Raw genomic sequence first — 114436 nt, forward strand, 5'->3', positions numbered from 1 at the left:
CGTTGCGGCCGACGCGCAGCGGGAAGCCAGGATCGACGTGACAGGTGGCGTTGTCCTGGATGTTGGAGCTCTCGCCGATCTCGATCCAGTCATTGTCGCCGCGGATCACCGCGCCGAACCAGACCGTGACCTCCTTGGCGAGCTTCACCCGGCCGATCACGGTGGCATTGTCGGCGATGTAGTAGTTGCCGTCCGCCGGCAGCTCGGGCGCCTGCCCGTCGAGTTCGTAGATGGCCATCGAGGTCTCCCGTTCGCAGGCGACTTTGGCACAGCCCCCAGAGCGATTTCAAGCAAGCGCCGCTGCGGCGCCCGGCGCGGGAACTAGGCCAGCACGCCCGCGGCGCGCAGCGTCATGACCACGAAGGTGCCGCACATCATGCTCCAGAAGCCGGCGATCACGGTCGCCAGCATCACGAACTCGAAGCGACGGCGCTCGATGCGGGCGCCGCGCAGCGTGTTGCGCATGATGATGAAGGGCGCGGCGAACACCAGGAATGGCACCGCGGCGAACCGCCGGGGCGTGACGCCCTCCTGCAGCAGCTCGAATCCCGGCGGACGTTCGGCATAGGCCTGGTAGCCGCTCGCCAAGGCGCCGGCCAAGGCGAAACCGATGAGGAGCGAGAACAGGGAATTGAACGCCTCTGCCGACATCGTACGCACTCACACACTTGCAGAACTGACCGATGCTGGTTTGGCAAAAAGCGACCGCGCCCGCCACATTATCCTTAAGGAAGGGTTAATGGCGGCCACGGCCGGTGCGCGGCTCCCTGCAGGTAAGTTTCTGCAGAATGCCGCATCGCCATGGCATAGTCGGCGCTGATTCGGTCCTTGAGATCCCCTGCCCGCCATGACGATGTTTTCGGTCCGCAGTGCCCGCCCTTCGAACGGACATGGCCATGCCGTGCCGATCATCCTGGGCTGCGTGCTGGCGGCAGCGGCAATCGCGCTGGTCGCCTACCTGCTCTGGCCGACCTGGCGCGCCAGCACCTTCAAGGGGCCCGAGCGCCTGCCGGTCAGCATCGGCGGCACCGTGTTCAACGTGCCGGCGGCCGCCATCCGGGTGAAGATCCAGCGCCATACGGGGCCGCAGGAGCGCGTCGATCTCGGCTTCGAATATCCCTCGCTCACGCCGCCCGAGGCGCCGCATCACGTCAGCGCCGACCAGATCGATCAGGCGCCGCACCCGATCGATCGCATCTTCGTCTCGATATCGGCGCATCACGACGCGATGTCGCCCGAGATGCGACTGAAGACGATCTATCCGCGCTATCTCAATCCGACGGCCGTGCCGGTGCAGGACGGATTGAGCATGCGAAGCTTCCGCGCGGGCACAGCGTACGACATGGAGGATCTGTTCACGGCCGAGCAGCCTTTGCTGGTCGCCCGCTGCACGCGTGATGCCGCCACGCCGGGCATGTGCCTCAGCGAGCGCCGCGTCGAGGGCGCGGATCTCGTGTTTCGCTACCCTCGCAGCTGGCTGTCGCAATGGCAGGACGTGGCGAGCGCGATGGAGCGGCTGACTGCGCAGATGCACGCGGTGAAGTAGGTCGTAGGCAATCGTTGAAATCGTGGGCCGGATGAGCGCAGCCCGCGCACGGACGTCAAATGTGAGAGCTGCCAAACTCTCTCCGATCGTCATTCCGGGGCACGCGAAGCGTGAGCCCGGAATCCATACTCACGAGCGGATGTTGGGGCGACCACATGCGCCACGGCCATCGCGCGTCTCACGCCGTCCTGGGGCTATGGATTCCGGGCTCGCGCTTCGCGCGCCCCGGAATAACGGCGTGGATGGAAGCCGGGCTCATCCGCGGACGGATTGCGTGCTGACAGCGTGTGCGTAAGCACACTGGAGCCGGTCTGCGGGAGCTGCTCTCTCAACCCGCGCGAGCGCGCCCCTGGGCGCGCCTGCACCACGATTCGTTCTGGCAACGCCGCCATCTTCGCAAGCGTCCCCGCATGCGCTTCGCGCTCATGCGGGCCGCTGCATCCGGCAACTACTCGACCAGATCGTCTTCCAGGATCGCCATCTGGAACTGGAACGAGCGGTCGTCGTCCTCGTCGTCGACGAACAGCACGCCGATGAACTCTTCGCCGATATAGACCTCGGCGGAGTCTTCCTTCTTCGGCCGCGGCACCACACGGATCTTGGGATTGCCGAACACGCGCTTCAGATACGCGTCGAGCTTCCTGACTTCCTGAACGTCCACGGTGATCTCCAATCGACAGCGAGGTTTGCAGATGATGCGGACGTTGCAGCGCGAACGTCCGTGTCCTTATGAGTTCGACATTCCAGCCCATCGATCGAGGCAAGACGAGCCGGCGATGTCGAACGACCTGAAAGGGACGCCGTGGATCTCACATTCACTCCGCCAAGACAAACGGCGGATCGTCAAATCCACAGACGCCAATGTGTTCGCACGAATTTCCCTGGATGAGAAGGTCTTGACTTCGCTGTCGCCGACGCGCTCGCGGCTCAGATCCCGATCGCGTTGATCATCTGATCCATGGTGCGCGACGGCTCCGCACAACCGGCCTCGCCGACGATCTTCGCCGGCACGCCTGCGACGGTGACGTTGTTCGGCACCGGCTTCACGACGACTGAACCGGCGGCAATGCGCGCGCAATGACCGACTTCGATGTTGCCGAGCACCTTGGCGCCGGCGCCGATCAGCACGCCGTGACGAATCTTGGGATGCCGATCCTCGTTCTCCTTGCCGGTGCCGCCGAGCGTCACGCCGTGCAGAATCGAGACGTTGTCCTCGATGATGGCCGTTTCGCCGCAGACGAAGCCGGTGGCGTGATCGAGGAAGATGCCGCGGCCGATGCGCGCCGCCGGATTGATGTCGGTCTGGAACACCGCCGAAGACCGGCTCTGCAGATAGAACGCGAAATCCTTGCGGCTCTTGCGGTACAGCCAATGCGCCAGCCGGTGCGTCTGCAGCGCGTGAAAGCCCTTGAAGTAGAGCAACGGATCGATGAAGCGCGTGGTGGCGGGATCGCGATCGTAGACGGCGACGAGATCGGCGCGAAACGCATGGCCGAGGTCCGGCTCGTCGCGCAGCGCGTCGTCGAAGGTCTGGCGGATCAGGTCGCCCGACAGCGCGGAATGATCGAGACGATCGGCAACCCGGTGCACGACCGAATCCTCGAGACGGCCGTGGTGCAGAACGGTTGAATAGATGAAGGTCGCAAGCTCGGGCTCGCGACGCACGATCTCTTCTGCCTCGTGGCGGATCCGATCCCATATCGGATCAAGCGTCGCCAGCTTGCTGCCCTGCTGCGGATTGGTCTGATGCATAGCCATGGCTGCTTCTCGCAGTTTCAGTGGGCGGGCCTTATAGCACGGCGCATGGAACGATGTCCTCAGCGGGCTGCGCGAGGCCGGGGATCCATTCCAGCCAGCCTGCCTCCCAGAGAACACGGGATTGAGACATTTCCGTTACGCCCCGCCGGTGACGTCCCGGTTGCGCCGCCATGCCATTCGGCACCGCGTCGGCTCAAGGTGGGCAGCAGGAACCCGAAATCAAGACGATCACCGGGGAAGCAATCGGTTCCCGCCCCTGGAGCACCCTGCGGGCGGATGGGGCGGATACCGGTGGCTGCGGCAAAAAGGAACCACCCGGGGGATCGAAGGCCGGCGGCCCCCGTTCGATCACGGGATCGGCTTTACCATCCATCGCTCTGCGTCTACTAGTGAATATCGCCCTGACCATACTTCGGCCACGGTGCTCCTGATCGGGGGGACACGGGTATCAGTAACACTCAGATCCTGGACGAACGCGCGACCGAGGCCGGATTGGCCTGGCTCCCCGTCATCGTCATCCCGCTCTTCCTGGTCGCGCCGGCGCTGTGGAACGGCTACCCGCTGCTGCAGTGGGACACCGGGGGCTATCTCGCGCGCTGGTACGAAGGCTATCTGGTGCCGAGCCGCTCGACCGTGTTCGGGCTCTATCTGCATTGGGGCGAGGGCTCGAGCTTCTGGCTCAATCTCGGCCTGCAGGCGCTGGCGACGCTGTGGATCCTGCAGCTCACCTTGCGCCTGCTGGGACTGGCCCAACCGCTGCGTCTGCTCTGGATCGGCCTGCTGCTGATCCTGACCACCGCCCTGCCCTGGCTCGCCAGCATGCTGCTGACCGACATCTTCGCCGGCCTGTCGGTGCTCGCGCTCTACATCATGGTCACCCAGGCGCGCCGGACCACCGTCCTGGAAAAGTGCGCGCTGTTCGGCTTCGTCGCCTTCGCCTCCGCCACCCACAGCGCCACGCTCGGCGTGCTGTTCGGCCTGTGCTGCGCCGGCTGGATCGCCTATCCCTGGCTGCGCCGGCAGATCGCGCTCTCCGGCCTGATCCAGGCCAGCATGACGATCGTCGCGGGTGCGGCGATGCTGCTCGCGGCCAACTTTGCCCTGTCCGGCCAGCTCGCGTGGACGCCGGGCGGTACCGGCGTCGCCTTCGGCCGCATGCTCCAGGACGGCATCGTGGCGCAATATCTGAAGGACCATTGCGCCCGCGAGAAGCTGAAGCTCTGCCCCTATCGCAACGAGCTGCCGCCCACCGCCGACGACTTCCTGTGGGGCAACAGCATGTTCAACAAGCTCGGCCGCTTCGAGGGCATGAACGACGAGATGGGCTTCATCGTGAAGCGGTCGCTCGCGGCCTACCCGCTGTGGCAGGCCAGGGCCGCCGCGGTCGCCACCGCCGAGCAGCTGGTGCATGTGGCGACCGGCGAGGGCACCAACGGCTGGCTACCGCACACCTATGGCATCATCGAGCGCTACATCCCCTCGCAGGTCAAGAAGATGCGCGCCGCACACCAGCAGCACTGGGAGATCAGTTTCGCCGTCATCAACTGGCTGCACGTGCCGGTCGCGCTGGCCTCGATGCTGGCGGCGGCGGCGATCGCGGCGCACGCGATCTGGCGCCGGCGACGCGACGACGTGGCCCTGCTCGCCATCACCGTGACCCTGGCACTGCTCGGCAATGCCGTGATCTGCGGCGTCATCTCCGGCCCGCATGACCGCTACGGCGCCCGGATGGTGTGGATCGCCACCTTCACCGCGCTGATCGCGGCGACGAGGTGGTTCAGCGGCGAGCGTGTGGACGGCTCCGCCGCATGACGCCTCCGTAGCCCGCATCAGCGACAGCCGGCGCCGCAAGGCGTCGGGATAGCGACATGCGGGATCTCGCGCGCTGTGCCGGAGACCCCGGGGGGGCGCTGCGCTCGCCCGGGCTACGGCTTCAGCGCCGTGACAGAAAGTCGATCACCCCGGCCTTGTAGACCTTGTCGCCGACCGCGCGCATGTGATCGCGATTGGGGATATCGAGCACTTCGGCACCGGGGATGAGCGCGCCGAGCGCCGGACCGGAGCCCGACACTTCGTCGGCCGTGCCGACCGCGACCAGCACCGGCACGGCGATACGGCGGGCGTCGTCGCGCGAGATCAGGCCGCGCGAGCCGCGCATGCAGGCGGCCAGCGCCAGGCGGTCCGAGCGGGTCTGGTCGGCGAAGGCGCGGAAGGTGCGGCCCACGGGATCGGTCACGTTATCGATCGAGGGCGCCTCGAGCGCGGCGGCGACGTTCTCGCCGGGACCGCCGCCTTCGATCATCGCCATGCCGATGCCGCCGAAGATCGCCGAACGCAGCCGCTCTGGCGCGGTCAGCGCGATATGCGCGGCGATGCGGCCGCCGAGCGAGTAGCCCATCACGTCGGCGCTGGCGAGGCCGAGATGATCCATCAGCGCCGTGACGTCGCTCGCCATCTCCGCGATCGAATACAGCGTGGGGTCGTACAGCTTGGCCGAATCGCCATGGCCGCGGTTGTCGAGCGCGATCACCCGGCGGCCATCCTTGCGCAATTCGGAGATCCAGGCCGGATAGACCCAGTTGACGTTCTTGCTCGAGGCAAAGCCATGGACGAGCACGATCGGATCGCCCTCCCCCTCGTCGATGAAGGCAATTTCAACGGCGCCGTTGTGAAAGCTCGGCATCGGTCGCGAATCCCGGAACGCTGGAGTGAAGCTGGTCGGACGAAGTCTAGATCATGATGCGATTCCACGGAATCGCATCATGATCTTATCCCTTTGTTTGAGCATGATCTTTTCGGAAAACCGGCTTCCACTTTTCCGGATCATGCTCTAGCCGCAGGACGCGGTTGCGGCCAGTTCGGGAGCGACGGCCGCGGCCTGCATCCGGCGCAGGCGGCGCCGCCGGCGCCGGTCGAGCCAGGCCTGGGTGGCCCGCTCGGTCATCGCCTTCAGCGATGCGACGAAGCTGAGCAGCGTCATCAGCGCGCCGAACAGCCAGAGCGCGAGATTGAATGCCCCCGCGGTCAGCAGCAGCGCGCCGCGGCCGAGCAGCTTCAGGATCGCCCGCGTCTGCCCGCCCTTGGCCTCCGCCAGGCGGGCCGCGCGGGCGATGTCCTTCGGTCCTTCGGCGAGCTTGAGCGAATCCAGTGCGCCGCGCGTGCCGGCCTTTTCGGTGATGCGGCCGACATCCTTGGCGAGCCGCACCAGCGCGCCGGCCTTCTCGGCGCGGAACGCCGCCCGGATCGCGGTCGCGGTCTGGCCCGGACGAAGCACCGAGCCCGAGGCCACCGCCTGCTGCAACAGCGGCGCATCGACCACCTCGCGCGCGGAGCGTCCCGCCCAGGCGGCGAGCCCCTCGCCGAGCCGGCCAACCTTTCGCGCATCCTTCACCAGCGTCAGCCCGGCCCGCACTGGCGCGGCGGTGCCGGCCGAGGCATAGGTTGCGGCGGTGACGGCAAGACCGGCCGTGGCCAGGCCCAGCACCAGGCGGTCGGTCTCCTCGCCCATCACCAGATGCTTGCCTTCGCGGACCGCGTCGCGGATGTCGCCGAACACGAAGAGATCGCCGGCTACCGTGCCGGACAGGCTCGCGACGTCGTCGGCCTGGCCGGTGACGAGCCCGGTCGCGAACCGCTTGGCAACGCTGGCCGGCGCCTTCTCGGCGGCCACCGCATCGCTCACGCGCTGCACCAGCCCCTCGTCGAGCACCACCTGCTGATCCCGCGCGAGCGCGACGAAGCTCTCCGCGAGATCTGGATCGCCGGCGGCGAGCGCGTCCTCGATATTGCTGATGATCCGCGCCGGATCGTTCTGCAGAACGGACGCGATCTGAAGCTCCGACAGCCTCGCCGGATCGTCCTGCGCCACGACGATGGCTCCGGCCCCATACGCGTGCGGCCATATCGCAGCGCCGACCGCGGCGCTCACGGCGAGCCCGGCCAGCGCCAGACCGAGTCCCAGCTTGATTCGCTTCGAGATCACGCCGCCTTCACGTTTTCGCGGGAACGATGCGGAGAGACATAATAATTTTTGTGCCTGACACAACGGCCCCGACGAAAGAAGGGCTTCTCGGCGGCCCTGAGTTTGTGTCGAATCCACAGGCCACAACATAACGGCGTGCGTTGCACCAAACGCGGGTTCCCAGCACTAGGAATTGGCCTTAAGGCTCAGTATGGTCGCGCCGTTTTCGACGCGCGCGGCCGTGCGACCTCAGTCCCGTCCTGCTCCGTCGTGCTGACCGCATACGCTCCCGTTGCCACGCGAGGTGATACCGATGGCCGATAACATCGTCCCGCATTTCAACAACGATGCCGGAGTCCCCGTCATCGAGATCGGCTCGCATGAGTTCATGTGCGTGGGCGCCAATCCGCCGTTCGATCATCCGCACGTGTTCCTCGATCTTGGCAACGACAAAGAGATCATCTGCCCGTACTGCTCGACGCTGTACCGCTATGCGCCGGACCTCGCCGCCGGCGAGGCGCGGCCGCCGGAATGCGTGCTGAAGGACGTCGCCTGATCGGCGTGTCGTGGCATCGCGTACCGTCTATGTGGCGGGGGCCGGAATTGGCGGCCTGACGGCTGCGCTCGCGCTCGCCACCAAGGGCTTCCGCGTCGTCGTGCTGGAGAAGGCCGAACGGCTCGAGGAGGTCGGCGCCGGCCTGCAGCTCTCGCCCAACGCCAGCCGTATCCTGCTCGATCTCGGCCTGGGGCCGCGGCTGACCGCGCGTGCCGTGGTGCCCGACGCCGTCAGCATCATGAGCGCGCGGGCCGGCGGCGAGATCGCCCGGCTGCCGCTCGGCGAGGCCGCGAGCCAGGCGGCTGGCGCGCCTTATTGGGTGATCCACCGCGCCGATCTGCAGGCGGCGCTGGCCGCGGAGGTGATGGCGCATCCGGACGTCGAACTGCGGCTCGGCTGCCAGTTCGAGGACGTCGCCGCCCACGCCAAGGGTCTGACCGTGGTGCATCGCCGCGGCAATGAGCGCCGCCAGGACGTGGCGCTGGCGCTGATCGGCGCCGACGGCGTGTGGTCGGCGGTCCGGCACCACCTGTTTCCGCAGGTCCGCGCCGCGTTCTCCGGCCTGATCGCCTGGCGTGGCACGCTCGACGCCCGGCAATTGCCACGCGAATTGACGGCAGCGCGGGTGCAGCTCTGGATGGGCCCCGAGGCCCATCTCGTCGCCTATCCGATTTCGGCCGGCCGCCAGGTCAACGTGGTCGCGGTGGTGCCGGGGACCTGGAACCGGCCGGGCTGGAGCACGGAGGGTGATCCGAGCGAGCTCAAGGCGGCGTTCGCGCCGCCGCGCTGGCCGGCGACGGCGCGGCTGCTGCTCAATGCGGTCGACGGCTGGCGCAAATGGGCGCTGTTCGGCGTCCCCGAAGGCATCGAATGGACCGAGGGCAGCGTCGCGCTGCTGGGCGACGCCGCGCACGCCATGCTGCCCTTTGCAGCGCAAGGCGCGGGAATGGCGATCGAGGACGCGGTGGTGCTCGCCAAGTGCCTGAGCGAGGCGCGCCCGGACGGTCCGGGCGCGATCCCGGCTGCGCTGAAACGCTACGCCAAGCTGCGCCGCCCGCGCGTCGGCCAGGTGCAGCGCACCGCACGCAATCAGGGCCGCCTCTATCACATGACCGGACCGCTGGCGCTGGCCCGCGACCTCAGCATCAAGGCGCTCGGCCCGCAGCGCCTGTCGGCGCGGCAGAGCTGGATCTACGACTGGCGGCCGTAGGCGAAGCGGCCCGGTCTCAGTAGACCGAGCCGTCCCGCGGCAGGGTCGACGGCGTGCCCGCACCGGAGGCCATCGGCCGCGCGGGACGCGCCGGCTTGACCGGCTTGCCGGATTTCGCAGCAGCCGGCTGCGGTGCCGGGGTCTCCTGGCACTTGTTGCGGCGCCAGGCCTCTTCGGCGAACTGGGTCTGGCCACGGATCGCGATATAGTCGTTGCGATAGGCGACCTCGGCCACCACCGCGCCGCCGGCTCCGGTCTCTGCCTTGGCCATCAGGCCCTGCAGCTCGGCTGCGCGCCCGGCCAGCGCCTTGCGCTCGGCCTCGAGCTGCTTGCAGTCATAGAGCTCATACTTGGCCGGATCCGCGAAGGCGGTCGACACGCTGTCGCTCATGCCGGCGCAGCCCGACAGCAACGATCCCAACCCCAGCAGTCCCGCGGCCAGCGCGACGCGAAGCCGATCGCTGGTCACGCAGCCTCGACCGTGCAGCGGCGTCGAGCCATGGGCTCGATCATCGGCTCGATCATGGGCCGATCGGCCGCGGACATCGGCCCGAACGGCGGCAGCATTCGTCTCTGCGATGGTCCTCGGATTCGTCACGCTCACCTCGCCCAACGACCGGCCCGCAAGGGATGCGGATCCGAATCGGATTCTCGTGATGGGTCCGTGCCTTACAACGGCCGCTTCGTCCATGTCTTGCACCACGTGATCCCAGACTTGGCAAAGCGCTTCAACGCGAAGGCATCTCAAAGCAGCTGGTGACGGCCGGATTGAGGCTTTACCAAGGCGCTCGCGCTGGCTTGAGCAGGAGCTTCGTCAGGCACGCCATTGCCGGACGCTTACGGTTTTTCACCTTGATCCGGTCCCTTTCACGGTGCGGGCGGTCAATCGGTTTCGACACCATCCCCTGTTATCCCTTGCTGCGGGCGGCGGGGACAGGTCGGCCCCGATCTCGCCGCGCCCAAGGAAGCGACGAGGAGGCCGCCCGAGCGAGAGAAACAAGTTTCGGGGCGGGACGGCGGCGCCGGCCACAGAGCGCCGCCGTTGGCGAGATCAGCGATCGGCATCACCGATGCGAATATAGATGCGCGATCCATTGCAGATCTGAGCGTACTGGTTGCCATCGGAACGGCTGACCAATTGGACGATCGGCGCGGGCTGGGCGAATGTGATGGTCCGCGCGCCCTCGCTGATCACCCCAGTCGCATCTGCAACGTCGGCGACTTGCGTCAGCCCGGCGATCGGGCCGGTCAGGATCGTGTGGCTGTACGTGCCCGGCACCGCCTTGAGCAACACTCTCTCATCGGAGGCGATCGTGTAGGTGAACTTGTATGAGGTAACGCCGGTCTCGCCTCCGCCGGTGTCCACCGAGAAGTCCTGGACATCCATCATCCCGGTGCCATCGGCGCGAAGCACCATGACGCCTTCGACGGTGAAGGAAAAGAGCTTCAGCGGGCCGCCCTTTGGCGTGAAGTTCGAATTGAATCCGACAGCGGCCGGATTCCGGATGCACAACGATTTGCCAGCTAACGCATAGGTTCCGCGTAGACTTGCATGATCATTCGCAGACGCGGCCGTGCTTGCCGTCGCAGCGGCGGCCAAAATAAGAAAGCGGTGCATATGGTTTCCTCCCCGATCAGAACAATGGCTCGCCCTTACATCAGCGGTCGTCGTCGCTGAGGCGGGTCATGATGAGAGATCCATTGCAGATCCGGGCAAACTGGGTGCCATTGGAACGACTGACCGTCAGGACGGTCGGCGCGGGCGGAGCGAGGACGATGGCCCGTGCTCCTTCGCCGATGAATCCGCTGGTGTCGGGAACATCGACGACTTGCGTCAACCCGGCGTTCGGTCCGGTCAGGGTCGTGGAGCTGTACGTACCTGGCACCGCCTTGACCGACAGCTTGCCACCGGGGTCAATCGAGTAGGTGATTTGGTACGAGATATCGCTGGTCGTCCCTTCGCCGGCGTCGACCGTGAAGGACCGGTTGTTCACCGTGCCGGTGCCGTCGGCGCGAAACACCATGACGCCGTCGACGGTGGTGGCGAAGAACACGACCGGACCCTTCGGCAAGAAGTTCGAGTCGAATCCGATCGACGCCGAGTTCTGGATACAGTCCGATGCGCCCGTCATCGCATAGGTCCCGTGAAGCCGACTGGGGTGATCATGAGCAAACGCCGCCGCGCTTGCAGTGATACCGACGAGGACCAGAATAGAAGAGCGATGCAAAATAGCCTCCCTGATCGAATGATCGCCCTTGCGTGGGCTGGAGGTACCATATGCCGCAAAGATGACGATTAGTCGTTGTTAGTAACAAAGCTGCAAAATAGCGCCACACCCGCAATAGTTGAATGCTCTGCGGCAATTTCTCATGCGAACAGCTCGACTCCAGCAGGCGCATCTTCACATCAGTCCCCGCTCCTCGTGCATCCACAACCAGCCGTGCCGGATCCGAGGTCGTGTCCCCGGTGGTGGTGTAGCTAGCGGTGGGGCAGCGCGTTCGCCGGGGAGAGCCGGGCAGGTCAGCTGGCGATTGCCGGAGGCGGGAGCCGGGCCGCCACGGCTCATCAAAGCCTTATTTCGTTATCATCCGCCTCGGTGGCGCGGTCGGTGTTGGTGCTGCCGGCGAGATGACAAACGTCACCCAGGCGTTCCAGCCGTCAGGCCGGTTTTCCGCAGCAAATTCCTTGTAGGCCTTGAAGTTGAGGTAGCCTTGCATGTCACCAACCGGGAAGATAAACCCGACCTGCGGGCCGACACCCGCGACCTGCGAGCGGAAGCAGCCGACGCGATCGCCGGAGCCGCTATCGCAGCCAAGTTGCTTGTAGACGTAGCCCACCAGCCCGATCTGGACCTGCTTGCTCAGGAATTGCGAAGCGCCCCAGTCGAAGTGCATGTCGACGCCGCTTTGATACTGCGTGTCAGGATTTGTGAAATTGTAGGTGAAGCCTAGCACGCCGGAGAGCTCATGTCCGCTCTGTGGATTGAAATAGGTGTAGCCGCCGCCCGCATCGATCGTCCCATGCCCGATCCCGATATTGGCGAGGCGCGTGGACTGGTAAGCGCCGACAGGGATATCACCCATCACGTAGGTCATGTAGTTGTTGACGCCCGCGTTCCAGCGCAGTGCGAACTGGGGGATCAAATCGCCGAAGCCAGTGATGGAATCGCTGACGGAATCAAAGCGCGAGAACGGAATTGAGCCGCCCGGTGTTGAAAGCGAGCCCGTCACCAATCCATTGAGCGAGGTTGTATTTGCGCCGTAGATTCCGATCAGGCTTGCAGACGCCTGACCACCGAGAACCGGTGTCGCGAAGACGTAGGTCGCGTTCAGCAGGCCAAGATCGACGTTCGCATTGACGTTTGCGTTCAAGGTAGCTGTCAGATTCGCAGGAATACGGCCGATCTGGATCTCACGAGCGCGCGCCACGTCCCTGCCGGCAGACACTGAGGTATGATAGTAAATTGACGCAGCCGACCAACCGGGCTGCTGAGGCGTGGCGGCAAGGCTACCGAATGTGCCCGGAATCCAAAAGCTGATGCCGCTCTCATCTGCCGAGACAATCGTCGGTACTGATGCAATGGTCGCAAATGCAATAGCGCCAAGCGCCCTCGTCATTCTCATGGCAATCTCCTGCCGAACCACGACCCTCGCTCATAGTGAGTGACGAGCATGATGCTGACAGTATGACAGGCCGTACTGCGCCGGGCGATAGCCGTCACGATGACAGGGAACAATTTGCAACCGGATGTTGCAAGTGGAGCACAGTGTCGCGCTGGTCCGCCGCTTAGCAAAGAATTGCTGTTTGTTCCTAGGGAAATTCACGCGGCGCTCTGAGAGACAGGACAGCCTCGCGCGTGATCATGAGAGAAACCAAGACAAACCTTGTCGCCGTTTGGGAAAGTGCCTTTTGGTTTCTCGTCTTTCAGGAGGCAGTTGCCAGCTACATCCATAGGGCCACGCGGCCTCCGCACAGCCATCTCCCAGGTCAAGACGATTGCCCTACTCGAGACGATCGCTCTTGATCGCAAGCCGATGCTTCGCAGAAAGCTTCTGCCAAGAAACCAACGAAACTGCTGCAACCAAGGTGATCGCGAGCGCGGCGCCGACGACGGGATGATTGAGCTTGTAAGCGAGCGTAGCGTATCGCTGTCGATCCAGGAAGACCAGGAAAGCTTGCCCTTGACGGTTTGAGACTCAGAAAATGTTCCCCATTGATTTCGCCCAAGGTCCGTTATTCGACTTGTTCGGTGCAGCACGATGCCGAGCGTGTGCGCGTGTCCTGCTCTTCAATATTTCTTCGATATTTGATGGCTCTTTGCAGATGCCTGACCGGCGTGAGACATCGGCAGGTCCATACAATAGATGAGCGCGCCCCGCTGGTTAGCACAGCCAGGCGATCGCATCTGCCCGTAGGCGCCTTCGCGCGTGGGTTGATCTGCGTCAACGTCGCTCCTTGCGCCGTCCTAGAGGATCACAAGCATCTGCGCGGTTGCGCGCACCTCTTGGGGAGGGCCTGCGATGAATTTTCGTGCGATTGCTTCCATATTGTTTTTGACGTCGGCGATATCCGCCCCCGCGTTTGCACAGCAAGCGCAACCGACTACGCCGCCGCTCGGCTCTCCGGCCGCGACCATCACCATTCCGGGCGACCAGCTTCCACCGCCACCGCCGAAATTCGGCGGCACGATCACGGAGGATGCGAAGACCTCGAAGCCGTGGTGGCCTCCGACGGTCGTGCCGCGTAAAGGTGCGCCGAACGTTCTCCTGATCATGACCGACGATTCCGGTTATGGCGTGCCGAGCACATTCGGCGGGGTGATCCCAACGCCAACGCTCGATCGCATCGCCAAGAATGGCCTGCGCTACACCCAATTCCACTCGACGGCGCTCTGCTCGCCGACGCGAGCGGCTCTGATCACCGGTCGCAACCATCACTCGGTCGGCTTCGGCCAGATCAGTGAACTGGCGACTGGATATCCGGGCTATGACTCGGTCATCGGTCCGGAGAACGCGACTATCGGCCGGATTCTGAGCGACAACGGATATGCCACATCGTGGTTCGGCAAGAACCACAACACGCCGTCCTTCCAATACAGCGCGGCCGGTCCGTTCGACCAATGGCCGAGCGGGATGGGCTTCCAGTACTTCTACGGCTTCATGGGTGGCGAGACCGACCAGTGGACGCCGTACCTGTTCCGCGACCACACCCCCGTTTACCCGTGGGTCGGGAAGAAGGGCTACAACCTGATCACCGACATGGCGGACGACGCGATCCGTTACATGAAGGAACTTGACGCCGCGGCGCCCGAGAAACCGTTCTTCGTCTACTACGTACCTGGCGCGACCCATGACCCGCACCAGCCAACCAAGGAATGGATCGACAAGATCAGCAAGATGCACCTGTTCGACCAGGGCTGGGAGAAGTTGCGAGACCAGATCTTCGCCAACCAGAAGCGATTGGGCGTGATTCCCGCAAACACGCAGCTCACGCCGTGGCCGGACGTCTTGCCGAAGTGGGATTCGCTCTCGGAGGTGAAGAAAAAGATCGTCATTCGCGAGGCCGACGTGTTCGCGGCCTATACCGCCTATGTCGACGATGAGATCGGCCGGGTGATCCAGGCCGTCGAAGACATGGGCAAGCTCGACAACACGCTGATCATCTACATCAACGGCGACAACGGCACGAGTTCGGAAGGCTCGATGATGGGTACGCCAAACTGGCTGACGGTCGCCAATGGCGTGCTCGATTTGCCGGAGGTCGAGTATCTTCGATATTACGAATCCTGGGGTTCGGACCAGACCTATCCGCACATGGCCGTGCCGTGGGCGTGGGCGTTCGACACGCCCTTCAAGTGGACCAAGCAGATCGCGTCGCATTTCGGTGGGACGCGGCAGGGTATGGCTATCTCGTGGCCCGGCCACATCAACGATGTCGGAGGCATTCGCCCCCAGTTTCATCACGTGATCGACATCGTGCCCACAATCCTTGAGGCGGCCGGCATCAAGGCGCCCGACATGGTCGACGGCATCAAGCAGAAGTCCATTGAAGGCGTTAGCATGGCGTACACGTTCGACAAGGCAAATGCCAACGCACCGTCGAAGCGCACGACCCAGTACTTCGAGATGTTCGCCAACCGCGGCATTTACCACGAAGGCTGGTACGCCGCGACCACACCACCCGAGCCGCCGTGGCTTGTCGGCACGAAGGCGCTGCCGCCGGTCGAGCAGTACAAGTGGGAGCTCTACAACCTTGCTGAGGACTTCTCGCAGGCGGACGACCTTGCGGCGACGAATCCCGAGAAGCTCAAGGAACTGCAGGCGGTGTTTGCGGCGGAGGCGAGCAGGTACCAGGTGTTTCCGCTGGATAACTCGGTGCTCCCGCGACTTCTCACGCCGCGGCCGAGTGGGACGGCAGGGCGAACGGAGTTCACCTATGTCGGTGAGAACGCTGACATTCCGATTGCCAATGCTCCCAGCCTCCTGAACAGGGACTACACGATCACAGCCGAGATCACCGTGCCCAGTGGCGGTGCCGAAGGGATGATCGCTACAATGGGCGGGAGGTTCGGTGGCTACGGCCTTTACCTGCTCAAGGGCAAACCGGTCTTCGTCTACAATCTTCTCAATCTCAAACGTTACCGCTGGGAGGGCGGCGTTGGAGCCGATGACTGGCTGGGCCAGGCGCTCAGTCCGGGTAAGCACAAGATCGTCTTCGACTTCAAATACGATGGACCCGGACTCGGCAAAGGCGGCAGCGGTGTCCTTTCGGTTGACGACCGAGTGCTGTCGCAACAAAAAATGGAACACACGATTCCATTCATGATGGCGATCGATGAATCCATGGACGTTGGGCTCGATACCCGCACCGCGGTCGATGATAGCTATACGCTGCCATTCCGATTCACAGGCACGATCGACAAACTGACCTACAACATCAAGCCGGAACAGTTGGCTGAGGAAGATCGCAAAGCCATGCAGAAGGCCGCGACCAAAGCAAACGACTAGCCTGGTCATTCCCAGCAAAGCAGTGGGGAGCAAAAGCTCCCCACTCTCAGAACCCGATATGTTCCGGGTCTCGCATCGGGGATAGTCGCTTATATGGACCTGCCATCTGCGTCATCTGCGGTGGCCTCCCTCTTCCACGGCTTGCGACCGAAAGACGGGACGTTTCGAGCTTAGGTCAAACATGGGTCGAGCGGCGCGCAAATGAAAAGGAGATCGCTCATGAATTCATCTGCTGGACAGGAAGGCATTTCGCTTCATCGCCGCTGCCTGCTCACGACCGCACTCGGTGCCGGGCTGGGCACAGCCTTGTCATCCACAAGAAGCGAGGCGGCCGGCCCGCTGCTGCGCGCACTCGGCGACCTGAAGGGCGATGTCGAGGAAGAACTGGCGTATGTTCTTGCGTTGGAATGCTATGTCTACGGCTTTCCGCTTGTCATGATGGACGCAACCCGAGCGGTGATGACGGCCACGTCGAAGTCCGAACAGTATAAAGCGCCTGTCAACCAGTTCGGCAGGATGCGGACTTATGTCGATCCGGATTTCAAAGACTGCGTCCGCATCAGCGTCAACTCCCTCTGGGCGTTTTCATTCATCGACCTGGACAAGGAGCCGTTCGTCTATTCTCAGCCCGACACTCAGGGGCGATACATCATCATGCAGGCGCTCAACATGTGGACCGACGATTTCGCCTCGGCGGGCAGTCGGACGACCGGAACTGGCGCCGGAAACTTCCTGATCGCCGGCCCCAAATGGAACGGTGTTGCGCCCAATGGCATCAAGCAAACGTTCCGATCGACGACGCGCTACGCATCTGTTCTGGTCCAGATCGCATGCGACAGCCCCAAGGAGTTCGTTACAATCAACAAGCTGCAGGATGAATTGCAACTGACGCCGCTCAGCGCCTGGGGCAAGTCCTACACGCCACCCTCCGATGTGCCAATCGACACCAGTGTCGATACAACGGCGACGCCGTACGATCAGGTGCGGCTCATGACCGGCGAGATGTTCTTCAAGCGCCTCGCCGCTGCGTTGAAGGACAACCCGCCTTACCCTGACGACGCCAAGACTATCGACAAGCTCAAGCGCATCGGGATCGAGGTCGGCAAGGACTTTGAACCGTCCAAGCTCGATCCGGCCGTTCTGCGGGGGATCAACCGGGCGCCGGCCGAGGTCTGGTACAAGCTGGAAACAGGCCCCTACACTGCGCCGACCGTGAACGGCTGGCAGGGCGCGCTGAATATCGGTCGCTTCGGTACCGACTACACCACGCGGGCATTCATCGCCTGGTTTGGATTGGGGGCGCTGACGTCGGACGATGCGGTCTATCCAACCGCCTTTGTCGATGGCGACGGCAACGTGCTGGACGGCGCGGCGAAGTATGTTCTCCATCTGGAGAAGGACGAGATATTCCCCTCCGAAGCTGGGGTCTGGTCGGTCTCGCCCTATCGCGAGAATTTCTATGTTCGGAACGCGATCAACCGCTACGGCATCACTTCGGCGATGCCGATCAAATACAATCCAGACGGCTCGCTCGATATCTACATCCAGGCGCAATCACCAGGCGGCGACAAGGAAACGAATTGGCTTCCGTGTCCGCCGAGCCTGCCATTCAATCTCAGCGTCAGGGTCTATCAGCCCAAGACTGCCCTTAAGGACGGGACGTTCAAGATCCCGCCCATCCGGCGCGTTCGCGACACCTGAAGAACTTGCAAGGACTGCGCGAGGAGATGGACAGTGTAATCCAGTTAGTGCCGGTAACGCCTTCAATCGACCAACTGGCACGGATCATCGGCAACGTGGCGGCCCCGGCTTTCCTGCTGGGAGCCGTCGCGTCCTTCATCTCGGTTCTTATTTCCCGCATCAACCGTGTGGTCGACCGGGCCCAGTTCCTTCACGGCATCACCGATGATGATGCTTCAAAGGCTTACCTCAAGACGGATATTCCCCGGCTGCGGCACCGGGCTTCGCTCCTGAACAGGTCGCTGTTCTGCTCCATCCTTTCTGCGATCCTCACCGCCCTCATCATCATCGTTGCCTTCATCAGCGCCCTGTTCAATGTTGCCCACGAATATGGCGTGGCGCTGCTATTCATGGCTGCGCTGCTGACGTTCTGCGCTTCTCTCATCGACCTCGCCCGCGAAACCCGAATTGCACTTCACGACAACGACCTGCGCGTGTAAGTCTTCCAGGGCAGTCGAGGGGTGATCGGATGTGACGAAGAGGTCTCGGAAGAGCCGCGGGCGTCAGAAGGCCACCGCGACGGCCCGGCCTGAACAAGCCCGACTCCTGCTCAACGCTCCGCGCCAACATTCCGCTTGCGGACTGCCGCGCTGTTGGCAATCGGGTCGGGTGCGCTGTTTCCTCTGCTTGCAAGCGGGCTGTCCTGGTTCAAGACGCCGGATACCTCGTCTCAGCCGACCAGCGTAGCAGAGCTGAGCTTTGTCGGCAGCCAAGCGTGCAGCGGCTGCCATCAGGCGGAGACAGGGCTATGGCAAAGCTCGCAACATCGCCACGCTATGGATCACGCGAACGACACGTCGGTCCGCGGCGACTTCAACGATACCGCGTTCGAATATGCCGGAACGCGCTCGCGCTCCTTCCGCAAAGACCGGAAATTCTTGGTCGAGAAGGCCCACAAGGCCGATCCCAACGCTAACCGCGAGTGGGAGCCAGAGGAGTGGCAATTCGCGCGCGAGAACGCTCCGCTCGAGATCAAGATTTGCCTGTTCCTCGCACGTTACAAGACGCGCAAGAACGACAAATTCGTGAACCTACCGGTGCTGCCCGAGTTGCAGGCCTTCATGGGCGAGCTGAAGGTGCAGCGGGCGAACAGGCTGATCGCTGTCCGCGACGACGGGACGGTGTGGCCGTCCGAGAAGGAGATGCAGACCCGGGTGAGCCACTGGCTGCGCGACCGGGAGCGCGCCGGCCACATTGGCGCCGGCACCACGCTGCGCGGTCAGCGCGTGTCCTACGCTGCTTGGTGGAGGCGCAACGGCGCCAACACCCGCGAGGTGGCCGATCTGATCGGCGACGAGCCGGAACGCATGGGCGCCCACTATACCCGGCACGTCGAGGCCGAGCAGAACATCATCCGAGCATTCAGCAGGATCAAAGACGGTCAGGACAAGGCGTGAACGGGTTTTGTAACCGAAATGGAAACGCAAGGGTTCGATTGGAAAACATTTGCCGGCCTGGAACGAAAAAGCTATGGAAATCAATAGGGCGGACGTGGCGGAATTGGTAGACGCAAGGGACTTAAAATCCCTCGATGGCAACGTCGTGTGGGTTCGAGTCCCACCGTCCGCACCAGCCCTGTGCACGCCCCGCTCGGCCGCCCTGCCCGGCTCAGTTCAACGCCGCCAGCCGCTCGAGCTCGGCGAGATCGGTGACCTCCAGCCTGCCCTCCGTGATCGTCAGGATCTTGCGATCGCGAAACAGCGCCAGCACGCGGCTGACATGGACCGAGGTCAGGCCGACGGCGTCGGCGATGTGCTGCTGCTTCAAGGGAAACGGATAGCGGTGGTGCTGGACCACACCGTCCACCGCGACGCGCCGCATCAGGCTGAGCAGCAGATGCGCGATCCGACGCTCGGCCGGGCGCTGGCCGAGCACGGTGATGAGCTCGTAGGAGGCCCCGGCCGTTGTCGCCGAGAGAGCGGAACACCTCCATCATGACCAGCTCGTCGGCGCGGCACTGCTTGCGGACCTCCTCGCCATCGAGCCGGCTGACCTGGACCTGGGTCAATGCCTTGGCCGAGAAGCTCATGCCTTTGGCGAAGATCGCCGCCGGCGAGAAGATGTCGCCCGGCAGCAGGAAGCGCAGGATCTGGCGGCCGCCATCCGACAACTGGATGTAACGGAATGCCCAGCCGCTGCAGAGCACGAGCACATCGTCGCGCGCCTCGCTCTGGCATTTGATCTGCTGGCCGGCCCGGACGGTGAAGAACTGCTGATTGAGCCGCGGCAGGGCCGCCTGCGCCCGGCAGGCCTTGAAAAGCGCGGCACAGAATCCGGAATCGACGTGGGTGCAGGAGACGCAGCAGCCGGGGAGATCGGGTTCTGATCGCAGCATCAAGGGGTGCGCGCGCTTGCGTCCAATCCGTCCCGCCGACCCGGCTTCGTCATTCGGTCATCGGGACGCTGTGGCGGTCGATCGGGGGCGGCGGATGCCGAGGCCCTTCGACCTACGTCGCAGCTAAAATGGAACCGGCCCGCCGCGATATAACCTGGATTAATCACGCGGCTGAAAGTCGCGTATCCATGCCGACGGCCGTCGCAGCGCGATCGCTCGCTTGGGCTTTGGATCTCACCCGAAGCATCATTGACGCCGCACGCGCCTACGCCGCCTGCGCTCGCGCCGTCAGCTCCGCCATGGTGGTGGACTTGAAGCTCGGTCGCGCCTCCAGCCGTTCGATCCAGGCGACGAGGTTGGGATGGCCGGCGGTCAGCTCCGCCCATTCCGGCGTCAACGACAGGAAGCTCGCCTGCGGCGCGGCCTGCAGATCGGCCAGCGACAGATGATCGCCGACCATGAACGGCTGCTCGCCGAGCAGCCGCGACAACTCGGCGATGACAGTTCTCGCCTGCGGCATCGCGCGTGCGATCGCGGCCTCATCGGTGGTCGTGCCGAAGAATTGCGGACCGACGATGCGCTGGAAGAGGATGACGTTGCACACGCCCTGGAACAGGTACCAGTCGCTGATGTTCATCACCTGGTCCATGCGCGCGGCCTGCCTGACATCCGCGGGCGTCAGGGCCGGCTCGGGCAGCACACGATCGAGATAGCGCAGGATCGCCTGGGTCTCGTACAACACGAAGCCGTCATGCGCGAGCACCGGCACGCGCCCGAAGGGATGACGCGCCAGATGCGCCGCGCCCTTGGAGTCGCCCGGCGCCAGCGCCGCGAGCCGATACGGCGCGCCTTTCTCCTCCAGTGCGATCAGCACGCTGCGCCCGAACGGGCTCCCCGGCACGGAATGGACGACGAACTCGGACATCACGATCTCCCCCACGCTGATGATGAACTGCTCACGATGACGCCGGCGGCCGCTCGGCCTCGGCCACGAAGCGCTGCAGCAGCCCCGGCCAGCCGCCGTCGACATCCCGCCGCATCGACGCGCCGGCCTCGCGGCCCATGGTTTCGAACTTGTGGTGCAGCAGCTCGACGCGGGTCACATCCGGGCCCTCGGCAACGAATTGCACATCGACCTCCGAGCGCATCGCCGCATCCGGCCTCCACTGCGCATCGACCTGCCACAGCATGACGAAGCGACGCGGCGGCTCCCACAGCGTGATGGTCGCGACCGTGGTCGCCGTGCCGTCCTCGGCGATCTCGAGCCAGTGGCCGCCGAGCTTCGGCTCCAGCAGCACCTTCTCGATCGGCTTGCGGCCGACCCCATGCGTATGCGGCCACCAGCGCGTCAAGCCGCGCGTGAACACGTCGAAGGCATGATCGATCGGCGTCCGGACATGGACGAGCTTCCGCACCGGCGCGATCACGACACCCTCACTCATCGATCCCCCCTTTCGTCTGTCGATGCGTGCGCTCCGCCTCGATCTTGAAGGCGAGCAGCGCGTCGTCCCAGAAGCTGTCGAGCCAGTCGCGCAGCTCGGCCAACCCCTCACGGCGCAACGCGTAGATGCGGCGCACGCCTTCGCTGCGTTCCTCGACCAGCCCGGCATCCTTCAGCACCTTCAGATGCTGCGAGACCGCCGGCCGCGACACCGGCATCCCGGCCGCGATCGCATGGACCGGCCGCGGTCCACCGCGCAGCCGTTCGAACACCTCCCGCCGCGTCGGGTCCGCCAGCACATTCAGTGTTGTTCCGTAAGCCATGACTTACTGTAAGCCACTACTTACATAAACGTCAAGGCGGCACGCCGGAGAACGCGAAAGCCCCGATCCCTGCAGATCTCGCCACCGCCGGTTGCAAGGAGAAACCCGCCATTAACCATAACCGAACCAGGGTGGAACCAACGGTTGCCGGCGTCCGGGCGGGTTGTGCGACGTCGCTCAGGCTGGCCGGGGCTCGCCATCAATGAGAGGCACGATGCTGGGATTCCGCCGAAAGAACGAACCATCGGACGCCCCGCTTGCGTCCGACACCTCCGCACACGACGCCTTCCAGGACGCGCTGGCGCAGTGCCTCGGTGACTGGGCGGACGGCAAGCTCAATCGCGATATCGGAGGCGTCGATGCTGCCGCGCTGCGCGCCCAGCTCAAGCCGCAACTGATCGAGGCCATCCATCGTCTCGGCACCGCGCTCGCGGCCCGCGCGTCCCAGGATCTCGATTCCGTCGTCGACATCTGCATCAACAGCAACGAAGCCTCGATCAGCGCGGCGCGCCTGATCGGCGCCTCCAACAATCAGTCCGAACGCTGTCAGAGTCTCGCTGCCGCATCGGTGGAGATGCAGGCCTCCGTGCACACCATCCGGTCGACGTCGACCGAAGCCGCCGCCGAGGCCGCCGCGACGCGCCAGGCCGTCGAGAACAGCGTGACCGCGGTACAACGGACGTTGCAGACCATGAACGGCATCGCCAGCTCCGTGCGCGACACCTCGGCGAAGATCGCCGATCTCAGCGCCGCCTCCGCCGAGATCGGATCCATCGTCGGCACCATCGACGCGATCGCCAACCAGACCAACCTGCTGGCACTCAATGCCACCATCGAGGCGGCGCGCGCCGGCGAATTCGGCAGGGGCTTCGCGGTGGTCGCCGCGGAGGTCAAGAACCTGTCGCAGCAGACGACCAAGGCGACGGAGGACATCAAGGGTCGTATCGAGCGGCTGCAAGCCGAGATGAGCGGCATCGTCGAGGCCATGGCCGGCGGCGCCAAGGCGGTCGAGGTCGGCATGTCCGAGATGAACGATCTGGCGCAGGCGATCGATCAGGCCGGCACCCGGACCGCGGTGGTCAGCACCAAGATGGACGAGATCTCCGGCATTCTCGCCGAGCAGTCCGCCGCAACCGACGAGGTCGCGCAGGGCATCACCATCATCGCCGATCTCGCGACCGCCAATGCCAACGAGGTGATGTCGCTCGCGGACACCATGGGCAAGACGGACGCGAAGGTCGGCAAGATGCTGGGCGAGATCGCCAAGCTCTCGCTCGACAACCAGGTGGTGAGATTGGCCAAGGCCGATCACGTGATCTGGAAGAAGCGGCTGGTGGACATGTCGGTCGGCCGGCTGCAACTTCGCGCCGACGAGCTCTCCGATCATCACACGTGCCGGCTCGGCAAATGGTACTATGGCGAAGGCGGCCAGCGTCTGGCCGGCGATCCGGCATTTCGCAACCTCGAACGCCCTCACGAGGCGGTGCACCGCCACGGCAAGGAAGCCGCGCGCCTGTTCAGCTCAGGGCGCATCGATGAAGCGCTCAACGAGATCGGCAGGGTCGAGGTCGCTTCCAGCGAGGTGTTGGCGGCGCTGGACGAGATCAGGGCCTCATAGCTACGAGGCTGCTGCCGACGTCACGTCACTCCATCCTCGCGTCATTCCGGGGCGTGCGCAGCACGAGCCCGGAATCCATAGCCACAGGACAGGGTGTGGTGTGAGATGGCAGTGGCGCTTGTCTTCGCCACATGACGGCGCGTGGATATGGATTCCGGGCTCATCGCTGCGCGATGCCCCGGAATGACGGCGAGAGAGCCGGCCCCGTCGGCAGTCGTGTAGCCCGGATGAGCGATAGCGACATCCGGGTCTCCTCCACAGCGCGTTTGAACCCGGATGTCGCTATCGCTCATCCGGGCTGCGGCTACGGGCCGCGGCCGACATCTCGTCACTCGCTCTTGTCGACGTTCCAGAACACCGGCACGGCCTGCCCTTCCAGGACGCCGGTGATCGATTTGCGCCAGGCGCTCGGCATGAACCATTGGCCGAGCGGCACGTAGATCACCTGGTCGTAGACCTCCTGCTGAATCTGGGCGGCGATCCGCTTCTGGTCCTCCGGCTTCGTGGCCTTGGCGAAGGCGTCGCGCAGCTCCTCCATCTTGGGATCGTCGGGCCAGCCGAACGGGCTCTTCTGGCCGCGTGCGCCGACGAAGGTGCTGCCGATCGGATTGCCGGAGTCGGCGATCACCGAGTTGGTGAAGAACATGTTCCAGCCGCCCTCCTTGGGCGGCTTCTGGCTGGCACGCCGCGTCACCACGGTCTGCCAGTCCGTCGTCTGCAGATCGACCTTGAAGCCGGCCTCGCGCAACAGCTGCGCGGCGACCACCGGCTGCGCCTTCAGGGTGATCGCATCGCCCGGCGCGAGGATCACGACGGGCGTACCGTCATAGCCGGCCTCGGCCAGCAGCTTCTTGGCCTGCTCCATGCCGTTGCCCTTCACCAGCGTCTCCGAGCCGATGTCGGATTCGAGCGGCGTGCCGCAGCCGAACACGGCGCCGCAGATCGTGTAGTACTTGGCGTTACCGACGAGCGCGTCGAGCACATCCTTCTGGTTCAGCGCCAGGAACGCCGCACGGCGGATCTTCACATTGTCGAACGGCGGAAACAGGAAGTTCATGCGTCCCAAGGTCTGGTAGCCGAACTTGTTCAGCACGTTCATCGAAAGATCGGGATTGGCTGATAGCACCGGCTCGAGATCGAGCGGCGGGAATTCCATGAAGTCGATGTCGCCGGCCTGCAGCGCGTTGACGGCCGTCTGCGCATCGGGCATCGAGACCCACTCGACGCGGTCGACCTTCACCACCTTGCCGCCGGCCGTCCAGCTCGGCGGCTCCTTGCGCGGCACGTAGTCGGTGTTCTTCTCATACACCGCCTTCACGCCCGGCTGGAATTCCGCCTTGACGAACTTGAACGGTCCGGAGCCGATCTGCTCCGAGATCTGCTGGTTCGCGGGCGTCTCGGCCAAACGCTTCGGCATCATGAACGGTACGTAGGAGGACGGCTTGCCGATCGACTCCAGCACCAGGCCGTACGGCTCCTTCAGCTTCAAGGTGATGGTCTTGGCATCGGTGGCCTCGAGCGAGGCCGTGGCCTCCATCAGCTTCTGGCCCATGCTGTCGTTGCGGCTCCAGCGCTTCAACGAGGCGACGCAATCTTCGGCGGTGACCGGCGCGCCGTCGTGCCACTTCAGGCCGTCGCGCAAGGTGAAGGTGTAGGTCAGCTTGTCGTCCGAGACCGTCCACTCTGCCATCTGCGGCTGGACCTGAAACTTGGCGTCGGTCCCGAGCAGGGTGTCGTATACCATGTAGCCGTGGTCGCGCGTGATGTAGGCCGGCGTGAACACGGGATCGATGACGCGCAGATCCGAATGCATCACCGCCGTAATCGTCTTCTTGCCGGCGGCGAGGGCCTGGGTCGTCACGCCCGCCATCGACACGGCCATGACCGAGGCGACGAACCATGAAACGAGCGCGGATGCGGTCCGGCGCGGAGTATGTGACATGCGATCTCTCTTGACGTGGGCTTCCATCCGAGGGCCCCGATACCGATCAAGGCCTGACGAGGCGTCCTGCGTCGCGTCTGCGAACGCTCAGCAAACAGTCTCGGCGAGGGAGACTTGCAGCAGTTCCATCGGAGGTCAATCGCCACGGACGCATGGGTCACCGCACCACGCGGCTGCACACATCGTGACTGCCGACGATGGCGTCCCGCCATCTGGAACTCGGCTGCGCCTCGTCCGTTATGCGCAGCAGCAAGGAGCCTGATGATGCCGAATGAAGTCACCAAGCCGCGGGACAGCCGACATCCGGCCATGCCGATCCGCACCGATAAGAACCCGTCCCAGGATCAGATCAGCCCACCCTTGATGGTCGAGGGTCTCGAAGCCGTGCGCGATCCGCACTGCTGAAGGGCGCTAACGCACGGGCGAATGCAGGAACAAAAAAGAGACGCGGCGAAGTCTCCACTTCGCCGCGTCTTTGTTTGCGTCACGAGTGCGTCCGCCGCCTACTCGCTCTTGTCGACATTCCAGAACACCGGCGTCGCCGGGCCGTCGAGCACGCCGGTCAGCGATTTGCGCCAGCCACTCGGCAGCAGATATTGTCCGAGCGGGATGTAGATCACCTTCTCGTAGTTCTGCTTCTGGATTTCGGTGGCGATCTTCTTCTGCTCGTCGAGCGAGGACGACCGCGCATAGGCGTCGCGCAGCTTCTCGATGTCGGCATCCTCGGCCCAGCCGAACCAGCCGCCCTTGGTGCCGCGGCCGCCGACCGAGACGTTCGCCACGGGATTGGCGACGTCGGCGCCGACCCAGTTGGTGAAGAACATGTTCCAGCCGCCCTCCTTCACGGGCTTCTGGCTGGCGCGCCGCGTCACCACCGTCTGCCAGTCGGTGGCCTGCAGGTCGACCTTGAAGCCGGCCTCGCGCAACAGCTGCGCCGCCACCACGGGCTGCGCCTTCAAGGTGGTGACGTCGCCCGGCGCCATGATCGCGATCGGCGTGCCGTCATAGCCGGACTCGGCAAGCGCCTTCTTGGCCTCGGCCATGCCGTTGCCCTTGATCAGCGTCTCGGCACCGACGTCGGTCTCGAGCGGCGTGCCGCACACGAACACGGCGCCGCAGACCTTCTGGTACTTCTCGTTGCCGACCAGCGCGTCGAGCACGTCCTTCTGGTTCAGGGCGAGGAAGGCCGCGCGGCGCACCTTCACGTTGTCGAACGGCGGGTTGAGGAAGTTCATGCGGCCGAGCGTCTGGTAGCCGAACTTGTTCAGCACGTCGATCTTGAGCTCGGAGTTCGACTCCAGCACCGGCAGCATGTCGTAGGGAAGGTTCTCCATGAAGTCGATGTCGCCGGACTGCAGCGCGTTCACAGCGGTCTGCGCGTCAGGCATCGTGATCCACTCGACGCGGTCGACCTTCACCACCTTGCCGCCGGACGTCCAGCTCGCCGGCTCCTTGCGCGGCACGTAGTCGGTGTTCTTCTCGTACACCGCCTTCACGCCCGGCTGGAATTCCGCCTTGACGAATTTGAATGGGCCCGAGCCGATCTGCTCGGGAATCTGCTGGCCCTGCGGCGTCTCGGCGAGACGCTTCGGCATCATGAACGGCACCAGCGAGGACGGCTTGGCGATCGACTCCAGGACGAGTCCGTAGGGCTCCTTCAACTTGAGCACGATGGTCTTGGCATCCGGCGCCTCCAGGCTCGCCGTGAAGTCCATCAGCTTCTGGCCCATGCCGTCATTGCGGCCCCAGCGCTTCAGCGAAGCGACGCAGTCCTCGGCGGTCACCGGCGTGCCGTCGTGCCATTTCAGGCCGTCGCGCAGGGTGAAGGTGTAGGTCAGCTTGTCGTCGGAGACCTTCCAGTCCGCCATCTGCGGCTGGACCTTGAAATTCGAATCGGTCGCCAGCAGCGTGTCATAAACCATGTAGCCATGATCGCGGGTGATGTAGGCCGTCGTGAATCCGGGATCGATGACGCGCAGATCCGAATGCATCACCGCCGTGATCGTCTTCTTGCCGGCTGCGATGGCCTGGGTGCTCAGCGCCGTCGAGAGCGAAAGCATGGAAACGGCGAGGCTCGTCGCGAGCGTCAGACGTTTCCAGCGCGGGCTGTGGAACATTACGAGGTCTCCTGAGTGGATGGCTTGACCTGAAACTCATCAGATCCAGACCATTCGTTGGGCGTGCAGATCAATCCTTGTGCGAACTAACATGCTGTAAGTCGCGAGCTTTCGACAGTTGCAGACGTCGCCTTTCGCGTCAATCCGCATTCAGCGCATGCGGCCCTGGGCTGAGAATGCCGTTAACGTCTGCGTAGCTTTCGCTTTACAAGACGTGCGCAACTCCGTCTCGTGTCATGAGATCGCGACAAAGCCTTGAGAGAGCACAAATGAATCCAGCCCATCTTCCCTTCGATACCGACATCATGCTGCAGGGCTTGCGGGACTGGGTCGAATGCGAAAGTCCGACCTGGGACGCCGCAGCGGTGGAGCGCATGCTGGATCTCGCCGCGCGCGACATGGCCATCATGGGTGCGACGATCGAGCGCATCGCCGGACGCCAGGGCTTCGCCGGCTGCGTGCGCGCCCGCTTCCCGCACCCGCGGCAGGGTGAGCCGGGCATCCTGATCGCCGGCCACATGGATACCGTTCACCCCGTCGGCACGCTGGCCAGGCTGCCTTGGCGCCGCGAGGGCAACAAATGCTACGGGCCCGGCATCTGCGACATGAAAGGCGGCAACTATCTCACGCTGGAAGCGATCCGCCAGCTGATCAAGGCTTCCATCGTGACGCCGCTGCCGATCACCATCCTGTTCACGCCGGACGAGGAGGTCGGCACGCCCTCGACCCGAGACATCATCGAAGCCGAGGCGCAGCGCAACAAATACGTGCTGGTGCCCGAGCCGGGCCGTCAGGACAATGGCGTGGTGACCGGCCGCTATGCCATCGCCCGCTTCAATCTCGAGGCGATCGGACGTCCGAGCCATGCCGGCGCGCGGCTCGGCGCGGGCCGTTCCGCGATCCGGGAAATGGCGCGACAGATCCTCGCCATCGACGGCATGACGACGGAGGACTGCACCTTCTCGGTCGGCATCGTGCATGCCGGCCAGTGGGTCAACTGCGTCGCCACCACCGCCACCGGCGAAGCCCTCAGCATGGCGAAGCGGCAGGCCGATCTCGACCACGGCGTGGAGCGGATGCTGGCGCTGTCCGGCACCACCGACGACGTGACATTCAAGGTGACGCGCGGCGTGACGCGGCCGGTGTGGGAGCCGGATTCCGGAACCATGGCGCTGTACGAGAAGGCGCGCGGCATCGCCGAACAGCTCGGCCTGTCGCTGCCGCACGGCTCGGCAGGCGGCGGCTCGGATGGCAACTTTACCGGCGCGCTCGGCATTCCGACCCTCGACGGCCTCGGGGTGCGCGGCACCGACATGCACACCCTGAACGAGCACATCGAGATCGACAGCCTTGCCGAGCGTGGCCGCCTGATGGCGGGACTGCTCGCGACCCTGGCGTAGGATTGCCTCCGGGCAAGATCTCGTAGCCCGCATGAGCGCAGCGACATGCGGGGTCATCGCCGCAGCGCGAGACCCCGGGGTCGCTTCGCTCTCCCGGCTACGCACCGCCTGCTGCGCAGCAGCACGGTTTCATTTTCCGGGACCAGGACGGTGAGTAGACAACGGCTCCACGGCGCGCGCATGATGGCATGCGGCTTGCAAAGTTTCGCGCAGGGTTCGCCGCAAAGTGCTGCGACATTGTTCGCAAATGCGACGGTTCGCGCGGATCACGAACACCGTGTCATCGCGCGTGCACGAGCGGACGAGCGAACACCGGAGACCTTGAAAGCGATGGATATCGGTGACATGCACACTCTCTCACGACGTTGCGCGCGTCGCCCCAGCACCATGAAGGTGGTTCTCTCAAGATGATCGGTTATCTGCTTCGCCGCATCCTCGCATCCATCCCCGTGATGGGCGTGGTGGCGCTGTTCGTCTTTCTCTTGCTGCGGCTGACGCCGGGCGATCCCGCCGCGATTCTCGCCGGCGACAACGCGACCCCTGAGCAGCTCGAGCGCATCCGCACCACGCTCGGACTGAACGAGCCGCTCTACATCCAGTTCATCACCTGGATCAATCAGCTGCTGCATGGCGATCTCGGCGTGTCGCTGATCTCGAAGGTGCCGGTGCTGCAGATGATCGGCCAGCGCATCGAGCCGTCGATCTCGGTCGCGATCTCGACCATCATCCTGTCGATTCTCGTCGCGGTCCCGCTCGGCGTCATCGCGGCCTGGAAGCACGGCACCTGGATCGATCGTTTCGTGATGGCGCTCTCGGTGATCGGCTTCTCGGTGCCGGTGTTCGTCATCGGCTACATCCTGATCCAGCTGTTCGCGATCAACCTGCGCTGGGTCCCCGTCCAGGGCTTCAAGAGTCTCAGCGCCGGCTTCGGCCCGTTCTTCGAGCGCATCATCCTGCCGACCTGCGCATTGTCCTTCATCTACGTCGCGCTGATCGCGCGCATGACGCGCGCCGCGATGCTCGACGTGCTCGGCGAGGACTTCGTGCGCACCGCGCGCGCCAAGGGCGTCAGCGAGATCGCGGTGCTGCTGCGCCACGCGTTGCGCAATGCGGCCGTGCCCGTCATCACGGTGATCGGCTCCGGCTTCGCGCTGTTGATCTCCGGCGTCGTGGTCACCGAGAGCGTGTTCAACCTGCCCGGCATCGGCCGCCTCACCGTCGACGCCGTGCTGGCGCGCGACTATCCGGTCATCCAGGGCATGATCCTTCTGACCTCCTTCATCTATCTCGCGGTCAATCTCCTGATCGACCTCGCCTACACCCTGCTCGATCCACGCATCCGCTACTGAGGCCCTTTCCGATGGCGATCGTCACCACCCCTGAGCCGTCGATCCCGGTCACCACGCGACTGGGGCCCCGGTTCGGCTTTCTCACCTCGACCCCGATCATCGCCGTGGCGACCGTCTGCCTGTCGCTCATCGTGCTGATATCGATCCTCGCACCGCTGCTGGCGCCGCACGATCCCGTGCTGCTCGCGCCGGCGCAGCGGCTCAAGCCGTCGAGCGCGCAACACCTGCTCGGCACCGACGCCTATGGCCGCGACCTGCTGTCGCGCACGATCTATGGCGGCCGCATCTCGCTTCTGGTCGGCGTCGGCGCCGCGATCATCTCGATCGCGATCGGACTCGTGATCGGCCTCGTCTCCGGCTTCTTCCGCTGGGTCGACGCCATCCTGATGCGCGTGATGGACGGCCTGATGGCGATCCCGAGCATCCTGCTCGCCATCGCCGTCGTCTCGCTGTCGGGCGCCAGCGTAGGCACCGTGATGATCGCGATCACCATCGTCGAGATCCCGCGCGTCGCGCGCCTGGTCCGCTCGGTCGTGCTGACGGCACGCGAGGAGCCCTATGTCGAAGCTGCGATTTCGCTGGGGACGTCGATGCCCAAGATCATGTGGCGGCATCTGATGCCGAACACGATCGCGCCGCTGATCGTCCAGGGCACCTACATCTGCGCCGCCGCGATCCTCACCGAGGCGATCCTGTCGTTCCTCGGCGCCGGCATCAGCCCGGAGACGCCGACCTGGGGCAACATCATGGCCGAGGGCCGTTCCTACTTCCAGATCAAGCCGTCGTTGATCTTCTGGCCGGGCCTGCTGCTGTCGATCGCCATCCTCTCGATCAACCTGATCGGCGATGCCGCGCGCGACGCGCTCGACCCGCGCATGAAGCAGCGCGAGGCCGGCAAGTGACGGCCTTTCGTAGCCCGGATGATCATCTCACTTTTCGTCATTGCGAGCGAAGCGAAGCAATCCAGGGCCACGCCCGGAACTCTGGATTGCTTCGTCGCTTCGCTCCTCGCAATGACGCTGGAGAAATGAACACATGACCGACACCATCCTCGACATCGACAATCTCGTCGTCACCGTCGGCAAGACGAAGAACCCGAACGGCCCGCGCATCATCGACGGCGTCTCGATCAAGGTCGAAAAGGGCGAGACGCTCTGCGTCGTCGGCGAAAGCGGCTCCGGCAAATCGGTGACCTCGCTGACCACGATGGGCCTGCTGCCGAAGAACGCGCTGCATGCCGTCGGCGGCAGCGTCAAGCTGGTCGGCGAAGAGCTGCTCACCGCGAGCGATCGCCGGCTGCGCGAGCTGCGCGCCACCCGGATGGCGATGATCTTCCAGGAGCCGATGACCGCGCTCAATCCGGTCGTGCCGGTGGGCCGCCAGATCGACGAGGTCCTGCGCGCGCATACGTCCCTCGATGCGCGGACGCGGCGCAAGCGCATCCTCGACATGATGGAGCAGGTCCACCTGCCCGACGTCGAGCGCATTTTCGGCTCCTATCCCCATCGCCTGTCCGGCGGCCAGCGCCAGCGCATCATGATCGCGATGGCGCTGGTGCTCGAGCCGAAACTCCTGATCGCCGACGAGCCGACGACCGCACTCGACGTCACCACGCAGAAGCAGATCCTCTCGCTGATCCGCGAGTTGCAGCGCGATCACGGCACCGCCGTGCTGTTCATCACCCACGACATGGGCGTCGTCGCCGAGATCGCCGACCGCGTCTCGGTGATGCGCCAGGGCCGCCTGGTCGAGACCGGCGCGCTCGACAAGATCCTGCGCAGCCCCGAGATGGACTACACGCGCAACCTGCTCGCCTCCGTCCCCAGCCTGATCCCACGCCCGCCGCGGCCCGAGAGCACCGAGCCGGTGGTGCTGGAGACCAACGAGCTCGGCAAGGTCTATCGCGAGCGCTCGTTCCTCGGCAAAGCGCGCGAAGTCGTCGCTGCGCAGAACGTCACGCTCACCCTGCGCAAGGGCCGCACGCTCGGCATCGTCGGCGAAAGCGGCTCCGGCAAATCGACCGTGGCCCGCTGCATCGTGCGGCTGATCGATCCGACCTCCGGCGGCGTCCGCCTCGCCGGCCACGAGATCTCGATCCTGACCCGCCGGCTGCTGCAGCCGCACCGCAAGCGCATCCAGATCGTGTTCCAGGATCCCTACCGCTCGCTCAACCCGCGGCTGACCGTCGGCGAGAGCATCGCCGAGGGACCGGTCAACTACGGCACCTCGCATGACAAGGCGATGGCGCGGGCGCGCGAGCTGCTCGAGCTGGTCGGCCTGCCCGCGGACGCGATCTCGCGCTACCCGCACCAGTTCTCCGGCGGCCAGCGCCAGCGCATCGCGATTGCGCGCGCGCTCGCGCTCGATCCCGACGTGCTGGTGGCGGATGAAGCGGTCTCCGCGCTCGACGTCTCGGTGCAGGCGCAGGTGCTGGAGCTGCTCGACGAGATCCAGCGCCGGCTCGGCATCGCGATCCTGTTCATCACGCATGACCTGCGCGTCGCCGCGCAGATCTGCGACGACGTCGTCGTGATGCAGAAGGGCCGCATCGTCGAGCAGGGCCCGGCCGGCGAGATCCTGACGCATCCGAAGGAGGCCTATACGAAATCCCTGCTCGAGGCCGCGCCGGGTCGGAACTGGGACTTCGCGAATTTCCGCCCGGTGTCGGAGGCGGTGGCGTAGCAGCGCCACCCACCGCTGTCATTCCGGGGCGTGCGCAGCACGAACCCGGAATCCATACCCTCAGGCGGGTGTGGTGATATCGGCTGGTCGACAGCCTGCTTCCCAACGACCGCCTGTGGGTATGGATTCCGGGCTCATCGCCGTGCGATGCCCCGGAATGACGCGCGGAGAGAGTCCGTGCAGGCCGGCGCGCCGTCATCGTGGCCCGCATGCAAAACGGCATCGCTCCTTCGCTTGCCTGCGCCGCGAGGGCCGGTCTAACGTCATGACACGTTCAACGGCCTGAGGCGAAGTCATGACGCGCGTCGCGATCGGCGGCTTCCTGCACGAGACCAATACATTTGCGCCGACGAAAGCGGACTACGACGCGTTCATGCACGGCGGCGGCCGCGCCTCGATCGCCGATGCGGCCTCCGTGCTCACGACGATGCGCGGCATCAATGCCGGCCAGGCCGGCTTCATGGCAGTCGCGGAAGCCAACGGTTGGGACGTCGTGCCCACCATCGCCTGCGCGGCGAGTCCCTCCGCGCATGTCACCAGGGATGCGTTCGAGCGCATCACGGGCGTGATGGTCGACCGCATCAAGGCCGCCGGCCCGCTCGACGGCGTCTATCTCGACCTGCATGGTGCGATGGTGACGGAGCATCTCGACGACGGCGAAGGCGAGATCCTGGCGCGCGTGCGCGAGGTGATCGGCCCGAACGTGCCGCTCGTCGCGAGCCTCGACCTGCATGCCAACGTCACCCCCGAGATGATGGCACATGCCGATGCGCTGATCGCCTACCGGAAATATCCGCACACCGACATGGCCGACACCGGCCGCGCCAGCGCCGAGCACCTCGCGCTGCTGCTGCGCGCAAAGACGCCGCTGGCGAAAGCCTTCCGGCAGTTGCCGTTCCTGATCCCGATCAGCTGGCAGTGCACCAATGACCAGCCGACCAAGGGCATCTACGAGAAGCTTGCGGCGCTGCAGAGCGAGGCGGTGCCGACGCTGTCGTTCGCGCCCGGCTTTCCCGCCGCCGATTTCGCGCATTGCGGCCCGAGCGTGTTCGCTTATGGCCGGACGCAGGCCGACGCGGACGCCGCGGCGGATGCGATCGCGGCGATCGTCGCGGGCCACGAGGATGATTTCGACGGCCGCATCTACACGCCCGATGACGGCGTGCGCCATGCGATGATGCTGGCGAAGACGGCGACGCGTCCGATCGTGATCGCCGACACCCAGGACAATCCCGGCGCGGGCGGCGATTCCGATACGACCGGCATGCTGCGCGCGCTGGTGCGCAATCGCGCCAGCCGCGCCGCGATCGGCATGATCTACGATCCGCAAGCGGCGATCGCCGCGCATGCGGCCGGCGAAGGGGCCACCGTGACGCTGTCGCTCGGCGGCAAGAGCGGCATTCCCGGCGATGCGCCGTTCGAGGAGAGCTTCATCGTCGAGAAGATCTCCGACGGCCGCTTCGTCGCACCCGGCCCGTTCTACGGCGGCCGCAAGATGGAAATGGGACCGTCAGCGTGTTTGCGCATTGGCGACGTCCGCGTCGTCGTGGCCTCGCACAAGTCCCAGCTTGCCGACCAGGAGATGTACCGCTTCGTCGGCATCGAGCCGACCGCGCAGGCGATCCTGGTCAACAAGAGCTCGGTGCATTTCCGCGCCGATTTCGAACCGATCGCCGAACATCTCCTGATCTGCGCCGCGCCCGGCGCGATGCCCGCCGATCCCTCCACCCTGCCCTGGACCAGCTTGCGTCCGGGCATCCGCCTCAAGCCGAACGGCCCGGCGTTCGAAGCTTAACCCGACAACGGAAACGCTCCATGCCCACCATCGATCGCATCCAGGCTTACGCCGACGAGCTCACCGCCATCCGCCGCGACCTGCACGCGCATCCGGAGATCGGCTTCGAGGAGACGCGCACCTCCGGCATCGTCGCCGAGAAGCTTGCCCAATGGGGCATCGAGGTGCATCGCGGCCTCGGCGGCACCGGGGTGATCGGCGTGCTCAAGGGCAAGAACGACAGCGGCAGGAAGATCGGCCTGCGCGCCGACATGGATGCGCTGCCGATGGAGGAGAACACGAACCTGCCGTGGCGCTCGACCATCCCCGGCCGTTTCCACGGCTGCGGCCATGACGGCCACACCACGATGCTGCTCGGCACCGCGCGCTATCTCGCCGAGACCCGCAACTTCGACGGCACCGTGCACTTCATCTTCCAGCCGGCGGAGGAAGGCCTCGGCGGCGCACGCGCGATGATCAAGGACGGCCTGTTCCAGAAGTTCCCCTGCGACGAATTGTACGGCTTGCACAACGCGCCGGACCTGGAGCACGGCGAGATCGCGATCCTGCCCGGTCCGGCAATGGCCGGCGCCGACTTCTTCGACATCCGGATTTCCGGCTACGGCGCTCATGGCGCCATGCCCGAGCGTTCCAAGGATGCGGTGGTGATCGCGACCAGCGTGGCGCAGGCGATCCAGACCATCGTCAGCCGCAATGTCGAGCCGCTGCAGGCCGCGGTCGTCTCGATCACGCAGATCCACGCCGGCTCGGCCTACAACGTCATTCCCGGCGATGCGTGGCTGTGCGGCACCGTGCGCGCGTTCTCGGATCCCGTGCGCGCGTTGGTCCGCGAGCGCATGCGCGCGATCTGCGCCGGCATGGCAGCCGCCTTCAATTGCGAGATCGATGTCGACATCCGCGACACGTTCAGCGTGCTGGTGAACCAGGAGGAGCAGTCCAAGGTCGTCGAGCAGGTCGCGCGCACCGTGGTCGATCCATCCAAGGTGCTGACGCGCTCGACGCCGAAGATGGGCAGCGAGGATTTCGCCGACATGCTGCAGACGATTCCGGGCGCCTATTTCTGGGTCGGCCATGACGGCTCGGTGCCGGTGCACAATCCCGGCTACGTGCTCGACGACAAGATCCTGCCGATCGGCGCCAGCATGTTCGCCCGCATCATCGAGACGCGGCTGCCGGCGGCCTAGCGCGACTGACATACTCAATGAGCGGGCGGCAGATCGAGATGAACTTCGGCGTGGGAGTACCAGCATGCACAAGCCCGTCTCGGATGACGTCACCTCGCTTCATGATCTCTCCGCCGTCGACCTGATCGCCGGCTATCGCGCGCGCCAGTTCTCGCCGTCCGAGGTGATGGACGAGGTCCTGGCGCACGTGGCGGCGTGGGAGCCGCACATCAAGGCGCTGTATCTGCTCGACGCCGACGCCGCGCGGGCCGCGGCCGAGGCGTCGACCGCGCGCTGGGCCAATGACGAGCCGGCCGGCGTGCTCGACGGCGTACCGGCGACGGTGAAGGACAATCTCGCCACCAAGGGCCAGCCGATGCCGCTCGGCGCAGCCAGCGTCACGCGCACGCCGCTCGCCGCCGATGCGCCGCCGGTGGCGCGGCTGCGCGAGGCCGGCGCGATCATCTTCGCCAAGACCACGATGCCCGACTACGGCATGCTGTCGTCGGGCCTGTCGAGCTTCCATCCGCTGACGCGCAATCCATGGGATCTCCGCATGAACCCCGGCGGTTCGAGCGCCGGTGCGGGTGCCGCAGCCGCCGCGGGCTACGGTCCGCTGCATGTCGGCACCGACATCGGCGGCTCGATCCGGCTGCCTGCGTCGTGGTGCGGCCTCGTCGGATTGAAGCCGAGCTTCGGCCGCGTGCCGATCGACCCGCCTTATGTCGGCCGCGTCGCCGGTCCGATGACGCGCATCGTCGACGATGCCGCGCTGATGATGAGCGTGCTGTCCAAGCCCGACCGCCGCGACGGCACCAGCCTGCCGCCGTCGGACCTGCACTGGAAGGTCACGGAGAAGCCGGTGCGCAAGCTACGCATCGGCCTGATGCTCGATCTCGGCGGCGTCGGCCAGCCACTGGAGGAGCCTGTGCGCGCGACGACCCTGGCTGCGGCGAAAGCGTTCGAGGACGCCGGCGCCGTGATCAGCGAGGTCAAGGGTTTCCTGACGCGCGAGATGCTCGATGGTCTCGACAATTTCTGGCGTGCACGGCTGTGGGACGATCTGGCGCGGCTGGCGCCCGAGGTGCGCGCGAAGACCCTGCCCTACATCCTGCACTGGGCCGAACGCGGCGCCGCGCTCTCCGGCGTCGAAGTCGTCAGAGGCTTCAACGTCACGATGGCGCTACGCGCCGCCGCAGCAAGACTGTTCTGCGACTACGACTACATCATCTCGCCGGTCTCGCCCGGCGTGAAATTCCCCGCCGAGCTCGCCTCGCCGGTCAACGATCCCGAGAGACCGTTCGAGCACATCACCTACACCGTGCCCTGGAACATGTCGGAGAACCCGGCAATCTCCGTCAATGCCGGCTACGACTCCGACGGCTTCCCGATCGGCCTGCAGATCGTCGGCCGCCGCTTCGATGATGTCGGCGTACTTGGGATGGCCAAGACGTTCGAGGGATTACGCGGCGAGCAGCGGCCATGGCCGATACCGCCGGCCTCCTGATTCGCGTCACGCCACTCCTTCCTCCGTCATTGCGAGCGAAGCGAAGCAAGAGTCCCGCCCACGCTCTGGATTGCTTCGCTTGCGCTCGCAATGACGGGGACAGAGCGTGGGCCACATCGCTGCCGGATCGCGTGCTGGGAGACCAATGAAAAGCGCGGCGCTTTGCCCGCCATGCGGAATGTCGTCACGATTTGACGCGGCCTCTCGCTGAACTATTGTACTCCCTATCGTCGATCCCAGTCGTCGTCATTCCGGGGCGTGCGAAGCACGAGCCCGGAATCCATACTCACGATGGTGGTTATGGATTCCGGGCCTGCGCCCAAGAGGGCGCATCCCGGAATGACGGCGGAGATTGTGGCACGAGCAAACAACTAATAAGCGCCACGACAACATCAGGAAGCGCCAATGGCTTATCAGACCATCCTCTACGACGTCGCCGACAAGATCCTTACCATCACGCTGAACCGCCCGGAAAAGCTCAACGCCTTCACCGGCACCATGATGGAGGAACTGATCGACGCCTTCGATCGCGCCGACAAGGACGACGGCGTCAGGGCGATCATCGTCACCGGATCGGGCCGCGCGTTCTGCGCGGGTGCTGACCTCTCCTCCGGGGCCGACACGTTCGATCGCGATGCCAAGCGCGGACCGGTGAAGCGCCACGCCGATGGCCGCGTCGACTATTCCGATCCGCAGGTGCGCGATGGCGGTGGCCAGGTCACCTTGCGCATCTTCAAGTCGCTGAAGCCGGTCATCGCCGCGGTCAACGGCCCCGCCGTCGGCATCGGCGTCACCATGCAGCTCGCGATGGACATCCGCATCGCCTCTGACGCGGCGCGGTTCGGCTTCGTGTTCTCCCAGCGCGGCATCGTGCCGGAGGCGGCGTCGAGCTGGTTCCTGCCGCGCATCGTCGGCATCTCGCAGGCGCTGGAATGGTGCTACACCGGCCGCGTGTTTCCGGCGCAGGAGGCGCTCGCCGGCCGCCTCGTCAGCAAGGTCGTGCCGCCGGATGATCTGCTGCCCACCGCCCGTGCGCTGGCCCGCGAGATCGCCGACAAGACCGCGCCGGTGTCGATCGCGCTGATCCGCCAGATGATGTGGCGCATGATGGGCGCCGACGATCCGATGGAGGCGCACAAGGTCGACAGCCGCGGCATCTACGCGCGCGGCCGCTCCGACGACGTCAAGGAAGGCGTGGTGTCGTTCCTGGAGAAGCGCCCTGCGCAATTCAAGAACACGGTGACGGCCGATATGCCCGACTATTTCCCGTGGTGGGATGAGCGGGAGTATAAGTAGCGCCACGGCCCCAGGACACCATTTGGCAAAGAACGGCGTCCAGAGCGCCACGCGATAGATGGCGCGGTATGGGTCCTGGCTCAAGGCCGGGACGACGCCGCGTGGGCGGCAACTGCAACGACTCCATCAGCAGCACCAGGATCGCAATCGACCCCGGCAGCCAATCACCGCGCCAATCACATCGCGTGCGATCGCTCACGCCGCCTTGATGCCGCGAATGAAGTCGTCGACATGGCGGCGCATGCTCTCGGACTGACGCAGCAGCTCCGCCGACGCCCCGAGCACCTGGCTGGCGGTGGCGCCGGATTCGTTTGCGGCGGCCGTGACCTGCTGGATGTTCTGCGAAATTTCGTCGGTCCCCTTGGCTGCGTGCTGGACGTTCCGCGCCATCTCGCGCGTCGCCGCGCCCTGCTCCTCGACGGCATTCGCGATCGACGACGCGATCTCGTTCAGCTCGCCGATGGTCGTGGTGATGCCGCGGATGGCCCGGACGGCCTCGCTCGACACCTCCTGCATTCCGGAGATCTGCGCGCGGATCTCGCCGGTCGCCTTGGCGGTCTGCTCGGCGAGCAGCTTCACCTCGCCGGCGACGACGGCAAAGCCGCGGCCGGCTTCACCCGCCCGCGCGGCCTCGATGGTCGCATTGAGCGCGAGAAGATTGGTCTGGCCGGCAATGTCGCTGATCAGCCGCACGATGTCGCCGATCCGCTCGGCCATGCTGGAAAGGCCCTGCACGGTCTCGTTGGTCCTCTGCCCCTCCGCGGCCGCCTTCTGCGCCATGTCGGCCGACTGCGTCACCTGACCGCCGATGCCCGCGACCGAGCTCGACAGCTGGTCCGTCGCAGCGGCCATCGTCTGCATGTTGCTCGACGCGGCCTCGGTCGCCTGCGCAACGCTGCTCGCTTCACTGCAGGTCCGGCTCGCCGTCCGATTCATCACGGCGGCCGTCGATTCGAGCTGTGCCGAGGCTGAGATCACGCTGTCGATCACGGCCGCGATGTCACCGCTGAAACGGTCGGTCAGTTCGCCGACGCGCTTGGCTTTTTCGGCGCGCTGGCTCATCGCCTCCGCATCCCTGGCAGCGAGCTCGGCGCCATGGATCATGTTCTCCTTGAAGACCTGCACTGCCCTCGCCATCAGGCCGACCTCGTCGCGCCGATCGACCGCGTCGATTGCAGTGCTCACATCGCCCTTCGCCAGCCGCGTCATCGTATCGGCAAGGGCGTTGATCGGCCTGGTGATGCTGCGCGCCAGCGCAACGACGATCGCGAGGCTCAGCGCCAAGGCGACCAGCAGCAGCGCGCCGACGGCGGCGAGGCTGGCCGTGGCCGCGGCCTGCTTGCCGGCCATCAGCTCGGACAGCTCGACGGCCAGAGCGTCTTCGACCTGCTTCAGCAGATCGATCCGCAGCGTGGCCGCATCGAACCAGGCCTTGCTCGCAAGCCCTTTGAAATCACCGCTGACGCCGCCCTGCTCCACCACCTTGCGCATGGCAACGACGCCGTCGATCGCCGATCCCGTCATCGCCGCATCGAACGCCGCACGTCCTTTCGCCGAGGCGGCGGCGCGAAATCCCGCGAAATAGCTATCCTGCGCCGCAGCCAGCCCTATGGCGCGCGCGTAGGCGGCCTGCTCGAAGCGACCGGCGGCAAGGCCTCCCGCCACGACCGCGCGCTCCAGGCCGGCGCGCTCCTTGCCTTCGGTCAGATTGCCATAGGCAATGATCGCCTTGGAGATATCGTCGTCGTCGCTGAGCCTCGATATGCCGCTGATCAGGCTGATCAGCCGGCTGACGATCTCGGTGAGCGAGCTGACCGCTGCCGCCGGCGTGACGGCTTGGGCATCGATGTCGCCGCGGCGGCGATCGAGCTGCGTCAACGCCTGTTCGCTCGCCTGCGCCGCCTCGGCCAGTGCGGCGCTCCGGCGCAGCCCGTCCAGCGCGGCAACCGCGTGCGCGCGCTCGCCATCGGTCAGCTTGCGCTGCTGATCCAGCTCGGCACGCATCTGCGTGCCCTTGCTGCTCAGAAATGCCGACGACATGCCGCGCTCACGCTGCAGCTCATGAACGAAGCGGCTGAGCCTGGCGACGGCGTCCGCCGCTGGCTGCATGCGCGTCATCTCGACACGCACCGCCCATTTCGTGGAAATCTCGTAGGCCGCCAACGCGGCCAGTGTGACGATGGGCAGCAATGCAGACAGGGCTATGCGGTGAAGTATCTTCGACGTCTTCAACATGATCGGCCTCGACCTGTCCGATCACTTTATGAATCCAGTGGTAAAAAAATACACGGCCCCATCCGCCGAATTTTTGGGCAGACGCCTGCCAACTAATCCATCACCAGCGCGACGCGTCCGATGGCCCTGCGCTCGATCAGAAGCCGCATCGCCGATGCGTAATTGTCGAACGGCACGCGGTGGGAGACGTTGGGCCGCAGCTTGCCTTGCTCCGCGAACGCGAGCAGTGCAGCCATCCGTCGCTCGCCCAGCTCGGGATCCTTCCGCACCGCCTCGCCGGCGCGAACGCCGAGCACGCTTGCGCCCTTCATGAGGATCAGATTGGTGCGTGCGAGCCCGATGCCGCCGGTGAAGCCGACCACCAGCAGCCGCGCGCCCCAGGCGATGCAGCGCACGCTGTTCTCGAACACCTCGCCGCCGACGGGATCGAACACGACGTCGACGCCGCGGCCATCGGTGATGTGTTTGACGGCGTCGCGGAACGGCCCGCGTGAATACAGAATGAGATGATCGGCGCCACGCGCGCGTGCCACCGCGAGCTTCTCCTCCGACGACGCCGCCGCGATCACCGCTGCGCCGAGCAGCTTGCCGATCTCGACGGCGGCGAGGCCAACGCCACCGCCGGCGCCGTGCACCAGCAGCGTCTCGCCGGGCTTGAGCTGGCCGCGATCGACCAGGGCGTGATGGGCGGTGCCGTGGCCGGCGAGATAGGTCGCGCCTTCCGCGTAGTCGAAAGTCGACGGCAGCGGCGTGAGCTGGCTGGCCGCAACCACCGCCTCCTCCGCATAGGCGCCGAAGCGCATGCGGACGATCACCTTGTCGCCGACGGCGCGGCCGGTCACGGCGGCCCCGGTTTCGACGACGTCACCGGCGGCCTCGACGCCGGGCGTGAACGGCAGCTCAGGCTTGAGCTGATACTCGCCGGCCGCCATCAGTATGTCCGGAAAGTTGATGCCGGCAGCGCGGATCTTCACCCGCACCTCGCCGTCACCGAGTGAGCGCGGCGGTAGGGCCTCCAGCCGCAGCGTCTCCGGCGGACCGAGCTCGCGGCAGACGATCGCACGCGGCATCAGGCGCGCCCCTTCGCCCGCGCCAGCGCCTCGCGGATCAGCGGCAGGCGATCATTGCCGAAATACATGTCGGTCACGTCGAGGAAGATCGTCGGCGAGCCGAAGCCGCCGCGCTTGACGACCTCCTCGGTGTTGATGCGCAGCTGGTCCTTGATGCCCTGCTGCGCGATCCCATCGAAGAACGCCTTCGGATCTATGCCGACGCGCCGGCACACCTCGGTCAGCACCGCATCCTGCGAGATGTCCTGGTCCTCGCCCCAATAGATCTCGAACACGGCCCGCGCGAACGGCACCATGTCCTGGCCCAGCCAGATGCAGCCGCGCATCGCCTTGACGCTGTTCACCGGAAACACCGATGGCGGCATCTTGATCTTGAGCCCGGCCGAGCGGGACCAGTCGTCGAGGTCCTTCAGCGTGTAGGCCGCCTTGGCCGGCACCGGCTTCTCGCGCTGCGCATAGACGCTGGGATTGACGGTGTTGAAGATGCCGCCGACCAGGATCGGCCGCCAGACGATGTCGACGCCGAATTCTTGCGCGAGCGGTTGGATGTTGTGGAAGGCGAGATAGGTCCAGGGGCTGGAGCAGTCGAAGAAGAATTCGATCATGTGTGTTTCCTCAAGGTCTTGATAAGTTCGCCTTTGCGCGCGCAAAAATCCGGAGTGTGGTCGTGGCCCTGGATTGCTTCGCTTCGCTCGCAATGACGGAGAGAGTTGGTGCAAACCACTCTTTCCGTCATTGCGAGGAGCGTAGCGACGAAGCAATCCAGGGGCTGCAACATACGGTCTGGATGGCTTATCCCCATGCTCCTCGCGATGCCGCGGAGCTCGCTCACGACCGCCCCGTCATCTCCTTCGCGCGCGCGCCGAACATCACATGACGCGACTGCTCGTTGAACGGCTCCTTGACGAACTTGCCGATCGCCAGCCCCGCCTGCAGCTTGGGCCGCGCGCGCAGGTCCGCGTACCAGCGCTGGATGTCGGGATAGTCGTCGAGCGTGAATCCCTGGGCCTTATGCGTCATCATCCAGGGAAAGCAGGCGATGTCCGCGATCGAATAGTCGTCGCCGGCGACATAGGCGCCGGTCTTGCCGAGCTGCACGTCGAGCACGTGGAACAGCCGTGCGACCTCGTCGCGGTAGCGCTGGATCGCGTAAGGGATCTTCTCAGCCGCATAGAGCGCGAAATGGCCGTGCTGCCCCATCATCGGTCCCAGTCCGGCCATCTGCCACATCACCCATTGGATGACACGCGAGCGCGCCTGCGTCTCCTGCGGCAGGAAACGGCCGGTCTTGTCGGCGAGATAGATCAGGATGGCACCGGTCTCGAACACCGGGAACGGCGCGCCGCCGTCGGCCGGCGCGTGATCGACGATCGCGGGAATCCGGTTGTTCGGGCTGATCGCCAGGAACTCCGGCTTGAACTGGTCGCCGGCGCGGATGTCGACGGGAATGACGGTATAGGGCAGCCCGAGTTCCTCGAGCATGATCGAGATCTTCCAGCCGTTCGGCGTCGGCGCATAATGGAGATCGATCATCCTTCCACGATTCCTTCCCCGGACCATTATGCCGCGCTGCGGAACACGCGAGGCGGCTTCGTTCTTCTGTACCTGAAGGGTAAGCCATGGCAGACAGGCGCTCAAGCCTGACCGCCTTTATGCTGGAGAGTTCGACCATGCTGTTTCCATCGACCATCGCAGGCTCGCTGCCGAAGCCGGAATGGCTGGCCGAGCCCAACGTGCTGTGGGCTCCGTGGAAGTCGAAGGGCGAGGAGCTGGCGCGTGCCAAGCGCGATGCGACGATCCTGGCGCTGAAGCTGCAGGAGGATTCCGGCATCGACATCCTCACCGAGGGCGAGCAGTCGCGCCAGCATTTCGTGCACGGTTTCCTGGAACGTGTCGAGGGCATCGACTTCGCCCACAAGGTCGAGATGGGCATCCGCAAGGACCGCTACAAGGCGATGGTACCGCAGGTGGTGGCGCCGCTGTCGCTGAAGGGCCGCGTCCATGGCGACGAGGCGCGGATCGCGCGCACGCACACCACGCGCGCGCTGAAGTTCACGCTGCCCGGACCGATGACCATCATCGACACCATCGCCGACAATTACTACGGCGACCGTGTGAAGATGGCGTTCGCCTTCGCCGAGCTGCTGAACCAGGAGGCCAAGGCGCTGCACGACGACGGCATCGACATGATCCAGTTCGACGAGCCCGCTTTCAACGTCTACATGGACGAGGTGCGCGACTGGGGCATCAAGGCGTTGGAGCGCGCCGCCGAAGGGCTGACCTGCCCGACTGCCGTGCACATCTGCTACGGCTACGGCATCAAGGCCAACACCGACTGGAAGGAGACGCTGGGCGGCGAGTGGCGGCAGTATGAGGAGACCTTCCCGGTCATCGACGCCAGCACCATCCAGCAGGTCGCCGTCGAATGCCGCAATTCGAAGGTGCCGATCGAGCTGCTCGGCCTGCTCAAGAACAAGATCGTGCAGGCCGGCGTCATCGACGTCGCCAGCGACGCGATCGAGACCGCCGAGGACGTCTGCAAGACCCTCGAGGACGTCATGAAGGTGGTGCCGAAGGAGAACATCATCGCCACCACCAATTGCGGCATGGCGCCGATGCGGCGCGAGATCGCCGAGGCCAAGCTGATGGCGCTCGGCACCGGCGCAAAGCTGGCACGGCAGAGGTTTGCCTGACTCAGATGTCAGGTCAGACCCGAAGCAAGGGCGTCGACGGCTCGCCGCCCCCCAGGCATCGCGCTCGGGGCCCTGGCTCAATCGCGATCGCGCCGGGAGGCGACACGCACACGGTCCTGGAATCAAAGTAAGAGCGCATCCGAGGTGAGCACGGTCTCACCACGCGCGATTCGCCGCAACAGCACGGCCGCGCCTTTGCTGCCCCTGCACGACCGCCGCGATGGCCACGTCAGCCTTTCATATGCACTGCTCTGTGTTTTGCGGCAGATCGCAGCGATCATCGATCACGGTCGCCGGACGGAAAAATCTATCCTTGGTAGCAAAATACCTGACGTACAACATTCCCGACGCTGTGTGTCTTTGCTGCGCTTGACAGTATGTGTCCTAACATTTCATTTCTTGGCCACAAGTGTGGCGTGAATTTTTTGCTGCTTAATCCAGTTCGTATCTGACCTCCGCTTTCATTATTGGGGAATGCAATGGCTTGCCTTGCGAGAACGATGTTTGCTGCGCCGAAGTCGCGGCGCTGGCTGACCCTCTCGGTTCTTCTTGCGGGCACCATGTTGAGCACCCAGGCCCTGGCGATCGATGTCGCCAACCAGACCGACTGGAATACGGCGGTGGCAGCGGTCGCGGCCGCCGGCGCCAACTCGACCGTCACCATCAACATCACCAGCGGCTTCACGCTGTCGAGCTCGCTTGCGCAACTGCAGGCCGCCAACAGCAACGTCACGGTGAACATCACCGGCAACGGCCAGACGGTCAACGGCGCCTCCTCGTTTCAGGGCATCGTCGTCAACGGTGCCAACGCGCCGACCGTGAACATCTCCAGCCTGGCGATCACCAACACGGCCGCGATCGGCGGCAACGGCCAGAACGGCCAGAACGGCTATTATAGCGGCGGCCTGGCCTATGGCTCCGGCGGCGGCGGCGGTGGCGGTCTCGGTGCCGGCGGCGGCCTGCTGGTCGGCAGCGGCGCCAACGTCACGATCGCCGCGGTGACCTTCACCAGCAACAGCGCCACCGGTGGCGCCGGCGGCAATGGCGGCAGCGCACAGAATGCGGCGGCCGACCCGGTGAATGGCGGCAACGGCGGCGCGGGCGGTGCCGCGAACAACGGCGGCGCCAGCGGCGGCGGCGGCGCGGGCGGCACGGGCGGACATACCGGCACGCAAGGCACGGCCGGCACCGCGGGCGCCGCGCTCGGTGACGGCGGCGGTGGCGGCGGCGGCTCCGGCACCACCAACAGCAACACCTACACCAACAACAATCCCGGCGGCAGCGGCAACGCCAATGGCGGCAACGGCGGCACCGGCGGCGACGGCGCCACCAACGCCAGCGGCGCGGGCGGTCCCGGACCCGGCTCCGACGGCGGCGCCGGCGGCAATGGCGGCGCCGGCAATGGCGGCGCCATCTACGTCGCCACCGGCGGTACGCTGACGATTCTCGACTCGCCGATTTCCGGCAACACCGTCACCGGTGGCGCCGCCGGCACCCCCGGCATCGGCATCGGGCCAAGCGCCATCAATGGATTTTCGGCAGCGGCCGGCGCAGCGCAGGGCGCCGGCATCTTCCTGAGCGGCGTGACGGCCAATATCGGCGTGTCCGGCGGCAGCGTGACCTATGGCGACACCATCGGCGGCACCGGCCTGACGACCGGCGGCGTCAACACGGCGATCAACAAGACCGGCATCGGTACGTTGGTGCTGTCGGCGACCAATACGTTCACCGGCAACGTCAACATCAGCGCCGGCACGCTCTCGGTCGGCGCCACCGCCAATCTCGGCAACGTCGCCAACGACGTGATCATTTCCAATGGCGGCACTTTGGCGGTCACCGGCACGACGACGTTCGCCAACGGCCGCGACTTCAAGATTGCCGGGCTGTCGACGATCGACGTAGCCGGCGCGACCACGACCACGTTGCAAGGCATCGTCGGCGACGGCGCCTCCGCCGGCACCCTGGTGAAGGCGGGCGGCGGCATCCTGCTGCTCTCGGGCACCAACACCTACACCGGCGCGACCAATGTCGACGCCGGTACGCTGCGCGCGGGCTCGGCCGGCGCGTTCGGCGCCAGCACGGTGTTCAGCGTGCTGTCCGGCGCCACGCTGGATCTCAACGGCTTCAACAAGACGTTCGGCACGCTGAGCGGAGATGGCACCGTCACCGGCGCCAACGCGACGATCTCAGGTTCGTTCGCGCCGGGCAACGGCACCCCGGCGTCCTCCATGGCTATCGTCGGCAACCTCGCGTTCCAGTCGGGCGCGCAATACCTGGTGCAGGTGAATCCGAGCACGGCGTCGTTCGCCACCGTCACCGGCACTGCGACGCTCGGGGGCGCCGCCGTCACCGCGACCTTCGCAAACGGCAGCTACATCTCCAAGCAATACACCATTCTCACCGCCACCGGCGGCGTCAGCGGCACCTTCGGCGGCGTCACCAACACCAACCTGCCGGCGGGCTTCAGCGCGACGTTGAGCTACGACGCCAACAACGCCTTCCTCAATCTGACGATGAGCTCGTCGGGGAACATCAACCAGCAGAACGTCAGCAACGCGCTCAGCAACTACTTCAACACGAACGGCAGCATTCCCGTCGTCTTCACCGGGCTGACGCCAGCGGGGCTGACGCAGATCTCGGGCGAGACCGCGACCGGCTCGCAGCAGACGACGTTCAATGCGATGACGCAATTCATGGGCGTCATGACCGATCCGTTCATCGGCGGCCGCGGCGACCAGGGCTCTGCGCCCAGCGGCGCGATCGGCTACGCGGAGGAGACGCTTGCTTTTGCGTCCAAGCGCAATCCGAACGACGCGCTGGCCGCGATCTACACCAAGGCGCCGGCCGCGCCCGTGGTCAGGCCGGGCTGGAGCGTGTGGGCAGCCGGCTTCGGCGGCTCGCAGACCACTGATGGCAACACCGCGCTCGGGTCCAACAATACCACCAGCAACATCTACGGCACGGCCGTCGGCGCCGACTACCGCTTCTCGCCGTCCACGATCGCCGGGTTCTCGATGGCCGGCGGCGGCACCACGTTCAGCGTCGCCAATGGCGGCAGCGGCCGGTCCGACCTGTTCCAGGCCGGCGCCTTCGTCCGGCACACTGTCGGCCCGGCCTATATCTCCGCGGCATTGGCCTATGGCTGGCAGAACATCACCACCAACCGCACCGTGACCGTGGCCGGCGTTGACCAGCTGCGCGCCAACTTCGACGCCAACACCTTTGCCGGCCGGGTCGAGGGCGGCTATCGCTTCGTGTCTCCCTGGATGGGGTTCGGGATCACGCCCTACGCCGCGGCGCAGTTCACGACGTTCAGCCTGCCGGGCTATGCGGAGAATGCGGTCTCCGGCGCCAATACCTTCGCGCTGCGCTTTGGATCGCAGAACGTCACCGATACGCGGTCGGAGCTGGGCCTGCGCACCGACAAGGCCTATGCGCTGGCTGACGGCGTTTTCACGCTGCGCAGCCGCTTCGCCTGGGCCTATGACTTCAACCCCAGCCGGTCGGCCGGGGCCACGTTCCAGACCCTTCCGGGCGCATCCTTCGTCGTCAACGGCGCGCGGCAGGCGCAGAATTCAGCGCTGACCACGGTCTCCGCTGAAATGAAGTGGCGGAATGGCTGGTCGGCCGCCGCGAGCTTCGAGGGCGAGTTCTCGGATGTGACCCGCAGCTACGCCGGCAAGGGCATCGTGCGCTACACGTGGTGACGCGCGGAGCTCCGCGCGGCACATCCGCACGGCGCCCCGATCACCCGACGGTCATCGCGCTCGGATGCAGCACCGGCGCGTAGCCCGCCTTGATCGCGCGCAGCGTCGAGGGCGGGGTCAACAGCAACGCGTCGGTGATCCCTGCGCGTGGCGCGTCATAGCCCGCCGCCGACCAGGGCAGCGCCCTGCCTTTTCGGATCAGAAAGCTCTCCTCGCCTGACTGCACCATGGCCCCGTCAGGCAAGGCGGCGAGCGGCGTCGGCAGCGGATGCAGGCGCTTGCGACCGCGATCGAGGCGCTCGCGATGGAGCACGCGATCAATCTCGGAGATGCGCAGTGCCCCGACGCCGTTGCCCTCCTCCCACGCCGCACGAAACCTCTTGGCGTCGTCGCGGCGGCAGTAGAAGCAGGGGCGATGACCGGCGGCGAGCGCGGTCGCCTCGTCAAGGAAGAACAGCTCGGTCCAGCTTTGCGTTGCCATGACCTTGCGGCGCTTGCCGCGAAACTCGCACAGGCAGACCAGCCAGGCGGGACTCGACCAGCGCCGGTTCAGCAGCGTCTTCGTCGCGGGGTCGTGGATGATGCCGCGATTTCCGGTGAAGAGGCCGCGATGCGGCGCGGCGACGATATCGCCCATCGGCGTGACGCGGTTCTGCAGCGGCATGGCGAGCCTTCGGCTGGCGAATAGCGAATGGGGAGTAGCGAATAGCGAACGCCTCGCCCACCCGAATTCCCTATTCGCTACTCCCTATTCGCCACTCTCCGGGCTTACGCCGCCCCGTCGCGCAGCGGCGGCGCGAACGACAGCGCGGTGTCCCAGGGGAAGAAGATCCAGGTGTCCTGCGACACCTCGGTGATGAAGGTGTCGACCAGCGGCCGGCCCTTCGGCTTGGCGTAGACGGTGGCGAAATGGGCGTCGGGGAGGATCTCGCGGACCATGCGTCCGGTCTTGCCGGTGTCGACGAGATCATCGACGATCAGGAGCCCCTTGCCGGTGCCGCCGCCGAGTTGCGCCGTGTCGGCCGAGATGCCCTTCAGGACCTGCAGCTCGCCCTGCTTGGTGTGGTCATAGCTCGCGATGCAGATCGTATCGATGACGCGCACGCCAAGCTCGCGCGCCACGATCGCCGCCGGCACCAGTCCGCCGCGGGTGATGGCCACGACGGCATGAAACGGCCCGATCTCGTTCAGCCGCCAGGTCAGCGCCCGGCAATCGCGATGAAACTGGTCCCAGGACACCGGGAAGGCCCGGCCCGCGCGCTCCTCTGCACTCAAAGTCTTGTCTGGCATCTCATCTCGTCCGTGAGTTCTCGACAGCTGCACCTGCTTTAGCGCGTCACGTTGAGCCCGGCGAGCATCTCCTTCACGGCCGCCATCGCGGCCGACAGCTTGTCCTGGTCGCGCGAGCGCACGACGAGATGCGTGTTCGGCTTCTGATCCTCGTCGATGAAGGGATAGCTGCCGATGATGGTCTCGGGGTGCGCCTTGGCGATCTCGCGCAGGGGGCCGCCGATATCGCCCTCGCGGGCATTGGCGCGCACGGTCTCCGACAGCATGCGCACGCCCGATTTCAGCTTCGGCGCGACGATGTCCATCATCGCCTGCATGATCGACGGCACGCCGGCCATGACGATGACGTTGCCGAGCTTGAAGCCGGGCGCCAGGATGGTGGCGCTCTGGATCAGCTCGGCGCCGTCGGGGATGCGCGCCATGCGCAGCCGCGCCTCGTTGAGCTCCTGCTCGCTCCAGCGCTCGCGGAAGCGCGCCACGACCTCGGGATGGTGGTCGATGCCGACGCCGAACGCCTTGGCGATCGCATCCGCGGTGATGTCGTCATGGGTCGGACCGATGCCGCCGGTGGTGAACACATAGGTGTAGCGATGCCGCAGCGCATCGAGCGCCGCGATGATGTCCGGCTCGTCGTCCGAGACCACCCGGACCTCCTTGAGGTCGATGCCGAGATTGGTGAGGTATTCGGCGATGAAGCCGATGTTCTTGTCCTTGGTGCGGCCGGACAGGATCTCGTCGCCGATGACCAGCAACCCCGCGGTGACGATCTCGCTCATGGTTTCTCCTCGCATCTGTCGTCTCTTTTGGCCCGCCACGGCGCCAATGTCATCCGGAACGTCGCAGTCTATGCCGCGGATTTGAGCACCACGCAGCCGGTTTTTCGGGCACGGCCTTCGCACCCCCCACGAAATGCCGCAGGAGAATGCATATCGCGCTGGCCCGCCCCTTGCTACCATCCCGAGGAGTCATGCAGTGTATGGCGAGGCTGGGACACACGGGCATCTATGGCAGTTGCGTTCGACGAAATGAACGGGCCGGGCGGCGAGGTCCGTCAGGCTTATCAGGAGCTGTCGCGGTGGCTGAAGGAAACGCCGCCGGAGGCGCTGGAGTATCGCCGCCACGAGGCGGAGCTGTTGTTCCGGCGAATCGGCATCACCTTCGCGGTCTACGGCGAGGCGGAGGCGCAGGAGCGGCTGATCCCGTTCGACGTCATCCCGCGCATCCTCTCGGGCAAGGAATGGACCCTGCTGGAGAAGGGACTGAAGCAGCGCGTCAAGGCGCTGAACATGTTCCTGCGCGACATCTATCATGGCCGGGACATCCTCCGCGCCAACGTCATCCCGGATGACTTGATCTTCCAGAACCCGGTGTTCCGCCCGGAGATGAACGGCCAGGACGTGCCGCACGACGTCTACGTCCATATCGCCGGCATCGACATCGTCCGTGTCGACGCCAACGACTTCATCGTGCTCGAGGACAACGCGCGCACGCCGTCGGGCGTGTCCTACATGCTGGAAAACCGCGAGATCATGATGCGGCTGTTTCCGGACCTGTTCGCGCGCCACCGCGTCGCGCCGGTCGAGCGCTATCCGGACGAATTGCTGTCGGCGTTGCGCTCGGTGGCGCCGCTCAGCGCCTCGGCCGAGCCGACGGTAGCGCTGATGACACCGGGCATCTACAACTCCGCCTATTACGAGCACTCGTTCCTGGCCGACAAGCTCGGCATCGAGCTGGTCGAGGGCCGCGACCTCATCGTCAAGAACGACGAGGTGTTCATGCGCACCACCGAGGGGCTGAAGCGGGTCGACGTGATCTACCGCCGCGTCGACGACGACTTCCTCGACCCCCTCACCTTCCGCCCGGACTCGGCGCTCGGCGTGCCCGGCCTGATGTCGGCCTATGTCGCCGGCAACGTGACGCTCGCCAACGCGGTCGGCACCGGCATCGCCGACGACAAGGCGATCTACTCCTACATGCCCGATGTCGTGAAGTTCTATCTCGGCGAGGAGCCGATCCTGAAGAACGTGCAGACCTGGCGCTGCCGCGAGCCGCAGGATCTGTCCTACGTGCTCGACCATCTCGGCGAGCTCGTCGTCAAGGAGGTGCACGGCTCGGGCGGCTACGGCATGCTGATCGGCCCGGCCGCGACCAAGGCGACCATCGAGGCGTTCCGCGACAAGCTGAAGCGCGAGCCGGAGGGCTTCATCGCGCAGCCGACGCTGGCGCTCTCGACCTGCCCCACCTGCGTCGCGTCTGGCCTGGCGCCGCGCCATGTCGATTTGCGCCCGTTCGTGCTGACGGGACGCGACCGCACCACCATCGTACCCGGCGGCCTCACCCGCGTGGCGCTGAAGGAAGGCTCGCTGGTGGTGAATTCCAGCCAGGGCGGCGGCACCAAGGACACATGGGTGCTGGATGAGTAAGCCTCGCCGCCCTCGCTTCACGCGCTTCGTTCCCGTGCATGCCTTCCCCGTCGCAGGGGCGGGTTCACATCGCACCTCATAGATTGCCCATGCTGTCGCGCACCGCCGAAAACCTGTACTGGCTGGCCCGCTACGTCGAGCGCGCCGAGTACCTCGCCCGCACCATCGACGCCACCCTGCGCGTCACGGCGCTTCCCGCGGCCTATATCGGCAAGACCAATGAGTGGGAATCGGCGCTGATGACCGCCGGCGTCAATGTCAGCTTCTACGAGCATTACTCCGAGGCCAACGAGCAGAACGTCGTCGAATATCTCTCGTTCAACCAGTCGAACCCGTCCTCGATCAAGAACTGCATCGAGGCCGCCCGCCTCAACGCCCGCTCGGTGCGGACGGCGCTGACGTCGGAGATGTGGGACACCCTCAACGGCTCCTGGATCGAGCTCCAGGAGGTCTGGAGCAAGGGCACCAAGACGCGCGAGGAGCTGGCGCGCTTCCTGCGCTTCGTGCAGGAAACCTCGCTGCGCTTCGACGGCTCGGCCTACCGGACCATGCTGCGCAACGACGCCTACTGGTTCTCGCGGCTCGGGCTGCATCTGGAGCGCGCCGACAACACCGCCCGCATCCTCGACGTCAAATATCACGTGCTGCTGCCCGAGGAGGAGCACGTCGGCGGTCCGCTCGACTACTACCAGTGGACCTCGATCCTGCGTTCGGTCTCGGCGCTGACGGCCTATCACTGGGTCTATCGCGAGACGCTGAAGCCCTGGCTGATCGCGGACCTGCTGATCCTCAACGACACGCTGCCGCGCTCGCTGGCGAGCTGCTACGGCAACCTCGTCCGCAATCTCGACCAGATCGGCGTCGCCTATGGCCGCCAGGGGGCCGCGCAGCGCCATGCCCGCGGCGTCCGCAACCGGCTCGACCACTCCAACATGGACGACATTTTCCAGCGCGGCGTGCACGAGTTCATCCAGGAGTTCATCGCCGACAATTCACGGCTCGGAGAGATCATCACCAAGCAGTATCTGATCTGAGCGCCTGGAGCGCGGCGAATACGGCGATGGGCGGCCGTCGGACTGTGACTGCGAGACCACGTCCGGCACCCGGCCCCTGCCCTCCGCCCGAGGGATCCTCCTTCCCCCTTTCAGGGAGAGGTGAAACGAGCTACCGCGGACAGCACATCTGACGAAGACTGGTCGACCGCCATGCGCCTGCGTATCTCCCATTCCACCACCTACCGCTACGAGCCGGCGGCGACCGGCGCGATCCAGATCATCCGCATGACGCCCGGCAGCAATGACGGCCAATATGTGGCGGAGTGGCAGATCGACGTGTCGACCGATTCCCGCCTCGACATGCACGAGGACGCATTCGGCAACATCACCCACGTGATCACGCATGGCGCGCTCGAGGACCTCACGATCACCGCCGAAGGACTGGTCGAGACCCACGACACCGGCGGCGTGCTGAAGGGAGCGGACGAACGCTTCCCGCCCAGCTTCTTCCTCCGGCAGACGCCGCTCACGGCCGCAAATGCGGCCATGGCCGCCGTCGTGCGCGATCTGCGCGCGGAGTCGGAGAGCGACGTACTCGGCCTCCTGCACACGCTGATGATGCAGGTCTACGAGCACATGACCTTCGACGAGGATCCGACCCACAGCGGCACCTCGGCAGCGGAAGCCTTCGTGCTGAAGCGCGGCGTCTGCCAGGACTATGCGCATATCTTCATCGCCTGCGCGCGCGCCGCCGGCATTCCCGCGCGTTTCGTATCCGGCCACTTCCTGCGTTCCGATGGTGCAGTGCACCAGGAGGCCGGCCATGCCTGGGCGGAAGCCTATGTACCGGATCTCGGCTGGGTCGGTTTCGATGCCGCCAACTGCATCTGCACCACCGACGCTCATGTCCGGGTCGCGATCGGGCTCGATTATCTCGGTGCGGCGCCGGTGCGCGGCACACGCTATGGCGGCGGCACCGAGACGCTCACCGTGAAAGTGAAGGTCGAGCAGGTCGGCCGCGGCGGTCCGTCGCAATCCCAGTCGCAGCGGCAGTCCTGAATTCTGGAACGCGCGCTCCACCCATGGTGTCGTTCCGGGGCGCGCGAAGCGCGAGCCCGGAATCCATCGGGTGGCAGAATGCACGGAGGGATGGATTCCGGGCTCGTCGCTTCGCTCCGCCCCGGAATGACGACCTTTTGTGGAGCGACCACTCATCCCGGCTTCGACATTGGCGGGGGTGGACGGGAGGCCGATTTTCGCTAGTAATTCGCGCAATGGCTCGAGGGGACTGAGATGACTTATTGCTGCGGAATTCTGGTGCGTGACGGCCTCGTCATGATCGCGGACACCCGAACCAATGCCGGTCTCGACAACGTCTCGACCTTCCGCAAGCTGCACATCTTCTCCAATCCGGGCGAGCGCATCGTGGCGGTCGCCAGCGCCGGCAATCTCGCCATTAGCCAATCCGTGCTGTCGACCTTGACCGAAGGGATGGAAGACCCCGACACCGGCGAGGTCGAGACCCTGATGAACGCGCCGACGATGTTTCAGGCCGCACAGCGCATCGGCAAGGCGATCCGCATGGTGCACGCCACCGAAGGGCCGGCGCTGAAGGCCGAAGACATCTCGTTCGACGTCTCCTTCCTGTTCGGCGGCCAGATCAAGGGCTCGCGGATGCGGCTATTCATGGTCTACACCGCCGGCAACTTCATCGAATGCACCACCGACACGCCCTACTTGCAGATCGGCGAGCACAAATACGGCAAGCCGGTGCTCGACCGCGCCATGCATTACGACGTCGAGCTCTACGAGGCGCTGAAGACGGGCCTGATCTCGATGGACTCGACGATGCGCTCCAATCTCGGCGTCGGCCTGCCGATCGACGTCCTGGTCGTGCGCGCGGAGGCCTGCGAGGCAGACCTCAATCATCGCATCGAGGCCGGCGAGCCCTATTTCCACGATCTCCGCTCGCGCTGGTCGGCGGCCCTGCGCGCTGCGCATAACAACATTCCAAGGCCGCCCTATAAGACTCAGAGCGAGTCAAAACACTGAAACTGCAAAACACTTGAACTGAAGGTGAGGAAACATGGCTGAAGCGGCAAAGAAGATCGCGCTGGTGACAGGCGCAGGCACGGGGGTCGGCCGCGCCGCATCGCTCGCGTTGATGAACTCCGGCTTCACCGTGGTGCTGGCCGGTCGCCGCAAGGAGATGCTGGAGGAGACCGCCAAGCTCGGCCCAGCCGGCATGAGCCTCCCCGTCTCCGCCGATATGATGGACCCCGCCTCGATCGCGGCGCTGTTCGACACCGTGAAGTCGACCTACGGCCGGCTCGACGTGCTGTTCAACAATGCCGGCATGGGCGCGCCACCGGTGCCATTCGAGGACCTCACCTTGCAGCAATGGCAGTCGGTGGTGGCGACCAACCTCACTGCGCCGTTCCTGTGCACGCAGCACGCCTTCCGCATCATGAAGGATCAATCGCCGCGCGGCGGCCGCATCATCAACAACGGCTCGATCTCGGCGCACGCGCCGCGGCCGTTCTCCTCGCCCTACACCTCGACGAAGCACGCGATCACGGGTCTGACGAAAGCGTCGAACCTCGACGGCCGCGCCTATGACATCGCGGTCGGCCAGATCGACATCGGCAACGCCGAGACGCCGATGACCGAGCGCATGGTCGGCGGCGTGCTGCAGCCCGACGGCCGCATGATGCCGGAGCCGCGCATGGACGTGAAGGCCGTCGGCGACGCCGTCGCCTACATGGCCGGCCTGCCGCTCGACGCCAACGTCCTGTTCATCACGGTGATGGCGACGAAGATGCCGTTCGTGGGACGGGGGTGATCACTTCTTTCAGATCCCGCTCCCTGCTCTCTCCACTCGTCATTCCGGGGCGCGCGAAGCGCGAGCCCGGAATCCATAGCCACACGCGGTGGTGTGGCGCGAGATGGATGTGGCATTTATCTTCGTCACACGACGTCTCATGGTGATGGATTCCGGGCTCATCGCTGCGCGATGCCCCGGAATGACGGAGAGAGCGCGGCCGGCTCGCCCTACTCCAACCGCTCCACCTTCCGCAGCTCCGGAAACAGCTTCATCCACGCCAGCGCGATCGCGATGGTGCCGACGCCGCCGAGGATGGCGGCGGGCATGGCCCCTAACAGCGCGGCGGTGACGCCGCTCTCGAACTGGCCGAGCTGGTTGGAGGCGTTGATGAACAGGAAGTTCACCGCGCCGACGCGGCCGCGCATCTCGTTGGGCGTGGCGAGCTGAACGAGCGAAAAGCGGATCACGACGCTGACGGTGTCGGCGGCGCCGAGAACGGCGAGCGCAGCGACCGAGATCCACATCACATGCGAGACGGCGAACACGACCGTCGCCGCACCGAACACGATGACCGCCTGGAACATGCGCAGGCCGACGCGCCGCCGAATGGTGTAGCGCGCCAGCACCGCCGTCATCGCCAGCGCGCCGACCGCGGGCGCGGCGCGCAGCACGCCGAGCCCGAACGGCCCGGTGTCGAGGATATCGCGCGCGTAGATCGGCAGCAGCGCAGTGACGCCGCCGAGCAGCACCGCGAACAGATCGAGCGAGATGGTGCCGAGGATCGCCGGATTGGCGCGGATGAAGCGGACGCCGGCGAACAGATCGTCCTTGCTGCCCTCGAGCCGCTCGGCCGGCACGTCATCAGGCACCTGCATCAGGCCGGTCAGGGCCATGCCTCCGATCCAGAACAGCATCATGATGCCGTAGGGCACACCGGGCGCGACCGCATAGGCGAAGCCGCCGATCGCAGGCCCCGCGATGGTCGCGAGCTGCGCTGCACCGCTGGACAGCGCGCTGGCCCGCTGCAAGGTGCCGGACGGCGCGATCAGCGGCAGCAGCGCCGCCGTGGCCGGGCTTTCGAAGGCGCCGGCAATGCCGAGCACGAAGACGGCCGCGAATAGCTGGAATTCGCCGAGCTGACCGGCGTAAGCGCCCCAGCACAGATAGAGCGCCGTCAGCGCCTCGACGAGCTGACAGAGCTGCACGACGCGCTTGCGCTGGAATCGGTCGGCGGCGCTGCCGGCGACGAACACCAGCAGTGCCGTTGGCAGGAACTGGATCAGCCCGACCATGCCGAGATCGAAGGCGCGCCCGGTCAGATCGTAGATCTGCCAGCCGATCGCCACCGCCGCGATCTGGCTCGCAAAGCGCGACAGGCTGCGGGACGACAGGAAGAACAGGAACGCGCTTTGCTTCAAGAGATCGCGCGCGCCGATCGGGACGGTGGACGACATGATGGCGCCTGCGTGACGCAGCCCTCACTGCTTGTCAATCGCGGGCCCCGCATGGCCGCGCGGCATTGCACGCGGCAGTTCCCTGCGCCCATAATGAAACGGGGTTCGGGGGATCTGATGCTTCAGCTGCAATCGGCGTTCGGGATAATCGCACTGCTCGCGATCGCATGGGCGCTCAGTGAAAACCGGCGCGCGGTGTCGTTGAAGCAGGCCGGGCTCGGGCTGGTGGTGACGCTCGTGACGGCCATCGTCCTGCTCAAGGTGCCTGCGGTCGCCCGCGCGTTCGGCGCCATCAACGACGTCGTGGGCGCCATCTCGTCGGCCTCCCGGGCCGGCACCTCCTTCGTCTTCGGCTTTGTCGGCGGCGGCGCCCTGCCCTTCGAGCTGAAGGCGCCCGGTGCCGATTTCGTGCTCGCCTTCCAGGCGCTGCCGATCGTGCTGGTCATGAGCGTGCTCACGACGCTGTTGTTCTACTGGCGCGTGCTGCCGCCCTTGGTGCGCGGCATGGCCTGGCTGCTGGAGCGCACCCTCGGCGTCGGCGGCGCGGTCGGCCTGTCGACCGCCGCGAATGTCTTCCTCGGCATGGTCGAAGCGCCGCTGTTCATCCGGCCGTATCTGGCGCAGATGACGCGCAGCGAATTGTTTCTCGTCATGACCGGCGGCATGGCCGGCATCGCCGGCACCGTGCTGGTGCTCTACGCCACGCTGCTGGCGCCACTGATCCCGGATGCCGCCGCGCATTTCGTCATCGCCTCGGTGCTCGGCGCGCCGGCGTCGATCCTGGTCAGCCTGATCATGGTGCCGGAGACGTCGAAGCAGCTCACCGGCGGCGCGCTCGGCGATCCCGGGACTCAGGCCACCTCGACCATGGACGCGATCGTCAAGGGCACCAGCGCCGGGCTCGAACTCTTGATGAACATCGTGGCGCTACTGCTGGTGCTGGTCGCGCTGGTGCATCTCGCCAACGCGATCCTGTCGCTCTTGCCCGCCATCGGCGGCGCCGACATCTCGCTGCAGCGGCTGCTCGGCCTCGTGATGGCGCCGGTGTGCTGGCTGATGGGCCTGCCGTGGTCGGAGGCCGTCACCGCCGGCAGCCTGATGGGCACCAAGACGGTGCTGAACGAGCTGATCGCCTATGTCGAGCTGGCCAAGCTCGATGCAAGCGCACTCGACCCGCGCGCTCGTCTGATCATGCTCTATGCGATGTGCGGCTTCGCCAACTTCGCCAGCCTCGGCATCATGATCGGCGGCCTCGGCACCATGGCGCCGACCCGGCGCGACGAGATCAACGCGCTCGGCCTGAAATCAATCGTCTCGGGCACCCTCACCACCTGCCTGATGGGCGCGATCGTCGGCCTGCTGACGTGAGCTGAGCTCGGTCGTCTTCGGGAGAAGCAGCGGCGCGATCCGGGCCATCACGAGCTGCGAGCCCGCCGCCGTGAGATGCGCGTGGTCGAACGACAGCGGGACGTCGCCGACCGTGAGCGGACAGCGTCCGCTCTCGCAGACCGCCGACAGGATCGAGACGTAGGAAAAGCCCTCACCACTCGGCAGCCCCGCCTGCATGGCCGCATCCAGCGCGAAGATGTCCGAGCGGACGAAAGCCACGGGATCCGGCGCCATGCCGCGCAAGGTGGCGCGCGCCAGCATCGAGGGCAGCCGCGCGCGGAATTGCACGGAGGGACCGAGCAGCACCACCGGAATGCCGGCATCACTGAGCCGAGACAGGGTCGACCTGAGGTCGCGCACCATTCCGGCAAAGCGCGGCGATCGGGCATCTTCGAGCCAATCGGCTGACATCACCACCAGATCGGGCCGGTGCGCCGCGAAGTAGTCGCGCATCTGGGCCGCCAGCGCGCGGCAGGCGGCCACGCCCTGCGTCTCCGCGTTGAAGGTCGGCATGCAGGTGGGCTGGCTCGCCTGCATGATGTTGACGGTGTCCGGATCGAGCTCGGCCTTGAGGCCGTGATAGTAGTGCGCGGCAAAGCTGTCGCCCCACAGCAGCAAGTTGGTCTTGCCAGGCACTGGACGGAGACAATCCTCGGGCACGCGCCCGTCCGGCGTCGTGAAGCAGGTGCCGTAGCGATAGACCGGCTTCATGTCGTAGGCGTTGTAGGCGTCCAGCCGCTGCGCCGCGCGGTCGGCGTCCGACACGGCGCCGGCGCGCAACAGACCCACGCCGCTGCCGGCCATCAGCAGCAGGCTTGCCAGCGCCGCAAGACCGAAGGCCGCGCGCGGGGTCGCTGCGAGTTTGCGATGGCGGAACGGCTGCTCGATGAAGCGCCAGGACAGCGTGGCGACTGCGACCGTGAGCGCGAACAACGCCACCCGCTCCCAGCCGTCGAGCGCGAGGCCGGGCTTGGCGAATCGCGCGAAGGCGAACAACGGCCAGTGCCACAGATACAGCGAATAGGAAATGCGGCCGAAGAACGCCGCCACGCCGAGCGGCGATAGCGGGCTACGCGGCACGTTGGCCACGCCGGCGCCGCTCCACAGGAACAGCGCGGCGCCGAGGCATGGCGCCAGCGCGTCGACGCCGGGGAAACCCGGTCCGGGGCGCAACGCCAGAATCGGCACCGCCATCAGCAGCAGCGACAGCGCGCGGGCGCCGCGCTGGGCGAGACCAGGCCGCGGTGCGGGAAGGCCGGATATCGCGACCAGGCTGCCGAGCAGGAATTCCCAGGCGCGCGGCGGGCTGAGAAAGAATGCGCTCGCGGACGCGCCGCCTCGCATCAGCAGCAAACCGAGCGCGAACGAGCCGGCAGCCAGCAGCGCCAGCGTGAAAGTCAGCGCCAGCCTGCGGCCGCGCGCTATCAGCAACACGGCCCAGACCACGATCGGCAGCACCAGATAGAACTGCTCCTCGACCGCGAGCGACCAGGCGTGCAGCAGCGGCTTCTCCACCGCGGCGTGGTCGAAATAGCCCGACTGCTGCCAGAAGAAGATGTTCGAAGTGAAGGTGACGACGGCGGCCGCGGAACGGAAGAATTCGGCGCGCTCGGAGCCCAGCATGTCCTGCGACGCCGGGAGCGCCGCGAACGCCACCATGGCGTAGAGCGCCGGCAGCAGCCGCCGCACCCTCCGCTCGTAGAATTGCACGAACGAGAAGCGGCCCGCCCCGATCTCCGCGGCGATGATGCCGGTGATCAGGTAGCCGGAGATGACGAAGAAGATGTCGACGCCGACGAAGCCGCCGAAGATCGCCGGCGCCTCGAAATGGAATGCGACGACGGAGAGCACCGCGATGGCGCGCAGCCAGTCGATGTCCTCGCGATGTCCTACATCTGAAGCCGGGCCGGCGCCCGCGCTGGCGATGCGGGGCTGCATCGATGCGCGCGTGCGAGGCACGCACGGGATCGTGGGAGCGAACTGGACGACGAAGCGCGGCAACGGAACGGGTACGCCTTTACGCAAGCCCGCGGCGAACACGTCTTACGGATTCGTCGCCGGCCCATCCGTCCCAATGACGCGAGACCGGATGTCAACACACACGCGCGATGGGACCGCCGTCCATCGCACGCGAATGTTTCCATCCATTTCTGTCGGCTTTACGTCGACAGTTCGACGGTTTTGAAGTCGGCCGGCAGGATCACTTCCAGCAGCTCGACGTCGTCGGAATAGTCGAGGATCATGTGCCGGATCTTCGGCGGCTGGGTCCAGCAGCTGCCCTCCTGCATCAGCGTCTCGCCGACGCCTTCGAGGTAGCTCTTCACCCAGCCCTTGAGCACATAGACCATCTGGAAGTCGACCGCATGGGTGTGCAGCTTGGAGACTTCCTGCGGATTGCACGGCGGCAGCATGCGGATGACATGCGCGCGCGCCAAACCGTGCGTCGCGTCGGCGATGCCGAGGTCGCGGTAATGGGCATAAGCGCGCAGGCCGTCGGCCTTGAAGTCCTCCTCGCGGTGATGGCTGATCGCGACCTTCTGTTTGCGGCGGCGCGGCGCCGGCGCTGGTCGCCCCTTGCTCGCCAGCGCCTTGCGCGCCGAGGGCGCAGCCGCCCGGCCCGGCTTGGCGGGCGTCTTCGCCAGCGGCTTGGCGCTAGTTCTCGTAACGGCCTTCGCCGTCGCCTTGCTGCTCTTGCCGGTCTTCAGCGCCGCTGACTTGGCGGCGGCGCGTGATGCGGGCTTGGTCGTCCGGCTCTTGGTGGCCATGGTGCTCTCCCTACGAGTCCTCGTCGCGAGGGTAGCACATATTGGATTGGAGAGGCTCAGCAGCCGCTCCAACAAAGGTCGTCATTCCGGGGCGTGCGAAGCACGAGCCCGGAATCCATTCCTCCGCGCGTTCTGCCGCCCGATGGATTCCGGGCTCGCGCTTCGCGCGCCCCGGAATGACACCGGTCATGAGGCGGCAGCGGTGGCTGTCAGCCTCAATGCAGCCGGAACACGCCGTCGACAGCGCGCAGCTCGGCCGGCTTGATCAGCTTGGAATGCGCCACCGTGACCGAATACAGCGGACCCTCGATCTTCTCCTGCCAGAACGCCAGGAAGTCCTGCAGCGCCGGGAATTTCGGAAACAGGTCGTAGTTCTGCCAGACATAGGTCTGCAGCAGCGAGCGATGGTCCGGCATCCGATACAGGATCTGCGCCGTCGTCAGCCCGTAACCCAGCACCTGTTTCCGAAAGTCCTCGGAAACCTCAACCTTCGACACCATGCCAACCTCCGTTTCTGGAGCGCATGTCCGTGTGGCCATCCGGGATGGAGCCACCCGGCAAAGATGCGCTCACTGCCTAGAAATGTGACGCATGTCCTCAACCCATCTCAAGCTTAAATGTTTAACGACATGTTGAAAAATGCTGCATTAGCAGCCACTTAGCCCAGGTGCTAATACGGGGTTTCATGGTTCGTTCCGCTCCCGTTAACGCTATCGGAACGCTTTGGCAGAGCCCGCAGTTGACTGCTAATTTTTCTGCTACAAGCCCTTGCCCGGCCGAATGCTCTCCCCTAAATCCAGCCTGCGTGCTGGCACTCGCCGGCGCCGACTGCCAAATTCCCAGAAACTGACAATCGCCTCAATAGCTTAGGAGGACTGTATGGCTTTCCGTCCGCTTCACGACCGCGTCGTGGTCAAGCGCATCGACGCCGAAGAGAAGACCGCTGGCGGCATCATCATCCCCGACTCGGCCAAGGAGAAGCCCTCGCAGGGCGAAGTGATCGCGGTGGGCCCGGGCGCCCGCGACGAGAGCGGCAAGCTGGTCCCGCTCGACGTCCAGGTCGGTGACCGCGTGCTGTTCGGCAAGTGGTCGGGCACCGAGGTCAAGATCGACGGCCACGAGCTGCTGATCATGAAGGAAAGCGACATCATGGGCGTGCTCACCGACACCGCGTCAAAGAAGAAGGCCGCCTAAGCCAACCCGCTCAACGCTCACCCTGAGGAGCGCCTGCGGGCGCCCTGCCCAGGGTGAGACGACCAATTCAACTCAGGGAAACCCAATATGTCAGCAAAAGACGTAAAGTTCGGCGTCGACGCTCGCGACCGCATGCTGCGCGGCGTGGACATCCTCGCCAATGCCGTCAAGGTCACGCTCGGTCCGAAGGGCCGCAACGTCGTCCTCGACAAGTCGTTCGGCGCGCCGCGCATCACCAAGGACGGCGTCACCGTCGCCAAGGAGATCGAGCTCGACGACAAGTTCGAGAACATGGGCGCGCAGATGGTGCGCGAGGTCGCCTCGAAGTCCGCTGACGCGGCCGGCGACGGCACCACCACCGCGACCGTGCTGGCCCAGGCCATCGTGCGTGAAGGCGCCAAGGCGGTTGCCGCCGGCATGAACCCGATGGATCTGAAGCGCGGCATCGACCTCGCGGTCGAGGCGGTCGTTGCCGACCTCGTCAAGAACTCCAAGAAGGTCACGTCGAACGACGAGATCGCCCAGGTCGGCACCATCTCCGCCAACGGCGACGCCGAGATCGGCAAGTTCCTCGCCGACGCGATGAAGAAGGTCGGCAACGAGGGTGTCATCACCGTCGAGGAAGCCAAGTCGCTCGAGACCGAGCTCGACGTCGTCGAGGGCATGCAGTTCGACCGCGGCTACATCTCGCCCTACTTCGTCACCAACGCCGACAAGATGCGCGTCGAGATGGATGACGCCTACATCCTGATCAACGAGAAGAAGCTTTCCTCGCTGAACGAGCTGCTGCCGCTGCTCGAGGCCGTGGTGCAGACCGGCAAGCCGCTGGTCATCGTCGCCGAGGACGTCGAGGGCGAGGCGCTCGCCACCCTGGTCGTCAACCGCCTGCGTGGCGGCCTGAAGGTCGCGGCCGTCAAGGCGCCGGGCTTCGGCGATCGCCGCAAGGCCATGCTGCAGGACATCGCGATCCTGACCGGCGGCCAGGCGATCTCGGAGGATCTCGGCATCAAGCTCGAGAACGTCAACCTCTCGATGCTCGGCCGCGCCAAGAAGGTGATGATCGACAAGGAGAACACCACGATCGTCAACGGCGCCGGCAAGAAGGCCGACATCGAGGCGCGCGTGCACCAGATCAAGGCGCAGATCGAGGAGACCACCTCGGACTACGACCGTGAGAAGCTGCAGGAGCGTCTGGCCAAGCTCGCGGGCGGCGTCGCGGTGATCCGCGTCGGCGGCGCGACCGAGGTCGAGGTCAAGGAGCGCAAGGATCGCGTGGATGACGCGATGCATGCGACCCGCGCGGCTGTCGAGGAAGGCATCCTGCCGGGCGGCGGCGTCGCCCTGCTCCGGGCGTCCGAGCAGCTCAAGGGCCTGCGCACCAAGAACGACGACCAGAAGACTGGCATCGAGATCGTCCGCAAGGCGCTCTCCGCCCCGGCCCGCCAGATCGCGATCAACGCGGGCGAGGACGGCTCGGTCATCGTCGGCAAGATCCTGGAGAAGGACCAGTACGCCTACGGCTTCGACAGCCAGACCGGCGAGTACGGCAACCTGGTCTCCAAGGGCATCATCGACCCGACCAAGGTGGTTCGCGCCGCGATCCAGAACGCCGCCTCCGTGGCTGCGCTGCTGATCACGACCGAAGCCATGGTCGCCGAGCTGCCGAAGAAGAACGCCGGCGGCCCCGCGATGCCTCCGGGCGGCGGCATGGGCGGCATGGACTTCTAAGTCCGACGCTTCGTCGCAGACGACAATTGCAAAACCCCGGCAGCGATGCCGGGGTTTTCGTTTGTGCTGGAATTGTCGCATCGCCAGCCTCGGTTTCGGGCTCATGCCCCCGATGCCTTCAATGCGTAGTTCAGATGAGCGCACGCCGCATCCCGAAGGGCGCAGGCGGGAGCGACATCCGGAGTGTCACGAACCGAGCAGGTGATCCCGCATGTCGCTTCGCTCATGCGGGCTACGGGCTCCGCGCCGCCCTACTTCACCATCGTCCCAATCCGCTCGAAACGGATCCGGCCCGGCTTGCCTTTCTCGGCGCTGGTGGCCGAGAAGAAGATCATCGCGGCGCGGCCGATGACATTCTCGATCGGCACATAGCCGATGGTGCCAAGCACACGGCTGTCGGTCGAGTTGTCGCGGTTGTCGCCGAGCATGAACAGCCGCCCGGGCGGCACGACGAAGACGTTGGTATTGTCGAAGAAGCCGTGGCTGACGCAATCCAGCGTCTCGTAGCTCACGCCATTCGGCAAGGTCTCGCGCCAGCGCGTGACGCGCTCGTTCGCACCGCCCCCGCAGGCCGCCTCTCCGGTCAGATCCTCGACCCGCTCCCGCTCGACGGCCGTATCGTTGATGTAGAGCACTCCCTCCTTCATCTGGACGCGATCGCCGGGCAGTCCGACGACGCGCTTGATGTAGACGGTCGCATTGTCTTTCGGCAGGAAGAACGCGACCACATCACCGCGCGCAGGTGTCGCGCCCCAGATGCGCGCCGACGGCGGCAACGAGGAAGGCCAAGACAACGGCCAAGTGAAACGGCTGTAGCCGTAGGGATATTTCGACACGAAGAAGACATCGCCGACGAGAAGCGTTGGAATGTTCGAGGATGAAGGGATGTTGAACGGCTGATACAGGAAGGAGCGGATCAGTACCGGCGAGGCCAGCAGCAGGCACAGCAGCGCAAAGCCCGCGATGAAGATCCCCGCGATCGCCCACCACGGCTCGCGCTTCGGCCCGATGGCACCCGCATCCAGGCTCGTCATCGCGTCTCCCCCCTTCTTCACAGCCTGAGGATGATGGAAGGCCCGACCATGCGCAATCGCCAAATGAACCGGCGGCCACGCGGCCGCTGATCACCTCCGGCGCCTGCCGCCCCGTCAACAGGAGGCCGCCCGTGGGCGACCTCACCGATTTGGAGTCTTCATCGCCCCTTCCGCCACGGCGCGTCGGCTTCCCAGTCACCGGCCATGATCGAGCCGTAAGGGATCACCTCGTCGGTCACCTCGCCGAGGCCGTAGCGTGCGATCTGCGCCCGTACCGACGCCGCGTTCTTGTAGGCCTGCGGCAGCTCCGACAAATCAGGCTTGCCGCAATAGAACCGCGCATCGATGCCCTCAGGCATCTCCGGGCGATGCGCGCGCAAAAACGCCTTCCGCCCGAGATTGCGGCCAGCGCCGTGCGGCGCGAAGCCGAGCGCATCCTTGTTGTCGCGATGCTTCAGGATCAGCACCGGCTCGGCCATGTTGAGCGGCACGATCGTGCGTCCGTCATCGTCAGCCGAGAAGCCGGACCAGTTCGGCGTCGCGCCCTTGCCGTGGTAGTACAGGCCGTCGCTCTTCTGGAAGACGAAGTTGTGCTCGTTCCAGAACCGGTCCGCGACGGCGTTGCCGAGCTTCGCCGCCGCGAGATCGTGAATCGCGTGGTGATTGGCCCTGGTCCACAGCCGCGCGACCTGCAACGCCTCCCAATAGGCCCGGCCGTCGTCGCTCGACGCCTTGATCCAGGCGCTGTGCTCCGGGACCTTCGGCGCGTGGATCGCGGTGTGCCGTTTCGCCACGCTCATGCCGCGCTTGTAAAGCTGGGCACCGAAGCCGCGCGAGCCGTGATGCGTCACCAGCGCCACCTGCCCGGTCGATTTGAGATGGCCGACATAGGCGAAGTGGTTGCCGTCGCCCTGCGTGGCGAAGTGGCCGATCGCGAAGCGCTCGAGCCCCTTCAGGAACGGGTTGCCGTCAAAGCCTTTCATCACCTCGCCCGGCGGCTGATGCAGCCGGTCGCGTCCGCCGGGACCGAAGTGGGTCACGGCGTGGACGGCGTCAAGGATGCGCTTCGGGTCGTCCCCGCGGTTGAACACGGTCACCGCCACTGAGCAGCAGATGTCAGAGGAATGGAAGCCCGGATGGATCGCGTCCTCGCAGGCGACCACGCCGCCGACCGGGATGGTGCCGAGCGCCGTTCCCGACGGACAGGCGTCCGGCATCACGGCGCCGGCCACGATGGTCGGCACCCGCATCAACGCATCCATGTGCTGCGTCACCGCCGCGACATTGGCGCACTCCAGCTCGTTGTCGGCCTCGATCAGCATCGCGAACGGCACGCCGTTGGTGCGCATCAGCGTCTCCGCCGGCTGCAGCGCCTGCAGCGCGGCGAAGATCGCGTCATCATCGGCGCCATCGGCCCGCATCGCATTGGCCGTCGCCAGTCCCTCCTTGAACCAGCGACCGGGCTTGAAGCCCCAGGCGATCAGGGTGTTTCCGTCGATCATGGCTCGTCTCACATTCCAATCAGGTCAGTTTGTAACATCCAGCGGCAGCTGCGTTCATTCGCCGCGCGTAGCGCGATCAGTGGCGCCTGTGCGTGCGTAGTTCGTGACACCAAGATGTTGCGCTCATCGCCGGCCAAGCATATGGCATCCGTCGATGATCTATACCCCCGACACTGTGCTGGCCCAGAATGGCGGAGGAAAGAGCGCATGACCTCTCGATGCGTCATTCCGGGGTGCGTCGGCAAGCAAATGGCAAAGCCATTTGCGCAGCCGGCGCGAGCCCGGAATCCATACTCCCGACGATAAGTGTGAGGCACCGTCTCAACCACAAATCCCCGGATACAGATCGTCCCAATTCGGGTTGTTCTCCTCGATCAGCCTGATTTTCCAGTCGCGCCGCCACTTCTTCAGCTCTTTCTCGCGCGCGATGGCCGTGATCGCGTTGTCGTAGATTTCGAACGAGACGAGCTTGCCGATGTCATAGCGCGAGGTGAAGCCCGGAGCCGCCTTGGTTCGGTGTTCGTAGACGCGTCGAATGAGATCATTCGTGACGCCCAGATAGAGCGTCCCGTGTTTTTTGCTCGCCAGTAGATAGACGTAGTATGCCATCCGAGAGCCGTCGTTATGGATTCCGGGCTCAGCCGCTACGCGGCTACCCCGGAATGACGCGTGGAGAGAGGTGTGATCTCTCCTCCCGTCATTCCGGCGCTCGCGCAGCGCGAGCCCGGAATCCATACTCACGAAACTGAGCTGCAATTTCAATTCTGCCCTACGCCCTCTCACTTCCAAGCGAGAGGCCGCCCTTGGGCGGCCTCTCTTCGATCACGCCGTCTCCGGCGCCTTCAGCCGCACCAGCCTTGTCAGCAGCGCGTCGAGGCCGGCGCCGTCGCCGGCGTGCAGGTCGATACGGCCGACCTTCTCGACCAGGCGCTCCAGCGACTCCAGCTCCTTGAGCCGGAGCAGCAGCGGGTTGTCCTCCATCAGCCTGGCGGTGTTGAGGAGCGAGCGCGTCGCCGCGGTCTCCTCCTGGCGACGGATCAGGTTGGCCTTGGCCAGCCGCTCCGCCTCCACCACCTTGTTGACGAGCTCGCGGATCTCGCCGGGCAGGATCACGTCCTTCACGCCGAGCTCCGTCACCTCCACGCCCGAGCCGCCGAGCCGCGCGCGCACGTAGTCGCGCAGTTCGGCATCGAGCGAGGCCTTGGCGGCCAGCACCTCGTCGAGCGTGCGTGACGCCACCGCCTCGCGGATCGCGAACTGCACCAGCCGGTACAGCCACGCATCCACGTCGGACGTGGTCGCGACAGCCGCCTCCGCGTCGGCAATCCGCCGGAACGCCGTGAGCGTCACCCGCAGCGCGATGCGATCCTTGGTCAGCATCTCCTGCGCGGTGATCTCCAGCACCGTGGGCCGCAGATCCAGGCGCTTGACCTCGATCTTGCGGCCGACCGCCCAGAAGGCGTGCCGGCCCGGCGCCAGCCGCTCGGTCAGCTTGCCGTCGACATGGAGCAGACCAGCCTCGTGGTTCTCGACCACGGCCTCGGTCACAACGCTCGGCCGGTTACGCTCGATCATCGCCAGGTGCCGCGCGCTCACACGCACGTCGCTTGCGATGTCGATGCGCTCGACCTCGACCTGCGTCGCCACCTTCCAGTAGACACGTGTCTGCCACGGCGTGAGCAGATGCGTCGGCCGGCCGTCGAGGCTGACGATCGCGATCTCGTTCGCGCCGGTCTCCACGGCCTCGAAGAGTTCGGCGGCGAGATCGGGCCGCGCGGCCTTCAGCACCGCGTAGCGCTCGGCCGGGTATTCGGCCCTGACCACGTCGTACACTTGCACCATCAGCCGGTGCAGCGGATCGAGCAGCGCATGACGGCCAGGACCGAGCACGCGCACGAGCTGGCCGTCACGCCACACCAGCGCCCGCTCGCCATCCTCCACCGTCACGGTCTTCGTCACCAGATGCCAAGTCACAACACACTCCCACAGCTTGCGTCCGGCCCATCGGCCGAAACGCGATTCATTGATCAAAGGACGTGAGGACCGGACGACGCTTCCTGCGTGAACCGAGCGGACCGAGGCTTGAGCATCTGACGATGCCGGGCGCACGCGCGCGGTCACACGAGCTATCAGCCCGAGCGTCCTTGCGCAGCCTTCCCGGCATCTTCAGACGCGGTATCCACCGCGGCACAGAGCCGGTTCTGCAGTGTCTTGATCTGGTCGAAATGCCCTAGAACTTTCCTCTTGGGCAAAACGGCCGGACCGCGACTGAAGCGCGCGTCCGGTCCTCGTCAGAGGCGATTAGCTTTTCAGGCTAAACCGAAGCGCTGGAGCGGGAGTCGAACCCGCGACCCGATGATTCACAGTCATCTGCTCTACCTAACTGAGCTATCCTTTGGTGGTGTCGATCGGAATCGAACCGATGCCTTCGGGCCTTCAACCCGACGCTCTCCATGAGCTACAGACTCCTTGTTCTTTGCGACGACGGAACACGGGACCGGACACCGGCCGCGCCAGTCGGGATTTCAGCGAGCCCGAACCAAAGTCATCACGAAGGACGGTGCTACTACACACAATCAACGGCACGCGCAAGACGTAGACATCGATTATTTTCGAACGATCTCATTCCGTAACTAATCGTCTACATATCGATCTACTCATAACGACGTCGCTCGCATGCAAATGCGGGCGACGCAATTTCGTAGCCCGGATGTCGCTTACGCCGAGGCCCGCTGGACCTCGGCGCACGCTCATCTGGGCCACCTCTCCTCACCGCTCCAGCTCCACGTCCCAATAGAGATAATCCTGCCACGTCTCGTGCAGGAATCTCGGCGGAAACAGGCGCTGCGCGGCCATCAGCTCGTGCCGCGTCGGCTCGAAGGGCGGCCGTCGCGGCTTGAGATAGCGCCGGTCCTTGCGCGCGTTGCATGGACTGCAAGCGGCGACGATGTTGGTCCACGACGTCTCGCCGCCATCGGCCCGCGGTACCACGTGGTCGAACGTCAACTCGCCGTGCAGATAACGGCCGCCGCAGTACTGACATTCGAAGCGATCGCGCAGGAACACGTTGAACCGTGTGAAAGGCACGCGCATCGCGGGCCTGACATAGTCGCGCAGCGCGATCACCGCCGGCAGCCGCATGGTGACGCTCGGGCTACGAACCACCCGGTCGTACTCCGCGACGACGACGTGAGAGCCGCTGACGACTGCCCTGATCGCATCCTCCCAGCTGACCACTGACAGCGGGAAGTAGCTCAGCGGCTGGAAGTCGGCGTTGAGAACCAGCGCCGGATTTGTTGCTGACATCGTCGACCTCCTCTCTTCGCTTCAACCGCCTGGTCGTTCTGGCGCCCATGGCGGGAATCGAACCCGCCTTCCCGGATCGACGGTCCGGTCCCTTCGCCAGATGGGGACATGGGCCTCATGGTCTGCCCGGCGCACCGCTCGACGCTCGCCGGCCATCGCGCCCGCCGTCCACCGCGTGCGGATGAAACGCGTCCGGATCGGTGCGATTGAGGTAGTCGAGATAGAGCTGCCGCGCGCGCGCCTCGGTCACGCCTCGGCACGTCATGACGATGCGCACGAAAGCTGCTGCCACCGGTGAATCCAGTGCGCGCGCAATGTCGCAAGTCTCGGGATCTTCGCCTGACGTCCGGGTCATCCAACCCTCCGCTTGGTGCGCGGAGGGTGCAGTCCCGCCGCTGTTATGCTCTTGCTGAAATCTGGAGTCCCGGTCGGGCCAGGATTTTCACGAGATCGCTTGGACCCTGACAGGCGACGCGCAGACCCGACCAATCGCTCGACCGATTAAAGGGTCGTTCGTTGGTGGCGGCGTTCGCGAGATGTGAGCGTAGGCTCAACACGGTCGTAGTCCTCAAGAGCGCGCCGGTGATGATCGGCGGCCGATTGCGATGGGGCAGAGCTATGCGCAGAATTTTCCGAAACCGTCAAGACCAAAGCGTGAAGCGATGACGTTACCGGCTTCCGCAATGCGACGGATCTGCAACAGCCGGACTGCTCGTCGGGCAAATCAGTTGCGCGTTTTCGCGCACGACGAGAGCTCTGTCGCCCGCTCGAACGATCGAAGACGCGCGCGCGCGAAAGCCGATTTGTTGAGCCGGGTCAATCAGATCGCCCCGCTCGCCTCCTGTGCCCCGCATTTTCTTGTTTCCAAAAATCGGAAATCATGCATTCTATGCCGGTCCCGCCCTCATGAGAGGGGCGCTTCGCGATCGTCATGAACGTGGAGGGCGGGATGCGGTGGGCGCGTCGGGTTGCAGCGTGATCTGATCATGCGGACGAACGATCCGGCGCGCACGGCGAAGTCGTGATGTCCTGACACCCCGATGCTGGTGTCAAGGTCGAGAGAGACGAATGCTCCGACCGATGGTGGCCAGAAAGCCCGGCGCACCAGGGAGACCACGTATAAGCCGTAGGTCCATCGCGCGGGGAATGCCGGATGATGCGGCTGAACCTGTGGTGACTGCCGCCTGCTTTCTTTGTTGCAGGCGGGCCATGGGTGAGGCCCTCACCCGGCATTCCCCGCGCCCTCTCCTGATTTTCGAGGGCGACGTCGCTGGCAAGCCTCGGGCGTCGTTCGCCGCGAGAATGCGATGTCGTGTCCAGGAGTGTTCGAGCTGTGTATCCGTTTTCCCTTCTTCCCGTGCGATCGCATGAAGCGGTCGCCCGGAGCGACGCCGATCCCGAAGCCGCATCAGAAATCGTGCGCTCGTGACTGCACGGCGGCCAACGGATTCTCGATCTTGTGGCTCTAAAAGTGCGTGCTCTTGGAGATTGGGAGATCGGACGAGCGCTGCAAGTGAATGCGCCCTCTCCCACAAGGGGAGAGGGCGCTGTATCGCGCAGCGTAGTAGTTAGCGATATAGCACTCGTGCGACGGGAATCACGGCGCACCTTTGCACGCCCTACAGTTCGGAACTACTGCTGAGTGTGTGAGGGCGACCATGCAGATCCCACCTCAACGCCTCCCGTCCGGCTCACTCGATGCGGGCGAGCACGGCGAGCTTGCGGATACCCTTGTTCTTGTAGGCATCGAGGAACGCATAGTAGTCGCGGAACGAGACGCAGCCGTTGGAGTCGCCGTTCGGGCCGAGCATGAAGGTGTGCGCCAGCAGGCCGTTGCGACCGTGGATGGCGTCCTCGCCGCCGATCGGGTTGAGCCGCAGCGCCGGCACGCCATGGAACAGCGCCTCGCGCGGCTTCAGCTCGTAGATGTGCGGCGGGGTGACGCCGCGCATCTTGATCTTCTCCGAGCTCGGCTTGTCGAGGTTGTCGCCGAGGCCGGAATGCGCCTCGAGCTTGGTGCCGTCGGGCAGATACACCGCCTTGGCCGAGATGTCGTACACGGCCGTGCTCAAATCGTACGGCGGCCGGCCGCCGCGGGTCGGATCCTTGGCGATGCTGGCAGTGATGTTGGAATCAGCCGAGGCATAGGCCAGGAGCCCGCCATCCTGGTTCTCCGGCTTGCCCCAGAGCTTTTCCTGGATCGAGTGGCGCTCACCCGCGATCGACAGCACCGCCGCCTTGGCACGCTCGGTCATCGCGCGCAGCGAGAAGCCGCTGCTCTTCGGCGCATTGGCCTCGGCAACCTGCGCCGGCGTCGCGGGCTGCGCGGCCGGCCTGGTGTTGGCGAGCGCCAACTGCATCGGCGGCCGGGCATCCTTCTTCGACGCCTCGGCGACCTTCGCAGGCTCGGCCGGCTTGGCCTCGGCCGACTTGGTCTCGATCTGCCTGGTCTCGATCTGCTTGGGCGCGGCTTCGGCGAGCTTGGGCAGCGGCGGCGCGCCGTTCGCGGCGTTGGAGGCGACGCCCTGCGGCACGGCCGCGCCGAAGCGGTCGTTGAACATCTGCGGCGTGATGGCGGCGGCCGTGGTGACGGGCGGAGATTCCGGGAATGCCGAGAAGGCCTCACCCACCGCATCGGCGGCGCTGCGCGTCGCAAGCCGCGGCGCCGGGCGCACGACGGGCTCATCCTGCTCGATGCTGCCCAGGGTCGGATAAGCGTCGGCCGCGATGATCTTGGTATAGACCGTTACGGCGCAGCCCCCGATCAGGCATGCGATTGCCACGCCACCGATCAATTTGTGAGAGAACGCGATCAGGGAGGACTTCCTGCGATTTCGTGCGGCCAACGCAGCTCGACTGTTACTCATTCACTCACGCCCGAACGAATACTCGACAACTCTCGCTCGATGCGCCACGGACACCCGCTTTGCATCTCGCAGAAGCACAGAGCTTCATTAAGGCGACTTTTAGTTAAATGCTGATTAAGTTTTGGCGGATTAGAGGCGGGTTAACCATCAGGGCCTGTTTTGCCGGCAAACAGGGCAGAAACAGGGCAAAACTGCAGCCGGAGGCAATATTGCCGTACCGGAAAAATAGGGAGAGGCAGCATCCGTCGGTCGCGCCGATCCGTAAAACAGCGCACGCCGCGTTAACGATTGGGCCGGGGCGGCGGCGAGCGATCGATGATCTCTCGTATGCGCGCGCTGACGAGGTAAAGGCCGCAGGTCTCGCCGGTCGAAAGCCCCTGCTCCGGCAGGCCGGGTGCGCGACAAACGCATCCGTAGCAACCCGGAGTTACAGGCGCTGTGGCCGCTGGCGACAGTATGGTACGGGACGATTCTCTGCGACACTCCGTCGGCGAATCGTACCGCGTCCGCTCCCTGCCGAGACGACACGAGAGGACCTCTCCATGCAGATCCCCGGCCGGAAGCTGGCCTTCGTGCTGGCCTCGACCAATCAAGGTACGATGATCGTCAACCGGCTCGACTATCGCATGATCGACGCCAACCGCGGCTACGGCGTCGGCTTCCAGATCCTCAACACCGGCGCCTTCGATCCGGGAGAGGTGCAGCTGGCCGTCCGCCTGCTCGGCGTGCGCCATGGGGACGGCGCGGTCGCGATCGACTGCGGCGCCAATATCGGCGTCCACACGATCGAATGGGCGAAGGCGATGACCGGCTGGGGATCCGTGCTCTCGATCGAGGCGCAGGAGCGGATCTACTACGCGCTCGCCGGCAATATCGCGATCAACAACTGCTTCAACGCGATTGCGATCCATGCCGCGGTATCCTCCGAGCGCGGCGTGCTCAACATCCCGAGCCCGAACTATCTGACCCCGTCGAGCTTCGGCAGCCTCGAGCTGCGCCAGCGTCCCAACACCGAGTTCATTGGCCAGGCCATCGACTATGAGAACGACACGGTCGAGGTGCGCAAGCTTCCGCTGGACGATTTCAACCTGCCGCGTTGCGACCTGATCAAGCTCGACGTCGAGGGCATGGAGCTCGAGGCGCTCGAAGGTGCGGCGGCGACGATCGAACGCTGCACGCCGATCATGCTGGTCGAGAAGATCAAGACCGATGCCGACCAGTTGCGGCAATGGTTCGATCGCCGCGGCTACAAGACCATCGACGCCGACATCAACATGGTCGCGATCCACGGCGGGGACAAGGCGCTGGCGGACATCATTCCGCAGCAGGCCTGAGGCGCGTGTCAGCGCTGCAGCTCCGGCGGCGGCGTGCGGTCGAGGAGATCGCCCTTCGGCTCGCTGAGCGCGTAGAAGGCGTAGGTCTCGATGGTCAAGGACCCGCGCATGCGCGCGGCCTCGCCGACCTTCTCGATGCGGCCGAACGTGTTGCTGACATAGACCCGCGTCGCGATCTGGGCCTCGTCGACGAACAGCTGCGTGCCCGCGAGCTTGGCCGGATCCGGCTCCGGGAAATTGACCCAGCGGATGCGCTGGATCGGCTGCAGCACGCAGGTCCCCGGCGGCAGATAGAACGACAGCCAGGCGGTGGTGCCATAATCCATCGCCAGCACGCAGGAGGCGTCGGCGCGCACCCGCGCCGCCTCGATCTCGGCAGCCAGCGGCCGCCAGCCGACGCCGACGCTGCGCACCGTGGCATCGCGCCGGTAGCCGGACAGCAGGCCCGTGTTGGCCTGCACGATCAGCGCGACGAACATCACGACGCCGACGGGCACGGCCCAGCGCAGACAGAAGGTCGCGGTGCGCTGCTCGCGCGCCGACCAGGCGACGAGATGGGCCGCCGCCGCGGCAGCCACCACGAACGCCGGATAGACCGGCGCGAACCAGTTGGCCTCGACCCGGGCATGCAGCGAATGCCAAACGAAATAGGCGACGATGACCCAGACCATCGCCTCGATCAGGACGCGCGCCGCCGCATCCCCTGCCCTGCGCCGGGCCAGGCCGTAGAGGCCCATCAGACCGAGGATGAACACCAGCGGCGTCGCAAAGGCGAACTGCGTCGGGATGATCTCGGCGATGTAGACAGGCCTGACCGCCTCGACCCTGGCACGGCCGAGCTGCTTGATGAACGACACCCATTGGTGATCGGCATTCCACAGGATCACCGGCGCGAACAGCGCGAATGCCACGAGGCCGCCGAGATAGGGCCAGGGCGAGGCCAGCCAATGGCGCAGTTTCGGCACGACGACGAGCCAGATCAGGATCGCCGCGCCGAAGAACATCGCGGTGTATTTCGACAGCAGCGCCGCACCGACGGCTGCGCCGACCGCGAGCCACCACGCGCCTCTCCCCGTCTCCAGCACCTTGGCGCAGAAGAACAGCACGAAGCTGGAGGCGACCAGCAGCGGCGCGTCGGGGGTCACGATCAGCGTGCCGACCGCCGCCATCAGGGTGACGTTGAGCAGCAACGCCGCGGTCGCCGCCACGCGCACGCCGCCGAACAGGATCTCGGCCGTGCGATAGACCGCATAGCTCATCGGCAGGCCGAGCAGGATCGAGACGAGGCGCACGCCGAGCTCGCTGTCGCCGGCGATCAGCGTGCCCAGCCGGATCACGACCGCAACCATCGGCGGGTGGTCGTAATAGCCGCCCGCGAGATGCTTCGACCACATCCAGTAATAGGCTTCGTCGAAGGTGATCGGCGTGACCGCGGCCGCGATCAGCCTGACAACGACGAGGCCCGCGATGGTCAGCCAGACATTGCGGACCAGCCGGGCGTCGTCGGCGACGGCCGCAGAGGTCATCGCTTGCGCCAGACGAACAGTCCGGAGATCGCGTAATTCCAGACCACGCCCATCAGCGCGCCGGCCGCGCCCGCCAGCCACCAGATCGGCTCCTGGTCATAGACCGAGAAGGCGACGCCGACATTGGCGAGCAGGCCGACCGAGCAGACCAGATAGAACGCGAGCAGGCCGCGCAGGATGGCAAAGCCTTTCAGCCGCTGGTCGCGATAGGTGAGGAAGTTGTTGAGGATGAAGTTCGAGGTCATCGCGATGAAGGCGCCGAGCGCCTGCGCTTCCGCGAACGGCATGTCGAACGCGTTGAGACCGAGAAACAGCGTGGCGAGATGAACCACCAAGCCGGTGCCGCCGACCATGGCGAACAACAGGAAGCGCAGCGACACCACGTCGTTGGTCATCTTGGCCAGCACGAGGCCGAGGAAATCGAGCGCGACCATCGAGTCGAGCTTGCTCTCGCCATGCAGGCGCGAGCCGAACGTATAGGGCACCTCGACCGTGCGCAGCCCGCCCTCCGCGCTGGCGATGATGTCGAGCAGGATCTTGAAGCCCTGGGTCGACAGCTTCGGCGCGATCTCTTCGAAGCGGTCGCGGCGGATCATGAAGAAGCCGCTCATGGGATCGTTGACCTCGACCTTGAGCGCGCGGCGCGCGATCTCGGTGGCGAACGCGCTGGCCCCGGCCCGCTTGCTGTCGAAGCTCGCGGCGCTGCCGCCCTCGATGTAGCGGCTGCCGACGACGAGCTCGGCGGCGCCGCTCTGCAGCAGCGACAGCATCTTCGGCAGCTGGGTCTCGTCGTGCTGCAGATCGGCGTCGATCACGGCGGCATAGGGCGCGCTGGCGGCCAGGATGCCCTCGATGCAGGCACCGGACAGTCCGCGACGGCCGATCCGGCGGATGCAGCGGACGCGTTTGTCGCCGCGCGACAATTCGCGCACCACCTGCCAGGTGCCGTCCGGCGAGTTGTCGTCGACGAACACGACCTCCCACGGCACGTCCTTGAACGCCGCCTCCAGCCGCCGGTACAGCGTGGTGACATTGTCGCGCTCGTTGAAGGTCGGGACGACCACCGAAACGATCGGAATGTCAGCGGTTTGCGGCGGCGCGGGCATGGCCGGTCGGAGGACATCGTTCATGGTGCGGATGCGTATATCTGCCGCGTTCCACACTGCCAAGCGCAACGGCTGAAGGAGGGCCCAAAAAGGCCGGACTGTGGTGCCGGCTTGCATCGCTCCCAAGCGAGGGGCCCAAAATGCCAACGACCACAAACGCCAACGACCACAAACAAAGGGTGCGCGTACATCCGGCGCAACCGCTCTGCCGTGGTCGTCTCGGTACCGGAGCCGTTAAAGCTCGACGTTACCGTCCCGACCAAGATGGGGCGCCTCGGCTGGATTGCAAGGGGCCCTGGCCGGCCTAGTTCGGAACCTCACGGACCACGGGTCCGCGCACGGCCGGAGCCACCGGAACCGTCTGCACCGGGGTCGGCGGCACCTCGACCTTGGCCGGCTGCATCTGACGGGCCATCGGCCCGACGGGAACATAGTAGAAGGCCGCCGCAAGCACGGCAGCGGCGACGATCGCCCCCAGCAGGCCCCCGACCGATTCCGCTCTCATTGCCATATCTCCCCTTCCCGGCCCATGTCCTGGATACACGAGGCGCCGGAGCACCGGAAGAGCGACGGCGCAACAGCGCCGAACTGGTCAGAACCGGCCCGGTTGACTATCGTCCCCCTACCGCAACACCCTCGGCAATCAGCATCGGAATCGGTCCGTGAGCAAAGCCCCTGCACGCGCCTCGCAATCCAAGAGCCACATCTACATCGGCATCGGCGGCTGGACCTTCGCGCCGTGGCGCGGCGTGTTCTATCCGGACAAGCTGCCGCAATCGAAGGAGCTCGAATACGCCGCCTCCAAGCTGACCTCGATCGAGATCAACGGCACCTACTATGGCTCGCAGAAGCCGGAGAGCTTCCGCAAATGGGCGCGCGAGGTGCCGGACGGCTTCATCTTCTCGCTGAAGGGGCCGCGCTTCGCCACCAATCGCCGCGTGCTCGCCGAGGCCGGCGATTCCGTGAAGCGCTTCTACGACACTGGCGTGCTCGAGCTCGGCGACCGGCTCGGCCCGGTGCTGTGGCAGTTCGCGCCAACCAAGAAGTTCGACGAGGCCGATTTCGGCAAGTTCCTCGAGCTGCTGCCGCGTGAGATCGACGGCCGCAAGCTGCGCCACGTCGTCGAGGTCCGCCACGACAGTTTCTGCGTACCCGGCTTCGTCGCGCTGCTGCGCGAGTTTGCAACGCCGGTCGTATTCGCCGAGCACGGCAAGTATCCGGCGATTGCCGATGTCGTGGGTGACTTCGTCTACGCCCGACTGCAGAAGGGCAATGACGAGCTTGCGACCTGCTATCCGCCGAAGCAGCTCGATGCCTGGGCCAAGCGATTACAGCTATGGGCTGGAGGCGGCGAACCGGACGACCTGCCACGGGTTGACGACAAGCCGGCGAAGAAGACGCCGCGCGACGTGTTCGCCTATGTCATCCACGAGGGCAAGGTGCGCGCACCGGCTGGCGCGATGGAGCTCATCGAGCGCGTGAGTTGACGCAGGAGGCGCATGATGGCCAAGAGCAAGACCCTGTTCACCATCGGCTATGAGCACACGCCGGCCAAGGCCGTGCTCGATGAGTTGCAAGCCGCCGGCGTCAAGCTGCTGGTCGACGTGCGCGCGGTGGCGGCCTCGCGCCGGCCGGGCTTCTCCAAGAGCCAGCTTGCGGCCGGGCTCGACGAGCGCGGCATCGGCTATGTGCATCTGCGCGGGCTCGGCACGCCGAAGGAGGGCCGCGAGGCCGCCCGCAGCGGTCATTACGACACGCTGCACAAGATCTACAGCGCGCATCTGAAGACGCCGCAGGCGAAGGAGCAGATGGACGAGCTGGCCTCGCTCGTGAAGAGCGCCGGTCCCGTCTGCCTGCTCTGCTACGAGCGCGACCACGCCCATTGCCACCGGCAATGGATCGCCGAGATCATCGAGGAGCGCGACCAGGTCCGAGTCGAGAACCTGGTCGCGCCTCAAGTGTGAGTCGCTACTCCGCGGCGCAGGTGAACGACGACGCCTGTTCGATGTCCCCGCCGACGTATTTGGCGAATTTTGGCCACGGGCACAGCGGCCGCGTTCGCTGCGGGCTCCATGTCGATGGGAGCTCCTTGTTGGCCGCATTGACCGAGGCCGTGATCGCCTCCGGCGCCTTGCCCTTTTCGACCCAGTCCATCAGCGCGCCCAGCGCGTCGAATTTCTCCAGCGTGACGCCGCCGCCGCAATGGGTCTCGCCAGGCAACGCAAACAGCCGCGCGAACGTATCGGCCTTGCCCTGCACATTGGCATTGAGCTTTTCATACCAACGGATGGTGTCGTTGACCGAGAACACCGGATCGGCCTGGCCGTGATAGATCAGCATCTTGCGGGCGCCGCCCTGGAACGCCGGCAGGGTCGGGTTATCGACCGCGGGCGGGGCCATGAAGTCCATCGCAGACTCGGTAAATGGACCTTCCTTGGCGTAGATCTTCGGTGCGTCCTTGTCGAAGTCGTAGGTCTGCAGCTTCTCGACCAGCTTATCAGGCGAGCCCTCGATCTCGACTGGCGGCGTCGAGAAGATGTAGTTGAGCGAGGCGCCGCCCATGGTGGCAATGATCGGAAGGTTGTTCCACGGCGCCACCGGGCTTTCGACCTTCCAGGCGCGCCAGTTGCCGGTGCCGACGCCACCATCCACCGGCCAGTCGGAATACAGCGGCTCGCCCTTCGAATTGTGGGGACCCGCGAACACTTTCTTCAAAGCATCGACCTTGGCGGCCGGCAGGCAGGCTTCGGTCGCACCAGCGGCGCAGCGGAGGCTGTCGAAATCGAACGCTTTCTGGCAGGCTTTCAGGTTGGCCGTCAGGCCGTCCTTGGCACCGTCGAGCCCGTCGCAGACCTCCGTGATCTTGGAAGCGATCAGCTTGGCATCCTCCCGCGTGATCGACTTGCGGATGTCGACATCGGCCTTGGTCAGCGCCTGCACGTCCCAGGCGTGCTGCACGGCAGCGCGCGGCAGGTTGAAGCCGGGATTGCCGACCAGGAAGCCGTCATACTGCTCGGGCATGCGCTCGGCAGCCACCATGGTGTGGCGGCCGCCATTGGAACAGCCGGCGATGTAGGAGTAGTCCGGCTTCCTGCCGTAATGCGCCGAGACGATCGCCTTGGCGATCGGCGCCAGCGTGATGTCGGCCGAATAGCCGTAGTCGCGGCGCGCCTGCGGATCGAGCCCGAAGGCTGAGCCGGACGCAAGCCCGCGCGGCTTGTTGGCGGGATCGCTGCCGGAGTGGCCGCTGTCCGACGACAGCACGGCAAAGCCGCGGGCGAGCGGCGTCACACCGCCGCTGACGAGACCGTCGGCCTTGTCGCCGAGCGCCGGCACCACCACGCCGTCATTGCCGCCATTGACCTGATGCAGGAAGCGGCCGTTCCAGGTCTCCGGCAGCCTGATCTCGAACTGGATCGCATAGGCATGGCCATCGACGCCGGTGCGCTCGTTGACCTTGCCGGAGAGAATGCAATGCCGCGGCAGCCCGTCGGCGGCCTCCTGCAGCTTCGATCCCGTCAAGGTCAGCCCGGGGACCTTCAACGCCTCGGCCGTCACCTTGCTGCAGGCAACATCCTCAGCCCGCACCGCCTCCATCCCGGTTACGCACAAGATCCCTGCTGCGGCCAAAAACGACGCCCCGGTTCGGATCATGCATTCCCCCTGATGATGCTTCTCGTTGGGGGCAGTTAAACGCGGAGGCCAGCCAATGTAAATCTCCGACATCGCGCCGTATCGCCTGCGTCAGTGCAATTGCCAGATCTCGAACGGCCGGTCGTAGCCGCGCACCGACACCGCGCCGTGGAAGACGGCGTCGCGCGCCCCGTCGCCGGCCGCCTGCCGCACCTCGCTCGAGATCAGGAGTTGCGAATCGAACTCCTTGTTCAGCGCCTCGAGCCGCGAGGCGAAGTTCACGGTGTCACCGATGACGGTATACTCTTTGCGCCGCGGCGAGCCGATGCTGCCGGCGACCACCTCGCCCAGATGTATGCCGATCCCGATCCTGAGCTGCCAGGACGACGATGCGTTGACGCGCTCCATCGCAGCCACCATCTCGCGCGCAGCAACGACCGCCTGCACGGCGGCATCGCGCGACTCGAACGGCGCGCCGAACAGCGCCAGGAAGCCATCGCCGAGGAATTTGTTGACGATGCCGCCATGACGCTCGAGGATCTCCACCAGCACCGCGAACGCTCCGTCGAGACGATCGACAACCTGCTGCGGCGTCTTCGACCGCGCCGCCGCGGTGAAGCCGCGGAAGTCGACGAACATCACCGCGACCTCGTGGATGTCGCGCGCCTCCGCGGTCCCCTCCTTCATCAGGCGCTCGACGACCTGGGGCGAGACGTGCTGGCCAAACAAATCCGTGACGCGGTCGCGCGCCGACGCGGCCTCGATGCTCGCCGCGAACTGGCGTCGCAGCTGCACGCTGACGGCACCGGCGAGCATCCCGCACAACAGGATGATGAAGCTGCGCTCACCGTGATAATAGATCTCCGGATTCTGGCTGAGATCGATCGAAGGCCGGTCGAACAGCGCCACCACCAGCAGCTCCACCGCAGCAACCAGACCGGTGAAGCTCGACAGCCAGAAATCGAGACGAAGCGTCGAGAGAACGATGAAGATGAAATAGACCAGCGGCGCGCCGAAGCCCAGCGCCTTGTCGTGGCCGATGCCCTCGATCTGCAGGATGAGGACGAACGTTGGCAGCGAGGTCTCGACCAGGGCGCTGACATAGCGCCAGATCACCGGCACGTCCCGGCCGTGGCGGATGTCCGCCTTGATCCTGAACAGGATGAGAGTCTGGAAGCTGATGAATGCGACGATGATCGCGTAGACGTAGAGGACCCCGGTTCGGGTCGGCCAGATCCACTCCGAGATCTTCGGCTCGAAGATTTCGACCAGCACCGATATCACGAGAAACAGAGCCGCAGTGGCGATCAGCGCCCTCACCCGCAGCAGCTCGGTGTTCAACGTCTGACGCATCAGCGCCTGGTCGAACTCGGCCGGCGCTCCCGCCGGCGCTTCGTTCGCCTGTCCTGCTCCTCCCACGATCTGCATCTTGCCTCAGCCGTTCCTGCTCCCGGCCGCCATTGTGCCTCAATCGAGGGTGCGGCGGAAGCGCAGGACGGCGACCGTCATGGCGAACAGCATGAGGCCGAACAGGGCGATCGTATCATGCTGCAGGTTCTGGAGCGTCGAGCCCTTCAGCATGATGGCGCGGACGATCCGCAGATAGTGCGTCAGCGGCAGGCATTCACCGAGCACTTGCGCCCATTGCGGCATGCCGAGAAAGGGAAACATGAATCCGGACAACAGGATGCTCGGCAGGAAGAACATCATCGAAAGCTGCATTGCCTGCAGCTGGTTCTGCGCCAGGGTCGAGAAGGTGTAGCCGATCGAGAGGTTGGTCGCGATGAACAGCGTCGACAGCAGCGCCAAAAGCAGCAGGTTGCCCATGATCGGAACGCCGAACAGCAGGACGCCGATGCCGATGATGATCGTCGCCTGCAGGAAGCCGACCATCACATAGGGGATGATCTTGCCGAGCATGACCTCGACCGGCTTGATCGGCATCGACAGCAGGCTCTCCATCGTGCCGCGCTCGATCTCGCGCGTCACCGAGAGCGCGGTGAAGATCAGCATGGTCATGGTCAGGATGGTGCCGACGAGGCCCGGCACGATGTTGAGCCGCGACGACGCCGCCGGGTTGTAGCGCGCGTGGGCCCTGATCTCGAACGGCGTCGTGACGGGATTGCCGGTGTAGAGATCGTGCGCGAGCGCGGTCTGCACGATCATGCCGAGCGAGGACAGCGCCGATGACGCCGCGACCGGATCGGTCGCGTCGGCCGCGACGAGCAGGGCCGGCCGGTCGCCGCGGCGGACCGCGCGCTCGAAGCCACGCGGGATCTCGACGCCGAACAGGACCTTGCCGGACAGCAGGAGATCGTCGAACTCGGCGACGCTGCTGACCTCCCGGGTGAAGCGGAAATAGGCGGTGTTCTCCATCGCCTTCAGGATCGAGCGGCCGAGATCGCTGTCCTCCTGCAGCAGCACCGCCGCCGGCAGATGATGCGGCGTGGTGTTGATCGCGTAGCCGAACAGCATCAGTTGCATCACCGGGATCATCACGATCATCGCAAACGAGACCCGGTCGCGCTTGAGCTGGATGAACTCCTTGACCAGCATCGCGTAGGTGCGCCGCCAGAAGCCGAAGCGCGGCTCGGAAGACGCGTGATGGACGGCTGCGTCGCTCATTGGAAATTGTCCCGTGAACGGTTCATCAGGTCGATGAAGACGTCCTCGAGCGAGGGCGCGGCGGGCTGCCAGTGCAGATCAGCCTTGTCGCGCCAGGGCGCGATCGCAGCGTCCAGCGCGTCGCGGTCGCGGCCGGACACGTGCAGGCTGGTGCCGAACGGCGCCACCATGTCGACCCCCGGCTTGCCGGTGAGGTCCGCCGCGAGCTCGCGCAGATCGTCGCCGCTCACCGTATACGTGGTGAGCGCCGATTGCGCGATCACCTCCGAGACGGCGCCGTGCACCAGCAGATGACCATAGGCGATATAGGCGATCTCGTGACAGCGCTCGGCCTCGTCCATGTAGTGGGTCGAGACCAGCACGGTCAGCCCTTCGCCGGCGAGCGCATGGATCTCGTTCCAGAAGTCGCGCCGCGCCTTGGGATCGACGCCGGCGGTGGGCTCGTCGAGCAGCAGCAGTTGCGGATTCGGCAGGGTGCAGGCCCCGAGCGCCAGCCGCTGCTTCCAGCCGCCCGACAACTCGCCGGCGAGCTGCCGCTCGCGGCCGGCAAGCCCGAGCCGCTGCACCATGTCGCGCGCGGCCCGGCGCGGATCGGACATGCCATAGAGGCGCGCCACGAATTCGAGGTTCTCCCGCACCGAGAGGTCCTGATAGAGGCTGAAGCGCTGCGTCATGTAGCCCACCCGGCGCTTGATCTTGTCGGCGTCGCGACGGATGTCGAAACCGAGGCAGGTGCCCTCGCCGCCGTCGGGTGTCAGCAGGCCGCACAGCATCCGGATGGTCGTGGTCTTGCCCGAGCCGTTCGGGCCGAGAAAGCCGTAGATCGAGCCGCGCTTCACCTGCATCGACAGATCATGCACGACCTCGCGGCCGTCGAAGGACTTGGTCAATCCCTGGACGTCGATCGCGATCTCGGCGGGACCCGTTCCGTTCATTGCTTGTCCGCCACCGGGGTCTTCGGATCAGGCGTCCTGGAATGCGGATAGATGCTGACCGGCTGGCCGACGCGCAGCGCATCCGGCCGCGACGGCCGCGCCTGGATCAGATAGACGAGCTTGTTGCGCTCATCGAGGCTGTAGATCACCGGCGGCGTGTATTCCGCCGAGGTCGCGAGGAAATAGATTCTGGCCGTCAGATCATCAGCACAGTTGTCGCAGGTGACGCGGACCTCGTCACCGATCGCGAGCTTCGGCAGATCAGGCTCGGGCACGTAGAAGCGCAGCTTCATGTTGCCCGGCGGCATGATCGACAGCACCGGCCGTTGCGCCGCGACCATCTCGCCCTCGCGGAAGTAGATCTGCTGGATGGTGCCCGCGACCGGCGCCACGCCCTTGCGCCGTGCCAGCCGCGTCTGCGAGGTCACGAGATGGGCCTCGGCGACGCGCAGCGCCGAAACGGCGGAGTCGAGCGTCGCCTGTGTCCCCGCGCCCGTCTTGCTCAGGGCCGCGGCGCGGTCATAGGTCTGCTGCGCGTTGGCCAGCGTCGCCTTGGTCTGGTTGAGATCGGCCTGCTGCAGATCGTCGTCGACCGAATAGAGCGGATCGCCGACCTTGACCACGTCGCCCTCATGCACGTTCAGCTTCGTGATCCGACCCGCTTCGTCCGGGCTGACGAAGATCATGTCGGCCTCGACCCAGCCTTGATAGCCGGGATCGCGCGTCTCCTTGCAGGCGTTGAACGTGAAGGCCGTGACCAGCACGGCGAGGCAATGCAGCAGGCTCATGTCGGCCTCCTCGTGCCAAAGATCAGATCGAGATGGGTCTGCAGCATCGCTTCGGCGTCGAGCGGCGCATGTCGCTCGAACAGGCTCTTCCACAGCACCGCGACCATCATTGGCGCGATCATCAATTGCGGGTGTTGCACCAGCTTGGGCTCGCGGATCTCGCCGCGCGTGATCGCCAACTGGATCAGCGCGCGCATGGCCGCGAGACCGCGGGAGACGACCTCGCGATAATAGAAATCGGCAATGGCCGGAAAGCGCGGCCCTTCCGCGATGATGAGCCGGACGAGATCGGCCCGCCGGGTGCCGGCGACCTCCTGCAGGAACATGCGCGCCAACGCCTCGACCATGTCGCGCACCGAGCCGCCGGCCGGCGGCGGCGCCGCAAGACGGCCGACGTAGGGCACGATCGCGGTCCGGATCAATTCCTCGAACATCGATTCCTTGTCCTTGAAGTGCAGATAGATCGTCCCCTTGGCGACCCCGGCCCGCTTGGCGACGTCGTCCAGCCGGGTCGCCGCGAAGCCTCGGGCGATGAACTCGTCCATCGCCGCCTGCACGATCGCCGCGCGGCGCTCGGCGGAGCGATCCGCCCGGCGCGACGCGCCAGCTCCCGCTGGCTTGGCGGCCTGAACTCTGCGCTCGGACAATTTCGACGGCTTCGACATTGAACAATTATGACTGACTAGTCAGTCATTGTAAAGAGGCCTCGCAGATCTATCGGCGCGGGTCAGGAGCCCTACCCGACCGCGCGCGGCCCCCTCGTCAGACGAAGTCGGCGCGATCACGCGCAGGACCTGATGTAAGGCCGATTGACCTCCCAGAGTTCGTCCACGATCTGGCGCGCGGCGGCCGCCGAGTTGACGACGGGATCGATGAGCAGCGCCTGCAGCGCGAGATCCTTGGAGGCGGTCATGGCCGCCTGCACCGCCAGTTGCTGAACCTGAACCTGGACCGACATCAGCTTGGCGACTGCATCTGGAAGCGGGCCCAGCGACACCGGATGGATACCGACGCGATCGGCGACAACGGGCACTTCGACCGCGGCCTCGGCAGCCAGGTTGGGAATGACGTGACGGTTCAGAACGACGCCGGACTCGATGACCTGCTTCCGATCGTGCAGCACCGAGCCGATCACGGTGACCGCGCGCTCTCCGGACGGCATTCGCCACCAGTCCGGCATGCCGGCTTTGCCTGCCAGGACCTCGTCGATCTGCCGGATCAGCTTGGCCCGCTCCGCCTCGTCCCAGGCGAAGTCGTACCCGCTCTCGCCCGCTTCCCAGCCATAGGCGAGATACTCGCCGACATGGCTGTCGCCGCAGCCCAGCCAGAAGCCGAAGTCGCGCAACAGCGCCCGCGTCAGCGGCGCGACCTTGGGGTCGTAGCTCCCAGCCTTTTCGCGGAGCAGTGGATAGAGATCGGCCCCGGTGTCGCGATCCCGGATCTGCATGAGACATTGGAAATGGTTGAGCCCGGCGCCCCACACGTCCACGCGCTCCTCGGCCAGTCCCAGAATGGAAGCCACCTGGCTGCGCGCGATGAAGATGCCGTGGCACAGGCCGATATGCGCGACGCGGCTGTGAAGCCCCAGCGCGAGGATGATGCGGCTCTCGGGATTGGAGAAGTTGATGAACAGCGCGTCCGGACAGCGCCGCTCCATCTCGCGCACGAAGTCGAATACGACCGGCAAGGTGCGGAGCGTGAAGAACAATGCGCCCGGCCCGCCATTCTCGCCCAGCGTGTGACGGATGCCGTATTTGCGCGGCACCTCGAAATCGAGCTTCCACAGGCGGTTGCGGTCGATCGCGGTGGCATGGATCACGAAGCCGGCGCCGTCGAGCGCCGCGCGCCAATCCGTGGTCGCCTCGATCTTAAGGCCGGCGCCGGAGAGGTCGTTGAGCAGCCGGGCCAGCGCTTCCGACCGGGCAAGCCGGGTCGGGTCGCGGCCGACCAGCACGAGCGTCGAACCAGCGAGATCATGCGTCGAGAACAGGTCCCGGAACACGCTGAGTCCAAAGGACGCGCTGCTCGCGCCGAGGAAGACGATCTTGGTGACGGCTGCCATGAGCAATTTGTGCCAGCGCCGCGCGTCCCCATTCCTGATCCAGATCAAACCGCCGCCCCAATGTTCGGCACGGCGGCGCGTCGATCGGTCTTGCGATCAGCCGAAGTCGAGCACTACGCGACCGTCGATCTTGCCGGCCTTCATGCGGTCGAAGACGGTGTTGATCTCCGACAATGGCGCCGTGGTCACCTCGGCCGTCACCTTGCCGTCCGCGGCGAACGCGATGGCTTCGTCGAGATCACGCCTGGTGCCGACGATCGAGCCGCGCACGGTGATGCGCTTCAGCACGACATCGAAGATCGGTGTCGGGAATTCGCCCGGCGGCAAGCCGACGAGGCTGACCGTCCCCTTGCGGCGGACCATGTGCAGCGCCTGGGCAAAAGCCGGCGTCGACACCGCAGTGACCAGCACGCCATGCGCGCCGCCGCCGGTGATTGCGATCACCTGCGCCACGGCATCCTTGTCGAGCGCGTTGACGGCATGTTCGGCGCCGGCCTCCAGCGCGAGTTTCAGCTTGTCCTCGGCGATGTCGAGACCGATCGCCTTCAGCCCCATCGCCTTCGCATACTGGATTGCAACATGACCGAGGCCGCCGACGCCGGAGACCACCACCCACTCGCCCGGCCGCGCGTCGGTCTCCTTCAAACCCTTGTAGGTGGTGACGCCGGCGCAGAGGATCGGCGCGATCCTGGCGAAGTCCACATTGGCCGGCAGACGCGCAGCGAACGCCGCGGATGCGATCACGTATTCGGCAAAGCCGCCATTCACGCTGTAGCCGGTGTTGTGCTGGTGCTCGCACAAGGTCTCCCAGCCGGTCTCGCAATACTCGCAGCGCAGGCAGGCATCGTGCAGCCACGCCACGCCCACGGCGTCGCCGACCTTGAAGTCGGTGACCCCGGGCCCGAGCGCCGCGACGATCCCGGCCGCCTCGTGTCCTGGGATGAATGGCGGCACCGGCTTCACCGGCCAATCGCCGGAGGCGGCGTGAAGGTCGGTGTGGCAGACGCCGCACGCCTTCACCCTGACCAGAAGCTCGCCGGGTCCCGGCACAGGAATCGGAACGTCCTCGATGTCGAGCGGCTTGCCGAAGGCTTTGACGACGGCGGCTTTCATGGTCTGCATCTGTCTGCTCCTCATGTCGCGGCGCAAACTAACGACGTCGGCGTATTCCGGGCTTGATCGGCATCAAGCCGCGCCGCTGCATGAAGTAACAGTTTGATGACAGCGCAATGTGCCCATGGCTGTCAGGCGTGAAATTTGAGTCCGTCGACGACCTTGTCGACCACCCTGCGCTCCGCACGAAACGCCAATCCCACCAGATTGAGATCGGTGCGCGCCACCGCCTTCACGGCATCACGGTTGGCCTCGTCATGCGCGGTCTTGAACATGTCCTCGGTGTAGAGCGCCGGCTTCACGCTGCGCGACAGCGCCCGATCCAGAGCACGCGCCAGCGCGGCACGATCCGGCGCGCCGTAGATCAGGATCGGCTGTCCGATCAACGCGTGATACAGGGTTGCCGAGCCGTCCTCATAAGGTGCGCCGATGCATTCGGGAAATGCCGCGGCGATGCCGCTGGAAAGAAACGCCGCGACGTTGAGCTTCTGCCAGGCCTCGAGATCGTTGCGGATGATCAGCGCGATCTTGGTGTCGAATTGCATGCCACTTCCAGGGTTCGATGTCATCGAACCCCGAGAATAGCCGAGCCGTTCTCAGGGTGAAGCATCGAAATGAAAGCGGAAGCGGAACCCCGGCAGCGGAGCCGCTGAGATCATCAGACTTGAATCAACCCTTGGCGTCGCATACCCAGGCGCGGATGACGCATTCCTTGCCGCCATATTTGTAGCATTCCCGGGTCGCTTCGTTGAGCGAGGTCGAGATCGTCGGCCGAACAGCATAGCCGTGGGCGCCGCAGGGATTGGTGAGATCGACCGCGAACGCCGCGCAGGCCTTCTTCATCGTCACCGCGGTGCAGTCGCCCTTGCACTGCTTGAGCGCCGCGGCCTTGGCGAGATGCTCCGCCGGATAGTCGAACGCCTGGCCATAGGCGGCGCACTGGCCAATGGCGAACGCGCCGGCCGCATGCGCCGGGCTGATAGCGCTGGTGCTCGCGATGCGCGCGGCACCAACGATCACGGTCAAGCCAAATGCAAACAGCGCGAAACGTCGCGCGGCGGTCGAAATGATCACTCTCTCCTCCCCCGAGGCCCAATGTCGGCAAATCTAGCCGGGGGTCGTTGAAACTTGGTGAATGAGAGGTTGAGTCGGAGGGAAGTCGTAGCCCGCATGAGCGTAGTCGACATGCGGGCTCTCGCGAACGGCGTCGGTGAACCCGCATGTCGCTTACGCTCACGCGGGCTACGGGCTTCAACCGCGCCGCGCGGCTTCCAGCGCCTGCGGCGTGTCGATGTCGAGAAACGCACTGTCACCATCGACCGGCACCTCGGCGACGGCCTCGGTGTGCTTGGCGATCAGGTGCCGCGCGCCGACGTCGCCGTCCAGCGTCATCAGCTCGGCGAAGAAGCGGCGCGACCACAGCACGGGGTTGCCGCGGCGTCCCTCGGACACAGGCACCACGATCAAATTGCCGCGATCCGGCGCGAACGCGCCGATCAGGCGGTCGAGCAGATCCGAGGACACCATCGGCATGTCACCCAGGCACACGACTGCGCCATCGACGCCCTCAGGCACCGCGGCAATGCCCGATTTCACCGAGCTGGCGAGGCCGCCGGCGAAATCCGGGTTGCGGACGAAGCGGACGTTGAGGTCGGACAGCGCCTGTTCGACCAGCTCGGCCTGATGACCGGTGACGACGATGACCTCACCGGCCTTGGAGGCCAGCGCCTGCTCGGTCACGATGCGCACCAGCTTCTTGCCGTCGAGCTCGGCCAGCAGCTTGTTCGGCCCCCCCATGCGGGTCGAGCGTCCCGCAGCGAGCACGACGGCGGCGACCTTGCGTTCGCCCTCGACCTCCGGCTTGGCGCGCGGCTGCGGCCGCGTCACGATCTCCATGAGGAGGCCGCCCACGCCCATGGCCGTGAGCTCGGCGCGGCTGACCTTTATGCCGGCGAGCAGCCGCATCAGCACCCAGTCAAAACCGTTCTCCGCCGGCGAACGGGCGCAGCCGGGCGCGCCGAGCACCGGCACACCGGCGGCGCTACCGATCAAGAGCAGATTGCCGGGATCGACCGGCATGCCGAAATGCTCGATGGCACCGCCAATGCCGGTGATTGCGGCTGGAATGACGTCGCGGCGGTCGGCGATGGCGGACGCGCCGAACACGATGACGAGCTCGGCGCCCAGCGCCAACAACTCCCTGATCGCAGCAGCCAGCGCGGCCTGCTCATGCGGCACGCGGCGCTCGGCGATGATGGTGGCGCCGGCCGGTGCGAGCCGCTCTGCGGTGACGCGCAGCGTCTTGTCGATGACCTTGGGTGCGAGCCCCGGAAGAAGCGTCGAGACCACGCCGACGCGCTTGATCACATAGGAGGCGATGCTGAGCGCGCCCCTGCCCGCCGCCGCGACGGCGGCATCGCGCAGGCGGCCTTCGACGCCGAACGGGATCAGCTTGACGGTGCCGACCATCTCGCCTTCGACCACCGGCTTGAACGCCGGCAGGGTCGCAAAGGTGATGGCCTCGTCGACGCCGTTGATGCGCTCGACCGCGGCGCGGTCGATCATCAGCACGCCGGCCCGCGCCGCGAACAGATTGGCGCGCCCGGTGAAGGCGCGATCGACGTGAATGCCCGCGCCGGCGACGACCTTGGCGACGTCGGCGGCCGCCTCGTCCTCGGAGACGTCGCCGGCCTCGAGCCGGACGACGACGATCTCCTTGACGCCTTCCCGGACCAGCGCCTCGACCTCCGCGGGACCGATCAGCGTGCCCTTCTTCAGCACCAATGATCCTTTGCGCAGGGTGTGCACCGTCACCCCGCCGATCGCCTCGGCTGGACTGGCAGGACCGAACTTCATGCCGCCTGCTCTTTCTCCTTGGCCGGCAGCCGCAACGTGGCGGTGATCTCGGCCATGATCGAGACCGCGATCTCCGACGGCGACACCGCGCCGATGGCGAGCCCGATCGGCGCATGGATGCGGGCAATGTCGGCATCGCTGGCGCCCTGCGCGCGCAGCCGATCACCGCGCTTGGCGTGCGTCTTCCGCGAGCCGAGCGCGCCGATATAGAAGCAGTCGCGCGAGAAGGCGTGCAGCAGCGCCGGATCGTCGATCTTCGGATCATGCGTCAGCGCGACAAAGGCGGTGTAGTGATCGACGTTGAGCGGGGGCAGCGCCACGTCGGGCCATTCGGCGATCAGCGGCACGTCAGGGAAGCGCTCGGGGCTGGCGAAAGCCGTGCGCGGATCGACGACGGTGACGTCATAGCCCAGCGACTTGGCGATCGGCGCCAACGCCTGGCTGATATGGACGGCGCCGACGATCACGAGCTTGGCCGTCGGCGCGTAGACGTTCAGGAACAGCCGCTTGCCGTCCACCTCGACCATGCCGCTCTTGCCCATACGCAGATGGGTCGACAGCTCGTTGCGCAGCGGATCGGTGGCGATGGCGGCGGCCCTGACCAGGCGCTGCGCCCCGGAGCCGACGTCGGTGACGAGAATCGCCGGGCGACGCGCGGCACGCTCGGCGTTCAGTTCGGCCAGCGTTGCAGGCTGCATGGATCAACCCACCTTCTCGACGAACACGCGGATGGTGCCGCCGCAGGACAGCCCGACATTCCAGGCCGTCTCGTCGGCGACGCCGAACTCCAGCATCTTGGGCTGGCCGCTGGTGATCACGTCGAGCGCCTCGGTAACGACAGCGCCCTCCACGCAGCCGCCGGACACGGACCCTAAGAACGTGCCCTCGTCGTTGATCACGAGGTTGGACCCGACCGGGCGCGGCGCCGAGCCCCAGGTCTCGACCACGGTGGCGAGCGCCACGCCGTGACCGGATTTGTGCCAGTCCTCGGCGGCCCTGAGGATGTCTTCGTCGCGGTTGAGCATGTTCATCTCCCTCTCAGGCGGCGGGCCGGATCGCGCTGCGCTGGTGGGGCGGCAGCGGCGACGACAGCGCCGAGATCAGCGTCTCGATCGAAGTCAAGTTATGTACCGGGCGGAATTCGTCAACGTGGGGCAGCATGGTTTTGATGCCCTGCGCCTTCGCCTCGAAGCCGGAATAGCGCAGCAGCGGATTGAGCCAGATCAGCCGCCGGCAGGAGCGGTGCAGCCGGTCCATCTCGAAGGCAAGCTTGCTGTCGGCCTCGCGCTCCAGCCCGTCGGAGATCAACAGCACGATCGCGCCCTGCCCGAGCACGCGGCGCGCCCACTGCTTGTTGAAGGTCTGCAGCGAGGTGGCGATCCGGGTCCCGCCGGCCCAGTCCTCGACATTGGCCGAGCAGCTCGCCAGCGCCTCGTCGGGATCGCGCTGGCGCAGCGCCCGGGTCACGTTGGTCAGCCTCGTGCCGAACAGGAACACCGAGACGCGCTTGCGCGCGTCGGTGATGGCGTGGAGGAAATGCAGGAACAGGCGGGTGTACTCGCTCATCGAGCCGGAGATGTCGAGCAAGGCCACGATCGGCGCCGGCTTCTCGATTCTCCCCAAGCGATGAAAGTTGATGATCTCGCCTTCGGTGCGCAGCGCCTGACGCAGCGTCTTGCGCATGTCGATGCGACGGCCGCGCGGATCGGCGGTGTGGCGGCGGGTCTTCAGCTCGGCCTGCGGGAGCCGCATCTTGGCGATGGCGCGCGCAACCTCGGCGATCTCCGCCGCGCTCATCTGCGCAAAGTCCTTCTTCTGCAGCACCTCGCGGTCGGACACCGCGAGCCGCAGGTCCTGCTCCTGCGCCTTCGGCTCCTCATGGGTCTGCGGCTGCGACATCGCCTCCTGGACCCGGCGCGAGGCCGGCGGCGGCTTCTTCTTGGCGTGATCCGGCAGCGGCACCGAATCGAGCATCGACTTCCACTCCTCGGCCGGGCGGAAGAACAGGTCGAAGGCCTGAGAGAAGATCAGCGCATGCTCGTGGCGCTTGACGAAGATCGATTCGAGCGTGGTGAAGACGTCCGCACGCTTGCCGATGTCGATGACCTCGAGCGCGGTCATCGCGTCGATCACGGCACCCGGACCGACCGGCAGGCCGGCGGCACGCAGCGCCCGCGCAAAGCCCGCGATGTTGTCGGCGATGCCGCCGGTTGGCGGCGCGAGGTGATTGATGCTTGTGGGCACGTTCTGATCCCTCGTCCGCTTCGCACACGCCTCAAATTGAGCTCGTCATTCCGGGGCGCCCGGAGGGTGAGCCCGGAATCCATACTGACGATCGCGGTTATGGATTCCGGGCCTGCGTGCTGCGCACGCATCCCGGAATGACGACCTTTATTGTGGGCACCGGCGTGAACTACGTCTCGTTGGTCGCGTCCTTGATCGCCTTCTGCAACGCATCGCCCTGCATGCGGGCGATGTCGTCCTGATATTTCAACAGCGCGCCCAGCGTGTCGCCGACGACCTCGGCGTTCAGCGAGCGCGCATCGAGCTCCGTCAGCGCCGTGGCCCAGTCGAGCGTCTCGGCGACCCCCGGCGACTTGTAGAAGTCCTGGTCGCGCAGCGCCTGGACGAAGCGCACGATCTGCTGCGACAGCCGCTGCGAGATGCCGGGCAGCCGGGTTTTGACGATGGCAAGCTCGCGCTCGGCGGAGGGATAATCGACCCAGTGATACAGGCAGCGCCGCTTCAGCGCGTCATGGATCTCACGGGTCCGGTTCGAGGTGATGATGACGATCGGCGGATGCGGCGCCTTGACGGTACCGAACTCCGGGATCGTGACCTGGAAGTCGGAGAGGATCTCGAGCAGATAGGCCTCGAACGCCTCGTCCGCGCGGTCGAGCTCGTCAATGAGCAGAACCGGCGCGCCGGCGACATCCGGCTCCAGCGCCTGCAGCAGCGGGCGCTTGATCAGGTAGCGGTCGGCGAAGATGTCCGACGTCAATTGATCGCGGTCGACCTCGCCGCCCGCTTCCGCCAGCCGGATCGCGATCATCTGCGCCGCTGAATTCCATTCGTAGACGGCGGAGGCGACGTCGAGACCCTCGTAGCACTGCAGCCGGATCAGCTTGCGGCCGAGCGCCGCCGACAGGACCTTGGCGATCTCGGTCTTGCCGACGCCGGCCTCGCCTTCGAGGAACAGCGGCCGGCCCATGCGCAGCGACAGATAGGTCACCGTCGCCAGCGATCGCTCGGCCAGATAGCCGCGCGAGGACAACAATTCGAGCATCGCGTCGACCGATGCTGGCAGGGCCGGAGCACTCATGGGCGAGACCGCTTCCTTCTTCACGCGTCCGTCACGAAGCCGGAGCCTCGGGTTCGGCGGCTCCCTCCGACGCGGTTGAGGCCTTGGCGCCGGCATTGGCCGCATCGACCGCACGGCGCGCCAGCACGCCGATCAGATGGGCACGATATTCGGCGCTGCCGTGGATGTCGCTGTTGAGGCCTTCGGCCGAGACCGGAATGCCCTCCAGCACCTTCGGCGAGAAGCGCTTCTGCAGCGCCTCCTCGAAGGCGGTGACGCGGAACACGCCATTGCCGCCGGCCCCGGTCACCGCAACGCGCACGTCGGACGGACGGCGGGCGACGAACACGCCGACCAGCGCGTAGCGCGAGGCCTGGTTGCGGAACTTGACGTAGGCCGCCTTCTTGGCCAGCGGGAAGCTCACCTTGGTGATGATCTCGTCCGGCTCCAGCGCGGTCGTGAACAGCCCGAGGAAGAACTCCTCGGCCTTCAGCTTGCGCTTGTTGGTGACGATGGTGGCGCCGAGCGCGAGGCATGCGGCCGGATAGTCCGCGGTCGGATCGTTGTTGGCGATCGAGCCGCCAATGGTGCCGCGATGGCGCACCGCGGGATCGCCGATCAGGCTGGCCAGATGGGCCAGCGCCGGAATCGCCTCGCCGACGGTTGCGGAGTTGGCGACGTCGGCATGACGCGCCATCGCGCCGATCACGAGGTTTCGGCCCTTCACCTCGATCGTATCGAGCCCCTCGACATGGGAGAGATCGACCAGATGCGGCGGGCTCGCGAGCCGCTGCTTCATGACCGGCACCAGCGTGTGGCCGCCGGCGACCAGCTTGGCGTCTTCGTTCTTGGTGAGGAGATTGGCGGCCTGGCGCACGGTCGCCGGCCGATGATATTTGAATTCGTACATAGGGGAATGTCCTGTGCGCAGCGGGCCGACTAAGGCAAGGTCAGACGTTTAGGCGAGGTCCGATTTGGCCATCGCCTTGGCGCCGGCGGCGATCGATTGCACGATGTTCTGATAGCCCGTGCAGCGGCAGAGATTGCCCTCGAGCTCCTCGCGAATGGTCTCGTCGCTGAGCTCATGTCCCTTACGGTGGACGAGGTCGACCGCGGTCATGATCATGCCCGGCGTGCAGAAACCGCATTGCAGGCCATGATGCTCGCGAAACGCCTCCTGCATCGGATGCAGCGGCGCGCCGTCGGCAGCGAGTCCCTCGATCGTCCTGACCTCATGACCATCGGCCATCACGGCCAAGGTCGTGCAGGACTTCACTGCCTTGCCGTCGAGATGGACGACGCAGGCGCCGCATTGCGACGTGTCGCAGCCGACATGGGTGCCGGTGAGGCGCAGATTCTCGCGCAGGAACTGCACCAGCAGCGTCCGCGGGTCGACGTTCGCCGTGACGGGATTACCGTTCACAATCATGGAAATCTTGGCCATTCAGGACTCTCTATTATCCGCGCGACAGCGTTGCACTGCAGCGCAGCCCAGCAAAATCAGTCGAAAACCATCATATGGGCGCTCCCGGCGGCGGGCAACCTCGCCCCCGGCCGCGCATGGGTCGGTTGCGGTCAGCCTTGAACGGCTTTGGCGAAGTTGGCGAAGAATTCGTCGGCGAGCTTCTTTGCGGTGCCGTTGATCAGCCGCTGGCCGAGCTGCGCCAGCTTGCCGCCGATCTGCGCTTCGACATTGTAGGTCAGCAGCGTGCCGCCGTCCTTGTCCGCCAGCGCGACGACCGCGCCACCCTTGGCGAATCCGGCGACACCGCCCTCGCCTTCGCCGGAGATCTTGTAGCCGTTCGGCGGATCGAGATCGCTCAAGGTCACCTTGCCTTTGAAGCGCGCAGAGACCGGTCCGACCTTCATCTTGGCAACGGCGCGGAGGCCGCCATCCTCGGTCCTCTCCAGCTCCTCGCAACCGGGAATGCAGGCCTTGAGCACCTCCGGATCATTCAGCTTGTCCCAGACCTGCTCTCGCGGAGCGGCCAGCTGGACTTCGCCCGTCATCGTCATAGCCATGTGCATCTCCCCCCGATTGGCGCGGTTAGAGGCATTCAAGTAAAGCACCGAACGCCCAAAAGGAAGGGCGAGCAGCGCCCGGAAGCGTTGCAGAAAAGCCGGGCACCGCAGCATTCCGGACCTCGCCGCCGTCGGGTTTTGATTGGCAGACGGCGGCGGCGGTGGTTAGTTCGCCATCAAATCTGCACGATTCCTCCGGCGGCGCGGCCGCCTGCGACAAGGATTCCGCCCATGCCGATGATCGATGCCGACGGCTGTCTGTTGAATGTCACCGTCGAGGGCCGCGACGGCGGGCCGACCCTGATGCTCTCGAACTCGCTCGGCTCGACCCTGCAGATGTGGGAGCCGCAGATGCGCACCTTCACGCAGGTGTTCCGCGTGATCCGCTATGACCGGCGCGGTCATGGCAAATCGCAAGTGCCGCCCGGGCCCTACTCGATCGAGCGATTCGGCCGCGATGCGCTGGCGATTCTCGATGACCTCAACATCGAGAAGGTGCACTGGTGCGGCGTGTCGATGGGCGGCATGGTCGGGCAGTGGTTCGCCGCCCATGCTCCTGAACGCATCGGCAAGCTCGTGCTCGCCAACACCACCTGCTACTACCCCGATCCGGCAATCTGGGACGCCCGCATCAAGGCGGTCGAGGACAGCGGACTCGCTGGAATCGCCGACACGGTCATCGCTGGCTGGCTGACGCAGGAGTTTCGTGATCACAATCCTGATGTCGCCGACCGGATGAAGGCAATGCTCGTGGCCACCCCTGTCGGCGGCTATCTTGCCTGCTGCGCGGCGCTGCGTGCCCTGGACCTGCGTGAGGATCTGCCGGCCATCAAGAGCCCGACCCTCGTCGTGGCCGGCCGCTACGACAAATCGACGCCGATCGCGATGGCGGAAGCAATCCGCAGCCGCATCCCCGGCGCCAGCATGACCATCGTCGATGCCGCGCACATCTCGAATGTCGAAGCGGCGGGCCAGTTCAACGATGCCGTGCTGGGCTTTCTGACCCAGCACTGATGCACCGAGATGGATCGGGGCGTCATGCCTGCTGCGGCGACGGCGTCGCCGTGGGCTCCATCTTCGGTGAAGCGGATGCGGAAGACGGCGAGGCTTGCGTCGTCGGCTTCTCCACCAGCATGACGATGGCCGTGCCGAGCAGCATCAGGAGTTCCGTGGCATGCAGACGCAACGCCTGGGGCTCCCCGACTTTGGCAGCCATGATCATGCTGAAGAAGGCGAGCATGCTGCCGAAGCCGAGCCCGATCGACAGCGCCTCGACATAGCCGGCCACCTTTCGCACCCGCGGAACCAGGATCAGCACCAGGAACATCGCGAAGAAGCCTGCGACCGTCAGTCGCGCCAGCGCAAGCAGCCAGGCGGCGCGAACCGTCTCGATGCCCGACAGCTGCAGGTGGTCGCTGATGAACAAGGCCACCGCGATATTCGGCCGCGCGAACAACCCCTGGATCGGCGACACCATGATCTGAAACGCGATGATGGTCCAGGCGGGCACGAAATAAAGCGCCAGCAGCACACCGTTGACGCAGCTGAGCCGCCAATTCCTGATCACGCAATCCTTGATCATGTCACGCCCACCTTTGCATCCCACCAACTGCCCGTCCGGCCGATTTCCAGACGAGCTAACGCCCGGCAAACGCGCCCGGCAATTTAAACCATTCGTTTACCTTAACAGGGTGGCGACGGGCGCGAGAGCCCCCGTCCAATCGCCGTAGAGACCGGGCTGACGACCTCGCCGATCAGGCCCCGAATTCCCGCGTGATAGCGGCCTTTCCGGCCATCGACGCCTCCTCGAACATCTGCACCGCATCCGACATTGCGTCCGCTTCGGTCCACCAACGGGATGCGGCTCCTCCGCTGAAAGACCGCCGTCGCCGACGCCTGCATCGGTCACGATCGATCCGCCGGCAGTCCGATCACGTCGGCGGCCGCTGATTCAAGTCCATGCGCCTTGCAGCTCCGTGCGCCGCGTCAGCGGCGTTCTTGACTAGCGTCAAAGTAGTCTAAAACATAGATACTACCTTAGGGGCGAACACCGCTGCGTTTCGCACAGCGGGATCGTGATGCGGCAGGCAGCTGCCGAGCGGGAGTACCGCATGAGAGTAGCTCGGATCTTCATCGGCATCCTCCTGCTGGCCGGCGGCCTCTACATCCTGGTCGGCGAGCATTTCGCCGGAACTTCAGGCGACGCGACCGTCAATGCCCGGCTTTACGTCGTGCGCGCGCCGATCGAAGGCCGCGTGACGCTGGGGGTGAGCAATATCGGCGCCAGGGTCAATGCCGGGGAACTCGTGGCCGAGATCGTCGACGACCGGTTCGACACCACGCGCCTGCTCAATCTCGAGCGCGACCGTGACGAGCAGAAGATCGCGCTCAAGCGGGTTCCGGCGCAGCGTTCGGCGCTCGAGCAGGCGCGGGCCGCCTTCGCGGCCCAGTCGGCCAACTACAAGACCGGCCGCGTCCGCCAGATCGCGGCGCGCATCGCCGAGGCCAAGGCGGCGGAGGATGCCGCGGCCGCCCGGCTGAAGCTCGCGGATCTCACCTTCACGCGGGCCAACGAGCTGAAGGAACGCGGGGTCCAGACGGTCGCCGGCCTCGACCAGGCCAGCGCCTCGCTCGATATCGCCAAGCAGGATTTGGAAAGCGCGAAACAGCGCACCAACTATGTCGAGACCGAGCTCGGCTCCGCGCAATCGGGGGTCTTCATCGGCGACTCCTACAACGACGTGCCGTTCTCGATGCAGCGCATTCACGAGCTCGACCTGCGCCTCGCCGAACTTGCCGTGGACGAGCAGCAGATCCAATCCCGCCTGGTCCAATACGAGCAGCAGATCAACGCCGAACGCGTCCGGATCAACCGGCTGACCTCGGCGACGCTGAGGGCCCGCGTCCTGGGCATGGCCTGGGATTTCCTCGTCGACGATGGCGAATATGCCCGTCGCGGTCAGGATCTCGTCAAGCTGGTGGACTGCAACAGTCTCGTGGTGACCGCGAGCGTTCCCGAAAGTCTCTACGCCCGCCTGTCGATCGGCGCCCCGGTGCAGTTCCGTCTGTTCGGAGACGACCGGATATTCGATGGGACGGTGACACGTCTCGGCGGCTCGGGCGCCTCGCAACTCTACGCCAATCTCGCCGTCGGCCCGACGCCGCAGCACTTGCAGCGGTTCGACGTCACCGTTGCGGTGCCAGATCTCGCCAAGCAGCCGGATCTGTCCTGCGCCATCGGGCGCACCGGCCGGGTGATCTTCACCAGCGGACCGATCGCGGCATTGCGCGGCTTCGTCGCCCGGTACGGCTACTGATGCCGACGCTGTCACCATTCCTGTCCGCGTTCGCAGTCGTTGCGATCATCGTAGGGCTGCGCGTCCTGGCATTGCCCCTCCTGGACCCGAAGATATGGTACTGGCGGACCCTGCTCCTCAGCGGCTCGATCCTGCTGGCCTGGCGCTATGTCGCCTGGCGCTTCACCGAGACCCTTGCTCCGCCCGGCCTCACGCCGGATGGGATCCTCAGCTGGGGCTTCGCCATTCTCGAAGCGCTCACCGTTGTTTCGTCGTCCTTCGCCTTCCTGATCCTGACCAGGACCAAGGAGCGGACGACGGAGGCTGATCGCCATGCCGGCTGGTGGCTTCCGAGGCCGCCGCCTCGGGTCGACATCTTCATCACCACCTACAACGAGCAGCTCGAGGTCCTGGAGCGAACCATCGTCGGCGCCAAGGCGATCACCTATGCGGCATTGCGCGTCTTCGTCCTCGACGACGGCAGCCGAGCCTGGCTCCGGGACTACTGCACCGAGCACGGCATCGGCTATGTCGCCCGCACCGACAAGTCGCACGCCAAGGCCGGCAACATCAACAATGCCTTGCGGCTGCGCGCGGCGGATGCGGACCGGCCGGATTTCGTCGCCGTTCTCGACGCCGACTTCGTGCCTCATCTCGACTTCGTCGAGCGGACGCTCGCGTTGTTCCACGATCCGGCTGTCGGCCTCGTACAGACGCCCCAGCACTTTTTCAACCCGGACCCGATCCAGCACAATCTCGGCATCGGCGCGTCCTATCCCGACGAGCAGCGCCACTTCTTCGACAACGTCGAGCCGGCGCGCGACGCCTGGGGCATCGCAATGTGCTGCGGCACCTCCTCGATATTCCGCGTCTCCGCCGTGGAGATGATCGGCGGCGTGCCGACCGAGAGCGTCACCGAGGATTTCCTGCTCACACTGCGCCTGTCCGCGCACGGCTACCAGACCGTGTACCTGAACGAGGCGTTGTCGGAGGGATTGGCGCCGGAAGGCCTTGCGGAATACGTCACGCAGCGCGGCCGCTGGTGCCTCGGCCTCATGCAGATCGTGCGCAACGTCTACAATCCATTCGGCTCCCATGGTCTCGGTTTCTTCCACCGGCTCAGCGTCCTCGACTCGCTGCTCTACTGGACGTCGACCTATCCGTTCCGCCTCGCCGCGCTGATCTGTCCACTGCTCTACTGGTGGGGCGGGGTGACGGTGGTGAACGCCTCGATCGCCGACATCATCCGGTATTACGGCCCCTATTATCTCTCGATCATGTACACGCTGAACTGGCTGTCCAAGGGACTGTTCATTCCGATCGTCAACGATGTCTCGCAGATCGTCGCCGCCTGGCCCGTGCTCCGCGCCGCCGCTCTCGGCCTGCTCTCCCCCGGTCCGCACAAATTCTCGGTGACCGCCAAGGGCGGCGATCGCGCCAAGATCATCGTCCAGTGGCCGCTGATGCGGCCCTTCCTGATCCTGATGGCGCTGACGATCGGTGGCCTGATCGTGTCGCTGACGTCCGATTTCGTCTTCAATACCACGGGGACCGCGGGAGACGGCGTCATCGTCGTGATGTTCTGGACGATCTACAACATTCTGGTGCTGTCGGTGGCGATCGCCGTGTGCATCGACCGTCCACGCTACAACCGGCCGCAACGCCAGATCGTCGAGCCGATAACCCTGACGGTCGACGGCGAGCCGCAACGCGGCTGGATCGTCAATCTCGGCCCCGGCGGCGCACGCGTCAGCGGTCCGGTCGGCCTTGCGACCGGCGCCATCGGCACGCTCACCCTGCCCCTGATCGGCGATATCCCAACCAAGGTCGCGGCTCCGACGAACGACGGCTACCGGCTCATATTTGCGGTGACGCCGCAGCAGCGCGCCCAGATCATCGAGCGGCTGCACACCGCGAGCGGAGTGCCCGGCGCCGACAGCGGCGATCTCGGCCGCATGCTGAAAGAAATCGCGCGAGCCGTGGCCGATTGAGGAGTGGACGATGACGAGGCGACGGTGGAGCTTACAGACAGCGGTTTTCCTCGGCGGCACGACACTGATCGTCGTGACGGCGCTGGCCGTTGCCATCCTCTATTCGGCGTCGCTGCAGCGGCGCGGCGAGGAGCTCGCGATCGAGCAGCTGAGGACGCGCGGTGAGCTCAGCGCAAACCTGTTGGCGCGACAGCTGTACGGCACGTGGAGCGACGTGTCGCGGCTCGCCGCGATCATCGACCCCGCCGACGTCGCCGAGGCGCGCCGGCAGATCCAGTTCGTGAGCCAGTTCCAGCCGCGCTATGCCTGGCTCGGCATCGCCGACCCCGGCGGCAAGGTCATCGCGAGCAAGGACCGGATGCTGGAAGGACAAAGCGTCGCCGACCTGCGCTGGTTCCGGCATGGACTCGGGGTGCCGACGGCGGTCGATGATCGCGAATCAGAGGCCCTGGGCCGGATGTTGCAGGCCGCTTCGGGACCGGACCGCTTGATCGCCATGTCGGCTCCGCTCGTGCACGACGGCGCCCCCGCCGGCGTCATCGGGGCCCAGATCGATTGGAAATGGGTGATCGAATCCGTCGCGGCGCTGGCGTCGCGCGACATCGATCTGGTGTTGCTGTCGCGCGAGAGCATCGTGCTGTTCGGCCCGCCGGATCTCGTCGGCAAGCCACTGACGATCGGCTCGGCGCAGGCCGCAAGCCGCGGGGCCTCGGTCGCGCTCATCGAGCGATGGCCCGACGGCAAGGATTATTTCACCCTCACGTTCCCCACCGTGAAGTACGCCGATCTGCCGAGCTTCGGCTGGTCCCTTCTGATCCGGCAGGACGCCGTTGCCGCGATGGTGCCGACCCGCCAGCTTGTGCGCTCGTTTTGGTTCAACGTTGCCGGTGGCGTGTTCTCGATCCTGGTGCTGCTCAATTTCGCCGCGAAATGGGTGGTGACGCCGATGCGCCGTCTTGCCCAGGCCGCCGAGACCATGGTGAAAGATCCGTTTTCTGGCATGGTGGCTCGGGAAACCCGGTACGATGAGGCGACGCGGCTGCGCGACGCCTTGGTCAGGCTCCAGTCGAAGCTGATGGCAAAAGTGCCTGGTTCGACGGAAGACAGCGGTAGCGGCATATAGCGGCGCCAGCAACCGGTGCGAGAACCCTCCTTTTCGGCGCTACGTGCTGGGTTCCCAAGCGGTCATTTGATGGCGACGGCCGGCCCCGAGGAAGGCAGGGGAACCGCGCCATCAAAGGAGGCGGGATAAGCCCGCAATTGTGGCACTGCACGCTGTTGCGGCACCCGGTTCCAAACTGTTAGTACTGCCGCACGCGTCGCCTTGGGCGCGGGTGCGTCTCCAGGCATACCGGCACCCGCTCTACAAGGCCCCCGCCGCGTTGCGAACCGGTATCGGCAGTCTCACTCACGGCAGTTCATGGATTATTTCGCGCAACAGCTCATCAACGGCCTCGTCCTTGGCTCGATCTACGGCCTGATCGCCATCGGCTACACCATGGTCTACGGCATCGTCGGCATGATCAATTTCGCCCATGGCGACATCTTCATGATCGGCGGCTTCATCGCGCTGATCTGCTTCCTGGTCCTGGTGTCGCTGGGCCTGACCGCGGTTCCGGTGATCCTGCTGATCGTGCTGCTGGTGTCGATGGCCATCACGGCGCTCTATGGGTGGACCATCGAACGTATCGCCTATCGCCCGCTGCGGCACTCGTTCCGCCTGGCGCCGATGCTGTCCGCCATCGGCATGTCGTTCGTCCTCACCAACTATTCGCAGGTGTCGCAGGGCGCGCGCGTCAAGCCGGTGCCGCCGATCATCACCGGCGGCTACACGCTGCACGAGGGCGCGGGCGGCTTCGTCGTCCAGCTCTCCAACATCCAGATCGTGGTGGTCATCACCACCATCGTTCTGCTCGCGCTGTTCACCTGGCTGGTATCCCGCACGCGGCTCGGCCGCGACATGCGCGCCTGCGAGCAGGATCAGACCATGGCGGCACTGCTCGGCGTCGACGTCGACCGCACCATCTCGATGACCTTCGTGATCGGCGCGGCGCTCGCGGCCGTCGCCGGCATGATGTACCTGCTGTATTACGGCCTGGTCGATTTCTTCATGGGCTTCGTCGCCGGCATCAAGGCGTTCACGGCGGCGGTGCTCGGCGGCATTGGCTCGCTGCCGGGCGCGATGCTCGGAGGCCTCGCGATCGGACTGATCGAGACGTTCTGGTCGGCCTATTTTTCGGTGGAGTACAAGGACGTCGCGGCATTCTCGATCCTGATCGTGGTGCTGATCTTCCTGCCAACCGGCCTGCTCGGCCGGCCCGAAGTCGAAAAAGTCTGAAGATGGAGTCCGCGTGAGCGCGTCCCTTCCCGCCTCGTCGAAAGGCTCCGAACCGGTCGGAGCCGCCTTCATCCTCAAGAAGGCCCTTCTCAGCGCACTGGTCGCTCTCGGTCTGTTCTCCCTGATGGTCGGCGTCCGCACCGAAGCGGGTCAGAGCGGCCAGCTCGTATACTGGACCCGCTTCGGCGACCTCGCCAGCCTGGTTGTGGCGGTGTTCGTCGGCTCGATCGCGGTCGAGCTGCTGCGGCTGTGGTTCGGACCGCGCGGCGGCCTCGGCAGCTTCGTGCCGCCGTCCGTGCGGAGCGGCATGTCGGTAGCCGGCCGCTATCTCGCGCCGGCGCTGCTGATCTTCACCTTGCTGGTACCGGTGATCTTCTACAATCAGCGTTACATTCTCGACCTCGGCATTTTGGTCCTGACCTACGTCATGCTGGGTTGGGGCCTCAACGTCGTGGTCGGTCTCGCCGGCCTGCTCGACCTCGGCTACGTCGCGTTCTACGCCGTCGGCGCCTATTCCTACGGCCTGCTCTCGACCACCTTCGGCCTGTCGTTCTGGGTCTGCCTGCCGCTCGCCGGCATTCTCGCCGCCTTCTGGGGCGTGCTGCTCGGCTTTCCGGTGCTGCGGCTGCGCGGTGACTACCTCGCCATCGTGACCCTGGCCTTTGGCGAGATCATCCGCCTCGTCCTCATCAACTGGCAGGACGTGACCGGCGGTCCCAACGGCGTCTCCGGGATTCCGCGACCGACGTTGTTCGGCATTCCGCTCGCACCGGGCGAAGGCGGCCTTGCATCGATGCTCGGCATCCCGTTCTCGCCGACGCATCGCATCGTTTTTCTGTTCTATCTGATCCTGGCGCTGGCACTCCTGACCAACTGGGTCACCATCCGGCTGCGCCGGCTGCCGATCGGCCGGGCCTGGGAAGCGCTGCGCGAGGACGAGGTCGCCTGCCGCGCGCTCGGCATCAACATCACCACCACCAAGCTGACCGCATTTGCGACCGGCGCGATGTTCGGCGGTTTCGCCGGCGCCTTCTTCGCCACGCGCCAGGGCTTCATCAGCCCGGAATCCTTCACCTTCCAGGAATCGGCGCTGGTGCTCGCCATCGTCGTGCTCGGCGGCATGGGGTCGCAGCTCGGCGTCGCGCTGGCGGCGCTCGCCATGATCGGCGGCTTCGAGCTGTTCAGAAGCCTCGAGAGCTACCGCATGCTGGTGTTCGGTCTCGCCATGGTGCTGGTGATGATCTGGCGGCCGCGCGGCATTGTCGGCCATCGCGCGCCGACCGTATTCCTGGAAAAATCCAAGAGCATCTCTTCGGACCTCGTCAAGGAAGGCCACGGATGAGCTCCGCTCCCATTCTCGCACTCGAAAACCTCACCATGCGCTTCGGCGGCATCGTCGCCGTCAATGCGCTGTCGTTCACCGCGCAACGCACGCAGATCACGGCCCTGATCGGCCCCAACGGCGCCGGCAAGACCACCGTGTTCAACTGCATCACCGGCTTCTACAAGCCGACCTCCGGCGTCATCCGCCTGACCCATGATGACGGCGCGCAGTTCGAGATGCAGAAGCTGAAGGACTTCAACATCTCCAAGCAGGCCAAGGTGGCGCGGACGTTCCAGAACATCCGGCTGTTTCCGGGCATGACGGCGCTCGAGAACCTGATGGTCGCGCAGCACAACGCGCTGATGCGCGCGTCCGGCATGACGGTGCTCGGGCTGCTCGGCGTGCCCTCGTGGCGCGCGGCCGAGCGGAACGCGATCGATGCGGCCGTGTTCTGGCTGAAGCGCGTCGGGCTGATCGACCGCGCCGACGACGCGGCCGGCAATCTCGCCTATGGCGACCAGCGTCGGCTGGAGATCGCGCGCGCGATGTGCACCTCGCCGGCCCTGCTCTGCCTCGACGAACCGGCCGCCGGCCTCAACGCGCGCGAGAGTGCGGCCCTCAGCGAGTTGCTGCTGTCGATCCGGGCCGATCACGCCACGTCGATCCTGCTGATCGAGCACGACATGAGCGTCGTGATGGAAATCTCCGACCGCGTCGTCGTGATGGACTACGGCGTCAAGATCGCCGAGGGCACGCCGCGCGAGATCCGCGACGATCCGAAGGTCATCGCCGCCTATCTCGGCACCGACGAGGAAGAGGCCGCAGCCGTGATGGAGGCCGAGGCGTGAGTGCGTCCCTGCTCGCGATCCGCAATCTGCGCGCGTCCTACGGCAAAATCGAAGCGCTGAAGGGCGTCGATCTCGACATCAAGCCGGGCGAGATCGTCGCGCTGATCGGCGCCAACGGCGCCGGCAAGTCGACGCTGATGATGTCGATCTTCGGCCGCCCGCGCGCAAGCTCCGGCAACATCGTCTACGACGGCAACGACATCACACAGGTGCCGACGCATCAGATCGCGCGGCTGCGCATCGCGCAGTCGCCGGAGGGACGCCGCATCTTTCCGCGCATGAGCGTGGCAGAAAACCTGCAGATGGGCGCCGACGCCGGCGAGACGACCGACGCGGAGCGGGCCAGCACGCTGGAGCGCGTCTTCGCCCTGTTTCCGCGCCTGAAGGAGCGCGTCGACCAGCGCGGCGGCACGCTATCCGGTGGCGAGCAGCAGATGCTGGCGATCGGACGCGCGCTGATGAGCCGGCCGCGCCTGCTGCTTCTGGATGAGCCCTCGCTCGGCTTGGCGCCGCTGATCGCCCGCCAGATTTTCGACGCCATTCGGACACTCAACCGCCAGGACGGTCTGACCGTGCTGATCGTCGAGCAGAACGCCAATCACGCGCTGAAGCTCGCCCATCGCGGCTATGTGCTGGTCAACGGCCTGATTACGCTGTCGGGCACCGGCACCGAGCTGCTGCAGCGACCGGAGATCCGCGCTGCCTATCTGGAGGGCGGCCGCCACTGAGGCGGGCCCTCAAAACGCGGCCAGAATGGCCTTAGTCCTTCGTAGGTGTGGTCAAAAATTGCCGGTGACTTCGCCGGAAAATCAGCCACAATGCGCGCGGTCTGCGGCCCGCCGTTCGGGCCGTTCCGTGTCGACCTACCCCCGCGAGGATTTCTCATGAAACCACTCAAACTCATCGGCTTGGCTCTGGGCGCATCGCTGGCGCTCTCGACTGCTGCCTTCGCCGAAGACATCAACATCGCCGTGGCCGGCCCGATGACCGGCAGTGAATCGGCCTTCGGCCGCCAGATGCAGAACGGCGCCGAGATGGCGGTCGCCGACCTCAATGCCGCCGGTGGCGTGCTCGGCAAGAAGCTCGCACTGCAGGTGGGTGACGATGCCTGCGATCCGAAGCAGGCGCGTTCGGTTGCCGAAAAGCTCGCCGGCTCCGGCATTCCGTTCGTCGCCGGCCATTTCTGCTCGTCGTCGTCGATCCCGGCCTCCGAGGCCTATGCCGACAGCAACGTGCTGCAGATCACGCCGGCCTCGACCAACCCGCTGTTCACCGAGCGCAAGCTGTGGAACGTGGCGCGCGTCTGCGGCCGTGACGACCAGCAGGGTCTCGTTGCCGCCAACTACATCGCGAAGAACTTCAAGGGCAAGAACATCGCGATCCTCAACGACAAGACCACCTACGGCAAGGGTCTCGCCGACGAGACCAAGAAGGCGCTGAACAAGGCCGGCGTCACCGAGAAGATGTTCGAGTCCTACAACAAGGGCGACAAGGACTTCAACGCCATCGTCTCCCGCTTGAAGCGTGACAACATCGATCTCGTCTATGTCGGCGGCTATCATCAGGAAGCCGGCCTCATCCTGCGCCAGATGCGCGACCAGGGCCTCAAGACCATCCTGATGGCGGGCGACGCGATGAACGACAAGGAGTTCGCTTCGATCACCGGTCCGGCCGCGGAAGGCACGCTGTTCACCTTCGGCCCCGAGCCGCGCAACAAGCCGAGCGCGAAGGCGATCGTGGACAAGTTCAAGGCCAAGAACATCGATCCCGAGGGCTATACGCTCTACACCTACGCCGCGATCCAGGTCTGGTCGCAGGCCGTCAAGAAGGCCAACACCACCGACGCCAAGAAGGTGATGGACACCATCAAGGCCGGCGAGTGGGACACGGTGCTGGGCAAGCTCGGCTTCGACGCCAAGGGCGACATCAAGCAGATCGACTACGTCGTCTACAAGTGGGACGCCAAGGGCGGCTACGCCGAGCTCGGCGGCAAGGGCTCCTGATAGAACTCCTGACCGTCTCGATCATCATCAGCAAAATACAAACGCCCCGGTCCTGGACCGGGGCGTTCTGCTGAGCGCTTGGTTCGTCGTTGAGGCCCGCCCACCGTGGGGAACCACGTCGTACAGAGGAACAGACCGGCTCAGCCGGCACAGGCCGAAAGCGATGGGGCCCCCTTCGCCGCCACTGCTGCACGGGCCGTTTCAACGGCACGCATCAGCTCGGCCGGGCGGAACGGTTTCTGCAGGTAAACGACACGGGTCAGCTCGTCCGACATCGACGCGCCATCGAAGGCAGTCATGCCGGAGACGGCGACCACCGGAACGTCGGGAACCAGCGCGCGCATACTGCTGACCAGATCGAGCCCGTTGGAATCATCGAGATAGATGTCGACGATGACGGCATCGAATGCCTGGTCGCGGAACAACTGCAGTCCGGACGCAGCGGTTCCCGCTTCGACCACGTCGAACTGATTGACGCGCAGCACCATAGAGATCATGGCGCGCACATCCTTCTGATCGTCGACCACCAGAATCCGTGGCATCAACTTCTCCAGAATTTTTCCGTTGGACAGCCTACAACGTAGAAAGAATTCGGACACAACTATGAGTATATTTATCCCATTTGCGGTAAAGGTGCGGTTACTCCAACTATCGACTCATTCTACAGAACGATCCGATCTGGTACCATACAACCTTCATTAGAACAGTGATTTTCTTCGCGCACCAGCTGTAAAGCCTCCCCTCTTGCACGTCGGCTCTGTTGCGCAGGACCCTTGGAGATGCCGAGCATCAAGGATCATCGCGAAGTCCTCCTGTCGACGTCCACCGCGACGCGCCGAGACCAAATCGCAGCACTCGCCGCGGTTGCGATCTCGACCTTGCTGTTTGCCGCCGCCGCTCCCTTTGCCAAGGTGCAGTTGCCGCCGGTGCCTGCGTTCGTCGCGAGCTACCAGTCGGCGCTGGCGCTGAACGATCTCATCACCGCGTTCCTGCTGTTCTCCCAGTTCGTGCTGCTTCGCTCGCGACCGTTGCTGTGGTTGGCCTCCGGTTACCTGTTTACCGCGCCGGCCTCGCTGCTGCACACGCTGGTGTTCCCAGGCCTGTATTCTCAGACCGGCCTGCTCGATGCAGGGCCGCAGACCGCAGCCTGGATCTACATGATCTGGCACGGCGCGTTCCCGTTGTTCGTTCTGGTCTATGCGCTGCACGACCGTCTCCGTCCGGCACCCGTTGGGTCGGTTGCGCTGTCTCTCTCGGTCGCCGTGCTCGGCGTCGCGATTGCACTTGCGGCACTCACCTGGGCGGTGATCGCCCATGATACGGCGCTGCCCGCGCTCGTCCGCGATGACGCTGCCACTCCGGCTTTGAAGATCGTGATCGGCGCCATCTGGTGCGTAACATCGGCTGCCCTGCTCGTCCTGGCGTTGCGCAGGCCGCACAGCATTCTCGACCTCTGGGTCATGGTGGTGCTGTGCGCTTGGCTGTTCGATCTCTCGCTCTCCTCGCTGCTCAACGCCGCCCGGTTCGACCTCGGCTACTATGCGGGCCGCATCTATGGCTTGCTGGCAGCGAGCTTCGTCCTCGGCGTCCTGCTCGCCGACAATGTCAGGCTGCAGACGAGGCTCACGCGGCTGCTGCAGCAGCAGCGCCGGCAGAGCGAAAGCGAGCGGGCACGCTTCATCGCGCGGGAGCGGCTGTTCAGCGCTGTGGTGGAATCCTCCAACGACGCCATCATCACGCTGACGCTGCAGGGCAAGATCACGTCCTGGAATCGCGCCGCCGAACACCTGTTCGGATACGGCGCAGACGAGGCGCTTGGCAACGACATCGGCCTGATCGTGCCCGCCGAACGGCGCAGCGAAGTCGATCGCATCCTGAGCCGGATCGGCGGCGGCGAGAAGATCGAGCATCACGAGACGATCCGCCGCCACAAGGACGGCCGCGAGATCGAAGTATCGCTCGGCGTGTCGCCGATCCTCGACGCGCATGGTGTGATCATCGGCGCCTCGAAGGTGGCGCACGACATCACCGAGAGCAAGCGCACCCGAACCGCCCTGACCCGTGAGACCGAGGAGCGCCGCCGCATCTTCGAGACCTCGCAGGACCTGATCCTGGTTGCCAACTCCTACGGACAATTGATGCAGGTCAGCCCGAGCGCGCTGGACGTGCTCGGCTACCGGCCGGAGGAGATGGTCGGCCGCAATGCCAGCGACTTCGTCTATCCGCCCGAGCTCGAGGCGGTCCGTAGCCAGATCCGCGCCTGCCGCCGCGGCCGCGACGTCCGTAATTTCGAAGCGCAGCTCATGCACAAGGAAGGCCGCGGCGTCGTCCTGAACTGGATGGCGAGCTGGTCGGAGCCGGTGCAGCGCCACTTCTTCGTCGGCCGCGACCTCACCGAGAAGCGCGCGGCCGAGGCGCAGTTCCGCCAGGCGCAGAAGATGGAGGCGGTCGGTCAGCTCACCGGCGGCGTCGCCCACGACTTCAACAACATCCTCACCGTCATCACCGGCAGCATCGGCATTCTTGCCGACGCCGTGTCCGACCGGCCGGAGCTCGCCTCCGTCGCCAAGCTGATCGACGACTCCGCCGACCGCGGCGCGCAGCTCACGCGGCAGTTGCTGGCCTTCGCCCGCAAGCAGCCGCTGCAGCCGACGGATCTCGACGTCAACGCCCTGTTGAACGAGACCGCAGCCTTGCTGCAGCCGACGCTCGGCGCGCAGATCGAGATCGAGCGTATCCTTGACGCCGATCCCTGCACCGCGCTCGCCGATCCGAACCAGCTCGCCACCGCGGTCATCAATCTCGCGCTCAATGCGCGTGATGCGATGCCGCAGGGCGGCAAGCTCACGCTGGAGACAGCGAACGTCACGCTCGACCGGGACTATGCCGACGTCCATAGCGAGGTCATCGTCGGTGACTACGTGATGATCGCCGTGAGCGACACCGGCTGTGGCATTCCGCCGGCCTATCTCGAGAAGGTGTTCGATCCGTTCTTCTCGACCAAGGGCTCCGGCAAGGGCACGGGGCTCGGCCTCAGCATGGTGTTCGGTTTCGTCAAGCAGTCCGGCGGCCACATCAAGATCTACAGCGAGGTCGGCCACGGCACCTCGATCAAGCTGTATCTGCCGCGCTCGGCGTCCGCTCCGGCGGCCAGCGCGGGCTTGCAGGCGCCAGACGCGCGCGGCGGCAATGAGACGATCCTGATCGTGGAGGACGATCCGCTGGTACGCCAGCACGTGATCGCCCAGGTCGGCAGCCTCGGCTACACCACCCTGGCTGCAGCCAATGCCGCCGAGGCGCTCGACGTGCTCGATCGCCATCCGGAGATCGACCTGCTGTTCACCGACGTCATCATGCCCGGCGCCATGAACGGCCGCCAGCTCGCCGACGCCGCGCGGGTGCGGCGGCCGGCGCTGCGGACGCTGTTCACCTCGGGCTATACCGAGAACGCGATCGTGCACCACGGCCGCCTCGACGCCGGCGTGCTGCTGCTGCCCAAGCCTTACCGGAAGCCAGAGCTGGCCCGCATGATCCGTATCGCGCTGGAGCGCTGAAGCACGCGCCCGGATCGGCGTAAGCGACATCCGGGCCCACCGGCGCGGCACGTGAGACCCGGATGTCGCCTGCCCCTTCGCGCCCGCTGGACGCAAGCGGGGCGCTCATACCAGCGCCGAGGCGCGTGCCCTCCTGCATTGAGGCCTCGCGCCGGCCGCGCTATCCATCCGGCATCATCATCTGCAGCGAGGGACGATCGTGCAGAACCTCCTCACCGACATCCCCGGCGTACGCGTAGGCCATGCCCATGACGCCGCGCTCGCTTCCGGCGTGACCGCGATCCTGTTCGATCAGCCGGCGGTCGCCGCGATCGACATCCGTGGCGGCGGACCCGGGGTGCGCGAGGATGCGCTGCTCGATCCTGCGAATACGGTGGAACGGGTCGACGGCATTGCCCTGTCGGGAGGCTCGGCGTTCGGGCTCGAGGCCGCGAGCGGCATTCAGGCGTGGCTGGCGGAACAAGGGCGCGGCTTTGCCGTGCGCGACGCGCTGATCCCGATCGTCCCCGGCGCGATCGTGTTCGACCTCTTGAACGGCGGCAACAAGGCCTGGGGCCGCTACACGCCGTATCGCGAGCTCGGCTACGCGGCGGCGGCGGCGGCCAGCACGACCTTCGCGCTCGGCAGCGTCGGTGCCGGGCTCGGCGCCACCACGGCCAACCTGCAGGGCGGGCTCGGCTCGGCGTCGGCGACGACGACAGGCGGCATCAAGGTTGCGGCCATTGTTGTGGTGAATGCGGTCGGCAGCGTCACTGTCGGCGACGGTCCCTGGTTCTGGGCGGCACCGTACGAGATCGACGGCGAGTTCGGCGGCCGCGGCCTGCCGGCCGCCTTCACGCCGGACATGCTGGCGATGCGCATCAAGGGCGGCCCGGCAGCATCGGCCTCCGAGAACACGACGATCAGCCTCGTCGTGACCGATGCCATCCTGACTAAGGCGCAGGCCAAGCGGCTCGCGATGATGGCGCAGACCGGCATGGCGCGCGCGATCTATCCGGTGCATCTGCCGCTCGACGGCGACATCGTGTTCGCGGCCGCGACCTGCACCAGGCCGATCGAGCCGCTGGTCGAGCTGAGTGAGCTCGGCATGGTCGCGGCCAACGTCCTGGCGCGCGCGATCGCCCGCGGCGTCTATCACGCGAGCCCGCTGCCGTTCGCCGGCGCGCTGCCGTCCTGGCAAGGCCGCTTCGGCAGTTGAGCTTACGCGCTGACCGCGGTCGTTGAAGACGTCGAGGCCGACAGCATGTTGGACTGCCGCTGGATCAGCTTCTCGATCATGTTGTAGGACGAGGTCGCAGCGTTGGACGCGGTTGTGGCTGCCGGCGTCGTCAGCGTCACCTTGGAGCCGTCGGCATAGGTGATGGTGGTCGTGGTCGAGCCGTCGCTGTTGGTGGACGAGGAACTCGAGGCGCCCGACAGCGCCTGCATCAGCGCATCTGCGCCCGCGCTGGATGAGGTGCCCGAGCCGCCGCTCCCGCCCGCCTCCTGGTGATGATGGTGGCCACGTCGCCCCTTGGCGCCCTGCAGCGCCGAGGACAGCTCGTCGAGGCTGACATTGCCGTCGCCGTTCGTATCCAGCTTGCCGAACACCTTGTCGGCATTGGCGACGTTGGTGCCGCCGGCGCCGAGCGCGCTCTCGAACTCCGATTTGCTGATCTGACCATCGCCATCGCCGTCGATCTGCGAGAACAGGTCCTGCAGCGGATTGGTCGATGAGCTTGCGCTCGACGACGCGCCCGACTGGCTCTGCGCTGCGAGCAGCGCGCTCATGGTCTCCGGCGCGATCTGCCCCGAGCTGCTGCTGCCGCCCGCGCTCGACCACGGGCTGAAATTGCCGGAGCCGCTCGCCCCCTTGGTGTCGAGGCTGAACGGACCGCCGCCCGACTTGCCGGAGCCCGACTTGGTCGAGCCGAGCGACTGCAGGCTGTCCAGGACCGACGAGGCGGCCCCCAGTGCAAACCACATGGCGAAACTCCCGCAAGGCCGCCCACGCGGCGGCAGAACATCTTCCCACCGCCGTCGCAATCCCCATGCCAGCGCCAAACCGCTGATATGTCCAGATATTTCGCGATGTTACGGTGGCCTGAACCCGGCAGATCGTGCCGTGCCCGGCAGATTTTTCCCGCTCGCGTTGCCGCAGCCGGCCCTGCATGATACGGCGACATCCCCGATCGTCCTGGAACAGCCGCCCATGACCCAGTCCTTCACGCCGCGTCCGCTCGTCATCGCGCCATCGATCCTGGCGTCGGATTTCTCCAAGCTCGGCGAAGAGGTGCGCGCCGTCGATGCCGCCGGGGCCGACTGGATCCATCTCGACGTCATGGACGGGCATTTCGTCCCGAACATTTCCTATGGCCCGGATGTCATCAAGGCGCTGCGCCCACACACCACCAAGATCTTCGACGCGCATTTGATGATCACGCCGTGCGATCCCTATCTCGAGGCCTTCGCCAAGGCCGGCTGCGACCACATCACGGTGCACGCCGAGGCCGGACCGCATCTGCATCGCTCGCTGCAGGCGATCCGCGCGCTCGGCAAGAAGGCCGGCGTTTCGCTCA

General features: G+C 65.6%; 102 protein-coding genes, 4 tRNA genes and 1 pseudogene (2 of these 107 only partly in view). 45 read left to right on the forward strand and 62 right to left on the reverse strand.

Going from position 1 to position 114436, the window contains the following annotated elements; all coding sequences use genetic code 11:
• Positions 1 to 238: the beginning of a gamma carbonic anhydrase family protein gene (locus QX048_RS14495; RefSeq protein WP_316200534.1), read on the reverse strand. 293 nt of this gene lie to the left of the window's left edge; 238 of the gene's 531 nt are visible here — the first part of the coding sequence; the start codon lies at positions 236 to 238; the stop codon falls past the left edge of the window.
• A gap of 83 nt (positions 239 to 321) precedes the next feature.
• On the reverse strand, positions 322 to 651 hold the full coding sequence (locus tag QX048_RS14500) for a DUF6949 family protein (RefSeq protein ID WP_009027540.1): 330 nt from the start codon (positions 649 to 651) through the stop codon (positions 322 to 324).
• A gap of 196 nt (positions 652 to 847) precedes the next feature.
• On the opposite strand from QX048_RS14500, the gene QX048_RS14505 reads away from it, so the two are divergent.
• The gene (locus QX048_RS14505) at positions 848 to 1546 is read left to right on the forward strand and encodes a hypothetical protein (protein ID WP_316200533.1); all 699 of its coding nucleotides are present in this window, start codon (positions 848 to 850) and stop codon (positions 1544 to 1546) included.
• A gap of 448 nt (positions 1547 to 1994) precedes the next feature.
• Here the strand turns inward: QX048_RS14505 and QX048_RS14510 are convergent, their stop codons facing one another.
• Complete coding sequence (locus QX048_RS14510) at positions 1995 to 2207, reverse strand: DUF3126 family protein (protein WP_006611186.1); 213 nt, start codon at positions 2205 to 2207, stop codon at positions 1995 to 1997.
• Between the two features lie 266 nt (positions 2208 to 2473).
• The gene (gene cysE, locus QX048_RS14515) at positions 2474 to 3304 is read right to left on the reverse strand and encodes a serine O-acetyltransferase (protein ID WP_315714689.1); all 831 of its coding nucleotides are present in this window, start codon (positions 3302 to 3304) and stop codon (positions 2474 to 2476) included.
• Positions 3305 to 3751: 447 nt separating this feature from the next.
• Here cysE and QX048_RS14520 point away from each other — a divergent pair, with 447 nt between their 5' ends.
• On the forward strand, positions 3752 to 5116 hold the full coding sequence (locus QX048_RS14520) for a hypothetical protein (RefSeq protein ID WP_409999228.1): 1365 nt from the start codon (positions 3752 to 3754) through the stop codon (positions 5114 to 5116).
• A gap of 121 nt (positions 5117 to 5237) precedes the next feature.
• On the opposite strand, the gene QX048_RS14525 is transcribed toward QX048_RS14520, so the two are convergent.
• A complete protein-coding gene (locus QX048_RS14525; RefSeq protein WP_315714691.1) occupies positions 5238 to 5987 on the reverse strand; it encodes an alpha/beta hydrolase in 750 nt (249 codons plus the stop codon).
• Between the two features lie 147 nt (positions 5988 to 6134).
• A complete protein-coding gene (locus QX048_RS14530; RefSeq protein WP_409999219.1) occupies positions 6135 to 7286 on the reverse strand; it encodes a hypothetical protein in 1152 nt (383 codons plus the stop codon).
• Positions 7287 to 7578: 292 nt separating this feature from the next.
• Here QX048_RS14530 and QX048_RS14535 point away from each other — a divergent pair, with 292 nt between their 5' ends.
• A complete protein-coding gene (locus QX048_RS14535; protein WP_315714692.1) occupies positions 7579 to 7821 on the forward strand; it encodes a zinc-finger domain-containing protein in 243 nt (80 codons plus the stop codon).
• 10 nt (positions 7822 to 7831) lie between these two features.
• On the forward strand, positions 7832 to 9031 hold the full coding sequence (locus tag QX048_RS14540) for an FAD-dependent monooxygenase (protein WP_315826223.1): 1200 nt from the start codon (positions 7832 to 7834) through the stop codon (positions 9029 to 9031).
• Positions 9032 to 9047: 16 nt separating this feature from the next.
• On the opposite strand, the gene QX048_RS14545 is transcribed toward QX048_RS14540, so the two are convergent.
• Complete coding sequence (locus tag QX048_RS14545) at positions 9048 to 9422, reverse strand: hypothetical protein (protein ID WP_409999229.1); 375 nt, start codon at positions 9420 to 9422, stop codon at positions 9048 to 9050.
• A gap of 108 nt (positions 9423 to 9530) precedes the next feature.
• Between QX048_RS14545 and QX048_RS14550 the strand changes: the two genes are divergently transcribed.
• Positions 9531 to 9791 carry a hypothetical protein gene (locus QX048_RS14550; protein WP_315826225.1) on the forward strand — a complete coding sequence of 87 codons (261 nt, stop codon included), beginning with the start codon at positions 9531 to 9533 and terminating at the stop codon, positions 9789 to 9791.
• A gap of 291 nt (positions 9792 to 10082) precedes the next feature.
• Here QX048_RS14550 and QX048_RS14555 read toward each other — a convergent pair whose 3' ends face one another.
• The 3 genes from QX048_RS14555 to QX048_RS14565 all read right to left on the reverse strand — a co-directional run bounded on the left by QX048_RS14555 (position 10083) and on the right by QX048_RS14565 (position 12649).
• Positions 10083 to 10649 (reverse strand): hypothetical protein, encoded by a 567-nt coding sequence (locus QX048_RS14555; RefSeq protein ID WP_316170257.1) that lies wholly within the window; start codon positions 10647 to 10649, stop codon positions 10083 to 10085.
• A gap of 40 nt (positions 10650 to 10689) precedes the next feature.
• Entirely contained in the window at positions 10690 to 11163 is a 474-nt protein-coding gene (locus QX048_RS14560) for a hypothetical protein (RefSeq protein WP_315826227.1), read from the reverse strand.
• 442 nt (positions 11164 to 11605) lie between these two features.
• A complete protein-coding gene (locus tag QX048_RS14565) occupies positions 11606 to 12649 on the reverse strand; it encodes a transporter (protein ID WP_315714978.1) in 1044 nt (347 codons plus the stop codon).
• 903 nt (positions 12650 to 13552) lie between these two features.
• Here QX048_RS14565 and QX048_RS14570 point away from each other — a divergent pair.
• The 5 genes from QX048_RS14570 to QX048_RS14590 all read left to right on the forward strand — a co-directional run bounded on the left by QX048_RS14570 (position 13553) and on the right by QX048_RS14590 (position 19351).
• A complete protein-coding gene (locus QX048_RS14570) occupies positions 13553 to 16039 on the forward strand; it encodes an arylsulfatase (RefSeq protein WP_316200532.1) in 2487 nt (828 codons plus the stop codon).
• A gap of 219 nt (positions 16040 to 16258) precedes the next feature.
• Entirely contained in the window at positions 16259 to 17740 is a 1482-nt protein-coding gene (locus QX048_RS14575) for a DUF1254 domain-containing protein (protein ID WP_316200531.1), read from the forward strand.
• Between the two features lie 26 nt (positions 17741 to 17766).
• Positions 17767 to 18219, forward strand: a complete 453-nt coding sequence (locus QX048_RS14580) for a DUF2721 domain-containing protein (protein WP_315714699.1) — start codon at positions 17767 to 17769, stop codon at positions 18217 to 18219.
• Between the two features lie 135 nt (positions 18220 to 18354).
• Positions 18355 to 19176, forward strand: a complete 822-nt coding sequence (locus tag QX048_RS14585; protein WP_316200530.1) for a hypothetical protein — start codon at positions 18355 to 18357, stop codon at positions 19174 to 19176.
• Positions 19177 to 19264: 88 nt separating this feature from the next.
• Positions 19265 to 19351: transfer RNA gene (locus tag QX048_RS14590), tRNA-Leu, on the forward strand.
• Positions 19352 to 19387: 36 nt separating this feature from the next.
• On the opposite strand, the gene QX048_RS14595 is transcribed toward QX048_RS14590, so the two are convergent.
• From QX048_RS14595 to QX048_RS14615, 5 genes and pseudogenes are all read right to left on the reverse strand, one after another.
• A complete protein-coding gene (locus QX048_RS14595) occupies positions 19388 to 19654 on the reverse strand; it encodes a helix-turn-helix domain-containing protein (protein ID WP_316200529.1) in 267 nt (88 codons plus the stop codon).
• 133 nt (positions 19655 to 19787) lie between these two features.
• A pseudogene (locus QX048_RS14600) lies at positions 19788 to 20114 on the reverse strand (cyclic nucleotide-binding domain-containing protein); the annotation flags it as partial.
• Between the two features lie 265 nt (positions 20115 to 20379).
• The gene (locus QX048_RS14605) at positions 20380 to 21039 is read right to left on the reverse strand and encodes a glutathione S-transferase family protein (protein ID WP_315749441.1); all 660 of its coding nucleotides are present in this window, start codon (positions 21037 to 21039) and stop codon (positions 20380 to 20382) included.
• 31 nt (positions 21040 to 21070) lie between these two features.
• A complete protein-coding gene (locus QX048_RS14610; RefSeq protein ID WP_315749439.1) occupies positions 21071 to 21556 on the reverse strand; it encodes an SRPBCC family protein in 486 nt (161 codons plus the stop codon).
• On the reverse strand, positions 21549 to 21878 hold the full coding sequence (locus QX048_RS14615) for a metalloregulator ArsR/SmtB family transcription factor (RefSeq protein WP_316200528.1): 330 nt from the start codon (positions 21876 to 21878) through the stop codon (positions 21549 to 21551). Before QX048_RS14615 ends, QX048_RS14610 begins: the two co-directional genes overlap by 8 nt.
• Before the next feature lie 214 nt (positions 21879 to 22092).
• On the opposite strand from QX048_RS14615, the gene QX048_RS14620 reads away from it, so the two are divergent.
• Positions 22093 to 23496 carry a methyl-accepting chemotaxis protein gene (locus tag QX048_RS14620; RefSeq protein ID WP_315826240.1) on the forward strand — a complete coding sequence of 468 codons (1404 nt, stop codon included), beginning with the start codon at positions 22093 to 22095 and terminating at the stop codon, positions 23494 to 23496.
• 328 nt (positions 23497 to 23824) lie between these two features.
• Here the strand turns inward: QX048_RS14620 and QX048_RS14625 are convergent, their stop codons facing one another.
• Complete coding sequence (locus QX048_RS14625; RefSeq protein WP_315826241.1) at positions 23825 to 25438, reverse strand: ABC transporter substrate-binding protein; 1614 nt, start codon at positions 25436 to 25438, stop codon at positions 23825 to 23827.
• A 264-nt stretch (positions 25439 to 25702) separates the two neighbouring features.
• On the opposite strand from QX048_RS14625, the gene QX048_RS14630 reads away from it, so the two are divergent.
• Positions 25703 to 25843 (forward strand): hypothetical protein, encoded by a 141-nt coding sequence (locus QX048_RS14630; protein WP_315714707.1) that lies wholly within the window; start codon positions 25703 to 25705, stop codon positions 25841 to 25843.
• Positions 25844 to 25941: 98 nt separating this feature from the next.
• On the opposite strand, the gene QX048_RS14635 is transcribed toward QX048_RS14630, so the two are convergent.
• Positions 25942 to 27555, reverse strand: a complete 1614-nt coding sequence (locus QX048_RS14635; RefSeq protein ID WP_315749432.1) for an ABC transporter substrate-binding protein — start codon at positions 27553 to 27555, stop codon at positions 25942 to 25944.
• A 269-nt stretch (positions 27556 to 27824) separates the two neighbouring features.
• Here QX048_RS14635 and QX048_RS14640 point away from each other — a divergent pair, with 269 nt between their 5' ends.
• From QX048_RS14640 to QX048_RS14675, 8 genes are all read left to right on the forward strand, one after another.
• Positions 27825 to 28955, forward strand: a complete 1131-nt coding sequence (locus QX048_RS14640; RefSeq protein ID WP_316200527.1) for a M20/M25/M40 family metallo-hydrolase — start codon at positions 27825 to 27827, stop codon at positions 28953 to 28955.
• Between the two features lie 407 nt (positions 28956 to 29362).
• Positions 29363 to 30304: an ABC transporter permease gene (locus QX048_RS14645; protein ID WP_315714710.1), complete on the forward strand. Its 942-nt coding sequence runs from the start codon at positions 29363 to 29365 to the stop codon at positions 30302 to 30304.
• An 11-nt stretch (positions 30305 to 30315) separates the two neighbouring features.
• On the forward strand, positions 30316 to 31206 hold the full coding sequence (locus QX048_RS14650) for an ABC transporter permease (protein WP_315714711.1): 891 nt from the start codon (positions 30316 to 30318) through the stop codon (positions 31204 to 31206).
• A gap of 133 nt (positions 31207 to 31339) precedes the next feature.
• On the forward strand, positions 31340 to 32986 hold the full coding sequence (locus QX048_RS14655; protein ID WP_315826243.1) for an ABC transporter ATP-binding protein: 1647 nt from the start codon (positions 31340 to 31342) through the stop codon (positions 32984 to 32986).
• A 295-nt stretch (positions 32987 to 33281) separates the two neighbouring features.
• On the forward strand, positions 33282 to 34781 hold the full coding sequence (locus tag QX048_RS14660; protein WP_315826244.1) for a M81 family metallopeptidase: 1500 nt from the start codon (positions 33282 to 33284) through the stop codon (positions 34779 to 34781).
• 20 nt (positions 34782 to 34801) lie between these two features.
• On the forward strand, positions 34802 to 35965 hold the full coding sequence (locus tag QX048_RS14665; RefSeq protein WP_315749426.1) for a M20 aminoacylase family protein: 1164 nt from the start codon (positions 34802 to 34804) through the stop codon (positions 35963 to 35965).
• Between the two features lie 64 nt (positions 35966 to 36029).
• A complete protein-coding gene (locus QX048_RS14670; RefSeq protein ID WP_315826245.1) occupies positions 36030 to 37451 on the forward strand; it encodes an amidase in 1422 nt (473 codons plus the stop codon).
• 405 nt (positions 37452 to 37856) lie between these two features.
• Positions 37857 to 38747, forward strand: a complete 891-nt coding sequence (locus tag QX048_RS14675; RefSeq protein ID WP_315714716.1) for a crotonase/enoyl-CoA hydratase family protein — start codon at positions 37857 to 37859, stop codon at positions 38745 to 38747.
• Between the two features lie 195 nt (positions 38748 to 38942).
• On the opposite strand, the gene QX048_RS14680 is transcribed toward QX048_RS14675, so the two are convergent.
• From QX048_RS14680 to QX048_RS14695, 4 genes are all read right to left on the reverse strand, one after another.
• Positions 38943 to 40982 (reverse strand): methyl-accepting chemotaxis protein, encoded by a 2040-nt coding sequence (locus QX048_RS14680; RefSeq protein WP_315826246.1) that lies wholly within the window; start codon positions 40980 to 40982, stop codon positions 38943 to 38945.
• A 92-nt stretch (positions 40983 to 41074) separates the two neighbouring features.
• Entirely contained in the window at positions 41075 to 42052 is a 978-nt protein-coding gene (locus QX048_RS14685; RefSeq protein ID WP_315749423.1) for an NADPH:quinone oxidoreductase family protein, read from the reverse strand.
• Entirely contained in the window at positions 42052 to 42657 is a 606-nt protein-coding gene (locus QX048_RS14690; protein WP_315826247.1) for a 2-hydroxychromene-2-carboxylate isomerase, read from the reverse strand. The genes QX048_RS14685 and QX048_RS14690 overlap by 1 nt, the downstream gene beginning before the upstream one ends.
• Before the next feature lie 223 nt (positions 42658 to 42880).
• Positions 42881 to 43585: a glutathione binding-like protein gene (locus tag QX048_RS14695; protein WP_316159337.1), complete on the reverse strand. Its 705-nt coding sequence runs from the start codon at positions 43583 to 43585 to the stop codon at positions 42881 to 42883.
• 137 nt (positions 43586 to 43722) lie between these two features.
• Between QX048_RS14695 and QX048_RS14700 the strand changes: the two genes are divergently transcribed.
• Positions 43723 to 44745 carry a methionine synthase gene (locus QX048_RS14700; RefSeq protein ID WP_315714721.1) on the forward strand — a complete coding sequence of 341 codons (1023 nt, stop codon included), beginning with the start codon at positions 43723 to 43725 and terminating at the stop codon, positions 44743 to 44745.
• Between the two features lie 500 nt (positions 44746 to 45245).
• Positions 45246 to 48452, forward strand: coding sequence for an autotransporter domain-containing protein (locus tag QX048_RS14705; RefSeq protein WP_315826249.1), 3207 nt, complete (start codon positions 45246 to 45248; stop codon positions 48450 to 48452).
• 40 nt (positions 48453 to 48492) lie between these two features.
• On the opposite strand, the gene QX048_RS14710 is transcribed toward QX048_RS14705, so the two are convergent.
• The 3 genes from QX048_RS14710 to QX048_RS14720 all read right to left on the reverse strand — a co-directional run bounded on the left by QX048_RS14710 (position 48493) and on the right by QX048_RS14720 (position 50518).
• Positions 48493 to 49116: a hypothetical protein gene (locus QX048_RS14710; protein ID WP_315826250.1), complete on the reverse strand. Its 624-nt coding sequence runs from the start codon at positions 49114 to 49116 to the stop codon at positions 48493 to 48495.
• 104 nt (positions 49117 to 49220) lie between these two features.
• Positions 49221 to 49742 (reverse strand): xanthine phosphoribosyltransferase, encoded by a 522-nt coding sequence (gpt, locus tag QX048_RS14715; RefSeq protein WP_315714724.1) that lies wholly within the window; start codon positions 49740 to 49742, stop codon positions 49221 to 49223.
• A gap of 38 nt (positions 49743 to 49780) precedes the next feature.
• Positions 49781 to 50518 carry a competence/damage-inducible protein A gene (locus QX048_RS14720; RefSeq protein WP_315714725.1) on the reverse strand — a complete coding sequence of 246 codons (738 nt, stop codon included), beginning with the start codon at positions 50516 to 50518 and terminating at the stop codon, positions 49781 to 49783.
• A 228-nt stretch (positions 50519 to 50746) separates the two neighbouring features.
• On the opposite strand from QX048_RS14720, the gene QX048_RS14725 reads away from it, so the two are divergent.
• The 5 genes from QX048_RS14725 to QX048_RS14745 all read left to right on the forward strand — a co-directional run bounded on the left by QX048_RS14725 (position 50747) and on the right by QX048_RS14745 (position 56002).
• A complete protein-coding gene (locus tag QX048_RS14725) occupies positions 50747 to 52165 on the forward strand; it encodes a circularly permuted type 2 ATP-grasp protein (protein WP_315714726.1) in 1419 nt (472 codons plus the stop codon).
• 89 nt (positions 52166 to 52254) lie between these two features.
• Positions 52255 to 53199, forward strand: coding sequence for an alpha-E domain-containing protein (locus QX048_RS14730; protein WP_315714727.1), 945 nt, complete (start codon positions 52255 to 52257; stop codon positions 53197 to 53199).
• A 171-nt stretch (positions 53200 to 53370) separates the two neighbouring features.
• Positions 53371 to 54219 carry a transglutaminase family protein gene (locus QX048_RS14735; protein ID WP_315826251.1) on the forward strand — a complete coding sequence of 283 codons (849 nt, stop codon included), beginning with the start codon at positions 53371 to 53373 and terminating at the stop codon, positions 54217 to 54219.
• Between the two features lie 234 nt (positions 54220 to 54453).
• Positions 54454 to 55212, forward strand: a complete 759-nt coding sequence (locus QX048_RS14740) for a peptidase (protein WP_315714729.1) — start codon at positions 54454 to 54456, stop codon at positions 55210 to 55212.
• A 34-nt stretch (positions 55213 to 55246) separates the two neighbouring features.
• The gene (locus QX048_RS14745; protein ID WP_315749410.1) at positions 55247 to 56002 is read left to right on the forward strand and encodes an SDR family oxidoreductase; all 756 of its coding nucleotides are present in this window, start codon (positions 55247 to 55249) and stop codon (positions 56000 to 56002) included.
• 209 nt (positions 56003 to 56211) lie between these two features.
• Here QX048_RS14745 and QX048_RS14750 read toward each other — a convergent pair whose 3' ends face one another.
• Entirely contained in the window at positions 56212 to 57438 is a 1227-nt protein-coding gene (locus QX048_RS14750) for an MFS transporter (protein ID WP_315749409.1), read from the reverse strand.
• A 117-nt stretch (positions 57439 to 57555) separates the two neighbouring features.
• Between QX048_RS14750 and QX048_RS14755 the strand changes: the two genes are divergently transcribed.
• Positions 57556 to 58806: a NupC/NupG family nucleoside CNT transporter gene (locus QX048_RS14755; RefSeq protein WP_315826252.1), complete on the forward strand. Its 1251-nt coding sequence runs from the start codon at positions 57556 to 57558 to the stop codon at positions 58804 to 58806.
• Here the strand turns inward: QX048_RS14755 and QX048_RS14760 are convergent.
• From QX048_RS14760 to QX048_RS14770, 3 genes are all read right to left on the reverse strand, one after another.
• Positions 58744 to 60765: an acyltransferase family protein gene (locus QX048_RS14760; protein WP_316191746.1), complete on the reverse strand. Its 2022-nt coding sequence runs from the start codon at positions 60763 to 60765 to the stop codon at positions 58744 to 58746. The genes QX048_RS14755 and QX048_RS14760 overlap by 63 nt on opposite strands.
• Before the next feature lie 221 nt (positions 60766 to 60986).
• Positions 60987 to 61592, reverse strand: coding sequence for a cupin (locus QX048_RS14765; protein ID WP_315749404.1), 606 nt, complete (start codon positions 61590 to 61592; stop codon positions 60987 to 60989).
• A gap of 215 nt (positions 61593 to 61807) precedes the next feature.
• Complete coding sequence (locus QX048_RS14770; RefSeq protein WP_315714735.1) at positions 61808 to 62092, reverse strand: usg protein; 285 nt, start codon at positions 62090 to 62092, stop codon at positions 61808 to 61810.
• 379 nt (positions 62093 to 62471) lie between these two features.
• Here QX048_RS14770 and groES point away from each other — a divergent pair, with 379 nt between their 5' ends.
• Together groES and groL are read left to right on the forward strand one after the other, a co-directional pair.
• Positions 62472 to 62786, forward strand: coding sequence for a co-chaperone GroES (gene groES, locus QX048_RS14775; RefSeq protein WP_315714736.1), 315 nt, complete (start codon positions 62472 to 62474; stop codon positions 62784 to 62786).
• Positions 62787 to 62873: 87 nt separating this feature from the next.
• Positions 62874 to 64514, forward strand: coding sequence for a chaperonin GroEL (groL, locus tag QX048_RS14780; RefSeq protein ID WP_315767500.1), 1641 nt, complete (start codon positions 62874 to 62876; stop codon positions 64512 to 64514).
• Between the two features lie 251 nt (positions 64515 to 64765).
• Here groL and lepB read toward each other — a convergent pair whose 3' ends face one another.
• From lepB to QX048_RS14830, 10 genes are all read right to left on the reverse strand, one after another.
• Positions 64766 to 65548 carry a signal peptidase I gene (gene lepB / locus QX048_RS14785; protein WP_316191747.1) on the reverse strand — a complete coding sequence of 261 codons (783 nt, stop codon included), beginning with the start codon at positions 65546 to 65548 and terminating at the stop codon, positions 64766 to 64768.
• 158 nt (positions 65549 to 65706) lie between these two features.
• A complete protein-coding gene (locus QX048_RS14790; protein WP_316191748.1) occupies positions 65707 to 67050 on the reverse strand; it encodes an RtcB family protein in 1344 nt (447 codons plus the stop codon).
• A gap of 321 nt (positions 67051 to 67371) precedes the next feature.
• The gene (locus tag QX048_RS14795) at positions 67372 to 67659 is read right to left on the reverse strand and encodes a GIY-YIG nuclease family protein (protein ID WP_316191749.1); all 288 of its coding nucleotides are present in this window, start codon (positions 67657 to 67659) and stop codon (positions 67372 to 67374) included.
• 213 nt (positions 67660 to 67872) lie between these two features.
• A complete protein-coding gene (locus QX048_RS14800; RefSeq protein ID WP_316191750.1) occupies positions 67873 to 69024 on the reverse strand; it encodes a slipin family protein in 1152 nt (383 codons plus the stop codon).
• Between the two features lie 354 nt (positions 69025 to 69378).
• Positions 69379 to 69444 (reverse strand) — tRNA-His (locus QX048_RS14805).
• Positions 69445 to 69446: 2 nt separating this feature from the next.
• A tRNA-Phe gene (locus QX048_RS14810) sits at positions 69447 to 69519 on the reverse strand.
• Positions 69520 to 69819: 300 nt separating this feature from the next.
• Positions 69820 to 70356 carry an HNH endonuclease gene (locus QX048_RS14815; protein ID WP_315714980.1) on the reverse strand — a complete coding sequence of 179 codons (537 nt, stop codon included), beginning with the start codon at positions 70354 to 70356 and terminating at the stop codon, positions 69820 to 69822.
• A gap of 39 nt (positions 70357 to 70395) precedes the next feature.
• Positions 70396 to 70470, reverse strand: a tRNA-Asp gene (locus QX048_RS14820).
• Between the two features lies 1 nt (position 70471).
• A complete protein-coding gene (locus tag QX048_RS14825; RefSeq protein ID WP_315826256.1) occupies positions 70472 to 70711 on the reverse strand; it encodes a hypothetical protein in 240 nt (79 codons plus the stop codon).
• Positions 70712 to 72047: 1336 nt separating this feature from the next.
• Positions 72048 to 73223: a DUF2778 domain-containing protein gene (locus tag QX048_RS14830; RefSeq protein ID WP_316191751.1), complete on the reverse strand. Its 1176-nt coding sequence runs from the start codon at positions 73221 to 73223 to the stop codon at positions 72048 to 72050.
• 542 nt (positions 73224 to 73765) lie between these two features.
• Here QX048_RS14830 and QX048_RS14835 point away from each other — a divergent pair.
• Positions 73766 to 74557 carry an FkbM family methyltransferase gene (locus tag QX048_RS14835; RefSeq protein ID WP_316200526.1) on the forward strand — a complete coding sequence of 264 codons (792 nt, stop codon included), beginning with the start codon at positions 73766 to 73768 and terminating at the stop codon, positions 74555 to 74557.
• Positions 74558 to 74565: 8 nt separating this feature from the next.
• Here the strand turns inward: QX048_RS14835 and QX048_RS14840 are convergent, their stop codons facing one another.
• The 3 genes from QX048_RS14840 to QX048_RS14850 all read right to left on the reverse strand — a co-directional run bounded on the left by QX048_RS14840 (position 74566) and on the right by QX048_RS14850 (position 77694).
• Positions 74566 to 76083, reverse strand: a complete 1518-nt coding sequence (locus QX048_RS14840) for a glycosyltransferase family 39 protein (RefSeq protein WP_316191752.1) — start codon at positions 76081 to 76083, stop codon at positions 74566 to 74568.
• On the reverse strand, positions 76080 to 77213 hold the full coding sequence (locus tag QX048_RS14845; protein ID WP_315826260.1) for a glycosyltransferase family 2 protein: 1134 nt from the start codon (positions 77211 to 77213) through the stop codon (positions 76080 to 76082). The genes QX048_RS14840 and QX048_RS14845 overlap by 4 nt, the downstream gene beginning before the upstream one ends.
• A gap of 280 nt (positions 77214 to 77493) precedes the next feature.
• Positions 77494 to 77694, reverse strand: a complete 201-nt coding sequence (locus QX048_RS14850; RefSeq protein ID WP_315737437.1) for a hypothetical protein — start codon at positions 77692 to 77694, stop codon at positions 77494 to 77496.
• 157 nt (positions 77695 to 77851) lie between these two features.
• On the opposite strand from QX048_RS14850, the gene QX048_RS14855 reads away from it, so the two are divergent.
• Both QX048_RS14855 and QX048_RS14860 read left to right on the forward strand, forming a co-directional pair.
• A complete protein-coding gene (locus QX048_RS14855) occupies positions 77852 to 78676 on the forward strand; it encodes a DUF72 domain-containing protein (protein ID WP_315826261.1) in 825 nt (274 codons plus the stop codon).
• A gap of 15 nt (positions 78677 to 78691) precedes the next feature.
• Positions 78692 to 79153 carry a DUF488 domain-containing protein gene (locus QX048_RS14860; RefSeq protein WP_315826262.1) on the forward strand — a complete coding sequence of 154 codons (462 nt, stop codon included), beginning with the start codon at positions 78692 to 78694 and terminating at the stop codon, positions 79151 to 79153.
• 4 nt (positions 79154 to 79157) lie between these two features.
• On the opposite strand, the gene QX048_RS14865 is transcribed toward QX048_RS14860, so the two are convergent.
• From QX048_RS14865 to QX048_RS14950, 18 genes are all read right to left on the reverse strand, one after another.
• Positions 79158 to 80843, reverse strand: coding sequence for a tannase/feruloyl esterase family alpha/beta hydrolase (locus QX048_RS14865; protein WP_315826263.1), 1686 nt, complete (start codon positions 80841 to 80843; stop codon positions 79158 to 79160).
• Between the two features lie 90 nt (positions 80844 to 80933).
• Positions 80934 to 82250: an adenylate/guanylate cyclase domain-containing protein gene (locus tag QX048_RS14870; protein ID WP_315826264.1), complete on the reverse strand. Its 1317-nt coding sequence runs from the start codon at positions 82248 to 82250 to the stop codon at positions 80934 to 80936.
• A gap of 39 nt (positions 82251 to 82289) precedes the next feature.
• Complete coding sequence (locus QX048_RS14875) at positions 82290 to 83447, reverse strand: ABC transporter permease (RefSeq protein WP_315714752.1); 1158 nt, start codon at positions 83445 to 83447, stop codon at positions 82290 to 82292.
• Positions 83444 to 84382 carry an ABC transporter ATP-binding protein gene (locus QX048_RS14880; protein ID WP_315826265.1) on the reverse strand — a complete coding sequence of 313 codons (939 nt, stop codon included), beginning with the start codon at positions 84380 to 84382 and terminating at the stop codon, positions 83444 to 83446. The genes QX048_RS14875 and QX048_RS14880 overlap by 4 nt, the downstream gene beginning before the upstream one ends.
• Positions 84379 to 85170 (reverse strand): efflux RND transporter periplasmic adaptor subunit, encoded by a 792-nt coding sequence (locus QX048_RS14885; RefSeq protein ID WP_315714754.1) that lies wholly within the window; start codon positions 85168 to 85170, stop codon positions 84379 to 84381. Before QX048_RS14885 ends, QX048_RS14880 begins: the two co-directional genes overlap by 4 nt.
• A complete protein-coding gene (locus QX048_RS14890; protein ID WP_315826266.1) occupies positions 85167 to 85835 on the reverse strand; it encodes a TetR/AcrR family transcriptional regulator in 669 nt (222 codons plus the stop codon). The genes QX048_RS14885 and QX048_RS14890 overlap by 4 nt, the downstream gene beginning before the upstream one ends.
• A 116-nt stretch (positions 85836 to 85951) precedes the next feature.
• Entirely contained in the window at positions 85952 to 87232 is a 1281-nt protein-coding gene (locus QX048_RS14895) for an alpha-glucosidase/alpha-galactosidase (protein WP_315826267.1), read from the reverse strand.
• Between the two features lie 96 nt (positions 87233 to 87328).
• Positions 87329 to 88354 (reverse strand): alcohol dehydrogenase AdhP, encoded by a 1026-nt coding sequence (gene adhP / locus QX048_RS14900; protein WP_315826268.1) that lies wholly within the window; start codon positions 88352 to 88354, stop codon positions 87329 to 87331.
• Positions 88355 to 88476: 122 nt separating this feature from the next.
• Positions 88477 to 88890, reverse strand: a complete 414-nt coding sequence (locus QX048_RS14905; RefSeq protein WP_315826269.1) for a DUF2000 family protein — start codon at positions 88888 to 88890, stop codon at positions 88477 to 88479.
• 124 nt (positions 88891 to 89014) lie between these two features.
• Positions 89015 to 89419: a DUF4189 domain-containing protein gene (locus tag QX048_RS14910; protein WP_315826270.1), complete on the reverse strand. Its 405-nt coding sequence runs from the start codon at positions 89417 to 89419 to the stop codon at positions 89015 to 89017.
• Positions 89420 to 89596: 177 nt separating this feature from the next.
• On the reverse strand, positions 89597 to 91201 hold the full coding sequence (locus QX048_RS14915; protein ID WP_315826271.1) for a molybdopterin-binding/glycosyltransferase family 2 protein: 1605 nt from the start codon (positions 91199 to 91201) through the stop codon (positions 89597 to 89599).
• Complete coding sequence (locus QX048_RS14920) at positions 91198 to 91899, reverse strand: XdhC family protein (RefSeq protein ID WP_315826272.1); 702 nt, start codon at positions 91897 to 91899, stop codon at positions 91198 to 91200. Before QX048_RS14920 ends, QX048_RS14915 begins: the two co-directional genes overlap by 4 nt.
• A 3-nt stretch (positions 91900 to 91902) precedes the next feature.
• Positions 91903 to 92226, reverse strand: a complete 324-nt coding sequence (locus QX048_RS14925) for an XdhC family protein (protein ID WP_315826273.1) — start codon at positions 92224 to 92226, stop codon at positions 91903 to 91905.
• A gap of 13 nt (positions 92227 to 92239) precedes the next feature.
• Positions 92240 to 93445: a VWA domain-containing protein gene (locus QX048_RS14930; RefSeq protein WP_315749367.1), complete on the reverse strand. Its 1206-nt coding sequence runs from the start codon at positions 93443 to 93445 to the stop codon at positions 92240 to 92242.
• Between the two features lie 169 nt (positions 93446 to 93614).
• Positions 93615 to 94523 carry a MoxR family ATPase gene (locus tag QX048_RS14935; RefSeq protein WP_315714763.1) on the reverse strand — a complete coding sequence of 303 codons (909 nt, stop codon included), beginning with the start codon at positions 94521 to 94523 and terminating at the stop codon, positions 93615 to 93617.
• A 31-nt stretch (positions 94524 to 94554) separates the two neighbouring features.
• A complete protein-coding gene (locus QX048_RS14940; RefSeq protein WP_315714764.1) occupies positions 94555 to 95412 on the reverse strand; it encodes a xanthine dehydrogenase family protein subunit M in 858 nt (285 codons plus the stop codon).
• A 48-nt stretch (positions 95413 to 95460) separates the two neighbouring features.
• Positions 95461 to 95946, reverse strand: coding sequence for a (2Fe-2S)-binding protein (locus QX048_RS14945; protein ID WP_172180444.1), 486 nt, complete (start codon positions 95944 to 95946; stop codon positions 95461 to 95463).
• A gap of 131 nt (positions 95947 to 96077) precedes the next feature.
• Positions 96078 to 96524, reverse strand: coding sequence for a carbon monoxide dehydrogenase subunit G (locus QX048_RS14950; protein WP_315714765.1), 447 nt, complete (start codon positions 96522 to 96524; stop codon positions 96078 to 96080).
• Positions 96525 to 96755: 231 nt separating this feature from the next.
• On the opposite strand from QX048_RS14950, the gene pcaD reads away from it, so the two are divergent.
• A complete protein-coding gene (gene pcaD, locus QX048_RS14955; protein WP_316200525.1) occupies positions 96756 to 97538 on the forward strand; it encodes a 3-oxoadipate enol-lactonase in 783 nt (260 codons plus the stop codon).
• Between the two features lie 22 nt (positions 97539 to 97560).
• Here the strand turns inward: pcaD and QX048_RS14960 are convergent, their stop codons facing one another.
• Positions 97561 to 98106, reverse strand: a complete 546-nt coding sequence (locus tag QX048_RS14960) for a hypothetical protein (protein WP_315714767.1) — start codon at positions 98104 to 98106, stop codon at positions 97561 to 97563.
• Positions 98107 to 98635: 529 nt separating this feature from the next.
• Here QX048_RS14960 and QX048_RS14965 point away from each other — a divergent pair.
• The 8 genes from QX048_RS14965 (at position 98636) to QX048_RS15000 (ending at position 108324) form a co-directional block, all read left to right on the forward strand.
• Positions 98636 to 99841 (forward strand): HlyD family secretion protein, encoded by a 1206-nt coding sequence (locus tag QX048_RS14965; RefSeq protein WP_315749362.1) that lies wholly within the window; start codon positions 98636 to 98638, stop codon positions 99839 to 99841.
• Complete coding sequence (locus QX048_RS14970; protein ID WP_315826275.1) at positions 99841 to 101811, forward strand: glycosyltransferase; 1971 nt, start codon at positions 99841 to 99843, stop codon at positions 101809 to 101811. The genes QX048_RS14965 and QX048_RS14970 overlap by 1 nt, the downstream gene beginning before the upstream one ends.
• 73 nt (positions 101812 to 101884) lie before the next feature.
• Positions 101885 to 102934 (forward strand): hypothetical protein, encoded by a 1050-nt coding sequence (locus QX048_RS14975; RefSeq protein WP_315826276.1) that lies wholly within the window; start codon positions 101885 to 101887, stop codon positions 102932 to 102934.
• Between the two features lie 297 nt (positions 102935 to 103231).
• The gene (locus QX048_RS14980; protein WP_315714772.1) at positions 103232 to 104149 is read left to right on the forward strand and encodes an ABC transporter permease subunit; all 918 of its coding nucleotides are present in this window, start codon (positions 103232 to 103234) and stop codon (positions 104147 to 104149) included.
• Between the two features lie 13 nt (positions 104150 to 104162).
• Positions 104163 to 105491, forward strand: coding sequence for a high-affinity branched-chain amino acid ABC transporter permease LivM (gene livM / locus QX048_RS14985; protein WP_315826277.1), 1329 nt, complete (start codon positions 104163 to 104165; stop codon positions 105489 to 105491).
• The gene (locus tag QX048_RS14990) at positions 105488 to 106321 is read left to right on the forward strand and encodes an ABC transporter ATP-binding protein (RefSeq protein WP_315714774.1); all 834 of its coding nucleotides are present in this window, start codon (positions 105488 to 105490) and stop codon (positions 106319 to 106321) included. Before livM ends, QX048_RS14990 begins: the two co-directional genes overlap by 4 nt.
• The gene (locus QX048_RS14995; protein ID WP_315749359.1) at positions 106318 to 107049 is read left to right on the forward strand and encodes an ABC transporter ATP-binding protein; all 732 of its coding nucleotides are present in this window, start codon (positions 106318 to 106320) and stop codon (positions 107047 to 107049) included. Before QX048_RS14990 ends, QX048_RS14995 begins: the two co-directional genes overlap by 4 nt.
• Positions 107050 to 107205: 156 nt before the next feature.
• Positions 107206 to 108324: a branched-chain amino acid ABC transporter substrate-binding protein gene (locus tag QX048_RS15000; RefSeq protein WP_315714776.1), complete on the forward strand. Its 1119-nt coding sequence runs from the start codon at positions 107206 to 107208 to the stop codon at positions 108322 to 108324.
• 140 nt (positions 108325 to 108464) lie between these two features.
• Here QX048_RS15000 and QX048_RS15005 read toward each other — a convergent pair whose 3' ends face one another.
• Positions 108465 to 108866: a response regulator gene (locus QX048_RS15005; RefSeq protein WP_315826475.1), complete on the reverse strand. Its 402-nt coding sequence runs from the start codon at positions 108864 to 108866 to the stop codon at positions 108465 to 108467.
• A 237-nt stretch (positions 108867 to 109103) separates the two neighbouring features.
• Here QX048_RS15005 and QX048_RS15010 point away from each other — a divergent pair, with 237 nt between their 5' ends.
• Positions 109104 to 111878 carry a PAS domain S-box protein gene (locus QX048_RS15010; RefSeq protein ID WP_315826278.1) on the forward strand — a complete coding sequence of 925 codons (2775 nt, stop codon included), beginning with the start codon at positions 109104 to 109106 and terminating at the stop codon, positions 111876 to 111878.
• A gap of 199 nt (positions 111879 to 112077) precedes the next feature.
• Positions 112078 to 113076 carry a P1 family peptidase gene (locus QX048_RS15015; RefSeq protein ID WP_315826279.1) on the forward strand — a complete coding sequence of 333 codons (999 nt, stop codon included), beginning with the start codon at positions 112078 to 112080 and terminating at the stop codon, positions 113074 to 113076.
• 2 nt (positions 113077 to 113078) lie between these two features.
• Here the strand turns inward: QX048_RS15015 and QX048_RS15020 are convergent, their stop codons facing one another.
• Positions 113079 to 113843 (reverse strand): EF-hand domain-containing protein, encoded by a 765-nt coding sequence (locus QX048_RS15020; RefSeq protein WP_315749355.1) that lies wholly within the window; start codon positions 113841 to 113843, stop codon positions 113079 to 113081.
• A 226-nt stretch (positions 113844 to 114069) separates the two neighbouring features.
• On the opposite strand from QX048_RS15020, the gene rpe reads away from it, so the two are divergent.
• A protein-coding gene (rpe, locus tag QX048_RS15025; protein ID WP_315719397.1) for a ribulose-phosphate 3-epimerase crosses the window boundary here: on the forward strand, positions 114070 to 114436 show its 5' portion. 335 nt of this gene lie beyond the right edge of the window; the window shows 367 of its 702 coding nt (coding positions 1-367); the start codon lies at positions 114070 to 114072; its stop codon lies beyond the right edge, outside the window.

Source organism: Bradyrhizobium sp. SZCCHNS30572, assembly GCF_032484415.1.
GTDB lineage: Bacteria > Pseudomonadota > Alphaproteobacteria > Rhizobiales > Xanthobacteraceae > Bradyrhizobium.

What these genes read in the sequence shown, in the direction of transcription:
- QX048_RS14500 (WP_009027540.1), bottom strand. Translation starts at nt 651, where the DNA reads ATGTCGGCAGAGGCGTTCAATTCCCTGTTCTCGCTCCTCATCGGTTTC.
- QX048_RS14505 (WP_316200533.1), top strand. Translation starts at nt 848, where the DNA reads ATGACGATGTTTTCGGTCCGCAGTGCCCGCCCTTCGAACGGACATGGC.
- cysE (WP_315714689.1), bottom strand. Translation starts at nt 3,304, where the DNA reads ATGGCTATGCATCAGACCAATCCGCAGCAGGGCAGCAAGCTGGCGACG.
- QX048_RS14525 (WP_315714691.1), bottom strand. Translation starts at nt 5,987, where the DNA reads ATGCCGAGCTTTCACAACGGCGCCGTTGAAATTGCCTTCATCGACGAG.
- QX048_RS14535 (WP_315714692.1), top strand. Translation starts at nt 7,579, where the DNA reads ATGGCCGATAACATCGTCCCGCATTTCAACAACGATGCCGGAGTCCCC.
- QX048_RS14545 (WP_409999229.1), bottom strand. Translation starts at nt 9,422, where the DNA reads ATGAGCGACAGCGTGTCGACCGCCTTCGCGGATCCGGCCAAGTATGAG.
- QX048_RS14550 (WP_315826225.1), top strand. Translation starts at nt 9,531, where the DNA reads ATGGGCTCGATCATCGGCTCGATCATGGGCCGATCGGCCGCGGACATC.
- QX048_RS14555 (WP_316170257.1), bottom strand. Translation starts at nt 10,649, where the DNA reads ATGCACCGCTTTCTTATTTTGGCCGCCGCTGCGACGGCAAGCACGGCC.
- QX048_RS14560 (WP_315826227.1), bottom strand. Translation starts at nt 11,163, where the DNA reads ATGACGGGCGCATCGGACTGTATCCAGAACTCGGCGTCGATCGGATTC.
- QX048_RS14565 (WP_315714978.1), bottom strand. Translation starts at nt 12,649, where the DNA reads ATGACGAGGGCGCTTGGCGCTATTGCATTTGCGACCATTGCATCAGTA.
- QX048_RS14570 (WP_316200532.1), top strand. Translation starts at nt 13,553, where the DNA reads ATGAATTTTCGTGCGATTGCTTCCATATTGTTTTTGACGTCGGCGATA.
- QX048_RS14575 (WP_316200531.1), top strand. Translation starts at nt 16,259, where the DNA reads ATGAATTCATCTGCTGGACAGGAAGGCATTTCGCTTCATCGCCGCTGC.
- QX048_RS14580 (WP_315714699.1), top strand. Translation starts at nt 17,767, where the DNA reads ATGGACAGTGTAATCCAGTTAGTGCCGGTAACGCCTTCAATCGACCAA.
- QX048_RS14605 (WP_315749441.1), bottom strand. Translation starts at nt 21,039, where the DNA reads ATGTCCGAGTTCGTCGTCCATTCCGTGCCGGGGAGCCCGTTCGGGCGC.
- QX048_RS14610 (WP_315749439.1), bottom strand. Translation starts at nt 21,556, where the DNA reads ATGAGTGAGGGTGTCGTGATCGCGCCGGTGCGGAAGCTCGTCCATGTC.
- QX048_RS14615 (WP_316200528.1), bottom strand. Translation starts at nt 21,878, where the DNA reads ATGGCTTACGGAACAACACTGAATGTGCTGGCGGACCCGACGCGGCGG.
- QX048_RS14620 (WP_315826240.1), top strand. Translation starts at nt 22,093, where the DNA reads ATGCTGGGATTCCGCCGAAAGAACGAACCATCGGACGCCCCGCTTGCG.
- QX048_RS14625 (WP_315826241.1), bottom strand. Translation starts at nt 25,438, where the DNA reads ATGTCACATACTCCGCGCCGGACCGCATCCGCGCTCGTTTCATGGTTC.
- QX048_RS14630 (WP_315714707.1), top strand. Translation starts at nt 25,703, where the DNA reads ATGCCGAATGAAGTCACCAAGCCGCGGGACAGCCGACATCCGGCCATG.
- QX048_RS14635 (WP_315749432.1), bottom strand. Translation starts at nt 27,555, where the DNA reads ATGTTCCACAGCCCGCGCTGGAAACGTCTGACGCTCGCGACGAGCCTC.
- QX048_RS14640 (WP_316200527.1), top strand. Translation starts at nt 27,825, where the DNA reads ATGAATCCAGCCCATCTTCCCTTCGATACCGACATCATGCTGCAGGGC.
- QX048_RS14645 (WP_315714710.1), top strand. Translation starts at nt 29,363, where the DNA reads ATGATCGGTTATCTGCTTCGCCGCATCCTCGCATCCATCCCCGTGATG.
- QX048_RS14650 (WP_315714711.1), top strand. Translation starts at nt 30,316, where the DNA reads ATGGCGATCGTCACCACCCCTGAGCCGTCGATCCCGGTCACCACGCGA.
- QX048_RS14655 (WP_315826243.1), top strand. Translation starts at nt 31,340, where the DNA reads ATGACCGACACCATCCTCGACATCGACAATCTCGTCGTCACCGTCGGC.
- QX048_RS14660 (WP_315826244.1), top strand. Translation starts at nt 33,282, where the DNA reads ATGACGCGCGTCGCGATCGGCGGCTTCCTGCACGAGACCAATACATTT.
- QX048_RS14665 (WP_315749426.1), top strand. Translation starts at nt 34,802, where the DNA reads ATGCCCACCATCGATCGCATCCAGGCTTACGCCGACGAGCTCACCGCC.
- QX048_RS14670 (WP_315826245.1), top strand. Translation starts at nt 36,030, where the DNA reads ATGCACAAGCCCGTCTCGGATGACGTCACCTCGCTTCATGATCTCTCC.
- QX048_RS14675 (WP_315714716.1), top strand. Translation starts at nt 37,857, where the DNA reads ATGGCTTATCAGACCATCCTCTACGACGTCGCCGACAAGATCCTTACC.
- QX048_RS14680 (WP_315826246.1), bottom strand. Translation starts at nt 40,982, where the DNA reads ATGTTGAAGACGTCGAAGATACTTCACCGCATAGCCCTGTCTGCATTG.
- QX048_RS14685 (WP_315749423.1), bottom strand. Translation starts at nt 42,052, where the DNA reads ATGCCGCGTGCGATCGTCTGCCGCGAGCTCGGTCCGCCGGAGACGCTG.
- QX048_RS14690 (WP_315826247.1), bottom strand. Translation starts at nt 42,657, where the DNA reads ATGATCGAATTCTTCTTCGACTGCTCCAGCCCCTGGACCTATCTCGCC.
- QX048_RS14695 (WP_316159337.1), bottom strand. Translation starts at nt 43,585, where the DNA reads ATGATCGATCTCCATTATGCGCCGACGCCGAACGGCTGGAAGATCTCG.
- QX048_RS14700 (WP_315714721.1), top strand. Translation starts at nt 43,723, where the DNA reads ATGCTGTTTCCATCGACCATCGCAGGCTCGCTGCCGAAGCCGGAATGG.
- QX048_RS14705 (WP_315826249.1), top strand. Translation starts at nt 45,246, where the DNA reads ATGTTTGCTGCGCCGAAGTCGCGGCGCTGGCTGACCCTCTCGGTTCTT.
- QX048_RS14710 (WP_315826250.1), bottom strand. Translation starts at nt 49,116, where the DNA reads ATGCCGCTGCAGAACCGCGTCACGCCGATGGGCGATATCGTCGCCGCG.
- gpt (WP_315714724.1), bottom strand. Translation starts at nt 49,742, where the DNA reads ATGCCAGACAAGACTTTGAGTGCAGAGGAGCGCGCGGGCCGGGCCTTC.
- QX048_RS14720 (WP_315714725.1), bottom strand. Translation starts at nt 50,518, where the DNA reads ATGAGCGAGATCGTCACCGCGGGGTTGCTGGTCATCGGCGACGAGATC.
- QX048_RS14725 (WP_315714726.1), top strand. Translation starts at nt 50,747, where the DNA reads ATGGCAGTTGCGTTCGACGAAATGAACGGGCCGGGCGGCGAGGTCCGT.
- QX048_RS14730 (WP_315714727.1), top strand. Translation starts at nt 52,255, where the DNA reads ATGCTGTCGCGCACCGCCGAAAACCTGTACTGGCTGGCCCGCTACGTC.
- QX048_RS14735 (WP_315826251.1), top strand. Translation starts at nt 53,371, where the DNA reads ATGCGCCTGCGTATCTCCCATTCCACCACCTACCGCTACGAGCCGGCG.
- QX048_RS14740 (WP_315714729.1), top strand. Translation starts at nt 54,454, where the DNA reads ATGACTTATTGCTGCGGAATTCTGGTGCGTGACGGCCTCGTCATGATC.
- QX048_RS14745 (WP_315749410.1), top strand. Translation starts at nt 55,247, where the DNA reads ATGGCTGAAGCGGCAAAGAAGATCGCGCTGGTGACAGGCGCAGGCACG.
- QX048_RS14750 (WP_315749409.1), bottom strand. Translation starts at nt 57,438, where the DNA reads ATGTCGTCCACCGTCCCGATCGGCGCGCGCGATCTCTTGAAGCAAAGC.
- QX048_RS14755 (WP_315826252.1), top strand. Translation starts at nt 57,556, where the DNA reads ATGCTTCAGCTGCAATCGGCGTTCGGGATAATCGCACTGCTCGCGATC.
- QX048_RS14760 (WP_316191746.1), bottom strand. Translation starts at nt 60,765, where the DNA reads ATGCAGCCCCGCATCGCCAGCGCGGGCGCCGGCCCGGCTTCAGATGTA.
- QX048_RS14765 (WP_315749404.1), bottom strand. Translation starts at nt 61,592, where the DNA reads ATGGCCACCAAGAGCCGGACGACCAAGCCCGCATCACGCGCCGCCGCC.
- QX048_RS14770 (WP_315714735.1), bottom strand. Translation starts at nt 62,092, where the DNA reads ATGGTGTCGAAGGTTGAGGTTTCCGAGGACTTTCGGAAACAGGTGCTG.
- groES (WP_315714736.1), top strand. Translation starts at nt 62,472, where the DNA reads ATGGCTTTCCGTCCGCTTCACGACCGCGTCGTGGTCAAGCGCATCGAC.
- groL (WP_315767500.1), top strand. Translation starts at nt 62,874, where the DNA reads ATGTCAGCAAAAGACGTAAAGTTCGGCGTCGACGCTCGCGACCGCATG.
- lepB (WP_316191747.1), bottom strand. Translation starts at nt 65,548, where the DNA reads ATGACGAGCCTGGATGCGGGTGCCATCGGGCCGAAGCGCGAGCCGTGG.
- QX048_RS14790 (WP_316191748.1), bottom strand. Translation starts at nt 67,050, where the DNA reads ATGATCGACGGAAACACCCTGATCGCCTGGGGCTTCAAGCCCGGTCGC.
- QX048_RS14795 (WP_316191749.1), bottom strand. Translation starts at nt 67,659, where the DNA reads ATGGCATACTACGTCTATCTACTGGCGAGCAAAAAACACGGGACGCTC.
- QX048_RS14815 (WP_315714980.1), bottom strand. Translation starts at nt 70,356, where the DNA reads ATGTCAGCAACAAATCCGGCGCTGGTTCTCAACGCCGACTTCCAGCCG.
- QX048_RS14825 (WP_315826256.1), bottom strand. Translation starts at nt 70,711, where the DNA reads ATGACCCGGACGTCAGGCGAAGATCCCGAGACTTGCGACATTGCGCGC.
- QX048_RS14830 (WP_316191751.1), bottom strand. Translation starts at nt 73,223, where the DNA reads ATGAGTAACAGTCGAGCTGCGTTGGCCGCACGAAATCGCAGGAAGTCC.
- QX048_RS14835 (WP_316200526.1), top strand. Translation starts at nt 73,766, where the DNA reads ATGCAGATCCCCGGCCGGAAGCTGGCCTTCGTGCTGGCCTCGACCAAT.
- QX048_RS14840 (WP_316191752.1), bottom strand. Translation starts at nt 76,083, where the DNA reads ATGACCTCTGCGGCCGTCGCCGACGACGCCCGGCTGGTCCGCAATGTC.
- QX048_RS14845 (WP_315826260.1), bottom strand. Translation starts at nt 77,213, where the DNA reads ATGAACGATGTCCTCCGACCGGCCATGCCCGCGCCGCCGCAAACCGCT.
- QX048_RS14850 (WP_315737437.1), bottom strand. Translation starts at nt 77,694, where the DNA reads ATGAGAGCGGAATCGGTCGGGGGCCTGCTGGGGGCGATCGTCGCCGCT.
- QX048_RS14860 (WP_315826262.1), top strand. Translation starts at nt 78,692, where the DNA reads ATGGCCAAGAGCAAGACCCTGTTCACCATCGGCTATGAGCACACGCCG.
- QX048_RS14865 (WP_315826263.1), bottom strand. Translation starts at nt 80,843, where the DNA reads ATGATCCGAACCGGGGCGTCGTTTTTGGCCGCAGCAGGGATCTTGTGC.
- QX048_RS14870 (WP_315826264.1), bottom strand. Translation starts at nt 82,250, where the DNA reads ATGCAGATCGTGGGAGGAGCAGGACAGGCGAACGAAGCGCCGGCGGGA.
- QX048_RS14875 (WP_315714752.1), bottom strand. Translation starts at nt 83,447, where the DNA reads ATGAGCGACGCAGCCGTCCATCACGCGTCTTCCGAGCCGCGCTTCGGC.
- QX048_RS14880 (WP_315826265.1), bottom strand. Translation starts at nt 84,382, where the DNA reads ATGAACGGAACGGGTCCCGCCGAGATCGCGATCGACGTCCAGGGATTG.
- QX048_RS14885 (WP_315714754.1), bottom strand. Translation starts at nt 85,170, where the DNA reads ATGAGCCTGCTGCATTGCCTCGCCGTGCTGGTCACGGCCTTCACGTTC.
- QX048_RS14890 (WP_315826266.1), bottom strand. Translation starts at nt 85,835, where the DNA reads ATGTCGAAGCCGTCGAAATTGTCCGAGCGCAGAGTTCAGGCCGCCAAG.
- QX048_RS14895 (WP_315826267.1), bottom strand. Translation starts at nt 87,232, where the DNA reads ATGGCAGCCGTCACCAAGATCGTCTTCCTCGGCGCGAGCAGCGCGTCC.
- adhP (WP_315826268.1), bottom strand. Translation starts at nt 88,354, where the DNA reads ATGCAGACCATGAAAGCCGCCGTCGTCAAAGCCTTCGGCAAGCCGCTC.
- QX048_RS14905 (WP_315826269.1), bottom strand. Translation starts at nt 88,890, where the DNA reads ATGCAATTCGACACCAAGATCGCGCTGATCATCCGCAACGATCTCGAG.
- QX048_RS14915 (WP_315826271.1), bottom strand. Translation starts at nt 91,201, where the DNA reads ATGAAGTTCGGTCCTGCCAGTCCAGCCGAGGCGATCGGCGGGGTGACG.
- QX048_RS14920 (WP_315826272.1), bottom strand. Translation starts at nt 91,899, where the DNA reads ATGCAGCCTGCAACGCTGGCCGAACTGAACGCCGAGCGTGCCGCGCGT.
- QX048_RS14925 (WP_315826273.1), bottom strand. Translation starts at nt 92,226, where the DNA reads ATGCTCAACCGCGACGAAGACATCCTCAGGGCCGCCGAGGACTGGCAC.
- QX048_RS14935 (WP_315714763.1), bottom strand. Translation starts at nt 94,523, where the DNA reads ATGAGTGCTCCGGCCCTGCCAGCATCGGTCGACGCGATGCTCGAATTG.
- QX048_RS14940 (WP_315714764.1), bottom strand. Translation starts at nt 95,412, where the DNA reads ATGTACGAATTCAAATATCATCGGCCGGCGACCGTGCGCCAGGCCGCC.
- QX048_RS14945 (WP_172180444.1), bottom strand. Translation starts at nt 95,946, where the DNA reads ATGGCCAAGATTTCCATGATTGTGAACGGTAATCCCGTCACGGCGAAC.
- QX048_RS14950 (WP_315714765.1), bottom strand. Translation starts at nt 96,524, where the DNA reads ATGGCTATGACGATGACGGGCGAAGTCCAGCTGGCCGCTCCGCGAGAG.
- pcaD (WP_316200525.1), top strand. Translation starts at nt 96,756, where the DNA reads ATGCCGATGATCGATGCCGACGGCTGTCTGTTGAATGTCACCGTCGAG.
- QX048_RS14960 (WP_315714767.1), bottom strand. Translation starts at nt 98,106, where the DNA reads ATGATCAAGGATTGCGTGATCAGGAATTGGCGGCTCAGCTGCGTCAAC.
- QX048_RS14965 (WP_315749362.1), top strand. Translation starts at nt 98,636, where the DNA reads ATGAGAGTAGCTCGGATCTTCATCGGCATCCTCCTGCTGGCCGGCGGC.
- QX048_RS14970 (WP_315826275.1), top strand. Translation starts at nt 99,841, where the DNA reads ATGCCGACGCTGTCACCATTCCTGTCCGCGTTCGCAGTCGTTGCGATC.
- QX048_RS14980 (WP_315714772.1), top strand. Translation starts at nt 103,232, where the DNA reads ATGGATTATTTCGCGCAACAGCTCATCAACGGCCTCGTCCTTGGCTCG.
- QX048_RS14990 (WP_315714774.1), top strand. Translation starts at nt 105,488, where the DNA reads ATGAGCTCCGCTCCCATTCTCGCACTCGAAAACCTCACCATGCGCTTC.
- QX048_RS15000 (WP_315714776.1), top strand. Translation starts at nt 107,206, where the DNA reads ATGAAACCACTCAAACTCATCGGCTTGGCTCTGGGCGCATCGCTGGCG.
- QX048_RS15005 (WP_315826475.1), bottom strand. Translation starts at nt 108,866, where the DNA reads ATGCCACGGATTCTGGTGGTCGACGATCAGAAGGATGTGCGCGCCATG.
- QX048_RS15010 (WP_315826278.1), top strand. Translation starts at nt 109,104, where the DNA reads ATGCCGAGCATCAAGGATCATCGCGAAGTCCTCCTGTCGACGTCCACC.
- QX048_RS15020 (WP_315749355.1), bottom strand. Translation starts at nt 113,843, where the DNA reads ATGTGGTTTGCACTGGGGGCCGCCTCGTCGGTCCTGGACAGCCTGCAG.